This is a genomic window from Actinokineospora sp. NBRC 105648 (assembly GCF_030269645.1).
GTDB lineage: Bacteria > Actinomycetota > Actinomycetes > Mycobacteriales > Pseudonocardiaceae > Actinokineospora.
The window spans coordinates 169,793-285,135 of sequence record NZ_BSTR01000002.1 but is presented as its reverse complement, the minus strand read 5'-3'; the positions used below and the strand labels follow the sequence as shown (position 1 = coordinate 285,135).

101 protein-coding genes and 2 pseudogenes are annotated in these 115,343 nt (G+C 72.8%); 48 read left to right on the top strand and 55 right to left on the bottom strand.

Going from position 1 to position 115,343, the window contains the following annotated elements; translation table 11 throughout:
• Positions 1-201: 201 nt before the first annotated feature.
• Positions 202-567 (top strand): DUF1844 domain-containing protein, encoded by a 366-nt coding sequence (locus QSK30_RS02535; RefSeq protein ID WP_285499159.1) that lies wholly within the window; start codon positions 202-204, stop codon positions 565-567.
• A gap of 47 nt (positions 568-614) precedes the next feature.
• Here QSK30_RS02535 and QSK30_RS02530 read toward each other — a convergent pair whose 3' ends face one another.
• Entirely contained in the window at positions 615-1,280 is a 666-nt protein-coding gene (locus QSK30_RS02530) for a response regulator (RefSeq protein WP_285499158.1), read from the bottom strand.
• Entirely contained in the window at positions 1,277-2,929 is a 1,653-nt protein-coding gene (locus QSK30_RS02525) for a sensor histidine kinase (RefSeq protein ID WP_285499156.1), read from the bottom strand. Before QSK30_RS02525 ends, QSK30_RS02530 begins: the two co-directional genes overlap by 4 nt.
• A 100-nt stretch (positions 2,930-3,029) precedes the next feature.
• On the opposite strand from QSK30_RS02525, the gene QSK30_RS02520 reads away from it, so the two are divergent.
• Positions 3,030-4,397, top strand: coding sequence for a cation:dicarboxylate symporter family transporter (locus QSK30_RS02520; protein ID WP_285499155.1), 1,368 nt, complete (start codon positions 3,030-3,032; stop codon positions 4,395-4,397).
• A 155-nt stretch (positions 4,398-4,552) separates the two neighbouring features.
• Entirely contained in the window at positions 4,553-5,944 is a 1,392-nt protein-coding gene (locus QSK30_RS02515) for a hypothetical protein (protein WP_285499154.1), read from the top strand.
• Between the two features lie 20 nt (positions 5,945-5,964).
• Here the strand turns inward: QSK30_RS02515 and QSK30_RS02510 are convergent, their stop codons facing one another.
• The 5 genes from QSK30_RS02510 to uvrA all read right to left on the bottom strand — a co-directional run bounded on the left by QSK30_RS02510 (position 5,965) and on the right by uvrA (position 13,322).
• Positions 5,965-6,459: a hypothetical protein gene (locus QSK30_RS02510; protein ID WP_285499152.1), complete on the bottom strand. Its 495-nt coding sequence runs from the start codon at positions 6,457-6,459 to the stop codon at positions 5,965-5,967.
• A 56-nt stretch (positions 6,460-6,515) separates the two neighbouring features.
• A complete protein-coding gene (locus QSK30_RS02505) occupies positions 6,516-7,775 on the bottom strand; it encodes a phytase (protein ID WP_285499151.1) in 1,260 nt (419 codons plus the stop codon).
• Between the two features lie 58 nt (positions 7,776-7,833).
• A complete protein-coding gene (locus QSK30_RS02500) occupies positions 7,834-9,657 on the bottom strand; it encodes a TOMM precursor leader peptide-binding protein (RefSeq protein ID WP_285499150.1) in 1,824 nt (607 codons plus the stop codon).
• Positions 9,647-9,811, bottom strand: coding sequence for a hypothetical protein (locus QSK30_RS02495; RefSeq protein WP_285499149.1), 165 nt, complete (start codon positions 9,809-9,811; stop codon positions 9,647-9,649). Before QSK30_RS02495 ends, QSK30_RS02500 begins: the two co-directional genes overlap by 11 nt.
• Positions 9,812-10,472: 661 nt before the next feature.
• Positions 10,473-13,322, bottom strand: coding sequence for an excinuclease ABC subunit UvrA (gene uvrA, locus QSK30_RS02490; protein ID WP_285499148.1), 2,850 nt, complete (start codon positions 13,320-13,322; stop codon positions 10,473-10,475).
• Positions 13,323-13,657: 335 nt separating this feature from the next.
• Between uvrA and QSK30_RS02485 the strand changes: the two are divergent.
• Positions 13,658-14,341: pseudogene (locus QSK30_RS02485) on the top strand (maleylpyruvate isomerase N-terminal domain-containing protein); the annotation flags it as partial.
• Here the strand turns inward: QSK30_RS02485 and QSK30_RS02480 are convergent.
• Entirely contained in the window at positions 14,308-15,582 is a 1,275-nt protein-coding gene (locus QSK30_RS02480) for an acyltransferase family protein (protein ID WP_285499147.1), read from the bottom strand. The pseudogene QSK30_RS02485 and the gene QSK30_RS02480 sit on opposite strands and share 34 nt — an antisense overlap.
• Before the next feature lie 118 nt (positions 15,583-15,700).
• Between QSK30_RS02480 and QSK30_RS02475 the strand changes: the two genes are divergently transcribed.
• The 3 genes from QSK30_RS02475 (at position 15,701) to QSK30_RS02465 (ending at position 18,484) form a co-directional block, all read left to right on the top strand.
• Positions 15,701-16,378 carry an MBL fold metallo-hydrolase gene (locus QSK30_RS02475; protein WP_285499146.1) on the top strand — a complete coding sequence of 226 codons (678 nt, stop codon included), beginning with the start codon at positions 15,701-15,703 and terminating at the stop codon, positions 16,376-16,378.
• A 162-nt stretch (positions 16,379-16,540) separates the two neighbouring features.
• Positions 16,541-17,686: a beta family protein gene (locus QSK30_RS02470; protein WP_285499145.1), complete on the top strand. Its 1,146-nt coding sequence runs from the start codon at positions 16,541-16,543 to the stop codon at positions 17,684-17,686.
• A gap of 90 nt (positions 17,687-17,776) precedes the next feature.
• Positions 17,777-18,484, top strand: coding sequence for a DUF5710 domain-containing protein (locus QSK30_RS02465; protein ID WP_285499144.1), 708 nt, complete (start codon positions 17,777-17,779; stop codon positions 18,482-18,484).
• On the opposite strand, the gene QSK30_RS02460 is transcribed toward QSK30_RS02465, so the two are convergent.
• The 3 genes from QSK30_RS02460 to QSK30_RS02450 are packed head-to-tail and all read right to left on the bottom strand — an operon-like array spanning position 18,461 to position 22,247.
• Positions 18,461-20,584, bottom strand: coding sequence for a serine/threonine-protein kinase (locus QSK30_RS02460; RefSeq protein WP_285499143.1), 2,124 nt, complete (start codon positions 20,582-20,584; stop codon positions 18,461-18,463). The two genes, QSK30_RS02465 and QSK30_RS02460, sit on opposite strands and share 24 nt — an antisense overlap.
• A 10-nt stretch (positions 20,585-20,594) precedes the next feature.
• On the bottom strand, positions 20,595-21,401 hold the full coding sequence (locus QSK30_RS02455) for a hypothetical protein (RefSeq protein WP_285499141.1): 807 nt from the start codon (positions 21,399-21,401) through the stop codon (positions 20,595-20,597).
• A gap of 9 nt (positions 21,402-21,410) precedes the next feature.
• On the bottom strand, positions 21,411-22,247 hold the full coding sequence (locus QSK30_RS02450) for a vWA domain-containing protein (RefSeq protein WP_285499139.1): 837 nt from the start codon (positions 22,245-22,247) through the stop codon (positions 21,411-21,413).
• Between the two features lie 289 nt (positions 22,248-22,536).
• Here QSK30_RS02450 and QSK30_RS02445 point away from each other — a divergent pair, with 289 nt between their 5' ends.
• From QSK30_RS02445 to QSK30_RS02435, 3 genes are all read left to right on the top strand, one after another.
• Positions 22,537-23,118 carry a restriction endonuclease gene (locus tag QSK30_RS02445; protein WP_285499137.1) on the top strand — a complete coding sequence of 194 codons (582 nt, stop codon included), beginning with the start codon at positions 22,537-22,539 and terminating at the stop codon, positions 23,116-23,118.
• A gap of 220 nt (positions 23,119-23,338) precedes the next feature.
• Positions 23,339-24,175: a DUF4262 domain-containing protein gene (locus QSK30_RS02440; protein ID WP_285499136.1), complete on the top strand. Its 837-nt coding sequence runs from the start codon at positions 23,339-23,341 to the stop codon at positions 24,173-24,175.
• A complete protein-coding gene (locus tag QSK30_RS02435; protein WP_285499135.1) occupies positions 24,176-25,441 on the top strand; it encodes an alpha/beta fold hydrolase in 1,266 nt (421 codons plus the stop codon). It begins immediately after the preceding gene.
• Here the strand turns inward: QSK30_RS02435 and QSK30_RS02430 are convergent.
• Positions 25,377-26,414, bottom strand: coding sequence for a hypothetical protein (locus QSK30_RS02430; protein ID WP_285499134.1), 1,038 nt, complete (start codon positions 26,412-26,414; stop codon positions 25,377-25,379). The genes QSK30_RS02435 and QSK30_RS02430 overlap by 65 nt on opposite strands.
• 56 nt (positions 26,415-26,470) lie before the next feature.
• Positions 26,471-28,738, bottom strand: coding sequence for an ATP-binding cassette domain-containing protein (locus QSK30_RS02425; protein ID WP_285499133.1), 2,268 nt, complete (start codon positions 28,736-28,738; stop codon positions 26,471-26,473).
• A gap of 67 nt (positions 28,739-28,805) precedes the next feature.
• On the opposite strand from QSK30_RS02425, the gene QSK30_RS02420 reads away from it, so the two are divergent.
• From QSK30_RS02420 to QSK30_RS02410, 3 genes are all read left to right on the top strand, one after another.
• Positions 28,806-29,603 carry a TetR/AcrR family transcriptional regulator C-terminal domain-containing protein gene (locus QSK30_RS02420; RefSeq protein WP_285499362.1) on the top strand — a complete coding sequence of 266 codons (798 nt, stop codon included), beginning with the start codon at positions 28,806-28,808 and terminating at the stop codon, positions 29,601-29,603.
• An 88-nt stretch (positions 29,604-29,691) separates the two neighbouring features.
• Positions 29,692-31,635 (top strand): UvrD-helicase domain-containing protein, encoded by a 1,944-nt coding sequence (locus QSK30_RS02415; RefSeq protein ID WP_285499132.1) that lies wholly within the window; start codon positions 29,692-29,694, stop codon positions 31,633-31,635.
• A gap of 18 nt (positions 31,636-31,653) precedes the next feature.
• Positions 31,654-32,094, top strand: coding sequence for a YdeI/OmpD-associated family protein (locus QSK30_RS02410; protein ID WP_285499131.1), 441 nt, complete (start codon positions 31,654-31,656; stop codon positions 32,092-32,094).
• 157 nt (positions 32,095-32,251) lie between these two features.
• Here QSK30_RS02410 and QSK30_RS02405 read toward each other — a convergent pair whose 3' ends face one another.
• A complete protein-coding gene (locus QSK30_RS02405) occupies positions 32,252-32,419 on the bottom strand; it encodes a hypothetical protein (RefSeq protein WP_285499130.1) in 168 nt (55 codons plus the stop codon).
• A 260-nt stretch (positions 32,420-32,679) separates the two neighbouring features.
• Between QSK30_RS02405 and QSK30_RS02400 the strand changes: the two genes are divergently transcribed.
• Together QSK30_RS02400 and QSK30_RS02395 are read left to right on the top strand one after the other, a co-directional pair.
• Complete coding sequence (locus QSK30_RS02400) at positions 32,680-33,030, top strand: DUF1801 domain-containing protein (protein WP_285499129.1); 351 nt, start codon at positions 32,680-32,682, stop codon at positions 33,028-33,030.
• Between the two features lie 99 nt (positions 33,031-33,129).
• The gene (locus QSK30_RS02395; RefSeq protein ID WP_285499127.1) at positions 33,130-33,489 is read left to right on the top strand and encodes a DUF4180 domain-containing protein; all 360 of its coding nucleotides are present in this window, start codon (positions 33,130-33,132) and stop codon (positions 33,487-33,489) included.
• A 45-nt stretch (positions 33,490-33,534) separates the two neighbouring features.
• Here the strand turns inward: QSK30_RS02395 and QSK30_RS37120 are convergent, their stop codons facing one another.
• The 3 genes from QSK30_RS37120 to QSK30_RS02380 are packed head-to-tail and all read right to left on the bottom strand — an operon-like array spanning position 33,535 to position 36,866.
• A complete protein-coding gene (locus QSK30_RS37120; RefSeq protein WP_502871780.1) occupies positions 33,535-34,917 on the bottom strand; it encodes an endonuclease in 1,383 nt (460 codons plus the stop codon).
• Positions 34,918-34,977: 60 nt separating this feature from the next.
• Complete coding sequence (locus tag QSK30_RS02385; protein ID WP_285499125.1) at positions 34,978-36,150, bottom strand: sensor histidine kinase; 1,173 nt, start codon at positions 36,148-36,150, stop codon at positions 34,978-34,980.
• A complete protein-coding gene (locus tag QSK30_RS02380) occupies positions 36,150-36,866 on the bottom strand; it encodes a response regulator transcription factor (RefSeq protein WP_285499124.1) in 717 nt (238 codons plus the stop codon). Before QSK30_RS02380 ends, QSK30_RS02385 begins: the two co-directional genes overlap by 1 nt.
• A gap of 155 nt (positions 36,867-37,021) precedes the next feature.
• On the opposite strand from QSK30_RS02380, the gene QSK30_RS02375 reads away from it, so the two are divergent.
• Together QSK30_RS02375 and QSK30_RS02370 are read left to right on the top strand one after the other, a co-directional pair.
• Positions 37,022-37,729 carry a GAF and ANTAR domain-containing protein gene (locus QSK30_RS02375; protein ID WP_285499123.1) on the top strand — a complete coding sequence of 236 codons (708 nt, stop codon included), beginning with the start codon at positions 37,022-37,024 and terminating at the stop codon, positions 37,727-37,729.
• 70 nt (positions 37,730-37,799) lie between these two features.
• Complete coding sequence (locus tag QSK30_RS02370) at positions 37,800-38,174, top strand: FKBP-type peptidyl-prolyl cis-trans isomerase (protein WP_285499122.1); 375 nt, start codon at positions 37,800-37,802, stop codon at positions 38,172-38,174.
• Positions 38,175-38,253: 79 nt separating this feature from the next.
• Here the strand turns inward: QSK30_RS02370 and QSK30_RS02365 are convergent, their stop codons facing one another.
• Positions 38,254-38,964: an alpha/beta fold hydrolase gene (locus QSK30_RS02365; RefSeq protein WP_285499120.1), complete on the bottom strand. Its 711-nt coding sequence runs from the start codon at positions 38,962-38,964 to the stop codon at positions 38,254-38,256.
• A gap of 36 nt (positions 38,965-39,000) precedes the next feature.
• Here QSK30_RS02365 and QSK30_RS02360 point away from each other — a divergent pair, with 36 nt between their 5' ends.
• Positions 39,001-40,278: a cytochrome P450 gene (locus QSK30_RS02360; protein WP_285499117.1), complete on the top strand. Its 1,278-nt coding sequence runs from the start codon at positions 39,001-39,003 to the stop codon at positions 40,276-40,278.
• Here the strand turns inward: QSK30_RS02360 and QSK30_RS02355 are convergent.
• The 5 genes from QSK30_RS02355 to QSK30_RS02335 form a co-directional block, all read right to left on the bottom strand.
• On the bottom strand, positions 40,271-41,524 hold the full coding sequence (locus tag QSK30_RS02355; protein WP_285499116.1) for a diaminobutyrate--2-oxoglutarate transaminase: 1,254 nt from the start codon (positions 41,522-41,524) through the stop codon (positions 40,271-40,273). The two genes, QSK30_RS02360 and QSK30_RS02355, sit on opposite strands and share 8 nt — an antisense overlap.
• 85 nt (positions 41,525-41,609) lie before the next feature.
• Positions 41,610-42,203: a hypothetical protein gene (locus QSK30_RS02350; protein ID WP_285499115.1), complete on the bottom strand. Its 594-nt coding sequence runs from the start codon at positions 42,201-42,203 to the stop codon at positions 41,610-41,612.
• A 145-nt stretch (positions 42,204-42,348) separates the two neighbouring features.
• Positions 42,349-43,779: an MFS transporter gene (locus QSK30_RS02345; protein ID WP_285499113.1), complete on the bottom strand. Its 1,431-nt coding sequence runs from the start codon at positions 43,777-43,779 to the stop codon at positions 42,349-42,351.
• Between the two features lie 41 nt (positions 43,780-43,820).
• A complete protein-coding gene (locus QSK30_RS02340) occupies positions 43,821-44,858 on the bottom strand; it encodes a Gfo/Idh/MocA family oxidoreductase (RefSeq protein WP_285499111.1) in 1,038 nt (345 codons plus the stop codon).
• A gap of 13 nt (positions 44,859-44,871) precedes the next feature.
• A complete protein-coding gene (locus QSK30_RS02335; RefSeq protein WP_285499109.1) occupies positions 44,872-45,909 on the bottom strand; it encodes a transposase domain-containing protein in 1,038 nt (345 codons plus the stop codon).
• 254 nt (positions 45,910-46,163) lie between these two features.
• On the opposite strand from QSK30_RS02335, the gene QSK30_RS02330 reads away from it, so the two are divergent.
• Positions 46,164-46,553 (top strand): SSI family serine proteinase inhibitor, encoded by a 390-nt coding sequence (locus QSK30_RS02330; RefSeq protein WP_285499107.1) that lies wholly within the window; start codon positions 46,164-46,166, stop codon positions 46,551-46,553.
• A gap of 372 nt (positions 46,554-46,925) precedes the next feature.
• A complete protein-coding gene (locus QSK30_RS02325) occupies positions 46,926-48,209 on the top strand; it encodes a nitric oxide synthase oxygenase (protein WP_285499106.1) in 1,284 nt (427 codons plus the stop codon).
• Here the strand turns inward: QSK30_RS02325 and QSK30_RS02320 are convergent.
• Positions 48,182-50,113: a beta-propeller domain-containing protein gene (locus QSK30_RS02320; protein ID WP_285499105.1), complete on the bottom strand. Its 1,932-nt coding sequence runs from the start codon at positions 50,111-50,113 to the stop codon at positions 48,182-48,184. The genes QSK30_RS02325 and QSK30_RS02320 overlap by 28 nt on opposite strands.
• Before the next feature lie 144 nt (positions 50,114-50,257).
• Here QSK30_RS02320 and QSK30_RS02315 point away from each other — a divergent pair, with 144 nt between their 5' ends.
• Together QSK30_RS02315 and QSK30_RS02310 are read left to right on the top strand one after the other, a co-directional pair.
• Positions 50,258-50,842: a DNA-binding protein gene (locus QSK30_RS02315; protein WP_285499103.1), complete on the top strand. Its 585-nt coding sequence runs from the start codon at positions 50,258-50,260 to the stop codon at positions 50,840-50,842.
• Positions 50,843-50,882: 40 nt separating this feature from the next.
• A complete protein-coding gene (locus QSK30_RS02310; RefSeq protein ID WP_285499101.1) occupies positions 50,883-51,536 on the top strand; it encodes an RES family NAD+ phosphorylase in 654 nt (217 codons plus the stop codon).
• 355 nt (positions 51,537-51,891) lie between these two features.
• On the opposite strand, the gene QSK30_RS02305 is transcribed toward QSK30_RS02310, so the two are convergent.
• Positions 51,892-53,826, bottom strand: coding sequence for a S9 family peptidase (locus QSK30_RS02305; protein WP_285499099.1), 1,935 nt, complete (start codon positions 53,824-53,826; stop codon positions 51,892-51,894).
• A gap of 131 nt (positions 53,827-53,957) precedes the next feature.
• A complete protein-coding gene (locus tag QSK30_RS02300; protein ID WP_285499098.1) occupies positions 53,958-54,992 on the bottom strand; it encodes a TerC family protein in 1,035 nt (344 codons plus the stop codon).
• Between the two features lie 372 nt (positions 54,993-55,364).
• Between QSK30_RS02300 and QSK30_RS02295 the strand changes: the two genes are divergently transcribed.
• The 5 genes from QSK30_RS02295 to QSK30_RS02275 all read left to right on the top strand — a co-directional run bounded on the left by QSK30_RS02295 (position 55,365) and on the right by QSK30_RS02275 (position 62,404).
• Positions 55,365-58,253, top strand: coding sequence for an alpha/beta fold hydrolase (locus QSK30_RS02295; protein WP_285499097.1), 2,889 nt, complete (start codon positions 55,365-55,367; stop codon positions 58,251-58,253).
• Positions 58,254-58,357: 104 nt separating this feature from the next.
• A complete protein-coding gene (locus QSK30_RS02290; protein WP_285499361.1) occupies positions 58,358-59,239 on the top strand; it encodes an ABC transporter permease in 882 nt (293 codons plus the stop codon).
• Between the two features lie 57 nt (positions 59,240-59,296).
• Positions 59,297-60,445: a hypothetical protein gene (locus QSK30_RS02285; RefSeq protein ID WP_502871779.1), complete on the top strand. Its 1,149-nt coding sequence runs from the start codon at positions 59,297-59,299 to the stop codon at positions 60,443-60,445.
• 31 nt (positions 60,446-60,476) lie between these two features.
• Positions 60,477-61,565 carry a J domain-containing protein gene (locus QSK30_RS02280; protein ID WP_285499358.1) on the top strand — a complete coding sequence of 363 codons (1,089 nt, stop codon included), beginning with the start codon at positions 60,477-60,479 and terminating at the stop codon, positions 61,563-61,565.
• The gene (locus tag QSK30_RS02275; RefSeq protein ID WP_285499096.1) at positions 61,565-62,404 is read left to right on the top strand and encodes an ADP-ribosylglycohydrolase family protein; all 840 of its coding nucleotides are present in this window, start codon (positions 61,565-61,567) and stop codon (positions 62,402-62,404) included. The genes QSK30_RS02280 and QSK30_RS02275 overlap by 1 nt, the downstream gene beginning before the upstream one ends.
• Before the next feature lie 150 nt (positions 62,405-62,554).
• Here QSK30_RS02275 and QSK30_RS02270 read toward each other — a convergent pair whose 3' ends face one another.
• On the bottom strand, positions 62,555-63,343 hold the full coding sequence (locus tag QSK30_RS02270) for a hypothetical protein (RefSeq protein ID WP_285499094.1): 789 nt from the start codon (positions 63,341-63,343) through the stop codon (positions 62,555-62,557).
• A gap of 34 nt (positions 63,344-63,377) precedes the next feature.
• Complete coding sequence (locus tag QSK30_RS02265; RefSeq protein WP_285499092.1) at positions 63,378-63,602, bottom strand: hypothetical protein; 225 nt, start codon at positions 63,600-63,602, stop codon at positions 63,378-63,380.
• Between the two features lie 329 nt (positions 63,603-63,931).
• Here QSK30_RS02265 and QSK30_RS02260 point away from each other — a divergent pair, with 329 nt between their 5' ends.
• Both QSK30_RS02260 and QSK30_RS02255 read left to right on the top strand, forming a co-directional pair.
• Entirely contained in the window at positions 63,932-65,194 is a 1,263-nt protein-coding gene (locus tag QSK30_RS02260) for a toll/interleukin-1 receptor domain-containing protein (protein ID WP_285499090.1), read from the top strand.
• Between the two features lie 15 nt (positions 65,195-65,209).
• A complete protein-coding gene (locus QSK30_RS02255) occupies positions 65,210-66,412 on the top strand; it encodes a toll/interleukin-1 receptor domain-containing protein (protein ID WP_285499088.1) in 1,203 nt (400 codons plus the stop codon).
• On the opposite strand, the gene QSK30_RS02250 is transcribed toward QSK30_RS02255, so the two are convergent.
• Both QSK30_RS02250 and QSK30_RS02245 read right to left on the bottom strand, forming a co-directional pair.
• Complete coding sequence (locus QSK30_RS02250) at positions 66,413-67,192, bottom strand: serine/threonine-protein kinase (protein WP_285499086.1); 780 nt, start codon at positions 67,190-67,192, stop codon at positions 66,413-66,415.
• Positions 67,189-67,734 (bottom strand): RNA polymerase sigma factor, encoded by a 546-nt coding sequence (locus tag QSK30_RS02245; protein ID WP_285499085.1) that lies wholly within the window; start codon positions 67,732-67,734, stop codon positions 67,189-67,191. Before QSK30_RS02245 ends, QSK30_RS02250 begins: the two co-directional genes overlap by 4 nt.
• Before the next feature lie 342 nt (positions 67,735-68,076).
• Between QSK30_RS02245 and QSK30_RS02240 the strand changes: the two genes are divergently transcribed.
• Positions 68,077-68,646, top strand: coding sequence for a snapalysin family zinc-dependent metalloprotease (locus QSK30_RS02240; RefSeq protein ID WP_285499083.1), 570 nt, complete (start codon positions 68,077-68,079; stop codon positions 68,644-68,646).
• Positions 68,647-68,760: 114 nt separating this feature from the next.
• Here the strand turns inward: QSK30_RS02240 and QSK30_RS02235 are convergent, their stop codons facing one another.
• The 3 genes from QSK30_RS02235 to QSK30_RS02225 all read right to left on the bottom strand — a co-directional run bounded on the left by QSK30_RS02235 (position 68,761) and on the right by QSK30_RS02225 (position 73,415).
• Entirely contained in the window at positions 68,761-70,716 is a 1,956-nt protein-coding gene (locus tag QSK30_RS02235) for a vWA domain-containing protein (protein WP_285499081.1), read from the bottom strand.
• Complete coding sequence (locus QSK30_RS02230; protein ID WP_285499357.1) at positions 70,713-72,110, bottom strand: ATP-binding protein; 1,398 nt, start codon at positions 72,108-72,110, stop codon at positions 70,713-70,715. The genes QSK30_RS02235 and QSK30_RS02230 overlap by 4 nt, the downstream gene beginning before the upstream one ends.
• Positions 72,111-72,194: 84 nt before the next feature.
• Complete coding sequence (locus tag QSK30_RS02225; RefSeq protein WP_285499079.1) at positions 72,195-73,415, bottom strand: low temperature requirement protein A; 1,221 nt, start codon at positions 73,413-73,415, stop codon at positions 72,195-72,197.
• A gap of 148 nt (positions 73,416-73,563) precedes the next feature.
• Here QSK30_RS02225 and QSK30_RS02220 point away from each other — a divergent pair, with 148 nt between their 5' ends.
• The 5 genes from QSK30_RS02220 (at position 73,564) to QSK30_RS02200 (ending at position 76,582) form a co-directional block, all read left to right on the top strand.
• Positions 73,564-74,040, top strand: a complete 477-nt coding sequence (locus QSK30_RS02220) for a YcxB family protein (RefSeq protein WP_285499078.1) — start codon at positions 73,564-73,566, stop codon at positions 74,038-74,040.
• Positions 74,041-74,079: 39 nt separating this feature from the next.
• On the top strand, positions 74,080-74,919 hold the full coding sequence (locus tag QSK30_RS02215) for an Rv1486c family protein (protein WP_285499076.1): 840 nt from the start codon (positions 74,080-74,082) through the stop codon (positions 74,917-74,919).
• A 29-nt stretch (positions 74,920-74,948) separates the two neighbouring features.
• Positions 74,949-75,548, top strand: a complete 600-nt coding sequence (locus tag QSK30_RS02210) for a hypothetical protein (RefSeq protein WP_285499074.1) — start codon at positions 74,949-74,951, stop codon at positions 75,546-75,548.
• 210 nt (positions 75,549-75,758) lie between these two features.
• Complete coding sequence (locus QSK30_RS02205) at positions 75,759-76,331, top strand: hypothetical protein (RefSeq protein WP_285499073.1); 573 nt, start codon at positions 75,759-75,761, stop codon at positions 76,329-76,331.
• Between the two features lie 5 nt (positions 76,332-76,336).
• The gene (locus QSK30_RS02200; protein WP_285499072.1) at positions 76,337-76,582 is read left to right on the top strand and encodes a hypothetical protein; all 246 of its coding nucleotides are present in this window, start codon (positions 76,337-76,339) and stop codon (positions 76,580-76,582) included.
• A gap of 72 nt (positions 76,583-76,654) precedes the next feature.
• Here the strand turns inward: QSK30_RS02200 and QSK30_RS02195 are convergent, their stop codons facing one another.
• The 3 genes from QSK30_RS02195 to fabG all read right to left on the bottom strand — a co-directional run bounded on the left by QSK30_RS02195 (position 76,655) and on the right by fabG (position 79,271).
• Positions 76,655-77,689, bottom strand: coding sequence for a ferrochelatase (locus QSK30_RS02195; protein WP_285499071.1), 1,035 nt, complete (start codon positions 77,687-77,689; stop codon positions 76,655-76,657).
• 9 nt (positions 77,690-77,698) lie between these two features.
• Positions 77,699-78,466, bottom strand: coding sequence for an enoyl-ACP reductase FabI (fabI, locus tag QSK30_RS02190; protein WP_285499070.1), 768 nt, complete (start codon positions 78,464-78,466; stop codon positions 77,699-77,701).
• 100 nt (positions 78,467-78,566) lie between these two features.
• On the bottom strand, positions 78,567-79,271 hold the full coding sequence (gene fabG, locus QSK30_RS02185) for a 3-oxoacyl-[acyl-carrier-protein] reductase (RefSeq protein ID WP_285499069.1): 705 nt from the start codon (positions 79,269-79,271) through the stop codon (positions 78,567-78,569).
• A gap of 249 nt (positions 79,272-79,520) precedes the next feature.
• Between fabG and QSK30_RS02180 the strand changes: the two genes are divergently transcribed.
• Entirely contained in the window at positions 79,521-80,117 is a 597-nt protein-coding gene (locus QSK30_RS02180; protein ID WP_285499068.1) for a peptidase inhibitor family I36 protein, read from the top strand.
• Positions 80,118-80,141: 24 nt separating this feature from the next.
• Here the strand turns inward: QSK30_RS02180 and QSK30_RS02175 are convergent, their stop codons facing one another.
• The 7 genes from QSK30_RS02175 to QSK30_RS02145 all read right to left on the bottom strand — a co-directional run bounded on the left by QSK30_RS02175 (position 80,142) and on the right by QSK30_RS02145 (position 86,415).
• Positions 80,142-81,125, bottom strand: a complete 984-nt coding sequence (locus tag QSK30_RS02175) for a VWA domain-containing protein (RefSeq protein ID WP_285499067.1) — start codon at positions 81,123-81,125, stop codon at positions 80,142-80,144.
• The gene (locus QSK30_RS02170) at positions 81,122-82,003 is read right to left on the bottom strand and encodes a DUF58 domain-containing protein (protein WP_285499356.1); all 882 of its coding nucleotides are present in this window, start codon (positions 82,001-82,003) and stop codon (positions 81,122-81,124) included. The genes QSK30_RS02175 and QSK30_RS02170 overlap by 4 nt, the downstream gene beginning before the upstream one ends.
• A gap of 65 nt (positions 82,004-82,068) precedes the next feature.
• Positions 82,069-83,142 carry an AAA family ATPase gene (locus tag QSK30_RS02165; RefSeq protein WP_285499066.1) on the bottom strand — a complete coding sequence of 358 codons (1,074 nt, stop codon included), beginning with the start codon at positions 83,140-83,142 and terminating at the stop codon, positions 82,069-82,071.
• Between the two features lie 65 nt (positions 83,143-83,207).
• Positions 83,208-83,756 carry a molybdenum cofactor guanylyltransferase gene (gene mobA, locus QSK30_RS02160; protein WP_285499065.1) on the bottom strand — a complete coding sequence of 183 codons (549 nt, stop codon included), beginning with the start codon at positions 83,754-83,756 and terminating at the stop codon, positions 83,208-83,210.
• A 120-nt stretch (positions 83,757-83,876) separates the two neighbouring features.
• A complete protein-coding gene (locus tag QSK30_RS02155; RefSeq protein ID WP_285499063.1) occupies positions 83,877-85,058 on the bottom strand; it encodes an FAD-dependent oxidoreductase in 1,182 nt (393 codons plus the stop codon).
• Positions 85,055-85,657: a PadR family transcriptional regulator gene (locus QSK30_RS02150; RefSeq protein WP_285499062.1), complete on the bottom strand. Its 603-nt coding sequence runs from the start codon at positions 85,655-85,657 to the stop codon at positions 85,055-85,057. Before QSK30_RS02150 ends, QSK30_RS02155 begins: the two co-directional genes overlap by 4 nt.
• A gap of 98 nt (positions 85,658-85,755) precedes the next feature.
• Positions 85,756-86,415, bottom strand: a complete 660-nt coding sequence (locus tag QSK30_RS02145; protein WP_285499060.1) for a nucleotidyltransferase domain-containing protein — start codon at positions 86,413-86,415, stop codon at positions 85,756-85,758.
• Positions 86,416-86,491: 76 nt separating this feature from the next.
• Here QSK30_RS02145 and ligD point away from each other — a divergent pair, with 76 nt between their 5' ends.
• Positions 86,492-87,481: a non-homologous end-joining DNA ligase gene (gene ligD, locus QSK30_RS02140; RefSeq protein ID WP_285499059.1), complete on the top strand. Its 990-nt coding sequence runs from the start codon at positions 86,492-86,494 to the stop codon at positions 87,479-87,481.
• A gap of 1,090 nt (positions 87,482-88,571) precedes the next feature.
• Here ligD and QSK30_RS02135 read toward each other — a convergent pair.
• From QSK30_RS02135 to QSK30_RS02125, 3 genes are all read right to left on the bottom strand, one after another.
• Positions 88,572-88,997: a pyridoxamine 5'-phosphate oxidase family protein gene (locus QSK30_RS02135; protein WP_285499057.1), complete on the bottom strand. Its 426-nt coding sequence runs from the start codon at positions 88,995-88,997 to the stop codon at positions 88,572-88,574.
• A gap of 134 nt (positions 88,998-89,131) precedes the next feature.
• The gene (locus QSK30_RS02130) at positions 89,132-90,487 is read right to left on the bottom strand and encodes a DUF2252 domain-containing protein (protein ID WP_285499055.1); all 1,356 of its coding nucleotides are present in this window, start codon (positions 90,485-90,487) and stop codon (positions 89,132-89,134) included.
• An 88-nt stretch (positions 90,488-90,575) separates the two neighbouring features.
• The gene (locus QSK30_RS02125; RefSeq protein WP_285499054.1) at positions 90,576-91,274 is read right to left on the bottom strand and encodes an SDR family oxidoreductase; all 699 of its coding nucleotides are present in this window, start codon (positions 91,272-91,274) and stop codon (positions 90,576-90,578) included.
• Between the two features lie 90 nt (positions 91,275-91,364).
• Here QSK30_RS02125 and QSK30_RS02120 point away from each other — a divergent pair, with 90 nt between their 5' ends.
• Positions 91,365-93,407 (top strand): S9 family peptidase, encoded by a 2,043-nt coding sequence (locus QSK30_RS02120; RefSeq protein WP_285499052.1) that lies wholly within the window; start codon positions 91,365-91,367, stop codon positions 93,405-93,407.
• Positions 93,408-93,443: 36 nt separating this feature from the next.
• Here the strand turns inward: QSK30_RS02120 and QSK30_RS02115 are convergent, their stop codons facing one another.
• Positions 93,444-94,001 (bottom strand): GrpB family protein, encoded by a 558-nt coding sequence (locus tag QSK30_RS02115; RefSeq protein ID WP_285499050.1) that lies wholly within the window; start codon positions 93,999-94,001, stop codon positions 93,444-93,446.
• A gap of 138 nt (positions 94,002-94,139) precedes the next feature.
• Between QSK30_RS02115 and QSK30_RS02110 the strand changes: the two genes are divergently transcribed.
• Both QSK30_RS02110 and QSK30_RS02105 read left to right on the top strand, forming a co-directional pair.
• Positions 94,140-94,499 (top strand): hypothetical protein, encoded by a 360-nt coding sequence (locus QSK30_RS02110; RefSeq protein WP_285499048.1) that lies wholly within the window; start codon positions 94,140-94,142, stop codon positions 94,497-94,499.
• Between the two features lie 442 nt (positions 94,500-94,941).
• Positions 94,942-96,051: pseudogene (locus QSK30_RS02105) on the top strand (transcription termination factor Rho, short form); the annotation flags it as partial.
• A gap of 41 nt (positions 96,052-96,092) precedes the next feature.
• Here QSK30_RS02105 and trxA read toward each other — a convergent pair.
• From trxA to QSK30_RS02090, 3 genes are all read right to left on the bottom strand, one after another.
• Positions 96,093-96,431, bottom strand: a complete 339-nt coding sequence (gene trxA / locus QSK30_RS02100) for a thioredoxin (RefSeq protein WP_285499046.1) — start codon at positions 96,429-96,431, stop codon at positions 96,093-96,095.
• Complete coding sequence (locus tag QSK30_RS02095; protein WP_285499044.1) at positions 96,431-96,826, bottom strand: MerR family transcriptional regulator; 396 nt, start codon at positions 96,824-96,826, stop codon at positions 96,431-96,433. Before QSK30_RS02095 ends, trxA begins: the two co-directional genes overlap by 1 nt.
• 79 nt (positions 96,827-96,905) lie before the next feature.
• The gene (locus tag QSK30_RS02090; protein WP_502871778.1) at positions 96,906-98,252 is read right to left on the bottom strand and encodes an NlpC/P60 family protein; all 1,347 of its coding nucleotides are present in this window, start codon (positions 98,250-98,252) and stop codon (positions 96,906-96,908) included.
• A gap of 206 nt (positions 98,253-98,458) precedes the next feature.
• On the opposite strand from QSK30_RS02090, the gene QSK30_RS02085 reads away from it, so the two are divergent.
• The 5 genes from QSK30_RS02085 to QSK30_RS02065 all read left to right on the top strand — a co-directional run bounded on the left by QSK30_RS02085 (position 98,459) and on the right by QSK30_RS02065 (position 106,454).
• Positions 98,459-98,935 (top strand): hypothetical protein, encoded by a 477-nt coding sequence (locus QSK30_RS02085; RefSeq protein ID WP_285499040.1) that lies wholly within the window; start codon positions 98,459-98,461, stop codon positions 98,933-98,935.
• A complete protein-coding gene (locus QSK30_RS02080) occupies positions 98,932-100,419 on the top strand; it encodes a flagellar basal body protein FliL (protein WP_285499039.1) in 1,488 nt (495 codons plus the stop codon). Before QSK30_RS02085 ends, QSK30_RS02080 begins: the two co-directional genes overlap by 4 nt.
• 384 nt (positions 100,420-100,803) lie before the next feature.
• The gene (locus QSK30_RS02075) at positions 100,804-103,626 is read left to right on the top strand and encodes an aconitate hydratase (RefSeq protein WP_285499037.1); all 2,823 of its coding nucleotides are present in this window, start codon (positions 100,804-100,806) and stop codon (positions 103,624-103,626) included.
• A gap of 55 nt (positions 103,627-103,681) precedes the next feature.
• The gene (locus tag QSK30_RS02070) at positions 103,682-104,398 is read left to right on the top strand and encodes a TSUP family transporter (RefSeq protein ID WP_285499035.1); all 717 of its coding nucleotides are present in this window, start codon (positions 103,682-103,684) and stop codon (positions 104,396-104,398) included.
• A 46-nt stretch (positions 104,399-104,444) separates the two neighbouring features.
• Complete coding sequence (locus QSK30_RS02065) at positions 104,445-106,454, top strand: P-loop NTPase family protein (RefSeq protein WP_285499034.1); 2,010 nt, start codon at positions 104,445-104,447, stop codon at positions 106,452-106,454.
• 48 nt (positions 106,455-106,502) lie between these two features.
• Here QSK30_RS02065 and QSK30_RS02060 read toward each other — a convergent pair whose 3' ends face one another.
• From QSK30_RS02060 to egtA, 5 genes are all read right to left on the bottom strand, one after another.
• Positions 106,503-108,119, bottom strand: coding sequence for an alpha/beta hydrolase (locus QSK30_RS02060; protein WP_285499033.1), 1,617 nt, complete (start codon positions 108,117-108,119; stop codon positions 106,503-106,505).
• Positions 108,120-108,282: 163 nt separating this feature from the next.
• Positions 108,283-109,263: an L-histidine N(alpha)-methyltransferase gene (gene egtD, locus QSK30_RS02055; protein WP_285499032.1), complete on the bottom strand. Its 981-nt coding sequence runs from the start codon at positions 109,261-109,263 to the stop codon at positions 108,283-108,285.
• Positions 109,244-110,041, bottom strand: coding sequence for an ergothioneine biosynthesis protein EgtC (gene egtC, locus QSK30_RS02050; protein WP_285499030.1), 798 nt, complete (start codon positions 110,039-110,041; stop codon positions 109,244-109,246). The genes egtD and egtC overlap by 20 nt, the downstream gene beginning before the upstream one ends.
• Positions 110,042-110,045: 4 nt before the next feature.
• Positions 110,046-111,380, bottom strand: coding sequence for an ergothioneine biosynthesis protein EgtB (gene egtB / locus QSK30_RS02045; RefSeq protein WP_285499028.1), 1,335 nt, complete (start codon positions 111,378-111,380; stop codon positions 110,046-110,048).
• On the bottom strand, positions 111,377-112,612 hold the full coding sequence (gene egtA / locus QSK30_RS02040) for an ergothioneine biosynthesis glutamate--cysteine ligase EgtA (protein WP_285499026.1): 1,236 nt from the start codon (positions 112,610-112,612) through the stop codon (positions 111,377-111,379). The genes egtB and egtA overlap by 4 nt, the downstream gene beginning before the upstream one ends.
• Positions 112,613-112,886: 274 nt before the next feature.
• Here egtA and QSK30_RS02035 point away from each other — a divergent pair, with 274 nt between their 5' ends.
• From QSK30_RS02035 to QSK30_RS02025, 3 genes are read left to right on the top strand one after another with little or no spacing between them, the layout of a single operon-like run.
• Positions 112,887-113,486 carry a TetR/AcrR family transcriptional regulator gene (locus QSK30_RS02035; RefSeq protein ID WP_285499025.1) on the top strand — a complete coding sequence of 200 codons (600 nt, stop codon included), beginning with the start codon at positions 112,887-112,889 and terminating at the stop codon, positions 113,484-113,486.
• Between the two features lie 10 nt (positions 113,487-113,496).
• Entirely contained in the window at positions 113,497-114,660 is a 1,164-nt protein-coding gene (locus QSK30_RS02030) for an MFS transporter (protein WP_285499023.1), read from the top strand.
• 4 nt (positions 114,661-114,664) lie between these two features.
• Positions 114,665-115,183, top strand: a complete 519-nt coding sequence (locus QSK30_RS02025; protein ID WP_285499022.1) for a TIGR03086 family metal-binding protein — start codon at positions 114,665-114,667, stop codon at positions 115,181-115,183.
• The last annotated feature ends 160 nt before the right edge of the window (positions 115,184-115,343 follow it).

Sequence of the window (115,343 nt, the reverse complement as noted above, 5' to 3'; positions counted from 1 at the left end):
TCGACTGGACAGGGCCCGCTTTCCGACCGATCAACCCGACGCGCGCGGCGTCGAGCACACCGAGAACCACCCGGGCTCGCGCCCGTGGGATCTTCGGCAACCGGACCCGGCCGCCTCGCGGTGACTCGGGTGGGAGCGGGGGCTCCACTTTGCCGCCCCCGGGCTAACGGGGGCTGGTCGCACGTGCAAGGCTAGCAGACCGTGAACGACGCTTCCGCCACCCCTGGTGCCGCCACCGGTACGGACGACCCGCGCGAGCTCGCGGACATTCCCAGTGTGGAGGTCGTCAGCCGGGCCGCGGTCATGCTGATGTCCGCCGCCGCCGAGCGGCTGGGCCTGGCCGACCCCGACCCGGACACCAGCCCGCACCGCGACCTGGACGAGGCCCGCAGGCTGATCACCGCGCTGGCCGGCCTGCTGACCGCCTCGCTGGAGTACCTCGGCCCGCACGCGGCCCCGCTGCGCGACGGGCTGCAGTCACTGCAGCGCGCCTTCCGCGAGGCCTCGGCCTTCCCCGACGAGCCCGGCCAGGGCCCGGGCGAGAAGTACACCGGCCCGGTGTACTGAGACCCGCGCACCGGGGACGGTGGGCTCAGCCCCACCGCGCCGGTCGCTCAAGCCCAGCGGTACCAGACCTCCGGCCGCCCGACCGCCCCGTACCGCGGGTGGCGGGCGGCCAACCCGTTGTCCGCCAGGTGCTCCAGGTACCGGCGGGCCGTCACCCGCGACACCCCGACCGCCTCGGCGGTGGCCGCCGCGGACAGGCCGGCCGGTGTCGCGCGCAGCGCGGCCACCACGGCCCCGAGCGTCTCCGCGCTCATCCCCTTGGGCAGCGGCGCCTCGCCGGTGCGCAGCGCGCCGAACGCCTGGTCCACATCGGACTGCCCCGCCTCGCCCGGCCCGCTGATGCGCGCCCGGAACCGGGCGTAGCCCTCCAGCTTGTCGCGCAACCCGGCGAAGGTGAACGGCTTGAGCAGGTACTGCACCACCCCGGCCGACACCGCCGCCCGCACCACCGCCAGGTCGCGCGCCGAGGTCACCGCGATCACGTCCGCGGTGTGGCCGCCCGCCCGCAGCGCGCGCACGACCGCGAGGCCGTGGGTGTCGGGCAGGTACAGGTCGAGCAGCACCAGGTCGACCGCGACGGTGTCCAGGAACCGCAGCGCGTCGCGCCCGGAGTGCGCCACCCCCGCGACCCGGAAGCCGGGCACCCGCTCGACGTAGAGCCGGTGCGCGTCGGCGGCCACCGGGTTGTCCTCCACCACCAGGACGTCGATCACGGCAGCCGCACCGTGAACACCGCGCCACCGCTGTCCTCCTCGGCGGCGGGCCTGCCGTCCTGAGCGTTGCCGTCCTGAGCGTGGCCGTCTCGGTCGTCGCCGCCATCGGCCCGGCCCACCTCGACCGTGCCGCCCGCGCGCCGGACCGCCTGGGCGACCAGGGCCAGACCCAGGCCCCGGCCGTCGGCCTTGGTGGACCAGCCGCGTTCGAACACCTTGTCCACATCGGACACCCCGGCACCGCTGTCGGCCACCCGCAGCACGAGACCGTCCGCGCCGTGCGTCCCGGACACGCGCACCCACGGCTTGCGCACCGCGGCGCGGGCGACGGCGGCGTCCACCGCGTTGTCCACCAGGTTGCCCAGGATGGTCACCAGATCCCGCGCGGGCACCGCACCCTCCGGGATGTCGGTCCCCGGGTCGATCACCAGCTCCACCCCCCGCTCACTGGCGTCGGCGGCCTTGCCCAGCAGCAACGCCGCGAGCACGGGCTCGGACACCGCGCCGACCACCTGGTCGGTGAGCCGCTGGGCGATCGCCAGCTCCCCGGTGGCGAAGGTGACCGCCTCGGCCGGGCGGCCCAGCTCGACCAGTGAGACCACGGTGTGCAGCCGGTTCGCCGCCTCGTGGGCCTGCGAGCGCAGCGACTCGGCGAACCCGCGCACGGTGTCCAGCTCGCCGGTCAGCGCCTGCAGGTCGGTGCGGTCGCGCAGGGTCACGACGGTGCCGAGCGCGCGCCCGGCGAACCGGACCGCCGAGGAGTTGACCACCAGCACCCGGGTGTCGGTCAGGTGCAGCTCGTCGCGCATCTCGGTCCCGTCGAGGAGCCTGGTCGCCAGGTCGGCGGGCAGACCGAGGTCGCCGACGTGCCTGCCCTCGGCGTCGGGTGGCAGGTCCAGCAGGTCCCGCACGCCGTCGTTGCACAGCGTCACCCGCTGGTCCTGCCCGACCAGCACCAGGCCCTCGCGCACCGCGTGCAGGATCGCCTCGTGGTACTCGATCACCAGGCCCAGCTCGGCCGGGGCGAGGCCACCGGTCTGCCTGCGCAGCCGCCTGCTCACCAGGTAGGCGCCCAGGCCGCCGACCAGCAGGCCCAGCGCGGCGATCCCGATCAGCCCGAACACCCGGTCGGCCACCTGGGCGCTGATCGCCGACAGCGTGATCCCGGCGCTGACCAGCGCGACCACCTCACCGCCGGGACCGAGGACCGGGACGACCGCGCGCACCGACGGCCCGAGCGTGCCGGTGTAGGTCTCGGTGAACGCGCGGCCCGCGAGCGCCTCGGCGGTGTTGCCCAGGAACCGGCCGCCGATGTTCGCCGGGTCGGGGTGGGTGTAGCGGACGCCGTCGGTGTCCATGATCGTCACGAAGTCGACACCGGTGTCGGCCAGCAGCGCCTGGGCGTAGGGCTGCAGCAGCGCGCTCGGGTCCGGCCCGGACACCGCGGCGCGGACCGACGGCGCGTCGGCCACCGCCCTGGCCAGCGTGGTCACCCGGGCCGCGCTCGCCTCCTCGGCCCGGTCCGCCACATCGGCCCAGGCCAGCGCCGCGCCCGCGACGACGAGCACGCTCACCACCACCGCCTGCAGGGCCAGGAGCTGGCGCGCGAGGCTCCACTGCCCGCGCCGGTGCGTGGCACGCGTTTTCATGGCGAGCAGTGTGGACCCCGCGAACGCAATGAACGCAATAGTGACCCCGGACACAGCGCGGGCGAGGGTGGGGGCCGATCAAGAGCCCAGGGAGGCCCCCGTGTCGACCACACCCCCGCCCGCGCGGCGCAGAGACCGCACCCACCTGCTCTACCTGGCCGTCATCGCCGCCGTCGTGCTCGGCGTCGCGGTCGGCCTGCTGTTCCCGGCCGCCGGAAAGGCGCTGGCCCCGCTGGGCACCGGTTTCGTCGCGCTGATCAAGATGATGATCAGCCCGATCATCTTCTGCACGATCGTGCTCGGCGTCGGCTCGGTCGCCAAGGCCACCAGCGTGGGCAAGGTCGGCGGGCTGGCGCTGGTCTACTTCCTGGCCATGTCGACGGTGGCGCTGGCCATCGGCCTGCTGGTCGGCAACCTGCTGCACCCCGGCGACGGCCTGCACCTGACCGAGGCGCTGGCGGCCAACGGCGAGGCCCAGGTCAAGGGCGGCCAGGGCGGCACCGAGTTCCTGCTCGGCGTCATCCCGACCACGCTGGTCTCGGCGTTCACCTCCGGCCAGGTCCTGCAGACCCTGCTGGTGGCGCTGCTCGTCGGCTTCGCCCTGCAGCGGCTCGGCAGCCGCGGCGAGCCGCTGCTGCGCGGGATCGGGCACCTGCAGCGGCTGGTCTTCCGGGTGCTGGCGATGATCATGTGGGTGGCGCCGATCGGCGCGTTCGGCGCGATCGCGGCGGTGGTGGGCGCCACCGGCGTCACCGCGCTCAAGAGCCTGGCGGTGATCATGCTGGGCTTCTACGCGACCTGCGCGCTGTTCGTGGTGGTGGTGCTGGGTCTGCTGCTGTGGGCGGTGGCCCGGGTGAACCTGTTCGCCCTGCTGCGCTACCTCGGCCGCGAGTTCCTGCTGATCCTGTCCACCTCGTCCTCGGAGGTGGCGCTGCCGCGGCTGATCGCGAAGATGGAGCACCTCGGGGTGAGCAAGCCCGTCGTCGGCATCACGGTGCCGACCGGGTACTCGTTCAACCTCGACGGCACCGCGATCTACCTGACCATGGCCACGCTGTTCGTCGCCAACGCCACCGGCTCGCCGCTGGCGATGGGCGAGCAGGTCTCGCTGCTGCTGTTCATGGTCATCGCGGCCAAGGGCGCGGCCGGGGTCAGCGGCGCGGGCCTGGCGACCCTGGCCGGCGGCCTGCAGTCGCACCGGCCGGACCTGGTCGACGGGGTCGGGCTGATCGTGGGCATCGACCGGTTCATGTCCGAGGCCCGGGCGCTGACCAACTTCGCGGGCAACGCGGTGGCCACCGTGCTGATCGGCACCTGGACCAGGGAGTTCGACCACGACCGGGCCGCCGAGGTGCTGGCGGGCCGGACGCCGTTCGACGAGACGACGATGTCGGCCGACGAGGAGCCCGCCCCGGTTCCCGAGCCGCGGCAGGCCGACGAGCCGCGCCCGGTCGCGCACAGCGCGTAGCCAGGGCTGCACTCGCTCGTTGAACCCGCTGAACCGCCCGCCGCCGATGCCCCCGGCGCGGGCGGTTCGGCGCGCGTACCGGCCCGACGAACAAATGATCACGACTCGGCGTCCGGGCCGTGCGCCGTACGCACGGCCCCGTAGCGTGGTCCGCCATGACCGCTCGTTGGGCCTTCCTCGCCGCCCTGGCCACCACCGGGGCGCTGCTCTTCCGGCACCCGACCTCGCTGTGGGCGGCCCACAGCGGCTGGGACGCGGTGTGGGTGGCCCCGGTGGTGAGCGCGGCCGCCCTGGTGGTGCTGTGGCGCTTCCCGGGCCGGGCCTGGCCGTGGGTGCTCGCGGTGGGCGGCGCGCTGAGCCTGGCCGTGTCCATCCTGTGGATCGACGGCTGGCCGCTGGCCGGGGCCGACGGTGCCACCGGCCCACCGCCCGGGCTGCTGGTCGTCTCACTGCTCGGCGACACCGCGGCGGCGCTGCTGCTGCTCGGCGCGCTGGGCGCGGCCGCGCGCCTGCTGGCCGCGGGCGCGCGGCCCACCGGTGCCGCGCTGGCCGGGGTGGCGGCGGGGGCCTACCTGGTCGGGGCCCAGCTGCGGCTCGACGGCATCGAACCGTCCATGTGGGACACGGTCCGGTTCACCGCCGCCGGGATCGCGGTCGTGGGCGCGGTGAGCGCGGTCCTGGTGACCTGGCGGGACAACGACCTCGTCCGGGCCCGGCCGGTGGTCCTGGGGATGGGCTTGGCCGCGGTGCTGGTCGGCGCCGCCCTGGACGTGCACGGCGTGCTGACGCTGGGCCAGCGGGCGGCGCGCGACGCCGAGTCCATCCAGGCCCTGGAGACCCAGTCCGGGGTGATCGCGGCGGTGTCGGCGGTGGTGCTGCTCGCCCTGGCGGCCGGGATCGCCTGGTGGTCGGCGCTGGAGGTGGTCGGGCTCGCCGCGGTGGTGGTGGCCGGGCTCGCCCTGGTCGAGGTCGGCCTGAGCCGGTTCCAGGTCGCCGCCCGCCCGGCCCCGAGCAGCGTCGCTCCCGCGGGCGCGACGGTGTGGCTGGCGCTCGGGGTCGGTCTGCTCGGGTTCGCCGCGCTCGGGCTGCTGCGCAGGCGGGCCTGGGCGTTCGCCGCGCTCGGCGCGGTGGCCGCGGTGCTGCTGCCGCTCGCGGTGGACGGTGCCGCGCTGCGCGCGTCCCAGGAGGACCTGCGGGTGCTGCCCGACGGCAGGCTCTCCGCGCCGCTGTCGGTCGACCCATGGGTGACCGCGGGCTCGGTGGCCCTCCTGGTCGCCGGCGCCGGACTGATCGCGCTGGCCGCGGCGGTGGTTGGCGGCAAGCTGGCGGCGACCCCTGCGGCGCTGGTGGTGGTGATCGGACTCGCGGCGATCCCGGCGGGGTCGCTGGCCGCCCGCGGCGTGCAGACCCTGGACTACGACGCGTTCAGCCCGCTGCGGCAGTACGAGCCGAGCTGGTGGGTCGCCCTCCTGCTGGGCGGCGCCGCCGTGCTGGTCGCCGCCGGGACGCTGGTGCGCCCGCGCGACCCGTCCCCCGCGCTCCAGTAGCCATCTCTGCGGCCGTCGTCTCAGTAGCCGTCGTCCTCCGCGCCCGCGGCCTTCGCGCCGTCCGGGGCCACGGCGAACCAGGTGCCGCCGACGCCCTGCCCCTTGGCGTCACCGGGCTTGACGTCCTTGGCGAACCGGTAGAGCGGCCTGCCCGCCAAGGTGAGCTGCGTGCTTCCGTCAGCCCGCACGAATGTGCCGATCAGGGCACGGTCCATCCCGTCGGAGGAGACGTCGCCGCCCTCGGCCAACGCGGGTGGCCAGGCTGTCGCGCAGGGACCGGAGCACTCGGATCTCGGCGGCTCGGCCGAGTCCTTGTCGAACCGGTAGAGCGTGAAGCCCCCGATGTCGGTGACCACGTAACCCAGCGTCCCGACCTCCTTGGTGGACAGGTGGACGCCGTTGTCCGACCGCACCGCGGCCTGCGGGACAGGCGCGGGCGCGGCGTCGCGGGCCGAGCATGCGGTGAGGGCGAGCGCGGCGAAGACCGTGGCGGTGAGAGCGCGGGTGCGGCTCATGTGGACCTCCTGGTGCGGTGGGGACACCACCCACACGCGGCCGCACCCGCCCCGGTTCAGCCGATCGCGCCCGCGACCCGCTCCCAGCGGACCAGCTTGAAGTTGGTGCTCTCCCGCTCGCCCGGGGTGTTCTCCCCGTCGTGCACGACCAGCAGGCCGTGCGGGAACTCGCGACCCAGCGGCGTCGTGGTCACCGCGGCGCCGTCGCTGTGCTGCACACCGTCCGCGGCGGGGCCGTCGGCGACGGCGAAGCCGCCGGTGTGCCGCAGGCCGTGCCGGGTGACCCGGTAGGCGGCGAAGGTGCTGTCGCCCTGGCTGGAGGCCAGCAGCAGCTTCTCCCCGTGCGCGCCGCGGGCGATGGCGAGGCCCTCGGCGTCGGCCGTCAGGTACCGGCCCGCGGCGGGCGAGGGCGGCCCGGTGAAGGCGCACTCCTCAGTGGTCTCGTCGTAGGCGGCGGGCCTGCCGAACTCGCGCACCCGCTCGACCAGCGAGGGCTCACCGAAGCGGCCCGAGCGCACCGGGACCCGCCAGACGCCGACGTCCTCCTGGGCGGCGTAGAGCACACCGTCGGCGGGGTCGAACACCATGCCCTCGACCTGCGGCCGCTCCCCCGGCTCGGCGCACGGCGACCAGGTGCCGCCGTCGACGCGGAACGACGCGGGCAGGTCGACGGTGTCCACCCGGCGGTAGGTGATCCGGCCGCGGCCGTCGTCGGCGAGGCGGAACACCCCGAGCCGGGTCTCGTGCCGCCTGCTGGCCACCACCCAAGGCGCGCCGCCCGCCGGGTCCGGCGCGACGGTGAGCCCGTAGGCGGTGCGCTGCTCGTCGACCTCAGCCTCGGTGGCGCTGAACGCCCGCGGCGGGGTGGCGGTGGTGACGTCGGTCAGGTGCCCGCGCCGGTCGATGGCGAAGACCCGGATCCGGTCGCGGCCCCGGTCGGAGACCACGGCCAGGTCGAGGGTGCGCCCCCCGATCCGGGCGCCCTGGACGATGTCGACGTTGTTGAACCGGCCCGGCTCCGCGTCCGGGGTGGGCGCCGGCGGGGTGTCGATGTGCTGGACCTGCCTGCCCCGCAGGTCGAACACGGCGAGGCCGCCGTTCTTGAGCGTGCCCACGACCACGCTGCGGCCGGGGTCGTCGGGGTTCACCCAGATCGCCGGGTCGTCGGCGTCGGCGTTGCCGCCCTCGTCGTCGTCGAAGTTGGGCGGGGTCTCGTGGGTGGCGGTGACCCCGGGCAGCGCGCCCGCGGGCGCGGCGGCGAGGGTCAGCAGGGCGAGGGAGCCGAGGACGGCGGCGGCGATCCGGGTGCGGCGCATTCGGGCAGCATGCCCAGCCCGGGTGGCGACGGCCTGGCCTGCGGGTGAACGCCGGCGGTCACCAGATCGGGTGGACCAACCTGCGGATCGGGGCCTGGCCGTGCCGCAGCCGGGCCACCAGCGAGCGGTCGTTGCCGTGGCCGTAGCTGATCGGCTGCAGGTCGGGGCTGACCGCGCGCACCACCCGGAACGGCCCGGTGGCCACGTCCGGGCTGGTCACGTCCACGATCGCCACCCGGATGCCCGCCGTCGACAGCTGCCCGGCCAGGTCGGCCACGGTGGTGTCGAACGCGGGCTCGGGCAGGTCGGCCAGCCGGGAGGTGCCGCCGGTGCGCAACCGGTCGAAGGCGGACACCCGGTCGGCCGGGAAGTAGTAGGCGGCGTGGTCGAGCATCTCCCGCACCCCACTGGGCCGGGACGGGACGAGCACCCCGCGCTCGCTGAGCAGGGCGGCCAGGTGCGGCCCGGTCTGGGCCAGCTCCAGTACCGCGGTGCGGATGGCGGCGCGCGGGGACCGGTCGGCACCGAGCCCGACGCAGGCGCCCGGCCAGCGCTTGCCGTCGCCCAGGGCCAGTGCCACCGCGACGGTGCCGTAGGTGGCCGTGGGCAGCAGGTAGACCTCCACCGACGGGCGCTGCGCGCGCAGCGCGTCGATCACGTCCTGGACCTCGGGGTCGAGCGTGTCGTCGAGCTCGACGTAGCGGCCCCGGGCGCCGGTGAGCCAGGCGGACATCATCGCGTCGCGCTCGACCAGCTCCAGGGTCGCGCTGACGGCGGCGGTCTCGGCGTCGGGGCCCGCGGCCAGGCCGTTGGAGGTCCCCTGGCAGATGAGGTGCTCGGGGAGGACGGTCATGGCGAGGTAGCTGAACACCGCGGGGACCCAGACCGGGGTGTCACCGCCCAGCCAGGTGCCGCGGATCCACGGGTGGTCGATCCGGCGGTCGAAGGGCACGCACGGGAAGTCCCGCTGGGCGTACTGCTCGGGCTCGTAGAGCGGGAACTCGCGCGGGTCGAGCACCTCGCCGTCGAGATCGGCCGGGCGGGCCCAGACGAGCCGGTCGGGGTCGGGGACGGACGCGGAGTACCGCTCGACGGCTTCCCCCACCGCGGACACGATCGCGGCGCGCCGGGTCATGCCCTTGCCCCACCCGACCGGCAGCGCCCGCGGCGTGCCCCCGGGGTCGAGCAGGTGCGGCGGCGCGGCGGTGGCGACGTGCGGTCCGCCGTCGAGCGGCCTGCGCAGCGTGATCCACGGGATCACACCGGTCAGCGGGTCGACCCAGCCCGCGAGCGCCTCCAGCAGCTCGGCCGGGTCGTCGTCCTCGTCGTCGTCGGTCGGCGGCAGCCCGACCGTGCCGATGCCCTCGGCACCGCCGCAGACCTCGCAGGCGGGCAGCGGGACCACCCGGTGCCACACCGGCTCCACCGCCCCCAGCTCGGCGAGGTGGCCGACCAGGTCGGTGGAGTTCTGCCGCAGCAGCGCGCGCACGAGCGCGGTCACCTGGTCGAGCACGGCCGCCAGGGGCGGTTCCACGACCGGCTCGGCGTCCTTGGGCGCGGCCGCCGCGGCGGCCACCCGGCGGGCTCGGGCGCATTCGGCGCACCCCGGCCTGCCGGGCGCGGCGAGCGGGCCGAGCAGGACCCGGCCCCCGTCGAAGACCAGGGTCAGGGCGCGCAGCTTGACCGAGCGGGCCCACCGGTCGAAGTCCCGGCTCTCGCCCACCGCGACGGCCAGCCGGGCCCGGGGGTGCACCGGACGACCAGGTCCGCCGAGCACCTCGACCTCGTCGCCGAACTCGCGGCGCAGCCGGTCGCGGACCAGGACGGCGTTGCCCGGCCGGGTCGCCTCGGTCACCTGGTCCGGGGAGGGGTCAGCCCGCACGCACCGGCCCCGTTCCCGGGGCGACCCCGGTGACCCGGAACTCGGCGGGGGCGGTGATGCCCATGCGGATCTCCCAGCGCTCGGCGCCGACCAGCAGGGCGCGGCGGGCGGCGGTCTGGCGCCCCCGCGTCGGGCGAGCGGTGAGTTCCGGCATGTCCTGTCCTCCTCGTGTGGGGTGCTACGAGGTAGGAGTCAGGATCCGGGTTGCGGATACACCTGTCCAGTGTGGCGTTTTCCCTGGTTACGAGGTGTGTCAGGGTGCTCGCTCTGCGCTTGTTGCTTTGGCTTTGCTTCGGGGTGGCTGGGGCTGGGCTTACTTTGGGGTTGGCTGCGCCTCGGGGCTTGCTGAGGTGGGGTGCTGGATTGGGTGGAGTGGCTTTGCCCGGGGCCCCTAGGGGCGATCGTCGTGGGAAAAGCGGGTGGGAAAGGGAGCCCCACGACCACAGCAAGTTTACGATCGCCCCTCCCCCCAGACAAAGCCACTCCACCCAATCCAGCAGGAGGGTTGTGAGGTGCGGATTCGTGGGAGGCGAGTCTGCAACCATGGCGCTCCAGCCGATCCCAGGTAGGGCGTGCGAGTGCGGTTGCGTAGGAGGCGGGTCTAGATCGGCGCGTCTTCGGCGATCCAGCAGACGGCCGGAGCAGGTGGGTTGTGCGAGTGCGGTTGCGTTGAGTGCGAGTCCGCGACCGGCGCGTCTCCTGCCGAGCCGCCAGGTGAAGCGGGCGGGTGCTGTCGCTGGTTGGGGGCAGGTGGGCGTCCATCTGCCCCCAACCAGTACTAGGGCCACGACGGCCCCGGGGGCCGCGCGTGAGCCTCACATCACGTGGGCCAGGAATTCGCCGGTGTAGCTGCCTTCGGCCTTCACTACGTCCTCCGGGGTGCCCTCGGCGATCACCATGCCGCCGCCGGAGCCGCCCTCGGGGCCCATGTCGATGATCCAGTCCGAGCCCTTGATCACGTCCAGGTTGTGCTCGATGACGATCACCGAGTTGCCCTTGTCCACCAGGCCGTTGATCACGCCGAGGAGCTTGCGGATGTCCTCGAAGTGCAGGCCGGTGGTGGGTTCGTCGAGGATGTAGACCGTGCGGCCGGTGGAGCGCTTCTGCAGCTCGCTGGCCAGCTTCACCCGCTGGGCCTCGCCGCCGGAGAGGGTGGGCGCGGGCTGGCCGAGGCGCACGTAGCCCAGGCCGACGTCGACCAGGGTGGCCAGGTGGCGGTGGATGGCCTTGATCGGCTCGAAGAAGCCGGCCGCCTCCTCGATCGGCATGTCCAGGATCTCGGCGATCGTCTTGCCCTTGTAGTGCACCTCCAGGGTCTCCCGGTTGTACCGGGCCCCCTTGCACACCTCGCACGGGACGTAGACGTCGGGCAGGAAGTTCATCTCGATCTTGATGGTGCCGTCGCCCGCGCAGGCCTCGCAGCGGCCGCCCTTGACGTTGAAGGAGAAGCGGCCGGGCAGGTAGCCGCGGACCTTCGCCTCGGTGGTGGAGGCGAAGAGCTTGCGCATGTGGTCGAAGACGCCGGTGTAGGTGGCCGCGTTGGACCGCGGGGTGCGGCCGATCGGCGACTGGTCGACCTGGACCAGCTTGTCCACGTGCTCCAGGCCGCGCACCCGGGTGTGCCTACCGGGGACCTGGCGGGCGCCGTTGAGCTTGTTCGCCAGGACCGTGGCCAGGATGTCGTTGACCAGGGTGGACTTGCCGGACCCGGATACCCCGGTGACCGACACCAGGGCGCCCAGCGGGAACGAGACGTCGATGTCGCGCAGGTTGTGCTCGCGGGCGCCGACCACGGTCAGCTGGCGCTTCTTGTCGATCCCGCGGCGCAGCTCGGGCATCGGGATCTGGCTGCGGCCGGACAGGTACGCCCCGGTCAGCGACCGCTTGTTGCGCAGCAGCTCCTTGAAGGTGCCGCTGTGCACGACCTCGCCGCCGTGCTCGCCCGCGCCCGGGCCGATGTCGACGATCCAGTCCGAGGCGCGGATGGTGTCCTCGTCGTGCTCGACCACGATGAGCGTGTTGCCAAGGTCGCGCAGCCGGGTGAGGGTCTCGATCAGCCGGTGGTTGTCCCGCTGGTGCAGGCCGATCGACGGCTCGTCGAGCACGTAGAGCACGCCGACCAGGCCGGAGCCGATCTGGGTGGCCAGCCGGATCCGCTGGGCCTCGCCGCCGGAGAGGGTGCCGGAGGCGCGGTCGAGCGAGAGGTAGTCCAGGCCGACGTCGAGCAGGAAGCGCAGCCGGGCCTGGATCTCCTTGAGGACCGCGCCCGCGATCATGCTCTCCCGCCTGCCGAGCTTGAGCGCGTCGAGGAAGGCCGAGCAGTCGCCGATCGACATCGCCGAGACCTCGGCGATGGACCGGTCGCCGTCGCGGTGGCCGAGGGTGACGGCCAGGATCTCCGGCTTGAGCCGGGTGCCCCGGCACGCGGGGCAGGGCACCTCGCGCATGTAGCCCTCGTACTTCTCCCGCATGTACTCCGAGTCGGTCTGCTCCTGGCGGCGCTCGAGGAACGGGATCACGCCCTCGTAGGCGGCGTAGTAGGACCGCTCGCGGCCGTACCGGTTCTTGTAGCGCACGTGCACCTGGTCGCTGACCCCGTGCAGGACCGCCTTCTGCACCTTCGCGGTCAGCCGCCGCCACGGGGTGTCCATCCGGAACCCGAGGGTCTCGGCCAGCGAGGTGAGCAGCCGGATGAAGTACTCCGCGGTCTGCCCGCCCGCCCACGGCGCGATGGCGCCCTCGCCGAGGGACAGCTCGTCGTCGGGCACGACCAGCTCCGGGTCGACCTCCTTCTTCACCCCGATGCCGGTGCACTCCGGGCAGGCGCCGTAGGGCGAGTTGAAGGAGAACGAGCGCGGCTCGAGGTCCTCGACGCCGAGCGGGTGGCCGTTGGGGCAGGCCAGGTGCTCGGAGAAGCCGCGGATCCGGTGCGGGTCGTGCTCGGGCAGGTCGACGAACTCCAGCTCGACCAGGCCGTCGGCCAGCCGCAGCGCGGTCTCCACCGAGTCGGTGAGCCGCTGCTTGGAGCTCGCCTTCACCGCCAGCCGGTCGATGATCACCGAGATGTGGTGCTTCTCCTGCTTCTTGAGCTTGGGCGGCTCGGTCAGCGAGTGCACCGCGCCGTCGACCAGGGCGCGCGAGTAGCCCTGGGTCTGCAGGTTGGCGAACAGGTCGACGTACTCGCCCTTGCGGCCGCGGATGACCGGCGCGAGGACCTGGAAGCGGACGCCGGACTCCATCGCCAGCACCTGGTCGACGATCTGCTGCGGGGTCTGCTTGCTGATCGCCTCGCCGCAGGTGGGGCAGTGCGGCTTGCCCGCGCGAGCGTAGAGCAGCCGGAGGTAGTCGTAGACCTCGGTGATCGTGCCGACCGTGGAGCGCGGGTTGCGGCTGGTCGACTTCTGGTCGATGGACACCGCGGGCGAGAGGCCCTCGATGAAGTCGACGTCCGGCTTGTCCATCTGGCCGAGGAACTGCCGGGCGTAGGCCGAGAGCGACTCGACGTAGCGGCGCTGGCCCTCGGCGAAGATGGTGTCGAAGGCCAGGCTGGACTTGCCCGACCCGGACAGGCCGGTGAAGACGATCAGGCTGTCGCGGGGCAGGTCGATGTCCACGCCGCGCAGGTTGTGCTCCCGGGCGCCGCGAACGACGAGGCGGTCGGCCACTGAGGTCCCTTCGGTAGTGCTGTTCCGGTGCTGCTCTGAGATGTCGCTGATGTCGCTGGTGTCACGGGTCACGCGGGTCACACGGGTACCGCCGGTGCGCTGGTCGCCGGGCCGCGGCGGGTGCCGGGGCGCGGGCGCGCGCCAGGGCAACAGGCCGAGCGGATGGCGAGGTGCATGCTAGGGCGGGGCACCGACAATTCTCGCCGACGGCGGGCGGCGATGCACCCTCGGAGCGGTACGCGCCGGTAACCGGGCCAGCCTACGCTGGAGGTCGGAGCCGGTTGCTCCGATCACACCAGCGGCCGAGACGGTCACAACCACGTTCGGGGGTCGGTATGGGCACGTCGGGCACGCCCGCACACACATCGGTGCAGCGGCCGGGGTTCCCCGGGCAGCGGCGCGCCGACTCCGGCGCGGGCCGGGCGGTCGCGGGGCACCAGGCCGTCCGCGAGGCCTGGGTGGTGCTGCACCGGGTCGTCGCGGAGCTGCCGGACCAGGCGTTCCGCGAGCCGAGCGGGCTGCCCGGGTGGTCGCGCGCGCACGTCGTCTCGCACCTGGCCCGCAACGCCGACGCCCTGGTGAACCTGCTGACCTGGGCCAGGACCGGGATCGAGCACCCGGCCTACGCCAGCCGGGCCGACCGCGACGCCGACATCGCCAGTGGCGCCGAGCGGCTGCCGCAGGTCGTCCGCGAGGACCTCTACGCGGCGTGTGACCGGTTCCACACCGCCGTCGGGCGGCTCTCCGGCGCGGACTGGGACGCCACCGTGGCGCACCCGTCCGGCAGGCAGCTGGTGGCCGCCGAGGTGCCCGAGCTGGCCCTGTTCGAGGCCTGGAACCACCTGGTCGACCTGGACGCGGGCGTGGTCTTCGAGCAGGTCCCGGCGGCCCACCTGGACCGGCTGCTGGACACCGCCGTGCGCCCGTACCGGGCCAGGACCGACGGTGCGCCGCTGCGCCTGGTGGCCGAGCTGCCCGAGGGCCGTCAGCGCACCTGGGAGCTGGCGATCGCGACCCAGTCCAGCTCGCGCGAGGTGGCCGGGCCCGCGGCCGCGGTGCTGGGGTGGCTGACCGGGCGGGGCACCGGCACCGCCCTCTCGGGCACCCTGCCCGAGCTGCCCTCCTGGGGCTGAGCGGGCACCTGCGGCAGCTCGCGGATGGCGGCGCGGGTGGCCACCGCGGTGGCCAGCACCCGCCGCCAGAGCAGCGGCCCTTCCTGGGTGAGCCAGCGGTGGGCCGGGCGCTCGACCAGCCGGGTGATCGCCCAGCCGAGCAGCACCGCGAAGGCCACGCAGGCGACCAGCCTGCCGCCCGCGTCGACGCCGGCGTCGAGCAGGAACCGGGCCAGCACGAACCCGAGCTCCTGGTGCACCAGGTAGACGCCGAAGGAGATGCCGCCCAGCCAGCGGATCGGTCCGGCGAGCTGCCGGATGCCGGGGATGTCCCAGTCCGGGCCGCCCGCGGCGACCACGATGCCGAGCAGGACCACGCCGAAGGCGATCGTGGACCAGGTGTCGGCGAAGTAGGCGTGCGCGTCCTGGGCGACGAGAACGACGACCAGGTAGGCGGCCAGGTGCCCACCGGACATCCGCTTGTTCGCCCACAGCCAGATGGCGACGCCGACGCCGAAGAGCGCGACCCGGTGCAGGGCCAGCCCGTCGAAGAGCGACTTGACCCACTGCGCGGCGTCGTCCTGCCGCCAGGCGAAGCGGATCACCAGCGGGGCGAGCGCGAGTGTCCACAGCAGAACCGGGAGCCGCTTGCCGGTGACCCAGCCGCGCGGCCAGAGCAGCGCGGCGACCACGAAGGCCATGACCTGCACCGGGAGTGTCCAGTAGGACGCGTCGACCCAGTGGAACTGCGGCGACCACGCCTGCACGAGCAGCAGGTTGGCCACCAGGTCGGTGGGTGTGGGCAGGTACCAGCCAAAAGCGTGCGCCACAGCGCGGGAGACGCCGTAGGTGACGACGACGGCGACCAGGTAAGCAGGCAGCAGCCGGGCGATCCGGCTCCACAGCCAGCGCCCGGTACCGCCGCGGCGCACGGTGCCGCAGACGAAGTAGGCGGACACGACCAACAGCGTGCTCGCGCCGAACTGCAACGAGAGCACGAAGGGGTACGGGCCCAGCTCCGCGTGGCTGATCGGCGACTGGTGCGTGATGTGCTGGATGACGACCGAGAAGACGGCCAGCACCCGGATCACGTCCCAGCTGATCTTGCGCGGGGACCGTTTCTGGTTCGCTGTCTCTAGTGTCTGCACGAGCTCACAGGTGTCGGCGACAAGGGGCGGTACTCCAGGTAACGCTCGGATAACAAGGATAAGGGGCGAAGCTGAGGCCCGCCTGAGGAGGTGCGCGCGCAGGCTACCGTCGGCGACCGTGGACCTTGTCGACGACTACACCGGCCATGTCGAGCCCGGCGGCCCCGCCGCCCGCCGCACGCTGCCCGCGCTGACGATCACGAAGGTGTCCGTCGGCCCGATGGACAACAACGCCTACCTGCTGACCTGCCGGGCCACCCGCGACGCCCTGCTGGTGGACGCGGCCAACGACCCGCAGCGGCTCTCCGAGGTCATCGGCTACGGGCAGGACCGCCCGACGCTGCGCACCATCGTCACCACCCACCAGCACGGCGACCACTGGCAGGCCCTCGGCGCGACGGCGGGCGCGTTCGGCGCGAACACCATCGCGCACGAACTGGACGCGGGCCCGCTACCGGTCCCCCCGGACCGCTTCGTGGGACACGGGGACACGATCGATGTGGGTGAGGTCACGCTCGAGGTCATCCACCTGCGCGGCCACACACCGGGCTCGATCGCCCTCTTGTACCGCGACCCGACCGGCACCCCCCACCTGTTCACCGGCGACTCCCTGTTCCCGGGCGGCGTCGGCCGAACGAACTCCCCCGAGGATTTTCAGTCCCTGCTGGACGACGTGACGACCCGGGTCTTCAACACCCTCCCGGACAACACCTGGTTCTACCCCGGCCACGGCGACGACTCCACCCTCGGCGCCGAACGCCCCAACCTCGCGGAGTGGCGCACAAGGGGCTGGTGAGGGGCAGCCCCCATCGAAGAGCGAGTTCGTCGGTCAAGTGACACTTCATTTCTCCAGGCGCGTCCAATAGACCGAGCTCTCCAGGTCGACCACCACTGGTCACCGCTGCCGTACCGGTGAGCGTCACCCGTCCGGTCGGTGCGGTGCCGGGATCGACCTCGCATGATCGAGCGTGGTGATCACACGCTCGGTCGGCGGGCAGGGAGGCACTTGGTGCGGCTCAGGCCACTGGTAGCGCTGAAGAGCAAGACCGGTGAACTGGACGCGCTGTGTCGGCTACCGGAGTCAGCGACGGGACCCACGGCTGTCGTGGACCTTCTCGACTCGGTCACCGCGGAGAGGTCCGGACGTCTCCTGGGGCCGTTGGTGCGGGCCGCGGTGCGCCTGGCTTTACGGGGGACGCCGCTTTGGGTCGACGCGCACCGGTTGGCAGGGAGTGGTTCGCTGGCGCGGCAGCCTGGCGGGCCGCTCGGGTTCCTCGACAAACGGGTCGAGGCAGCGGTCGAAGACGAGTACGGCCTCTTCGCGGCCACGTTCACCGCGCTGATCCCGGTCGTGGCCGACACCGCGAGCGAGCGGGAGCTGAGCGAGGTGTCCCAACTCCTGGAGCACCGGCCGCGTGCGGTGGTGGTGCGCGTCCGGCAGGTGGACGCGCCGCTGCTCGACGTGCGCCGCCGGCTCCGAGGGATCGCCCGGACGGCCGGGGGCGAGGCAGCTCGGCTGCACGCCATCGTGGACCTGGGATTCGTCGACACCGTGCGGCAGGCGCGGGTCGACCAGGTGTCGCGACTCAGCGCGATGCTCGTCGACCTCCTCGGCCCTGACTCGACGACCCTGCTGGCGGGCTCGATCCCGGCCGTCCGGACCGAGTTCGCCACCACCGTTCGCGATCGGCTCGAGGTGACCCTGTGGCAGGAGGTCGCCAGCAGGGTGACCGAACTCCACTACGGCGACTACGGCGTCGTACACCCCGTGCCCCCGAGGACCGGGGAGCCTGGGCCGAGGAACATAAACCCCTACCTCTACTACACGATCCCAGGACGCACGGTGGCTTTGCGCAGGCGGCTGGCGCGCGACGAGGACAACAAGGTCATCAAGGGCGCGGCCATCGCGGCGTTCAACGATCTCGCGGAAGAACTCGTCACCCGGTCGGAGTTCGCGGGCAAGGACTACTCGTGGGGTGACCGGGAGCTGACGAACTGCGGACGCGGCGGCACGCGGACCGCAGGCACCGTACCGCGCTGGGTCGCCATCGCGACCTCGCACCACCTCGAGCACCTGACACGACATCCTGGGGAAGGCATTTGATCCAGGGCCGGTTCGCTGGTCGCACGGCGTCGAACGCCACTCGATAGGCTGCGCTCCTGACCGCTCCGGCAGCTCTTGGGAGGTGGCTGAATGGCTGAACGCGTCTGGCTGGATGTCCCCTATCGGGACAAGGACGAGGCCAAGGCGCTGGGTGCGCGGTGGGATCCGACGGGGAAGCGTTGGTATGCGCCGCGTGCCGGGGTGGTTGGGTTGGCGCGGTGGGAGGCGTTGCCGGAGGTGCCGGACCTGCTTCCCGGTGAGGATCGCGGGTTCGGGGCGGGGCTGTTCGTGGACCTGGTGCCCAGTTCCTGCTGGTTCACCAATGTCCGCTCGTGCGTCGACCAGCGCGACTGGGAACGGTTGCGCCGCATGGTTACCAAGCGCGCCGGGCAGGTGTGTGAAGCCTGTGCGCGGCGCGAGGACCCGCGGGAGAAGCGCTGGCTGGAGGTGCACGAGCGCTGGTCCTACGACGAGACCCGGCACGTCCAAGCCCTGCGCAGGCTCATCTGCCTGTGCACCGACTGCCACCGGAGCACGCACTTCGGCTTGGCGCAGCTCAAGGGCCTCGCCGACGATGCCTTCACACACCTGATGGCCGTCGCCGGCCTGTCCGCGGCGGAAGCGGACATCCACGTGGGGGAGGCGTTCTCGCTATGGGAGGAACGCTCCAAGGTTGAGTGGGCCCTGGACCTGTCCATCCTGATGACCTCGGGCATCACCGTGGTCCAGCCCCCGGCCGCAGCGGCTCGTCCGGACGCGGCACGGGCCGCGCTTTCACTTCGTCCCAGTCAAAACTAGCCGCAAGTACCGCTGGTAGGTGATGTCCTTGTAGGAGCCCACCAGGGTGGCCGCGTCGAGGAGTTCTCGCTGTGCTCGTTCGAAGGCGATCTTGCTCTCCGAGAGCTCGCGCTCGTGTGCGGCACGCGCTCTGGCGGCGGCCATGTCGGCCGCCCTCACTGTGTTCGCCAGGGCGCTCTGCTGGTCGACTAGTGTCTTGCGCAGTTCCAGCCGTCGCACCCGTTCGGACTCGTGCGCCCGGGCTTGTTCGGCCTTCAGCGCTACCGCGCGCTGCTCGAAGCGGTTCTTGAGAACCTGCCCGTCGTGGGGCGTGAGCGCGGTGGGCTGGGTCCGCATCGCGTTGTGCGCCAAGGAGAGCCGCCAGCTGTCCAGGCGTCCCGCCTTGACCTCGCCGACCCCGGGGACCCGCACTCGTGAACCAGAGGTGAGGACGAATCTCGCGATTCTGCTCTGGTACTGCCCGTTGGTGCTGTACTCGACCTCCAGGAAGTCGGCGGCGGTGCTGATCCCGTGGGAACGGAGGTTCGCCACCAGTGTCGTACCGATGCCGTCCACGCCTGCGGACTTGATCGTGAACCTCGCCAGGTACGACCGGGTGTGCTCCTGCTGCTTGGTGGTGAGCAACGCACGCTCGGCGAGACCGTGTTCGCTCGTCAGCGAGCGGACATCGAGTTCGACCTTGGCAACGGCCCGCTGGGTGGCCCGCTGCACGGCGGCCAGTGCTCGATCGTGCTCCAGTTGCAGGTTGGCTCGTTCCCGGTCGTGATCGGCCTTGGCGGTACCGGCGCTCCGAACGACCTGTCGGGTTCGGTCGTCAACCTCGCCATGGACCCGCGCGGCGGTGCTCTCGGCCCACTTCGCCCGGTTGTACTCGGCACGAGCCGTGCGCGCCCGCGCTGTCTCGGGTTGACGGAGGTAAGCCACCAGGGCGACTCCCGCACTCGCGAGCGCGGTCAGGAGCGCCCCGCCCACGGCAACCGCCGGGACGACAGCGGCCGAGACGACAAGCAGGACCCACGCCAGCAGGACCGCGGGCAGCGTCCACCTCAGTACCCCGGGGTACCGGTGGGAGAAGGTCACCGGCGGGAGTACCACGGGGTTGGCCTGCCGCAGGTGGCCCGCGATCCACGGTGGCAGCCCGCCGGTCCCCTCCGGCCTCGGTGCGGACTGGGGCAGCGGGGCGGTGACCGCGCTGCCGAGTGCGAGCGGCAGGCCCGGGGGTGAGTCCGGCTGCCGCACGAGCACCTGCCGGAACCGTTCGGCCACCTCGCGCAACTGTGGGTTCGGGTGGCTGAGCAGCGCGCCCAGCCGCAACGAGGCGTCGGGATCGGCGAAGTCGGCCTCGGCGAGGAGGAGGTGCTCGGCGTCTTGGTCGCGCAACCGCGCCCACAGCGAGGGATCCGCCGCCACACCTAGCAGGGACAGGTAGATCACCCAGGCCGAGAACCGATCGATGGTAGGACCGAACTGCGTGGTCGAGCGACCGGGTGACTGGTAGTTGCGGTGCCCCATCTCGGCGGCGGCCATGCCTGCGAGCGCGGGCACGTACATGCCGTCGTAGTCCACCAGCCGCATGCTCCCGTCGGGGGTCACCAACAGGTTGCCGTGCTGCAGGTCGCCGTGCCCGATGCCCGCCTCGGCGAGTTCGGTGACCAGTCTGCCGAAGCGCTCGCCCGCGCGGGCCAGAGCGGCGGGGTCGCCGAGGTTGCGCTCCACCCAGCGGGCGAGGTTGACCGCCTCAACCCACTCCATCCGTAGGATGGCGAACCAGTGGCCCTCGACCAGGATGCCCCGCTCGACGTAGTCGAAGCGGACCACCCAGTCGTAGGTCGAGCGGGCGAGGTGCTCGCTGATCGCCCGGTAGCGGACGGCCTGCGACTGCACCTCCCGGGTGAAGCACTTGACCGCGTACCGGACGCCGTCCACAGCCGTCAGCGAGAAGACGCTGGCGAAGTTCCCGGAGATGGGCCTCGGCCGCCCGAGGGAGTCGGTGGTCACCGCCGCGCCAGCCAGGTCGGTGCCGCGGAAACACAGCGATGTGTTCTGCAGCGCCTCGACATAAGTCGCACCGGAGGGCTGCGAACGGGGTCGTTGATCCACGAACCCCGCCCTACCCCAGGTCCACGTGCACGACGGTGACGTCGTCGTTGCCCATCGCGCCTGCCGAGCGCAGATCCCCCAGCCACGTCTCGAACCCGGCGAGATCACCGGATCGGGTGAAGTTGCACAGGGTCTCCCCCGGATGTCCACCGCGTTCGGTCTCGGCGAGGAACCAGGCGGCGAGCGCGTCGGTGCACAGGAAGAACTGGTCGCCCTGGTCCGCGGTCCCCGACGCGGTCTGGACGTGGTGTGCCAGCAGAGCGTGGTCGTGGCTGAAACCGTTGACCAGGCCCGGGGAATTGCCGAACGCCGCCGCCGACTCCAGCGGGAACGCGTGCAGCAACCGCGCACCCCTGGTGTGGAAGAGACAGGTGTCGCCCAACGCGGCCGCCGTCCAACTGGTGGATAGCGAGGCGGGGTGGTGGTCGAACCGCGCCGCCAGCACTGTCGCGTGTGGACCGCGGTCCAGCTTGGGTCGTTCGTACCAGGCGATGGGACGACCGTTCCCGACCCGACGCGCGACGTACTCGCCGACCCAGCGGCGCCACTGGACGGCGGCGTCCACCAGCGCCGAGGCCACGTGCCGGTCGTCGTGCAGGAGGTACTGGTCATCGCGGACGGCGTCGACGACCGAGTCGGTCAGCAGGGCGGCCCACTCCCCCGCCAACAGGCTCTCCGACGCGCCGTCGGAAATCGCCACCGACACCGGGTCGGTCAGCCAGGTCTCCGGGTCGGCGGGTGGGAAGGCAGCGACCGCGTCCTCGCACTCACGTGGGGTGCTCCCGCTCTTGGGGACGCGCAGCGACGAGATGAACACGCCCACGGATCAGCGCAGGTCTGTCGCGCGCGTCCCGATGTCCAGGAACTGCACGACCGAGGCGATATCGGCGTTGTAGACGAACCCGCGCGTGGCGTCGCTCGTGCCGAACCCCTGCTGCGCCGCGTAGGACCGCATGTGCGGCGGCAGCGGGCTCGACATCCCGAACAGCGTGCGCGAGTAGGCGTCGGGAAGCGAGGCGTCGCTGTCCGGGAAGGTGGTCGGCGAGGCGCCCGCACCCGAGACGTGCAGGTTGAACAGCAGGACCGAGCCGTCCGTGCTCACCTGCAGTGGGATGGTCGAGGCCGCGGCGGTGGGGTCGCCGTCGGTCGACTCGCCGTCGGTGAGGTTGAGCACGATCGGCGGGAAGCACCCGGGGTGCTCGGCGAGCCACCGGGACACCAGCGACTCGGCGTAGGACAGGGCCCGGCACATCGGGGTGCCGCCGTTGGCCACCGGGTCCAACCAGACCGGGAAGCTGCTGGCCGTCTCGACCAGTCCACCCGCGCCGTCGGGGACCTTCTTGCGGCGCTCCTCGACTCGCGCCGGGTTCTCGGCGACCTCGCTCAACGGCACCAGGTCGCGCCCCGCGAGCGTGCCGGTGAAGGCCGACCCGACCGCGTGCCCGTAGCCGATCACCGCGACGTGGAAGTAGTCCCGCACGCCCTCCTCCTTGGCGCACTTGACGCTCAGCTCGGTGAGCAGCCGGTTGATGGCGTCGGCCACCACATCCGCCTTGCGCTGCGGCACCTCGCCACCGATCGGGTCGCCCATCGAGGCCGACTGGTCGACCAGGAAGAGGAAGCAGGTCGGATTGGACCGGCTGATCTCCGCGGCGTAGGTCATGCGTGAATCCCACCTCTGCACTGCAACCAGCCGATTCCGGACCGACTCGATTGTGCCGACTCGACAAGCGCTACAGGTCGTACCACTGTGCGCGAGCGTAGCGCCCCCCGATTGCCGCTCCGGCGCCAAACCCGGATTCACATCGACGGCCCACCCAATCGGGGGGAAACCCCTACTGGTCTGGTCGACCGCGCACTCCTGCCATGATCATCTGCTGGGTGGGAGTGCGGCGAAAGGAGGGGAAATGGCACGGAAGAGGCGCCGAAAGCGAAAAAAGATACTTGAGGGTATGACCGCAGCCGCGTCCGTCGCGGTCGTGCTCGGCATCCTGTTCGTGCTGCGGCAGATCGAGCGGCACCCGGTGCTGTTCGCCACCGGCGGTCTGGTCCTGCTGGTGGGCGCGGCCCTGTTCGCCGGCTTGTGGCACCGCGGGCGGCGGGCCGAGGCCGCGCTGCGGGCGGAGCGGGACCAGCGGATCGCGGTCACCGACGGCATGAGCGGACACGACTTCGAACACTGGGTGGCCCGGCTGCTGCGGCGTTCGGGCTGCGCGGACGTGCGGGTGGTCGGCGGCGCGGGCGACGCGGGCGCCGACGTGGTGGCACTGAGCCCGGCGGGATCCCGCGTGGTGGTGCAGTGCAAGCGCTACGACCACGTGAACAGGAAGGTAGGCAGCAAGGAGGTCCAGCTGTTCACCGGCACGGCGTGGTTTGTCCACCACGCCCAGATCGCCCTGATGGTCACCACGACCAGGTACACGAAGCCCGCCGCGGAAGTGGCCGCGCGGGCGCGGATCACCCTGGTCGATCGAGACCTGCTCGCCGAGTGGGCGCGGTCGGGCACCGCTCCCCCGGCGGTCGGGCTCCACTAGAGCGTGTCCGCGGGCGCACTCGGACCAGTGCCGCGTGGCGGGACCTGCCCGTGCACTGCGACGTCACAGCACCAGTTCGGCGCGGACCACCCGGCCGCCACCCGGTGTACACCGCCGCGCCACGTGTCGGTTGCCCTGCGCGGTGGCTGGGTGCCGGGCAGCCGCGTCCGCGGTCAGCATCAAGATCGCCGGGCCGTTGCGGCTGTGTAGAGTCCGGGCCGTGACCTGCCGTTGCGTGCTCTGCGCCGACAAGCCGGACGACCAGCTGGCCGCCATCACCGACACGGTGCGGGAGCACGGGTGGTGCGCCCTGCGGATCGCCGCCCAGGTCGACTTCGCCTACACCGTCGGGCTGCGGCACAGCTTCCAGCGACCCGAGATCGTCATGTTCGGCCTCGACGGCGAGGACATGCAGAACTGGCTCAACGCCGCGGTCGACCTCGGGCGCGAGCACGGGTGGCCCGCCGACGACACCGACGTCGAGGGCGTCATCGAGGCCGCCCCGGTGCGGCTGCGCGCGGTGCACCCGTCGTGGCACGAGGCGCTGTTCGGCACCGCCGAGCGGTTCTACGACGGGGACGAGGGCCCGTTCCTGCAGCTGGTGTGGCCCGACGAGCACGGTCTGTGGCCGTGGGACGAGGGCGTGGTCGAGGGCTGCCGCACCCAGCAGGCGCACACGTGGCTGCCGGTGGACGAGCACCCGCCGGGCGGGTGGCGGCTGGTCGGCGAGCTGGCCCCGGACTTCGACCTGCCCGCGGCGCCGGACTCGTACGCGCTCACCACGCGGTCGGTGCTGGCGGGCGGCCAAGAGCCCGCGTGGATCGGGTTCGACGACAGCGTCTTCGACGTGCTCGACGAGCGCGGCCACGCCGCCGACGACCTCTGCCTGGCCTTCCTGGGTGAGCTCGTCGTGCGCTACCCCGGGCTGCGCGACTGCGACGTCATGGAAGAGGGACAAGCCCTGGTGCGGGAGAACGGCGGGTGGGTCAGCACCGACATCACCGCGGACGAGCGCGCGGCGAGTGAGCGGGCGTGGCAGTCGGTGCAGGAGGCCTGAGTGCGGACCACCGATCACCTCTTCACCGTCCCGCTCGACCACGCCGACCCGGGCGGCGCGCAGATCGAGGTCTACGCGCGCGAGGTGGGCGACCCGAGCCTGCCGTGGCTGCTCTTCCTCAACGGTGGCCCGGGATTCGCCTCACCGCGCCCGCTGGGTGACGAGGGCTGGCTGCACACGGCGCTGCGCCGCTACCGGGTGCTCCTGCTCGACCAGCGCGGCACGGGCCGGTCGACACCGGTCACCCGGCGAAGCCTCGGGGCGGTCGGCGAACCGGCGGCGCAGGCCGAGTACCTCACGCACTTCCGCGCCGACTCGATCGTGCGCGACGCCGAGCGGATCCGGCGGACGCTGGGCGACGGTGTGCCGTGGAGCGTGCTGGGCCAGAGCTTTGGCGGGTTCTGCATCCTGGCGTACCTGTCCACGGCGCCCGAGGGTCTTCGCGAGGCGTTCGTCACCGGTGGTCTTCCCGGTCTTGGCGTCACCGCGGACGACGTCTACCGCAGCCTTTACACCACCGTCGCCGCTAAGAACTCCGCGCACTACGAGCGTTTCCCCGCAGATGTGGATCGCGCGGCCGCGATCGCGCAACACCTGCGCGCTAACGACGTGCGCCTGCCCAACGGCCGCCGGTTGACCGTGCCAGTGTTCCAGTCTCTCGGCAACCTCTTGGGCGCCGCCACGGGAAGTGCTCGGTTGCACTACCTGCTCGAAGCGCCGTTCGACGGCGCGGAACTGTCCGACGCGTTTCTCTGGGGCGTCGACCGCGAGGTGTCGTGGGCGGCGGCGAGCCCGCTGTACGCGGTGCTGCACGAGCCCACCTACGCCGACGGTGACGGCGCGCTGAACTGGTCGGCGCAGCGCCTCCGGGCGGAGTTCCCCGAGTTCGACGCGGCCGAACCGCTGCTGTTCACCGGCGAGATGATCTTCCCCTGGACCTACGACGACCCGGCGCTGGAGTCGTTCCGCGCGGCCGGGCGGCTGCTGGCCGAGCGCGCCGGCTGGTCGCGCCTCTACGACCTGGACCGCTTGCGCGCCAACGAGGTCCCGGTCACCGCGGCCGTCTACGAGAACGACATGTACGTCGCCCGCGACCTCTCCCTCGCCACCGCGGACCTCATCGGCGCCCGGGTGTGGCGGACGGCCGAGTACGAGCACGACGGATTGCGGGTCAGCGGCGGTGCGGTGCTCGACGAGCTGTTCACGCTCGCAGCAGGGCCTGCACCCGCTGGACGAACTCCGGCGGCAGCTCCTCCGGCGGAGTGATCAACACCCGGCCGGCGACGGCCAGGGCGTTGCCCTGCAGGTGCACGTCGGCGTAGGTCGGCACCCCCGCCTCGTCGAGCGGGCCGAGCAGCGGCCGCAGCCTGCTGGAGGTCTGCCTGCCCAGCTCGCCGATGTCGCGGCCGGCCACCCGGACCGCCACCACGACGCTGGTCGAGCGCGGCCCGGCCCGTTCCACCAGGTGCAGGCTGCCCACCACGAGCGCCTTGCCCGGCAGGTAGGCGCTGTCGACCAGGGGCGCCAGCACTGCCAGGTGCTCGTCCTGGTGGGTGAGCTGGAACGGCCGCCCAGGCGGGATGCGCAGGGCGGCCGGGTCGATCTCGTTGAGCGGCACCAGGTATTCCGGCTCGGCGAGGTCGAGTGCGACCGTGCCCGCGAACTCCGGTTGGTCGCGCGTCCACCACACGCGCGCACGGCAGGTGCCCGCGCCGCGCACCCGCGCGAGCGGAACCCGGTAAGCCTCAGCGGCTTCCGGCGGTAAGACGCCTGCGGCGTGGCCTTCGATAAGAACCTGCACACCGTCGTCACGCAAGCGCAACTCCGCGGTGGTCGCGCGCTCTCCGGTGGAAGGCCCACCGGAGAGCACACGCACCGCGTCTGGGTCTTCCAGCACCTCTTGGTTGAAAAAGCCACGCCCCCGCAAGGGGACCGCCTCGTCCGCCGGTCGCGGACGCGGGACGTGCGGACCGCGCTGCGCGGCCAAGATGTCTTGCAGCCGCGTGAACTCCGCCTGGTGCGCCCGGGTGAACGCGAGCTGGTAGTGCCGCCCGTCGCGCAGCCGCAGGTCCATCCGACCGTTGCGCAGCGGGCCCGCGTCGTGCACGGTCACCGTCGCGATGTCGCGCACCGCCACCGAGAGCGGGCCGCCGCCCAGGGCGAGCCTGCCCACCGCGTTGGTCGGGGTGACGGACAACAGCCCGCCGTCGAGTCCGACGGAGATGCCGATACCGTCCACGCCCGCTCCTCACCCTCGCCGCGCCCGCGGGTCCGATGTTACGCAGGCGGCCGGGGTCACGACCCCACGTAGTCGCGCAAGTGCCGGGCGGTCAGCGTCTCCCCCTTCGCCACCAGGTCCGCGGGGGTGCCGGTGAACACGATCCGGCCACCGTCGTGGCCCGCGCCCGGGCCCAGGTCGATCAGCCAGTCGGCGTGCGCCATCACGGCCTGGTGGTGCTCGATGACCACGACCGTGTTGCCCTCGTCCACGAGCTGGTCGAGCAGCCCGAGCAGCTGGTCGACGTCGGCGAGGTGCAGCCCGGTGGTCGGCTCGTCGAGCACGTAGGTGGAACCCTTGTCCGCCATCCGGATCGCCAGCTTGAGCCGCTGCCGCTCGCCGCCGGACAACGTGGTCAGCGGCTGCCCCAGGCTCAGGTAGCCCAGGCCGACGTCGACCAGCCGGTCGAGGATCTTGCGCGCGGCGGGCACCTTGAGGAAGTCGCGCGCCTCGGTGATCGACAGAGCCAGCACCTCGCTGATGTCCTTGCCGTCGAGCTTGTGCGCCAGCACCTCGGCGGTGAACCGCCTGCCCTCGCACCGCTCGCACACCGAGGCCACGCCCGCCATCATCGCCAGGTCGGTGTAGACCAGCCCGATGCCCTTGCAGTTCGGGCAGGCGCCCTCGGAGTTGGCGCTGAACAGCGCCGCCTTGACCCCGTTGGCCTTGGCGAACGCGGTGCGCACCGGGTCGAGCACGCCGGTGTAGGTGGCCGGGTTGCTGCGCCGGGAGCCGCGGATGGCCGACTGGTCGACCACCACCACGTCGTCCCGTTTGGACAGCGAGCCGTGGATCAGCGAGCTCTTGCCCGACCCGGCGACACCGGTCACCACGGTGAGCACGCCCAGCGGGACGTCCACGTCGACGTCGTGCAGGTTGTGCAGGGCGGCGCCGCGGATCGGGAGGTGCCCCTTGGGGGTGCGCAGCACCTCGCGCAACCGAGCGCGGTGGCCCAGGTGGTCGCCGGTGAGCGTGCCGGACCTGGTCAAGCCGGGGAAGTCACCGGCGTAGCAGAGGTGCCCGCCGTTGGTGCCGGCGCCGGGGCCGAGGTCGACCACGTGGTCGGCGATCCGGATGACCTCGGGCTTGTGCTCGACCACCAGGACGGTGTTCCCCTTGTCCCGCAGGCGCAGCAGCAGGTCGTTCATCCTGGCGATGTCGTGCGGGTGCAGCCCGACGGTGGGCTCGTCGAAGACGTAGGTGACGTCGGTGAGGCTGGACCCGAGGTGGCGCACCATCTTCACCCGCTGCGACTCGCCGCCCGACAGCGTGCCGGACTCGCGGTCGAGGCTCAGGTAGCCCAGCCCGATCTCGACCAGCGAGTCCAGGGTGCCGCGCAGCACGGTCAGCAGCGGGCCGACCGAGGGGTCCTCGATCTTGCCGAGGAACGCGGCCAGGTCGCTGATCTGCATGGCGGCGCAGTCGGCGATCGAGCGGCCGTCGATCCGCGAGGACAGCGCGGCCGGGTTGAGCCGGGAACCGCCGCAGGCCGCGCAGGTGGCGAAGGTGGCGGCGCGGTCGACGAAGGCGCGGATGTGCGCCTGCATCGAGTCGCGCTCCTTGGACAGGTAGAGCCGCTGCACCTTCACCAGCAGGCCCTCGTAGGTGTGGTTGAAGGTGCCGTGCTTGACCTTCACCGGCTCCCGGTGCAGGAAGTCTGCGAGCTCCTGCTCGGTGTAGTCCTTGATCTTCTTGTCCGGGTCGAGGAAACCGGACTGGGCGAAGGACTGCCAGTACCAGGTGTTGACGGTGAAGTTCGGGACGGTGATCGCGCCCTCGTTGAGCGAGAGCTCGCGGTCGACCAGCTCGTCGACGTCAACCGCGGAGACCCGGCCGATGCCCTCGCACTCGGGGCACATGCCCTCGGGGTGGTTGAAGCTGAAGGCGCCCGCCGAGCCGACGTGCGGGGTGCCCAGCCGGGAGAACGCGATCCGCAGCAGGGTGAACGCGTCGGTCGCGGTGCCGACCGTGGAGCGGGCGTTGGCGCCCATCCGCTCCTGGTCGACGATGATCGCGGCGCTGAGGTTGTGCAGCGCGTCCACGTCCGGCCTGCCCTGGCTGGGCATGAACGACTGCAGGAACGCGGTGTAGGTCTCGTTGATCATCCGCTGGGACTCCGCGGCGATGGTGCCGAAGACCAGCGAGGACTTGCCCGAGCCGGACACCCCGGTGAACACGGTGAGCCTGCGCTTGGGGATGTCCAGGGAGATGTCGGCCAGGTTGTTCTCCCGCGCGCCGCGGACCTGGATCACGTCGTGGCTGTCGGCGGGATGGGCGTGCTGCATCAGGGAAGGTTCCTTTACGCGGTAAACTGACGGCGACGACCGCACTTTACGCCATAAGGAGATGCTCGTGGTGGTTTTCGCCGCGCAGGGCGACCCGCGTCGGACGATGGCCCTGCTCTGGCGCGCGGACCGCCCGGTGGAGAACCGGCCCGGGCCCCGACCCGGGCTCACCGTGGACGTGATCGTCGAGGCCGCGGTCGCGGTCGCCGACGCCGAGGGGATGGCCGGGCTGTCGATGCGCGCGGTCGGCGAGCGGCTGGGCCGGACCGCGATGGCGCTCTACACCTACGTGGCGGACAAGAGCGAGCTGCTGGACCTGATGTTCGACCACGTGCACGCCGAGATGGGCGCGGACCGCGCCGCGGCCGACTGGCGCACCGGTCTGACCCGGTGGTCGGAGGACCTGTGGGCGTTCTACCTGCGCCACCCGTGGGTGCTCCAGGTCTCGGGCGCGCGGCCGGTGCTGGGCCCGCACGAGAACGCCCTGATGGAGGGTCTCGTCCGGATCCTGCGCGGGACGGGCCTGCCCGCGCCGGTGCTGCGGGGGACCGTGGGCGCGCTGGTGTACTTCGTGCAGGGCGCCGCCCGCGGGGTCACCGAGTCCCGCCAGGCCGCCCAGGAGACCGGCCAGTCCGACGAGGAGTGGTGGTACGCCCGCTCCCCCGAGCTCCTGGAGGTCGCCCCGGACTTCGGCGCGCGCTTCCCGTCGCTGGTGTGGCTGGAGGAGGGCCGCGAGGTCGAACCGGTCGACGAGGAGGTGCCGTACATGGAGCAGGAGGCCCGGGTGTCGTTCACCGTCGGCTTGACCGTCCTGCTCGACGGCATCGAGGCGACCCGCGTCCGGCACGGCGGCCGCGCCGGCTGAGCGTTGGTGCTTCCGGGTGCGACCCGCCCCAGGTCCGATGATCTTGGTTACCGTGGGACCGACGGGTGGCGGCGCATCGGAGGGCCTGGTGGGACTGAGCGCGCACGCACTGCGGGAGGTCCACCGGGCGGCCGCGGCCGTGGTCGCCCGCGAGTTCAGCGGCCTCGCCCCAGACCGGCGGCGGGTGCTCACCGCGCTAACCGCCTGGACCGCCCAGGGGTGGCACCTGTTCGTCCGCGACGAACCCGCTGCCGGGCACCCCGACCTCTTCCTGGTCGGCCGCGCGGGCGTCTTCGCCGCGGTGATCGCCGACGGTGGCCCGGAGGAGACCGAGGCGCGCACGCTGGTGCGCCGCGCCGAGGAGCGCTTCGCCGACATCCGGGGCAGGCGCGGCCAGGTGGTCACCCGCAGCGCCGTGCACCTGGTGGCTATCCGGCCGGGCTCGGCGGGCACCGCCACCGCCGGGCACCTGTTCAGCACGGTCGGCGAGGCCGCCCTGGACCCCCGCGCGTTCGGCGCCGGGCACCTGCCGCGCGACCTGGTGGACACCATCGCCGACCAGGTCGCCCGCAGGCTCGGCGGGCACCGCAGGCCCTCGGTGCCGCGCCCTGATCGCGCGGGCGCGCAGGACGGCCTGCTCACCGTGGACGACGTCGCGGCCGAGGATCTCGCCGGCGCGTTGGCCCGGCCGTTCGGCACCTGGCTGACCTTCCTGCACCCGCACCAGCTGGCCGTGGTCAAGCGGCACTACAACGGTCCCGCGCGCATCAGCGGCCCCGCGGGCACCGGCAAGACCGTGGTGGCCCTGCACCGGATGCGCCACCTCGCCCGGCGCACCACCGGGCCGCTGCTGTTCACCACGTTCGTCGCCACACTGCCCGCGGTGCACGGCACCACGTTCGACATCCTCGCGCCGGAGCTGGCGGGTCGGGTCGAGTTCACCAACCTGCACGCCTGGGTCCGGGCCTTCCTCGCCGGGCGCGGCCACGACGGCGGGGTCGAGCGCGGCGCCGTGGGCACGCAGTTCAACCTGGCCTGGAAGCTCCACCGGTCCGCGCTCGCCGACCTCGACCCGGACGTGGCGTACTGGCGCACCGAGGTCGACCGGGTGATCAAGGGCCGCGGCGTCGACACCCTCCAGGAGTACCTGGCGGTGTCCCGGCGCGGGCGCACCCTGCGGCTGGACCCCGCGCGGCGCACGCGGGTGTGGGAGCTCTTCCAGACCTACCAGGACAACCTCGCGGCCAAGGGCCTGCAAGACCACAACGACGTGGTGCGCCGCGCGCTCGCCGAGGTCACCACGCGCGGCCCGGACGTGCCCTACGCGGCCGTGGTCGCCGACGAGGTCCAGGACATCACCCTGGTCGGCCTGCGCTTGCTGCGCGCGTTGGCCGGCGACGGCCCCAACGGCCTGCTACTGCTGGGCGACGGGCAGCAGCAGGTCTACGCGGGCGGGTGGCGGCTCTCCGAGGCCGGGATCCCGATCCAGGGCCGGGGCGAGGTCCTGCGGGTCAACTACCGCAACGGCGACGCGATACTGGACTTCGCCCGGAGGTTGGACGCCACGAACCTGGTTGACGACCTCGACGGGGCCACCGGCGTGACGCTGGCCCAGGCCGAGTCGGCCAACCCGGGCGGGCGGCGGGAGTTCTGGCTGGGCCCGGACGCGGACCTGCCCGCGGCACTGCTCAGCGCTCTGCGCGGCCTGCCGGTGCCACTCGGGGAGTGCGCGCTGATCGTGTTCCACCGGCGGGAACTGGAGCGCTGCCAGGCGATCCTGCGGTCGGCCGGGATCGGCTACCAGGCGCTGGAGAACTACACCGGCGAGCCGGGCGAGGTGCTCAAGATCGGCACCGTGCACCGGTCCAAGGGCCTGGAGTTCCGCGCCGTGGTCGTCGTCGGGCAGGCCGAGCGCCGGACCACGGGCCACGGCAGCGACCAGGAACACGACGAGCTGCGCGCGCGGCAGCACCTGGTCGCGGCCACCCGTGCGCGTGACTACCTGTGGTGGGGCGCCGTCGACTCGCCCTGAGCGGTGGATACTCGGGCCATGAGATTCCGGACCACTGTGGAGCTGGGCGGCAAGAACGCGACCGGGCTGCGCGTGCCCGCCGAGGTCGTGGCGGCGTTGGGGCCCAAGAAGAGGGTGCCGGTGACGATCACCGTCGGCGGCCACACCTACCGCACGACCGTCGCCCCGTACGGCGGCGATTTCATGGTGCCCCTGAGCGCGGAGAACCGCACGGCCGCGGGTGTGGCCGCGGGCGACGAGGTCGAGGTGGACATCGAGCTCGACACCGCGCCCCGCGTCGTCGAGGTACCAGAGGACCTCGCGACCGCACTGGCGGCCGAACCGGCGGCGCGGGCGGCGTTCGAGAAGCTGTCCTACAGCCACCAACGCGCGCACGTGCTGCCGATCGAGTCCGCCAAGGCACCGGAGACCCGACAGCGGCGCGTCGCCAAGACCATCAGCACCCTCCTCGGCGACTGACCCCGGCGCACCGGCTCGGACCGCCATCGGCGAGGCGGGCACTCGGGACGCTGCTCGTGAACGACCAGCCGTGCCGATCGGCAACCACCACTCGCGACGGTCGAGGAGCAGTGCGGCACCGGTAGCGAGCCGCTGGCGGAGTGGCGTGACGCCACGACTACGCACGACACCCACGGCGGCGCGGTGGTGGTGGCCCGGTAGCGGCGAGGCGCAATGGCGGTGCGGTGCGGTGCGGCGGCAGCGGCAGCGGCGGCGGCGGCAGCAGCAGCAGTGGCAGCAACAGTGACAGCGCCACAACGCCGCGGCGGCCGATGATCTCGATCAAGCCACCCACCGGCCCACCACCCCGACCCGCCGGCCGACCGCCCCGCCCCGCCCCGCCCCGCCCCGACCCGCACCGACCGATCCCGACCGCCCGCGGATCACCCCGACCGGCGCGAGGGGGACCCCCGATGTCAATTCTTCCAGGTGGGACCGACAACGGCGGCGGGCGGAGGCTGAGTTGTCCACAACCTCCGGGTGCCCTGTCGATTCGGGCCGGTGTCGTTCGACGCGTCAGCGCACGCCGAACCGAGAGGACCTGCCATGCCGAAGTTCGCCACCGTCGAGGAGTACACCGCCGCACTGGCCGAGCCGTTGCGGGAAATCGTCGAGGCCGCGCGCCCGGTGTTGGGCGCCGCGCTGCCCGAGGCCACCGAGGGGCTCTTCCACGGCGATCCCACGTGGAGCGTCGGCAAGAACCACGTCTGCCTGCTCAAGGCGTACACCTCGTACGTCACCTTCGCCTTGTGGCACGGGCAGTCCGTCGCCGACCCGTCCGGGCGGTTGGCCGCCGGGTCGCGGGACATGGCGTCGGTGAAGCTGCGCTCGGTCGCCGACATCGATGCCGCGTTGTTCACCGACTGGCTCCGGCAGGCCGCTGCGGTCGAGGGCTGAGCGGCGCGGATCGCGTGGAAGAACATTGGGACAGGCCCAAATCCAGTCGCCCGATCCGGGTTCGGACCTCTAGTTTCGCTTGCGGACCAGGGAGGACCGATGACCCACACCATCGCCCGGCACGGCGAGACCACGGTGCTGTACTGCTCCCCCGACGGGGCGCTCGTCGCGAGCGAGGCCGACGCCGTGGACCTGATCGGCGAGACCTACGGGACCGACGCCTCGGTGGTGGTGCTGCCGGTGGAGCGGCTGGACGACCGGTTCTTCACCCTGCGCACCCGGCTGGCGGGCGACATCGTGGCGAAGTTCGTCAACTACCGGATCCGGCTGGCCATCCTCGGCGACATCTCCGAGCGGCTGGCCGCGAGCGAGACGCTGCGCGCGTTCGTGCACGAGGCGAACCGGGGCAAGCAGTTCTGGTTCGTCGCCGACAACGACGAGTTGCTCGCCCGGCTCTGAGGGCGTGCCTGCCGGGACCGCGCGGTCCCGGCAGGCCCCCAGGGCTCAGCCCCAGATCGACGCGGCCCACTCCGGGTGGTCGATGAACGGGTTGCGGTTGTGCTGGTAGCTGTCGTAGATCACCTGGTTGCGCCGCTTCTCGAAGGTGTCCGGCGGGTCCTGGGCGTTCCAGCGCAGCAGCACCGAGAGCCTGCCGATGTTGGGGTTGCTGCCGTTGTTGACGCTGTCGTTGACGTCGAGGTCGACGTAGCCGTCACCGCCCTCGTAGCGGACGTCCATGTAGAGGATCATCCGCGCGACGTCGCCCTTGACCGCGTCGCGGGGTTCCCAGGAGTCGGCGTCGGTGAGGTTGCCCGGGGCCTCGGCCGCGGGCGAGCCGCCCAGGTCGAAGTCCTTGTTGCCGCGGTTGGAGTTCACCGAGACGTCCTCGGGGCGCAGGTGGTGCAGATCGGTGCCCGGCCCGGTGGCGGTGCCGAAGTCGCCGTGCGACTTGGCCCAGACGTGCTCGCGGTTCCAGTCGTTCGCGCCGCCGCCGTTGGTCGACTTGCTCTGCGAGCGGCCGCTGTAGACCAGGATGACGTTCGCCGGGTTGTTCGGGTCCTGGTCGGTCTGCTTGAGCGCGTCCCACACCTGGTCGTAGTTCAGCTTCGCGTTGGTGCGGATGATCTGGTTCAACGCCGACTTGAGCTGCGGCCCGGTCTTGCCGAGGGCGGCGCTGTAGTAGTCGTCGGTCGGACCGCCGGGGGTCGTGGTGGTCGGCGGCGTCGTGGTCGTGGTCGTCGGGGTCGTGCCGACGCGGGCGAACGCGGTGGTGGAGGTCAGGCCCGGGTGCGCGAAGTACGCGCTGAGGGCGCCGGTCACGTCGAGCTGCGCGCCCAGCAGGGACGGGTTGGTCTTGAGCCCGTACGCGGCGCGGAACGACGTGCTGATCTGCACGTAGACCATCCGCGCGGTGCCGGTCTCGGCGGCCGAGTCCGCCAGCGCGAGCGCGTAGTCGTTCGGGAAGCCGGAGCGCACCACGGTCGAGGTGGCGGTCGGCTGGCCGACCACGTAACCGCGCACGGTGGCCGACGACCCGTTCTGCCCGGCGATCGCCTGGGCCACGGTCAGCGGCGCGGCGGCGGGCGCGGCCTGGGCGGGCGGCTGCGCGCGCAGGCCGATCACCACAGTGGCCAGAGCGGCTAACAGGGCTAAGAGTGTCCAACGACGTTTCGGCACAGGCGGTCCTCTCCCCGACGGTCGACCACTGTCGACACAGCGTGACTGCTGTTCCACTATCGAGTGAAGATTGCCATGGATCAACTCACTGCCGCGTGAACGCGGTGGAGCTTTTCGGTGGCCGGCCGATGGCCCCTCGCCACCCCCCGGGGACGACCCGGGAAAAGAAGGCGCGGCCCCGCCGTCGGGGGGTGACGGGGCCGCGCCCATGGTGTCGCCACAGCCCGCGGCGGTGTTACCGACCTGTGTGGACCGGCACGGTGGATGGTGTCAGCCCAGCGGGATCCGCACGTCGAACCGGGCCCCGGTGCCCGGACCGGCGCTGTGCGCGGTCACCGTGCCGCCGTGCAGGGCGACCACCCCGCGCACGACCAGCAGTCCCAGCCCGAGCCCGCCGACATCGCGTGCACCCGGCTGCGCCGCCCGGGTGAACGCGTCGAACAGTGATTCGGCCAGGGCGGGGTCGAAGCCGAAGCCGTTGTCGCGCACGGTAAGTAGCGCCGACTCTTCTTCAGTCTTAAGAGTGACCGCGATCGTGGCGTCCGCTGGGCTGTACTTGACCGCGTTGACCACCAGGTTGCTGAGCACCTGGTCCAGCCGCACCCGGTCCCCGACGACGGTGACCGGCTCGTCGGGCAGGTCGAGCACCACCCGCCGCGCGCCCACCCGGACCGCGGCCACGCAGGCCCGCGCGACCTCCCGCAGGTCCAGCCGCCGCTGGTCGACCCGCAGCCTGCCCACCGCCATCCGGCCCGCGTCGAGCAGGTCGTCGGCCATCCGGCCCAGGGTGTCGAGCTGGCGCTCGACCACGGCCAGCGCCGGGTGCCCGGGCGCGTCGAGCCCGAGCACCTCGGCCGCCGCGCGCAGGGCGGCCAGCGGGTTGCGCAGCTCGTGCGAGAGGGCCGCGACGAACCGGTCCTTGGCCTCCTGCTGCGCGCGCAGCGCGGCGCTCGTCTCCGCCAGCCGGTCGTTGGCGACCTTGAGCTCGCGGGCGCGGACGAACAGGTCGACCTCCATCCGCTCCAGCCGCTCGGCCAGCTCGGTGCCGCGGCCGGTGACCAGGTCGGTCACGTCCTCGACCCGGTGCAGGATGTAGGCGATCCGCCCGTCGGGACCGATCAGCGGGCTGTTCACCGGGCTCCAGTGCCGCTCCTCGTACCCGCCGTCCGCGCCGACGGCGATGTCGTAGCGCTGCAGCGGCATGGTGTCCGGCCTGCCGGTGTCGAGCACCGCGCGCAGCGAACGGCGCAGGTTCCGCACGCCGTCGGCGGTCTCGTCGTCCGGGTTGTCCGGGAACGCGGTGAAGATGTGCTCGCCCACCAGCGCCGCCCGCTCGGTGCCGGTCGCCGCCAGGTAGGCCGGGTTGACCTCGACGATCACCAGGTCCGGGTCGAGCACCAGGTAGGGCGAGGGCGAGGAGGCGAACAGCAGCCCGAAGTCCATCACGAGTCCAGCCGGTAGCCGAAGCCGCGCACGGTGGTGATCCTGGGCTCGGTCACCCCGGCGGCGACCAGCTTGCGGCGGATCCGGTACACGTGCTCGTCCACCGTGGTCGCCGCCTGCCAGCGCGAGGACGAGCCCCACACGTGGTCGAGCAGCTGCTCGCGGGAGAAGGTCTGCCCGGGGGCCGCGGCCAGGAACTCGACCAGCCCGTACTCGCGCGGGGTCAGCGCGATCGGCGTGCCCGCGCGGCGCACCTCGCGGGCGCTGGTGTCGACCACCAGCCCGCCCACCCGGATGGCCGTGGCCGCGGCGGGCGCGGGCCGGGACCGGCGCAGCACGGCCCGGACGCGGGCCGCGAGCTCGCGCTGGGAGTAGGGCTTGACCAGGTAGTCGTCGGCGCCGAGCTCGAGGCCGACCACCCGGTCGGCCTCCTCGCCCCGGCCGGTCACCACGATCACCGGGACCGGGTTCTCCCGGGCGCGCAGGCCGCGCAGCAGGTCGAGGCCGTTGCCGTCGGGCAGGCCGAGGTCGAGCACGACCAGATCGATCCCGCCCGCCTCGACCAGTCGGAGACCGGTGCGGGTGTCGGCGGCGGGCCGCACCTCGAACCCGTCCCGGGTGAGGTAGGTGGTGGCCATCTCGGCCAGGTCCGGCTCGTCCTCGACCAGCGCGACGACCGGTCGGGTGGCGGGCGGCGGGGGGCTGTCGGGTTCCATCTCCAGCCTCGTTGAGCGAACGTTGATCCGGCGAGGACGGCGCGGCCAAGGCAGGACGGTATCACTGGGTGAACACAGACCGCAGTGGTCGGGTGACCGCCGATCGGGGACCCGAAAGACTCTCACAGCACGCTCTCACAGCAAGGCAGACCGACATGGCGACGCGCGCTCCGCTGGCCGAGGCACTCATCGAGCTCTCCGACACCCTGGCCCCGGGTTTCGACCTGGTGACCCACCTGCGGGCGCTGGCCGCGCACTGCGTCGGGCTCACGGGCGCCGACGCGGCGGGCGTGCTGCTCGCCGACACCGACGGCACGCTGCGCACCCTGGCCGCGGGGCCGGACGAGCCGGGCCTGGCCGAGCTGTTCGACGCGCAGGCCGAGGACGGTCCGGGCGTGGAGGCGTTCGCGACCGCGGCGCTGGCGCACGGTCCACTCGAGCGCCGGTCCGCGTTCGGCGCGGCCGCGGCGAGGGCCGGTTTCCAGCTGGTGCACGGCATCCCGATGCGGCTACGCGGTGTCAGCATCGGCGCCCTCTGCCTCTACCGGACGAGTGACCAGCCGTTCACGGTGGACGAACTGGACTCCGTGCGCGCGCTGGCCGACGTGGCCGCGGTGGGGATCAGCACCGAGCGCGCGGTGCGCGAGGGGCGACAGCGCGCGGAGCAGCTGCAGTCCGCATTGGACAGCCGGGTGGTGATCGAGCAGGCGAAGGGCGTGCTGGCCGAGCGCAAGGGCATCGAGCCCACCGAGTCCTTCCAGGAGCTGCGCAGGCTGGCCCGCAACCACAACCTCAAGATCGGCCAGGTCGCCGAGGAGGTGGTGCGCAGCGCGCTGCCCGCCAGGCTGACCGCGCGGGGCTGACCTCGGCGCGCAGGGCGGAGGGGTCCAAGAGAGGATGACTCGGACTGATCCGTCAGCAGAGGAGTCACACATGGCTTTGCAGAAGCCCGAGGTCGACCCGATCGAGGGTGCCGCGCCCGCCGACCTGGTGGTCGAGGACATCACCGTCGGCGACGGCCCGGAGGCCACCCCCGGTCAGCTGGTGACCGTGCACTACGTCGGTGTCGCCCACTCCACCGGCGAGGAGTTCGACGCCTCGTGGAACCGCGGCGACACCTTCGCCTTCCCGCTCGGCGGCGGCCGCGTCATCGCGGGCTGGGACCGCGGCGTCGCGGGCATGCGCGTGGGCGGGCGCCGCAAGCTGGTCATCCCGCCGCACCTGGGCTACGGCGACCGCGGCGCGGGCGGCGCCATCAAGCCCGGCGAGACGCTGATCTTCGTGGTCGACCTGCTCGGCGTCGGCTGAGCCACGCCCCATGGCTCGGTCGGGCGGCGGATCTCCCCGCCCGACCGAGCGGCGGCACACCCGCCGCCAGTAGTTCCGGTCAGCGCACGGCGTCGAGCAGCCGATCCAGCAGGGGAAGCAGGGCGGTCGGATCCTCCACATGCGCGTTGTGCCCGAGTCCCGGCAGCACCAGCGGTTCCGGTGTCAGCACGCGCAACTGGTCGGCGGGTGACATCGGGTCCAGCTCCCCCGCCGCCAGCACCACCGGACACCTGGCCGCGGCCAGCAGTCCCACCAGGTCCGGCCGTCCGACGCCGAAGGCCCCCGGGTCGACCGTCGCGCGCCAACCAGCCTCGGTCTCCACCACCGCGCCAGCGGGTAGGCCCGCGAGCTTGCCCGCCCAGGCGCGCGCCTCCTCCGCCGTGCCGAACACCTTCGCGGGCTTGGCGGCCAAGCTGCCCGCTCGCGCCAGGTCCTCCGGGGTCCAGCTGACCTTCACCCCCAGTGCCGCGGCCGCGACGACCTGACCGCCGAACCAGCCGGACGCGAGGGCCAGCGCCAGCACGCCGCCGAGGGAGTGGCCCAGGACCGCGACCGGGCGGCCGGGGTCGAGGTCCTCGGCGACCCGGGCGGCGAGGCCGCCGAAGGTGTAGCGGGGCAGCGGCGCGGCGCCGCCGTGGCCGGGCAGGTCCGGGGCCAGCCACGGCCCGGGCCAGTGCCGGTCCAGCTCGGGGCCTAGGCCCGCCCACACGTCCGTGCCGCCCGCCAGGCCGTGCAGCAGCACCAGGGTCGGGGTGTCAGGTTCGCTCACGGGGCCCGATCCTGCCGCACCGGCACAATGGCGGCCATGGGCACCGACGCCGCGCCGATCCTCGACCCGGACACCTACCTGAGCGGTGTCCCGCACGGGCTGCTCGCCCGGCTGCGCGCCGAGTCGGCCGTGCGGTGGGTGGACGAGCCGGGCGGTCCGGGCTTCTGGGCGGTGCTGCGGCACGCCGAGACCCGGCGGGTGTTGCGCACCCCCGGGGTCTTCTCGTCCTGGCTGGGCGCCACCCAGATCCGCGACCCCGCGCCGGAGGCGTTGGCCTACACCCGCAAGATGATGCTCAACCAGGACCCGCCCGACCACTCCCGGCTGCGCGGCCTGCTGACCAAGGCGTTCACCCCGCGGGCGCTGGCCGCGATCGGCGAGCGGATCAAGGGCTGGGCGCGGGAGCTGGTGGGCGGTCTGCGCGGCGAGTTCGACTTCGCCAAGGAGACCGCGGACCTCCCGCTGCTGACGCTGGCCGAGGTGTTCGGCGTGCCGGCGGCTGACCGGTGGCTGATGTTCGACTGGAGCAACCGGGTCATCGGCTTCCAGGACGCCGAGTACGCCGCCAGCGCGGTGGCCGGGCCGGACGTCACCGACCTCGCCCGCGCCGCGCTGGCGCTGCGGCCGACCCCGGACGCCGCGGGCGCGATGCCCGATCCGCGCACCCGGGCGGGCATGCCCGACCTCTACGCCTACGCCCACGGCCTCGGCGAGCTCAAGCGGCGCGCCCCGGGCACCGACGTGATGAGCACCCTGATGTCGCATGTGGACGATGTGGGCGGCCGGGTGTCGATCGAGGAGTTCGAGAACCTGTTCTGGCTGTTCTCCGTGGCGGGCAACGAGACCCTGCGCAACGGCATCCCCGGTGGTTTGGTGGCCCTCATGTCCTATCCGGACACCTACCGAGCGCTCAAGGCCGATCGGTCATTGCTGCCCGGGGCGGTCGAGGAGATGCTGCGGTGGTGGACGCCGGTCATGCACTTCCGCCGAACGGCCACTGTGGACACCGAGCTGGCGGGCACCCGGATCGACGCGGGCGACAAGGTCGTCGTCTGGTTCTCCTCGGCCAACCGCGACGAGCGCGCTTTCGCCGAGCCCGACGCCTTCGACGTGACCCGCGCGCCCAACGACCACCTGTCCTTCGGCCACGGCCCGCACTTCTGCCTCGGCGCGCATCTCGCCCGCGTGCAGCTGCGCGCGGTCATGAACGCCGTGCTCGACCTGCCCGGCTTGCTGGTCCCGGCGGGCGAGCCCGCGCGGCTGCGGTCGAACTTCCAGAACGGGCTCAAGCGGCTGCCGGTCCGGCTCAGCTGAGCGCGGCCAGCAGGATCGTCAACCCGCGGTCCAGGTCGTCCGGTTCGATCGTCAGCGGCGGCGTCACCTTGACGACCCCACCCGTCCGCCCGCAGGTCTCGACGATCAGCCCGTGGTCGAAGCAGTACCGCTGCACGGCGTCGGCCCGGTCCGGCCCGACCTCGACACCGAGCACCATCCCGGTCCCGCGAACCGGTGTCCCGGTAGCGGCCACCTGCCGCCCGAACCGGCTGAGCCGGTCGGCGTTGCGCGCGAGCCGGTCGAGGAACTCGTTGTCCCGCCACAGTTCCAGTGCCGCCGCACCCGCGACGAACGCGAGCTGGTTGCCGCGGAAGGTGCCGGTGTGCTCACCGGGAGACCACACGTCGAGGTCCGGTCGGATAAGCACGACCGAGATCGGCAGTCCGGCACCGCCGAGCGACTTGGACAGGGTGATCAGGTCCGGCACGATCCCGGCGGCCTCGAAGCCGAAGAACCGGCCGGTGCGACCACAGCCCGCCTGGATCTCATCGCAGATCAGCACGATGCCGCGCGCGGCGGTCAGCTCCCGCAGGTCGCGCAGCCACCGCGCGGGCGCGGGGTGGACGCCGCCGTCCATCTGCACCGACTCGACGATCACCGCGGCGGGCAACGGAAGCCCGCTGCTCGGGTCGTCGAGCTGGCGGGCGAGGAGCGCCACCGAGTCGAACTCGCCGGCCGGACCGTCCGCGTAGGGCAGGAAGACCGTGTCGTGCGGACCCACTCCCCCGGCGCGGCTCCCGGTCACCGCGAGGGATCCGCGCGACATCCCGTGGAAGCCGCCGGAGAACGCCACGACGGTGCGCCGCCCGGTGGCCTTGCGCGCGAGCTTGAGCGCGGCCTCCACCGCGTCGGTCCCGGTCGGACCGCAGAACTGGACCCGGTGGTCGAGCCCGCGCGGGGCGAGCACGACCTCGCGCAGCACCCGGAGGAACTCGCGTTTCGCCGCGGTGTGCAGGTCGAGCCCGTGCAGCAGCCCACCCGAGGTGAGGTAGTCGACCAGCCGGGCGATGATCCGCGGGTCGTTGTGCCCGTAGTTGAGCGCACCCGCGCCGCAGAAGAAGTCGAGGAACTCTCGGCCGTCCTCGGCGCACAGCGTGCTGCCGCGGGCGGTGGTGAACACCGCGGGGAACCGGCGGCAGTACAGCCGGACCGCGGACTCGAGCTCGTCGAACACGGCGGTGTCGCCGGACCGGGCTGGGTCGGCGACGAACGGGGCCAGCGTCATGGCGCGGAACGTACCGCAACAGTCACACGGAGCTACTGAGGGTCTCCTAAGACAGCGGCGACACCGCTGTCTTAGGAGAGCCCGGTCAGCAGCCGCCGCAGTTGTAGAAGGTCACGTCCCAGTGGTTGCTCTCCAGGTAGTAGATGTTGCCGCTGCCCGACCGCCACTGGTTGCCGCCGATGGCGGTGAAGGTGCCCTTGATGTAGTTGGTCAGGCAGCTGCTCAGCGCGAAGTCGAACTTGTAGCCGTTGTAGTGGCTGTAGGTGCCGTCGGCGTGGCCGACCTCGGTGCCGCCGGTGATGTTCAGCGCGCAGCCGGTCGCGCTCTTGAGCGTCTGGGCACCCTGCACGGTGGTCAGGTTGACCTGGGAGAACGAGGTGCAGTTGGACCGGGATCGATCAGTGCAACCGCCACTGGAGGACCAGGTGATGTTCGACGACCGTAACCGCGCGGCGGCGTCGGCCTGGGACAGCTTGGTCACCAGCGCGGACGCCGGGGCGACTGCCGGGGCATCCGCCGGGGCGATCACAGTGGCGACCGGGTCGTTCTCGCCCGCACCGGTCGCGGCGGAGGCGGTCGTGGCACCGAACAGGGCGCAGGTCACCGCCGCCGTCGCGACGACGGCCGTGCGGACAAGGGCTGTGCGGACAAGGGCAGAACGGACGAGGCCAGAGCGCATGGCTGCGTGCCTTTCGCGGGGGACTGGGGTGCACAGGGGTGTGATCGTCTGTTTCCAGCGAGTAGCGTAAGCATCAACTCACGCGATAGACCAGTGGTTAGACGGATATTTCCCACCATGCATGTCCCGGTCAGGCATGTCCCGGTCAGCCCACCGGAGCCGCCTCCCGGTCGATCTCCCGCTGCCGGTCGGCCCGCCAGTCGCGCACCGCGAGCAGCAACGCGACCAAGATCAGCCCGACCGCGGCGAACAGCGCCACCGCCAGCGCGCGCTGGTACTGCGCGGAACCGGCGAGCACCGCGTGGAAGATCGTCGCCAGGGTGGCCGTGCCGACCGCGGTGCCGATCCGCTGCCCGGTCTGCAGCACCCCGCCCGCCACCCCGGCCATCCGGTTCGGCACGCAGGACAGCGTCAGCGTCGTGTTCGGCGAGATCACCGCGCCGCCGCCGACCCCGGCCACCGCCATCGGCAACGCCATCCACAGCCCGACCGACGGCCCGTCGACGAACAGCCCCACCACCGCGACCCCGGCCAGCCCGACCGCGACGAGCACCAACCCGGCCACGGTGACCGCCCGCCCGAAGCGGGCCACCAGCCTGCCCGCGACCACCGCGGCGATGGCCCCGCCGATCGCGAACGGCGTGACCGCGAGCCCGGACTGCAGCGGCGTGTAGCCGAGCCCGGACTGGAAGAACAGCGCGAAGACGAGCCAGATCCCGGTGAACCCGCAGAAGTAGGCCATCCCGATGCCGATCCCGGCCACGAACCCGGGGACCTCGGAGAACAGGCGCACGTCCAGCAGCGGCGCCCGCCCGCCCGCGGTGGTCCGGTGCTCCCAGCGGACGAACAGCAGCCCCAGTGCCACCGCGACCGGGAACAGCCACCACAGCGCGGCCAGGTCGTCGGCCTCCACCAGGGGGAACAGCAGCGCGAACACGGCGGCGCCGAGCAGCAGCGCGCCCACCACATCGATGTCGGGCCGGGACCGGGTCTCCGCCTTGGGCAGCAGCCGCGCGGCGAGGAACAGCGCGACCAGCCCGACGGGCAGGTTGACGTAGAACACCCAGCGCCAGCCCTCGGGATCGCCGAACAGCGCGAGGATCACCCCGCCCGCCACCGGGCCGACCGCGGTCGAGATGCCGACCGTCGCGCCGAACACGCCGAACGCCCGGCCGCGTTCGGCGCCGCGGAACATGTCCTGGATCAGCCCGGAGTTCTGCGGGGTGAGCAGGCCGCCGGTGATCCCCTGCAGCAGCCGGGCCGCGATGAGCAGGCTCAGGTTCGGCGCCGCGCCCGCCAGGGCGCTGGTGAGCACGAACCCGGTGAGCGCGATGAGGAACATCCGCCTGCGGCCGAGCGCGTCACCGAGCCTGCCGCCCGCGACCAGCGAGAGCCCGAAGGTCAGCGCGTACCCGGAGATCACCCACTGGATGGCGCTGGGCCCGGCGCCCAGGTCGGCCTGGATCGAGGGCAGCGCGACGTTGACGATGCTGACGTCGAGCAGGGTCATGAACCCCGCCGCCTGGGTCACCGCGAGCGCTCGCCAGCGGCGCGGGTCGGGAGCGGGTTCAGTCACCCTGTGGTCCTACCCCGATCGGGGCCTCGCCGCACGACCAGTCAGAGCGAGACCGGCGACTTCTCGGCCGACGAGCGCAGCGCGGCCTCGATGGTGTCGACAAGATCCACCGTCTGGCCGAGCGGGACCGGTGGCGGTCCGTCACCGCGCAGGCAGGCGCCGACCGCCCGGTAGTAGCCGAGGTAGTCGCCGTCTTGGGTGGGCACCGTCTCGGTACCGGCGGCGGTGACGAGCTGTCCCCATTGCGCCGGGGGGTACACGCCGAAGCCCGGCTCGTCCGGCCGGACCCCCGCGCGGGAGGCCGCCTCCTGCGGGTCGAGCCCCCAGCACCGGTAGCCCGCGGTGGGGCCGGTGACGAGCAGGCGCGGGGCGGCGGGCGCGGTCAGCTTGCTGGCCCGCAGGTACGAGCGGACTCCACCGGTGTGGGTGAGCAGCACGGTCGCGTCCTCGTCGCGGGGGCCGGTCAGCTCGGCGGTGACGGTGCTCGGCCTGCCGAACAGCGCGATGGCCTGGTCGACGACGTGGCTGCCCAGGTCGTAGAGCACGCTCGCCAGGTCGGCCGGGTCTGTGCTGCCCTTCCAGCCCGACTTCACCGGACCCGCCGCGCGCTCGAAGCGGGACTCGAACCGGGTGACCTCGCCGAGCGCGCCGCCCTCGACCAGTTCGCGCGCGGTGCGGAAGTCGCCGTCCCAGCGGCGGTTCTGGAAGGCGGTGAGCATCTTCCCCGCGCGGTCGGCCGCCTCGACCAGCTCCCGGACCTCCCGCCCGGTCCCGGCGACCGGCTTGTCCACGACCACCGCGAGGCCCGCGGCCAGCGCGGCCTTCGCCTGCGGCACGTGGTGCCGGTTCGGGGTCGCGATCACCGCGAGGTCGAACTCACCCGCGCGCCGCCACAGCTCCTCCGCGGCACCGAGCACCTCGACACCGGGGTAGCGCTCGGTGGCCGCCGCGGCCCGCTCCGGGTTGCCGGTGACCACCGCGGTGAGCCGAAGACCCGGGGTCGCGGCGATGAACGGAGCGTGAAAGGCACTGCCCGCCAGGCCGAACCCGACGACCGCCACCCTGCTCTCGACCGCCACGCACCCTCCTCGGCTAGCGGGATTCGCCCCGGTGCGAGCTCCGACCGGCGCGTTCGATCGCTTCCTTACCACGCCACGGCTGCACGGCTTGGTACACGCACAGCATCGCCCACAGCTCCTGTGCGACGCCATGCGGATCCTGCGAGCGCAGCGCGACCGGCCCCACCTCGAGCGACTCGAACAGCGACTCGAACCGCCAGCGGCCCCGGTGCAGCGCGGCCAGCTCGGCCGCGGGCGCCTGGTCCGGGTCGAGCAGCGTGGTCACCAGTACCGCCTCGGCGCCCGGTACCACTCGCACGGCCAGCGAGCCGGCGAGCGGACCGTCCTCGGGCAGCAGCCGGGACAGGAACGAGCCGTCGGGCAGCACGTGCAGCCGCGGCAGCGCCGCGGGCTGGCGGACCCGCCAGAGCAGCTCCGCGCCGCGGTCGGCCGCCGCGCGCCACAGGTCGAGCTCGCCGCCCGAGCGGTGGGCCACCAGCAGCGTGCCCGGGCGGACCGAGTCGAGCACGCCGGTGGCGAGCCCGGCGCGGTGCGCGCCGACGGCCACGTCGAGCAGCGACCCGGTGTCCTGCCCGGCGAGCACCGACACGCCGACCCGCGGGTCGGCGAACGCGGCCAGGTTGGCGGCGGTGTCCGGGATGTCCACCGCGCCGCCGTCGAGGGTGCACACCCGCAGCCCGCGCCAGCGCGCCGCCTCGGCCCGGTCGGCCGCGGCCCGGCGCAGGAACAGCCTGCGCATCACCTCCGGGCCCAGCCGCTTGCGGGCCTTGGTGATCGACCCGGTGCTCGGCGCCGACCGGGTGCCGGTGGCTACCCCGGCCCAGTGCATGCCCGCGGTCAGCCGGGCCAGGACCGCGTCGTAGCCCGCGCTGCCGAAGAGCCATAACGCCAGGGTGAAGTAGACCATTGTGCGCGCGGGCAGGGCGCGCGAGCGCTGCTCGCGAGCGCCCGCGTCATCGATGGCGGCGTCGACCTCGTCCGGCGGGAAGGCCCTGATCAGCATCCCGATCGCCACCCGGTCGGACAAACGGTCCCGCGACGCCTTCGTCACGCGTGTAATTCCGCCCACAGAAAGGACCCCTCACCCGATGTCAACTTAAGGAAGTAGCGCCTTGTCGATCATGCCGACTAGCGCGGCGACATGAATAGCATCGGGGCCGGGCCGGGCGCCAGAGGCCCCGGACCGCGAGACAATTGCCGAAGACCTAGGCTCGCAAATGGCCCGCCCGCCAACCGCGGGCCCGCCAGGTTTTCACCTACACCCATTCGGCGGGTAAAGAAGCCGTCGAGAAGGAGTGATCCGAGATGTCGGCAAAGACCCTCGCCGTCGCGGGCGCGCTCGCCGCGGCCACCGCGCTGCTCCCGGCCGGGACCGCGGCGGCGCAGATCGCGCCCGTGCACGCGGTGCTCTACCTCACCGTCCACACCGCCACCGGCCACCGCGACGCGACCCTGGAGTGCGCGCCGGACCTGGGCTCGCACCCGGACCCGACGGGCGCCTGCGCGCGGCTGTCGCAGGTGAACGGCAACTTCTCCGCGCTCAACGTCAACCCGGACGCGTTCTGCACCCTGGAGTACGACCCGGTGGTGGTGACCGCGCACGGCCGCTGGGGCAGCCGGTTCGTCTGGTACGCCAAGCGGTTCAGCAATCCGTGCGCGCTGCGCGCCCAGACCGGGGCCGTGTTCGCGCTCTGATCCCGCCGCCGGACCGCGCGCACCCGGCCCGGCATTGTCGGCGGCGGACCGATGAGTAGTTCACTGCTCCTTCCGCCCAGCGTTACCGACACCATTCACCTCATCGGGTGTCACGACATCGAATGACACGACTGAATTCGCGTAACTGAATATCCCAGTTTTTCAGACAGTGATTAGCACCACTCCAGGCGGGCCGAATGCTCTTACCATGCCCGGTTCGGCGGCGTGCGCCAGGCAACGGACGCATTGCGGCCACGCCGTCGGGCCGGCCCCCGATTCCCCGGTGACAGTTCCGCCTTACCCCATTCGTGCAGTGCCCCGATCGAGTGAGAGTTGGTGGCGACAGACTGGGCCGCCGGTAGGTTCCCCCGGGTGACCGGTGAGATGTGGACGCTCCCCCGCCAGTTCGACGGCTCGACCGGCCCCGCCGCGGGGCGGGTGGGCGCCGGGCCGGGGACGGCGGACCCGGACGAGGCGGTGGCGTTCCTGGAGCTCTTCCACGCCGAGAACCCCGACGCCGGGCCCGCGCGCACGCGGATCTCCTGGGTGCTCGCCGAGATCGAGCTGACCGGCACCTACCAGCACACCAGCGCCGAGCTGGCCTTCGGCGCCCGGGCGGCCTGGCGCAACAGCGCCCGCTGCATCGGCCGGCTCTACTGGCGCGGCCTGCGCGTGCGCGACATGCGCGCGGTGCGCGGCGCCGAGGAGGTGGCCGCGCAGTGCGCCCGGCACCTGCGGCTGGCCACCAACGGCGGCCGGGTCCGGTCGATGATCACCGTGTTCGCCCCGGACGCGCCGGGGCGGCCCGGGCCGCGGATCTGGAACGAGCAGCTGATCCGGTACGCGGGCTACCGCGACCCGCTCGGCGACCCGCGCTACGCCGACTTCACCGAGGCGGTCCAGGGGCTGGGCTGGCGACCGCCGGCCACCCGCTCGGCCTTCGACGTGCTCCCGCTGGTGGTGTCCACACCGGACGAGCCCGCCCGGCTGTTCCCGCTGCCGCCGGACGCGGTGGCCGAGGTGGCGCTGACCCACCCCGACCACCCGTGGTTCGCCGAGCTGGGACTGCGCTGGCACGCGGTCCCGGTGATCAGCTCGATGCGGCTCTCGATCGGCGGGGTCAGCTACCCGGCCGCGCCGTTCAACGGCTGGTACATGGGCACCGAGATCGGCGCCCGCAACCTCGCCGACGCCGACCGCTACAACCTGCTGCCGGAGGTGGCGCGGCGGCTCGGCCTGGACACCTCCCGGGCGGCCACGCTCTGGCGCGACCGGGCGCTGGTCGAGCTGAACGTGGCCGTGCTGCACTCCTACGCCGAGGCCGGGGTGACGATCAGCGACCACCACACCGAGTCGGACCGGTTCCTCGCCCACGTGGCGAAGGAGGCCAGGGCGGGCAGGCGCTGCCCGGCCGACTGGAGCTGGATCGTGCCGCCGCTCTCCGGCGGCATCACCCCGGTGTTCCACCGCTACTACGACACCGAGCACCTGCGCCCGGAGTTCGTCACCGACGACGACGCGGTGCGCGCCGCGCTGCACGGCACGCCGTTCCCCACGACCGGGTCAGGCGCGGTGCCCGGCCCGCGGCTGTGGTCCTACCTGCGCGAGACCCTCGTGCCCGCGGCCCGTCAGCCGAACGGCAGCCACGCGAGCTGAGCCGCGGTGTCCAGGTCGGAGGCCAGCAGCCCGTTGCCCGACACCGTCCACAGCGCACCCGCGGCGACCAGCGACCGCTGCACCCGAGGGTTGGCGTGGCCGGTGGGCGGGTGCGCGACCCGACCCACCTCGACCAGCTGGTCGCCCGCGATCCGCAGCACCAGCGCCGAACCGGCGCCGCCGCGCTCGACCGACGACCGCAGGGGCAGCACCACCAGCCCGCGCTCCGGCCAGAACAGGAAGGCGTGCGGGTCGAACTCGGCCGCCGAGGAGGTCCCGGGCAGCTGGAACTGGGCGACCCGCCGCGCGGCGGGCGAGGTGGTGTCGAACAGCGAGACCTGGGTGCCGGTCGCCCGGCCCCGCTCGGTCGCCTCCTGGCCGACGCCCAGCAGCCTGCCCTCGGCGACCGGGTGCAGGTAGGCGGAGTAGCCGGTGATCTTGAGCTCACCGGTGACCCTCGGGTGCGCCGGGTCGCCCAGGTCCAGGGTGTAGAGCGGGTCGGTGCGCCGGAAGGTCACCAGGTAGGCGGTGTCGCCGACGTAGCGGACGGAGTGGATCCGCTCGCCCCGGCCCAGCCCGCCGACGGTGCCGATGACGACCAGGTCGGCGCCCCGCCGCTCGAGCACGCTGACCGCGCTCTCGCTGCCGGGGGTGCGGTCGCAGCAGCGGGCCGGGTCCTCGGTCGTGGTCGCGACCCGCAGCGCGCCCTCGTGCTCGGACAGCGAGTACTGGTTGAGCAGCGAGCCGTCGACCGAGCCGGACGCGGTGTAGACCGGCTTGCCCGAACGGGTGATGTCGAACTGGTGGATCTCGGTGCGCGCGGTGTCCGGCGCGGGCTTGCGCCGCCCGAACGAGGGCAGGATCCCGGAGCGGGACCACTGGTCGTCGGCCACGTAGAGGCTGGTGGCGGTGCCGTAGACGGTGTCGCCGTCGGCGGCGACGGCGAGCGGGTCGCCCTGGCCGAGCGGCGCGCGCAGGTCCAGGGACAGCACGGTGAGCAGCGAGGTGCCGGTGTAGTCGGCGGGTCTGCGCACGTCCGCGCAGTCGACCAGCCGCCCGGAGTCGTGCTCGCCGTCGGCGTCGAGCCGGAAGCCGGGCAGCCACCGGTCGATGCCCGCCTGGTTGATCACCTCGCGGTTGCGCCGGAGCGCCTCGGCGGTGTCGTCGCCGCCGGTGGGGTGGGTGAACTCCAGCCGCGGCCGGGACCGGAGCACGATCCGGGCGACCGTCCCGACCTGGCGGCCGTCGAGGTATCCGCCGTCGACGGCCAGCGTGCCGACGACCCGGGCACCGCCGGTGAGGTCCACATGGACCAGGGTGGTGCTCGGGACGTCACCGGCGCCCGAGGTGCGGACCATGACCAGCGCGCGGTCGTCCTCGAGCAGCAGCGCGGCGGGTTCCCCGGCGGGGAGCGCCAGGGTGGCGGTGAGCGCCCGGGTGACCGTGTCGACGACGCGCAGGTTGCCGTCGATGACCGTGACGATGCGCCTGCCGTCGGTCTTGACCAGGTCGGGCTCGTCGGCCGCGGTCTCGTGGTTGTTGGTCGTGGAGTGCCCCTGGTCGGGGGCGGCGGAGCGCTCGGCGACCCCCGGGGCGCCCGCCGAGTCCTGCGCGGGCGCGGGCATCGCGTCCATCGGCACCGGTTCGCCGTCGAGGCCCCAGGCGCTCACCCGGTCCAGGGCCGCGCGGCGCAGGTCGGCCAGCGCCGCGTCGCACGAGTCGTAGCCGACCAGGCGGACCGGGCCGCCGGAGATCCCCGTCGTCACCGTGGTCCCCGGCGTCTCCGGCATCGCCGCCCCATCGGTCCGGCCGACCCAGTACGCGCCCCCGACCACCAGGGCACCGATCACCGCGGTGGCCGTGGCCACCCACCCGCGGGACAGCCCGCGTCTCGCACCGCTCATACCTGGATGGACGTACCGGTGGCGGCCGGGCGTTGCACTAGGCTGAAACCACTGTCGGTGTTTGACTGTGAGCGGTACGTGTTGATCTAGGTGAGTTCTCCCACAAAGGCGCACGAACCCGCACAGGCGGGATACTCTAGGCGAATGACAGTCGCGCTGGAGCACGTGCTCGCCAAGGCAGGCCTGAGAATCAGCCCGGTCGAGTTCCTGGAGCTGGTCGAGGAGGCCGCGCGGCGGCTCTCCCCGGCCAACCCGGACCCGGCCGACTACTTCTCCACCGACCAGCGCGACGCGCTGACCGAGGTGGGCCTGGACCTGACCCCGCGCCGCGGCGAGGAGGTCGACTCGCGCGCCCGCGCGGTCGCCGCCCAGGCCGTGCTGCGCGACTCGGCCCTGACGGTGTCCGACGCCGCGCACGCGGTCGGCGTCGACACCAGCCGGATCCGGCACCGGCTGGCCGCGGGCAGGCTCGCGGGCTGGAAGGACCGCGGCGGCTGGCGGCTGCCCGCCTGGCAGTTCGCGCCCTCGGGGGTGCTGCCCGGGCTGGAGGTCGTGCTCGCCGCGGTGCCCGAGGACCAACCCCCGCTGGTGGTGGCGGCGTTCATGACCACCCCGCAGGCCGAGCTGCGCGTCGACGACGAACCCGCCACCCCCCGGCAGTGGCTGCTCGCGGGCGGCTCCCCCACCCGGGTCGCGACGCTGGCCGAGGTGCTCGGCACCCCCGCCTGAGCGCACCCCCGCCCGATCCGACGACTGGACCCCACCCCGCATGTCACGGCTCCCCCAGCCGCCTGCCCCCGACGAGCTCAAGCCGCTGCTGCGCGCCGACGAGGACGTGGTGGCGCTGCACGGCGGCACGCACCTGGTGCGCGTCTTCGCGGCCGCGGGCGCGCACCGGCAGCGCTGGAACTCCTTCCGCTACACCGGACCGCTGCCGCACGCCCGGTTCGACCCGCACCCGCTGGGCGCCGACGGCGGCCCGGCCACCGCGCCCGGGCACGGCACCCTCTACTTCGGACTGAGCGTGCGCACCAGCATCGCCGAGGTGTTCCAGCAGACGTCGGTGGTCGACCGCACCACCCGCAAACCGCACCTGGTGGTCTTCCGGCCGCGCCGGACGCTGCGCCTGCTCGACCTCGGTGGCCTGTGGCCGACCAGGGCGGGCGCCTCGCAGGAGATCAACAGCGGCACCAAGTCGGTCACCCAGGCCTGGGCCAGGGCGATCCGCCAGGCCCACCCGGAACTCGACGGGGTGTGGTACCGGTCCTCGATGGACAGTGGCGAACCGGCGGTGTGCCTGTGGGACCCGCCGGGCAGCGGCGCGCTGCCGCGCAGCCCGGACGTGCTGCTGCCGCTGGACTACCCCGGTCTGGACCTCCCGCTCGCCCGGGTCTGCGACGAGCTCAACTACACCCTGCTCTAGGGCCGGTGTCGAAGTCGATCAGAGCCATTCGTCGATCGCGGCGACACGCACGGTGGCTTCGTAGCGCACAGCGGGCTTGTCGTGGCGGGTGGCCACCGCCCGGTGGCGCTTGAGCCGGTCGATGCCACGTTCCACGGCGTGGCGCTGCTTGCAGGTCTCGGGTCGAAGGCCGGTGGACGACCGCCCTTCGACCCCTTGGCCACGTCTTTTATGCCAGTACCCAAGCGGGTGATGTCACCCGACGAGCGGAGCGCGGTGGGCGCGCCTCCCGGTTCGCAGCCGGTGGGCGAACGCCCTCGCCCACCGGCTGCGAACGGCCCGAGGTCCTACGCCGCCCCCGGGCCGCACCTGTGTGTCACAGGTGCCGCGACCACCACCGCAGCACAGCGTCGAAGCGCTGCTTGCGGTGGCGTGGCTTCCCCGACCGGCTCAGCTCGTGCCCCTCGCCGGGGAAGAGCAGCAGCTCGGCGGGCGTCCCGTTGCGGCGCAGGGCGACGTACATCCGCTGCGCCTGCTCGACCGGGCACCGCCAGTCGTGCTCGGAGTGCACGACGGCGAACGGGATGGTGATCTTGTCCGCGTGCGTCAGCGGGCTCCTGGCCGACCACTCCGCCGGATCGGGACCGCAGTAGTTCTCGGCGAACCACCAGCCGATGTCCGAGGTGCCGACGAAGGAGTCCCAGGCGTTGACCGCGCGCTCGCTCCAGGCGGCCACGAACCGCGAGCCGTGGTGGGCGGCCAGCCAGCCGGTCATCCAGCCGCCGTAGGAACCGCCCATGACGCCCACCCGCGCGGGGTCGACGTCCGGGCGCTCGAGCACCGCGTCGAGCACCGAGAGCACGTCGTCGACGTCGACGGTGCCCATCGCGCCGATGACCGCGCGGCCGTGCGACTCGCCGTAGCCCGCCGAGCCGCGCGGGTTCGGCAGCACGACCGCGTACCCGGCGGCGGCGTAGACCTGCGCCTCGTCGAACAGGCCCCAGCCGTAGTACATGAACGGGCCGCCGTGCACCGACAGCAGCACCGGGTGCGGGCCCTCGCCCTCGGGCAGCACCAGCCAGCCGTGCGTGGCGTAGCCGTCCGGCGCGGTGGCCTTGATCTCGTGCACCGGCCGCAGCCTGGGCCGCAGCTCGGCGGAGAAGTCGGTGAGCCGCCGGGTGGTCTCGTCCTCGACCAGCTCGACCTCGCCCGCGGTGTCCCAGGTGGACACCGTGCACACCACCCGGTCGCCGTCGGCGGCGAAGCCCTTGACCATCCCCTGCGCGCCCGCCAGCAGCGCGAGCTCGGACAGCGTGGCGCCGTCGGCCGCCAGCGGCACCCGGCGCAGCTCGATCGCGCCGCGGTTGCGCACGGCGACCAGCAGGCCGTCGGTGGTCTGGACCGGCCGCCCGGAGGTGGGCTCGATGTCGACGGTCTCGGCGTCGGTCAGCCTGCGCGGGGTGCCGGGGGTGCCGTCCAGTGCCAGCGGGACGGTCCACAGCCCGACGTTGCGCGCCACGCAATGGATTCCGGGGAACGCGTCGCCCAGGTAGGCCACGGTGCCGTCGTCGAGCACGACCGGGCGCTCGACCGTCCCCTCGCTGCGGACCACCAGGACGGGGTCACCGCCCGCGGCGGGCACGGCGTAGACGTCGGTGTTGAGCGACTCCTCGACGCCCCAGCCGCGCTTGGCGCTCACCACGACGTGCTCGCCCGAGGGCGTCCACGCGGGGCCCGCGGGCTCGGCCAGGCCCTCGGTCAGTTGACGCGGCTGCGCGCCGGGCTGTGCACTGTCCACGACGAACAGCTGGGGTGGACGGTCGTGCAGGAAGCCGATGTCGTCGAACCGGTACTCCAGACGGGTGATCCAGCGCGGTTCCTCCGCTGCTGCGTCCGGCGCATCGCCCTCCGGCGTCCGGGTGCCGTAGCGGCCCGGCTCGGGAACCCGCGCCACGAAAGCGATCCGCCGCGAGTCCGGGGCCCACACCGGCGCGCCCACGCCGAGCGGCAGGGCGGCGACCTCGCGCGCCTCGCCGCCGTTCACCGGGATCACGAAAAGCCGCGGGGCCGAGGAGGCGTCGACGCAGCGCAGAAAGGCGACCTGACTCCCGTCGGGTGAGATCGCGGGGGCGAAATCGCGGTAGCCGCGGGTGAACTCGACCACATCGGAACCGGCCGGACCGACCCGGCGCAGGCCGCCGCGGTAGGCGTTCCCGGCCAGGTCGGGAGCGGCGAGACCGACCAGTAGCAGGTCTGCGTGGAGGGCGGGCGCGCCGGGCGCCGCCAGCAGTTCGATGTCCTCTGGGCGCACGCGTCGAACGGTACCCGACGTTTAGCAAACCTCAGGACCGTCGATTATTACCACTCGTCCACAGAAAAGCGGGCACCGATTATCGGTGCCCGCTTTTCCATGCGTGATCGCGCATTGGCTAATGCAACGGGTCAGCGCCCGTGCTCGACCGGTTCACCCGACTCGAGCGGCTCGTCGACCACCGACGGGCCCTCGGCGGCGGCGTCCCGCTTGGACTTGAGCAGGCTGGCGATGGTGGTGATGGCCAGTACGCCGACGATCACGGTGAGCGAGACGACGATGTTGGGCACCCAGACGCCGAAGGGCTCACCGCCGTTGAGGAACGAGAGCGCGTTGGTGTGCAGCGCCTCCAGGATCAGCTTGACGCCGATGAAGGCCAGGATGACCGCCAGGCCGACCGAGAGGTACACCAGCCTCCTGAGCAGCCCGCCGAGCAGGAAGTAGAGCTGGCGCAGCCCCATCAGGGCGAAGGCGTTGGCCGAGAAGACCAGGAACGGCTCCTTGGTCAGGCCGAAGATCGCCGGGATCGAGTCCACAGCGAACAGCAGGTCCGCGGTGCCGATCGCGATCATCACGATGAACATCGGGGTGACGAACCGCTTGCCGTCGATCCGGACGAACGAGTTGGCGCCGTGGTAGGTGTCGGTGACCGGGAAGACCTTGCGGGCGACCCTGGTCAGCGCGTTCTCCTCGTACTCCTCGTCCTCGCCCAGGCCCTGCCGGGACAGGTTCCAGGCGGTGTAGATGAGGAAGAGGCCGAACAGGTAGAAGACCCAGCTGAACTTGGCGATCGCCACCGCGCCGACGGCGATGAACGCCCCGCGCATGACCAGCGCCAGCACGATGCCGATCAGCAGCACCTTGTGCTGGTGGATCTTGGGCACCGAGAACGCGGACATGATGATCAGGAAGATGAACAGGTTGTCGACCGAGAGCGAGTACTCGGTGATGTAGCCGGCGAAGAACTCACCCGCGTAGGTCCCGCCGGAGAACGCCCAGATCGCACCGCCGAAGACGACCGCGCAGCCGATGTAGAAGGCCACCCAGCGGCCCGCCTCGCCGACGGTGACCTCGTGCGGCTTGCGGTCCACGATGAACAGATCGATCGCGAGCAGCGCGATCAGTCCGCCGATCGTGGCGAACCAGACCCAGGCGGGGACAACCATTGATCAGACCTCCGGTGTACGGACAAGCGCCGACGACCGGAGGTCTCTTCCGCCGGGCTGCGCTCGGCCACCGGCCCCGGGACCCGGGGGTCCGTGCTGACGACACCGGTGCGAAGGAATACTCCCCTCCGACATGTTCTTTGTCCGATTCTTCCCTGTCCGGCCGCCGGGCACCAGTCGGGGGCCTCGGTGGACCGGTCCGGACCTGGCCGGACTCTCGCCCACCCGGCGGTCCTGACCTGCGGGGGACAGTTCCTGGACACGTCGTGACCAGCGGCGACGGTGTAGCCGACATCACCCGTCAGGGGCAGGCCGGTGGTACTGCCGGTGGTACTGGGAGCACTCTCAGGAAGTCTCCAATACGGTCCAGGTGTGCCCTCGATCCCAAGACCCCGACCGCGCCAGGTCGTCACCGCGCTGGTCGTGGTGGCCGTCGCGGCCGCTGGTCTGACCTGGCTCAACAGCGGTTCCGAGCCGCCCCGGGTCACCAGTTCCGACGCCTTCCTCGACCTGCTCAGCGGCCCCGGCCGCGACCAGCCCATCAAGGTCGACACCACCCTGTACCTGCCGGAGCGGACCCCCGCGCCCGCGGTGCTGGTGGCGCACGGGTTCGGCGGGAGCAAGGAGAGCGTCGACTCCGACGCCCGTGAGCTGGCCCAACGCGGTTTCGTGGCACTGGCCTGGTCCGCGCGCGGGTTCGGCCGCAGCGAGGGCAAGATCTCGCTGAACGACCCGGACTTCGAGGTGGCCGACGCCCGCGCGCTGGTCGACTGGCTCGCCACCCGGCCCGAGGTCGCCCTCGACGGACCCGGCGACCCCCGGGTGGGAGTGACCGGCGGCTCGTACGGCGGCGCGCTGTCGCTGCTGCTCGCGGGCACCGACAAGCGGGTCGACGCGCTCGCCCCGGTGATCACCTACAACGACCTGGGCCAGGCGCTGATCCCGAACTCGGCGGCCCCGAGCACCGCGGCCGGTGACACGGCGCCCGGCACGGCGGCGCCCAACCCGTACGCCCAGGACGGGGTGTTCAAGCGGTCGTGGGCGGGCATCTTCTTCGCCGCGGGCATGGGCGCGGCCGGGTTGGCGAACCCGACCGGCGACGCGACCGAACCCGGCTCCGAGGACGACTCGAGCGCGGGCGCGACCGGCGGGACCGCGGTGGACACCGGAGCCGCGGGCGGTTCCGGCGCGGGTAGCGGGGGCAGGCCGCAGGCGAGCGGCGACCCGTGCGGCCGGTTCACCGCCGAGGTCTGCCGCGCCTACTCGCAGGTGGCCACCACCGGGCGCGCCGACCAGGCGACCGCGGACCTGCTGCGCCGGGTGTCGCCGGCGTCGGTGACCGGAAAGATCACCCAGCCGACGATGCTCGTGCAGGGTGAGCAGGACACGCTCTTCGGCCTGGACCAGGCCGACGCCAACGCGCGGCAGATCAGCGCGGCGGGCGGAAAGGTCAAGGTCGTCTGGTACACCGGCGGCCACGACGGTGGCAAGCCCGGCCCGGAGCTGCGCGGCGAGATCGCCGACTGGTTCCGCGACACGCTCGACCCGGAGCGCCGGGGCGCGACGCGGGCCGGGTTCACCTACGCCGTGCAGGGGGCGCTGCGGGCCCAGGGCGCGCCTTCGGTGCGCACCGTCAGCACCGGCGCCTACCCAGGTCTCAGCGGTGGTGCCGCGACCGAGCGGCGGCCCCTGGCGCTCACCGGCGGTGAGCAGACGGTGGTCAACCCGCCCGGCGGCAACCCGGCCTCGATCAGCAGCATGCCCGGGCTCGGCTCGGTGATCAGCGGTTCGGCCCGGCTGGCGGGCCGCATCTCGATCGACCTGCCCGGCCAGGCCGCGCGGTTCAGCAGCCCGACGATGACCGGTCAGCTGCTCATCGCGGGCGCGAGCACGGCGCGGCTGCGGGTGGCGAGCGCGCAGGGGGCCGCCCCGGACGGCGCGGTGCTCTTCGCCAAGCTCTACGACGTCGGGCCGGACGGCGTGCGCACGTTGCCCGGGTCGGCGGTGTCCGCGCTGCGCACTCCCGCGCTCCCGGCCGACGGCAGCGCGGTGGAACTCACCGTGGCGCTGCCCGGGATCGTCCGGCCGATCGAGGCCGACCACCGGGTGGAGCTGGTGGTCTCGACCACCGACCAGGCGTACGCGACGCCCACCCAGGCGGCGGCCTACAAGATCTCCCTCGCCGGGGGCAGCCCGCTGTCGGTGCCGGTCGTGCCGGGCACCCGGTCGAGCACCGGGCCGCCGCTGGCGCCGCTGGTCGGCATCGCGGTGGTCCTTGGTCTGGTGGCCCTGGCGGTCCTCTGGGGCGCGCTGCGCCGCAGGCGCCAGGACGACGCGGACCCGGCGCTGGCCGAGGTGCCGCTGGTGATCGAGAACCTGTCGAAGTCCTACCCGGGCGGGCTCAAGGCGGTCAACGACCTGTCCTTCCGCGTCGGGCGCGGCCAGGTGCTCGGCCTGCTCGGGCCCAACGGCGCGGGCAAGACCACCACGCTGCGGATGCTGATGGGCCTCATCCAGCCGACCGAGGGCCAGATCCGGGTGTTCGGGCACCGGATCCGCGCCGGCGCGCCGGTGCTGTCCCGGATCGGCTCGTTCGTCGAGGGCGCGGGCTTCCTGCCGCACCTGTCCGGCCGGGCCAACCTGGAGCTCTACTGGGACGCCACCGGGCGGCCCCGCGAGCGCGCGCACTTCGACGAGGCGCTGGAGATCGCCGGGCTGGGCGCGGCCGTGGAGCGCAAGGTGCGCACCTACAGCCAGGGCATGCGGCAGCGGCTGGCGATCGCCCAGGCGATGCTCGGCTTCCCGGACCTGATGGTGCTCGACGAGCCGACCAACGGGCTCGACCCGCCGCAGATCCACCAGATGCGCGAGGTGCTGCGCCGCTACGCGGCCACCGGGCGCACGGTCGTGGTGTCGAGCCACCTGCTGGCCGAGGTCGAGCAGACCTGCGACCACGTGGTGGTCATGCACCGCGGCAGGCTCGTCGCCGAGGGCGCGGTGGACGACATCGTCGCCGGTGGCGGCGAGGCGACCTTCCGGGTGGACGACCCGGTGGCGGCGGCCGAGGCGCTGCACGGGGTGACCGGTGTGCGGGCGGTGAGCGTGGAGGGCGACCTCGTGCACGCCGACCTGGACGGGGTGCCGCGCTCGGCGGCGCTCACCGTGCTGGTGCGCGCGGGTGTGGCCGTGGAACAGGCCGGGCCGCGCAGGCGCCTGGAAGACGCGTTCCTCCAACTCGTCGGAGAGGAGCCCTCCGCGTGAGCGAGAACGGGCACAAGAGGCAGGGAGCCGTCGTGACCGGTCAGCCGCTCAAGCCGGGCGAGTCGGTCAGCACCGTGCACACCGACCCGGCGGCCATCGCCGAGATGGAGCTCGCGGCCAACCGGGAGGACACCGGGTACGACGCCGACGGCTCGGTGTCCGGGTTCCGCCAGCGGCGCACGCTGCCGCTGCGGGTGGAGCTGGTGCGCCAGCTGCGCAGGCGGCGGACCCAGCTGCTGCTCGGGTTCCTGGTGCTGCTGCCGTTCATCCTGTGGGCGGCCTTCGAGTTCGGGTCCAGCGACAACAGCCGCCGGTCCGGCGGGTTCGTCGACCTGGCGACCGCGAGCGCGCCGAACTTCGTGGTGTTCGTGCTGTTCGCGGCGGGCAGCTTCCTGCTGCCGATGATCGTGGCGCTGTTCTTCGGCGACACGATCGCCTCGGAGGCGTCCTGGTCGAGCCTGAAGTACCTGCTCGCGATGCCGGTACCGCGCGGGAGGCTGTTGCGGCAGAAGGCGCTCACCTCGGGCCTGCTGTCCCTGTTCGCCCTGGCGCTCTTGCCCGCCGTGGCCCTGGTGGTGGGGGTCGTGTTCTACGGCGCGGGCGAGGCGGTGAGCCCGACCGGTGACGCGATCGAGTTCTCCGACTCGCTGCTGGCGATGCTCTTCGCGGTCCTCTACATCTCGGTCAACCTGCTGTGGGTGGCCGGGCTGGCGATCTTCCTCTCGGTCACCACCGACGCGCCGCTCGGCGCGGTCGGCGGCACGGTGCTGGTGGCGATCCTGTCGCAGATCCTCGACCAGATCACCGCGCTGGGTGGCCTGCGGGACTACCTGCCGACGCACTTCAGCTTCGCCTGGTCGGACCTGATCTCCACCGACATCGACTGGTCGAACATGACCAGGGGCGCGTTCTCGGCGGTCACCTACGCGGCGGTGTTCGGGCTGCTGGCCGCGCGGCGGTTCCGCACCAAGGACATCACCAGCTAGGGCACCACCAGGACACGGCGGGCTGGGCCAGCCGGGCGGCGGGTTAGCCTGCCGCCCGTGGCGATGATCGTGGTGCACGCGGGGACCGAACCGCCCGCCCGGTGGGACGCGAGCCTGTTCCTGGCCGGGCCGACGCCGAGGTCGGCCGAGGTGGCCTCGTGGCGCCCGGCCGCCCTGGCCGAGATCGGCGAGCGCTGGACCGGTCCGGGCACGCTGGTGGTGTTCGTGCCGGAACCGGCGGGCGGTGTGTGGCCGGACTACACCGACCAGCGCACCTGGGAGCTGCGCTGGGGCGACCGGTGCGACGTCGTGCTGTTCTGGATCCCCCGCGGTCCCGGCCTGCCCGCGCTGACCACCAACGACGAGTTCGGCCGGTGGAAGGACAGCGGCCGGGTCGTGCTGGGCACGCCGCCGGGGGCCGAGAGCGTGCGCTACCAACGGGGTTACGCCGCCGACGCCGGGATCCCGACCTCGGACACCCTGGCGGGCACCGTCGAGTCGGCACTGTCCGCCCTGGGGTCCGGTGTGGACAGATCGGGTGGGGAGCGGTTCGTACCGCTGGGCATTCGGCGTACGCCGTCGTTCGACGGCTGGTACCGCGCGCTCGTGGCCGCGGGCAACGAGCTGCGCGACGCCCGCCAGGTGTGGAGCCACCGCTACGACGGGCGGATCGTGTTCTGGGCGCTGCACGTGGCCGTGTGGGTGGCGGCCGAGGACCGGGTGAAGGACAACGAGCTCGTGCTGTCCCGCCCGGACATCGCATCTGTGCTGGCTTACCTGCCCGCCGACGACCCGTGGGACACCGAGGTGTTGCTGGTGCGGGAGTTCCGCTCCCCCGCGCGCACCGGCGACGGGTTCGTGCTGGAGCTGCCCGGCGGTTCGGCGCCCTCGACGGCCGCGCCGGTCGAGGTGGCGGCCCAGGAGCTCGTGGAGGAGACCGGCCTGCGGATCAGCCCGGCGCGGCTGGTGCCGCACGTCCCCCGCCAGCAGGCGGCGACGATGTCGGCGCACCGGCAGGCGGTGTTCTCGGTGCGGCTCACCGCCGCCGAGATGGACCGGGTGCGCGGGCGCGGGCCGGTCGCCGCCGGGACGGAGATCACCCACCCGGTGGTGCGGCGGGTGCGCGAGCTGTTCGCCGACGGCCAGGCCGACTGGTCCACCCTCGGCGCGGTGGCCGGGGTGCTGCTGGGTCGATCCCCGAGTTGATCATGGGTGGCGCTACCGTTGTCCGGTGCCGATGGACGACGTCGACTACTACGAGCTGCTCGGCGTCCGCCGGGACGCCACCGCCGCCGAGGTCAAGTCGGCGTTCCGCGCACTGGCCAAGGTCATGCACCCGGACGCGGGCGGCACCGCGGGCACTTTCCGGCTGCTGAAGACGGCCTACGAGACGCTGTCGGACGCGCGTAGGCGCGCCGAGTACAACGCGGGCACCGCGGCCGAGGCACCCGCGCCGCCGCCCCGACCGGCGACCCGCCCCCGGCGGCGGATGTTCCGCGACGAGCCCGCGTTCACCCCGCGCGGCTGCGACGTCCCGCCGACGTCGCTGCCCTGGTGGCACCTCACCAAGCACCAGCCGCGGATCGGGTACGTGCGCACGCCGGGGCACGCGCCCGCGGCCGGGTTGGCCCTGGCGGGCCTGATCGCGCTGGTCCCGCTGCTGCTCCCGGCACCGCTGCCGCCCGCGGTCCTGGTGGTGTGGCTGGCGTTCGTGGCCGCGGCGATCGCGGTCGCGGTGCGGTTGGCGCGGTCGTACGTCGCCGCGGCGCGCGCGCACCGGGCGGCGCAGGCGGAGTTCGGCGAGCGCACGGTGTTCGGGGTCGCCGACAAGGAGCCCGTGGGTGAACGGCTCACCGCCGAGCTGCTGGTCAACTACCTCGCGCGGTTGCCGGGCGCGCGGGTCTTCCACGGGTTGTCCCGTCCCGGTTCGGTCTTCGCCGACGTGGAGCACGCGGTGCTGTGCGGGCACCGGTTGGTGCTGGTGGAGTCGAAGGTCTGGCTGCCCGGCCACTACGAGATCGACGACGACGGCTCGCTCTGGCGCAACGACCACCCCTTCCGCGGCGGCTCCACCGACCTGTTCGCCGCCGTGGCGTCCTTCGCCGAGCACCTCCCCGGGGTGCAGGTGCGCGGGGTGCTGCTGATCTACCCCAGCCGCGACGGCGTGCTGACCACCGACGACGCGCCCGGGCTCGACGTGTCGGCGATGGTCCCGACCTCCTTCGTGCACGACATCGGCACCTGGCTCTCCGCCGACGTGGCCACCGTGGACCACCACGTGCTGCGCGCCGTGCGCGCGCAGGTGGTCCGGGAACCGGCAGCCTGATGCTGGTCGAGCTCGCGGTCGGGGACGCCTACGGGGCCGGGTTCGAGTACGCCGCATCCGAGTTCGTGCTGCGGCACAACACCTTGCGCGGCTACGTCCAGCACGCCAAGCACACGAGCATCCGGCCCGGGCAGTACACCGACGACACGCAGATGACCTTGGCCGTGGCGGAGCTGTTGGCCGACGGCGGCACGTGGACCGCGGCAGCGCTCGCCGACCGGTTCGTCGAGGTCTTCCACCGGGACCGGCGCGCGGGCTACGCGGCCCGGTTCTACGACCTGCTGCGCGGCCTCTCCGACGGCGCCGACCTACTGGCCAAGATCCGACCGGACAGCGACAAGAGCGGCGCGGCCATGCGCGCGGGACCGGTCGGCCTGCTGCCCACCGTGCCGGACGTGCTGCACCACGCGGCCGTGCAGGCGCGGATCACCCACGACACCCCCGACGGGGTCGCCTCGGCCCAGGCCGCCGCGCTGGCGGTGCACTACTGCGACCGCCAACTGGGGCCGGTGGCGCGGTTGCCCGAGTGGATCAGCGCCCAAGTGGACGGTGACTGGGCGACGCCGTGGCGGGGCAAGGTCGGGTCCAAGGGCGTGATGAGCGTGCGCGCCGCCATCACCGCGCTGGCCGCGGGCGGCGGCCTCAGCTCGATCCTGCACGCGTGCGTGGCCTTCACCGGCGACGTCGACACCGTGGCGACGGTGGCCTTGGCGGCGGCGTCGCGCACCCCGGAGATCGCCGCCGATCTGCCCGCAGTGCTCCTGGACGGCCTGGAGAACGACGCGTACGGACGCGACTACCTCACCGCGCTCGACATTCGGCTCCTCGCGGTTCGCTAGGCGCTGTCCGGTGGGTCTGGTGCGCGGATTCGTGATCCGCGTGGTTCCTGGCCGCGCGGGCGGCAAGCCGCTCGTACCTGGTCGTACTTGGGTTTTCCGTCCGTGCGGTCAGGGGCCGCGCGGGCGCGGATAGCGCGTGCCGGACAGCGCCTAGGCGCTCAAGGCCGCTGAGAGCGGACCCAGTCCACCCAGGACACCTGCCTCGGCGGCGTGCTTGGCGAAGCGGGCCCGTTGCTCGACGGGGAGGGCGGCCACCGCGTCGGCCACTCGCGCGAGCCCGGGCTCGTCCAGCCGGGCGAACAGCGGCAGCAGGTCGTGCGCCAGGTCGTCGGGCGCGGTGGCCACGACCCGGGCGACCTCGGGGAGCCGGTCGTCGGCGACCATGGCGAACAGCTCGGCGAAGCGGTCGGCGACCTCGCTGTAGACGGCGGTCCGGAGGAGGTCCTCGGCCGCCAGCGTCTCGACCGTCGCGCGCAGCGCGGGGGGCGGCAACTGGCCGACGAAGCGCCCCATGGTGATGTGGTCGCCGCGGCGGACCAGCTCGCGGGCGACCTCGAGCATCCGGGCCACCGGCAGTACCGCCAGCACCCCGGCCACCCGGCGCGGGTCGAGCTCGGCGGCGACATCGGCCAGGAAGCCCACCGACAGCCGCCCCGCCAGGTCGACGGCGCGCGCCGGTTCCAGCACGCCCGCCACCCGGGCGCTGAGCAGCGCCCCGAACGAGCGCTGCGCGATCGAGGCGGTCAACGCCGCGGGCACCAACTTGCTCGCTGCGCCGATCCGCTCGAACAGCGCCTGGTTGGCGCCGAAGAGCACGTCGGTGGCCTGTTCGCGAAGCCGGCGCAGGTCCGCCTCCGGGACGTCGAGCAGGTAGTGGAACCGTTCCGGGTCGTCGCCGAGCAGGCGCGCCAGCTTGGCGATCTCCGCGCGCGCGGTCACCGGCCCACCCCATCGGTCGCGAAGCGCGGGCCGCTCACAGGCCGATCACCTTGCGGACCAACGGTCGCAGCAGCCGGGGCAGCTGGCGCAGCGACTCGTCGGTGGCCGCGACCAGGTGCTCGCCCTGCCGCCTGCGCGCCGAGCGCAACGCGCCGGCGAGGTCGCGCGCGGACTCGGCGTCGAGTGCCTCGACCCCGGCGGGCAGCGGACCCCGGAACTGCCTGCGCAGCTCAGCGACCGCGTCGGCCTGCTCGCTCACCTGACCTCCAACCTGGACCTACTCAACGGTAGGTCATCGCCCGCGGGCACCGCCCGCCGGTGTCCATCCTGCCCCGGCCCGAACCTCGCCGTCGGACAGGGCGTCGTGACCGAGAGCAACCAACCACACCGGTGAACGGTGGTTTGCCGGCCACCGGCCCAAGATCGGCGGCAACCCGGCCGCACTACGGCGAAATACCTCCGGCCTGCGATCTTGCCGGTACGCCCCGAGATCGACAGCGGCGCACCAGGGCCATAGGTCCCTGTTGATAGGTCGACCATCCACATAACGTGCGTGAACCCGAGAACTACGGAACGTGAGATCCGCGCATGCACGTCTTCATCAGCTACGCCCGCCGCGACCAGGCGTCGATCTCCGCGCTGCGCGCGGACTTCGAGCGGTTCGGCAACCGGGTGTGGTTCGACCGCGAGAGCCACGGCGGTCAGGACTGGTGGGACGACGTGCTCAGCCACGTGCGGGGGTGCGTGGTGTTCACCTTCGCCATCTCCCCCGACTCGCTGCGCTCCAAGGCGTGCCTGGCCGAGCTGCACTACGCCCAGGCGCTGCGCAGGCCGATCCTGGCCGTGCTGGTGCGCCCGGTGCCGCCCCGGTCGATCCCGGCCGGGCTGCCGCCGCCGGTCGACTACGTGACCCGCACCGAGGAGAGCGCGATAGCGCTGCGCAAGGCGGTCAACTCCCTGCCGGTGGCGCGCGCGCTGCCCGCCCGCCTGCCCGAGGAGCCGGAGATCCCCACCTCCTACCTCAACGCCTACCTCGCCCGCATCGACGCGCCCGAACTGGACGAGACGGCCCAGACCGAGCTGCTCGGCGCGCTGCGCGACCGGATGGCCGACGCCGAGGAGCGCGCGGGGGTCTGGGACCTGCTGGTGCGCCTGCGCGAGCGGCCGGAGCTGACCAGGACGGTCGCCGACACCGTCGAGGACATCCTGGCGCCCGGGTGGCAGCCGGACCCGCGCGAGAACTTCGAGGCGCGCTACTGGGACGGGCAGAGCTGGACCACCCTGGTCTGGCAGAACGGCCGGGAGTTCAACGACCGCAACCAGCCGCCGAGGGTGCACGCGCACCTGCCCTCGACCGGGCCGCTGCCCAGGGTCGTCGACCCCGAACCCGCGGCGCGGCCGGTCAAGTCGGCCCCGGCGCAGCACACCCACCAGCTCAAGCGCGGGCGACCGCGGACCCGCAGGCTCGCGCTGCTGGCCGCCGCCGCGGTGGTGGTGGTCGCCGGTGGGGTGACCGCGGGGCTGCTGCTGATGGGGGGCGGACCGGACGCGGACGCGGCCACCCGGGTGGCCCGCAACTTCGTCGACGCGGTCAACACCCACGACGAGAACTCGATGCAGCGCTACGTGTGCGCCAAGGACCGGGCCGAGAAGGCCCACCTCTACCACGGGTTCTTCGACACCGCGAACGTGACTTTGGAGAGCGTCGACGCGGAGTCGGCGGACCCTCGGTTTACCATTCTCGCCGCACGCACTGCGGGGAACTCCTCAGTGAGGTTGAGCATCCCGCTCACCGAGGAGGACGGTGAGTGGCGAGTGTGCGACATCAGCCGTGCGTTGTCGGGACGCTGACTGCGGAGTTGAGACATGCAGGTTTTCGTCAGTCACGCCCCGTCCGACCGCGACGCCGCGGCCCGGCTCCGCGCGGACCTCGCGCAGCTGGGCAGGCAGGTCGCGCTCGACCGGGGTGAGCCGGTCGGCTCGCGCTGGTGGGAGAGCGTGCTCCAGCGCGTGCAGCGCTGCGACGTGTTCATCCTGGTGGCCTCCCCGGCCGCCGTCCGCTCCCCCGGTTGCCTGGCGACGCTGCGCTACGCCCGCGCGCTGCGCAGACCGGTGCTGGTGGTCTCCGCGGTGCCCACCCCGCTGCCCGAGGGGGCCGACACCGCGCCGGTGTTCACCCCGGGCGCGGACATCAGCGACCGGATCCCGAAGCTGCGGGGCGCGCTGCTCAACCTGCCCGCCGCCCCCGCGCTGCCCGACCCGATGCCGCCCGAGCCCGCGGTGCCCTACCTGGAACCGCTGCGCCAGCGCCTCGACGAGCAGGCCTTGGAGGTCTCCGAGCTGCGCGAGCTGTTCCGCCAGCTCCGCCTGCGCCTGCGCGACGAGCACGAGCGCGCCGCGGTGTGGGGTCTGCTGGTGCGGCTGCGCTCGCGCCCGGACCTCCCGCAGCCACTGGCCACCAAGGTCGAGAAGGTGCTGGCCCCCGGCTGGCAGCCCGATCCCGAGCGCCGGGTGGAGAAGCGCTACTGGGACGGGCAGGCGTGGACCACCCTGGTCCGGCACGAGGGGCGCGAGTTCAACGAGCGCCGGGTCCCGCCGCCGGAGGCCACCTGGTCCGGCGACCCGGTCCCGGCCCGCCCCCGCCCGACCGCGACGTCGTCCGGTCCGCGCCCCGCGGTGCGCCCGCGCCCGGCGGTCCGCGCGCCGAGCAGGCAGCGGCTGCTGCTGATCGGCGGCGTGGTCGTGGTGGTGGCCGCGTTGACCGTCGGCGGCGTGCTGATCTTCAGCAGCTCCACCCCGGACGCGACCACCACGGCCCGCCGGTTCGTCGACGCGGTCAACGTCGCCGACGCGAGCGCGGTCCAGCAGGTGACGTGCGAGAAGGACCGCGGCCGGGCGGCGTTCATCTTCCTGCGCGGCCAGACCCGGCTGACCCTCGAGGGCGTCGACGAGACCACCGACCCGCCCACCCTCACGGTCCTGGCGACCGACTCGGTGACCACCAGCACCGAGCGCCGCACGTACCCGCTGGTCGAGGAGTCAGGCAAGTGGATGGTGTGCCCGGCCTGATCAGGGCAGCGATCCGGCCAGCCGCACCAGGTCCTCATCGGACACCGGACCGGACATCGCGTAGGAGACACCGTCGTCGGTGGTCCACACCAGCCTGCTGCCGGTGCAGAAGACCACCACCTCGTCTACCGGTTCGCCACCCGGCTGGTCGAGCACGTGAGACGACACCCGGTAGAAGCGGCCGTCCGCTTCGCGCAAGAGGTGCCCGGGACGTCGTCCGACGAGCACGTTGTCGGCCGGGGGCACCCCGGGCGGGTGCAGGTCGACGACCACGTTCGCCGGGTACCACTCGACGCTGATCAGCTTCCCGCGGAACTGGTAGGTCGCCATCGCCGCGCTCTCGGCTGACCGCGTCACACGTAGGAACAGCCCGTGCGGCTCGCCCAGTGCCGACGCCGACGGCGGCGTCCACCCGGTGCGGTCGGCGACCTCGGTCGCGGTCGCGGGCGCCATGGCCGCCCACCCGGCGCACTGCCCCCGCTGCGGCACCCCGGCCACCTCGACCCCGGTGGGGGCGGGCGCGCTCACCCGCGGGTTCGCCAGCCGGGTGACCTGGACGCTGACGGCGAGAACGGTTGCGGCCACCGAGACCACGAGCACACCTCGTCGGAGCCGGGACACCGGGGCAGGCACCGGTCGCGGCGCCTCGGCGACGCGCCGGGCCACCAGGCCGAGGATGGCGTCCACCTCGGCGCCCGACGGTGGCCGGTCCAGCGCACGCCCGAGTTCGACCAGTCCGGCCACTTGGCCCGGGCCCCGCGCGCTCGACACCTCGCTCACCTCGACACCTCGGATATCTCGGCGGACTCGGCGGGCTCGGGAGCGATCAGCTCGCGCAACCGGGTGAGCGCGCGCGAGGTCCTCGACTTCACCGACCCCAGGGGCCAGCCGAGCACCTCGGCGGTCTCCCGCTCGGACAACTCCAACAGGAAGCGACACCCGAGCACCTGCCGGTCCTTCTCCGGGAGCGCCCAGAGCGCCGACCACAGCGCCCGGTCGCGGTCCGCGAGCAGTGCCACCCGCTGCGGATCGGCCTCCCGACGGTGATCGGCTTCCCCGCGGTGCTCACCGAGCAGGGCCACCCGGTCCTGGAGCCGGAGCCGCCGGGCGCGGGACCGGTGCAGGTCGCGCGCCAGGTTCACCACGGTTTGCAGCAGCCAGGGGCGGAAAGCCGCGTCCAGCCGGAACCCGGCCAGCCCGTCGAAGACCCGCACGAACGCGTCCTGGACCACGTCCTCGGCATCGGAGCCCGCGCCGGACAGCAGCGCCATCCGGTGCGCCGCGGAGTGGTTCCGGCGGACCAGCACCTCGAAGGCACCCATGTCCCCCGAACAGGAGCGCGCCACCAACTCCCCATCCGACTCCCCGTCCCGGTACCCGTCGTCCAATGCCGCCCCTGGCTCGCCGCGGTGGAGCTTCCTCCCTGATCTACACCGCCGCGGCGGCAGGCGTTCCACACCGCGGACCACTCCACCACTGCCGATCACTGAACCCGTGGGGAAAAGTGGGAAGCGCTATGCCCCTTTGTGATCTGTTCCGCGCGGGTCGGCGCGGGCCACTGTTGAGTGATCCGGACACGAGTTCGCGAAACAGCGGCGGTGTTCGGTACTCGTAAACCAGCGCAGGAAAGGGGTCTCTCTTTGTCCCGAGCGAGATTCGTCCCAGTGTTGCTCGGCAGTGTCACCGCGATCGTCTTCGCGGTCGCGCCCAGCGCCAGTGCCGCGGCACCCGGCGCGAGCGCGGCACCCGCCACCCAGCAGGCCGTGCGCACGATCAGCTACGACTCGAGCCGGGCGGCCGAGTTGGCACCGCTGGTCGACCAGGCCGCGCAGGTCTGGAACAGCGGCGTCACCAACGTCCGGCTGGTCAAGGGCACCGGCGGGGTCACGGTGAGCACGGCCCAGAACGGGTCGGCGCCCGGGGTGGCCAGCTGCGTCGGCTGCACCCGCGGCTCGATCACCCTGTACCGCAACCAGATCAAGTCCTCCGGTGCGGGCACCCTGCGGGTGATCGTGCACGAGTTCGGCCACATCCTGAGCCTGAACCACCCGCAGGACATCGGTAACTGCGACAAGGTGATGGCGGGTGGGCGCTGCGACAACCCGCAGCCCAACGCCGCCGAACGGGCCGCGGTGGACCGGTTCTGGCAGGGTCGGCTGTCCATCGCCGTCGAGCCGGGCGGCCGCCCGGACGAGCGCGGCGTCTTCAACGTCCCGGCGCTGGCAGGTCGGTAGATCCGGCCCAGGGGGTCGCGCGGAAGATCCTTTCCGCGCGGCCCCTTGCCGTCCGTGAACTCCTTGCCGCGCAAGGGGCCAGCTCCGCGCCGGTGGTCACAGACCACCGCGTTGTCAGTGCCGCGTTCGGCGGTTGCGCAGGTAGTCGCCGACCACCGCCGGACCGAGCCCGTCGAGATCCGGGGCCACCACCCGACCGCCGCCGCGGCGGGCGACCACGTCGACGAACGCGGCCAGGGACGGGTTGTCGCCCAGCATGAACACCGTCACCGAGGCACCCAGCTTGGCCAGGTTGTCCACCTCGGCCAAGGTCTTGCGCAGCGTGCGCTGGGTGGTCGGGTACTCGAAGACCGCCTCGCCGTCGGGTTCCAGGTGCGCGGTGGGCTCGCCGTCGGTGACGATCAGCACCACCGGCCGGGCGCCGGGGTGGCGGCGCAGGTGCCTGCCCGCCAGCAGCAGCGCGTGGTGCAGGTTGGTGCCCTGCTCCCAGACGCCCTCCAGCGCGGTCAGCTCGGCGATGTCCACCGCGGCGGCGTGCCTGCCGAAGGTGATCAGCTGCAGCTCGTCGGAGCGGAACCTGGTGCGCACCAGGTGGTGCAGCGCCAGCGCGGTGCGCTTCATCGGGACCCAGCGGTCGTCCTGGACCATCGACCACGAGGTGTCCACGCACAGCGCGACCGCGGCGCGGGCCCGCTGCTCGGTCTCGGCGACCTCCACATCGGAGACGTCGAAGCGGACCCGCCCCGACCCGACCGAGGCGGTGCGCAGCACGGCGTTGCGGACGGTGCGGGCGACGTCCCACGGCTCGGTGTCGCCGAACACCCACGCCCGGGTGGCCCCGGTCAGCTCACCGGCCGCGCCCGCGCTCGCCGTGTCGCGTTCTCCCCGCTGCGCGCGCATACCCCCGACGACGTCAGCCAAAGCCGTCTCGCCCAGTCGACGCATCGCCTTGGGGGACAACGACAACGTGCCATCGGGCGCACGGTCGAGCAGCCCCTGCCTGCGCAGCTCACGCTCCAATTCGGACAGTCGACGGGCGTCCACACCGGCCTCGTCGCCGAGCTGGCGCTGCAACGCCTCCAGGTCGATGTCCTCCAGCCGGGCGCCCGGGTAGGACTGGCCGAGCTGCTCGGCCAGCGCGTCCAGCTCGGCCAGGTCGGACATCGCCTGCGCGCCCTCGCCGAGGCCGAGCGGGTCCTGGCCGCGGAAGCGGGCCGAGGAGGTCCAGTCCTCCCCCGGCCGCAGCGCGCGCAGGTTGGCGTCGAGGGTGGCGACCTGCTCGGCCAGCCGCGGGTCGCCGAAGGCGTTGCCCATCAGCTCGGCCAGCTCGGCGCGCTGCTGGGCGCTCATCGAGTTCATCATCCGCTGCGCGGCGGCGGCGCGGGCGGCCAGCGCGTCGACCAGCTCCGGCACGGTGCGCGGGTTCTCCGGGAAGAACTCGCCGTGCTCGGCCATGAAGCGCCGGAACCGTTCGTCGGTGTCGTCGCCGCGCAGGTGGGCCAGCAGCAGGTCGTTGAGGTCGGCCATCATCGCGCGGATGCGCTCGGTGTCCTCCGGGCGCATCTGGCCGATGGCCTGCTTCATGCCCTGGAACCGCGACTCCATCAGCTCCTGGCCGAGCTTCTCGCGGATCTGCTCGTAGGCGGCGCGCGCCTCCGGCGACCGCCAGTCGTACTCGGCCAGCTCACGCACCGCCGCGGCGGTGCCCGGCGGGAGCGCGTCGAGCTGGGCCTCGCGGAAGCGGGCGTCGTCGGACGGGTCGGGGAACAGTGCCGTCTTCTCGGCCTCGAGCGCACGGGCCAGCAGCTCGCGGACCTCGTTGAGGGTGCCGTCGAGGTTGTGCCTGCGCTGGATGCGCGACCGGCGCTCCCACAGCCGCCGGGTGAGCTCGTCGAGCCCCGCGGTGTCGCCCGCGCCCCGGCGCAGCAGCTCCTCCAGCGCGGCCCGCGGCGAGGACCCCTCCATCACGTCGCGCCCCAGCGCCTCCAGGGCCGCGCGCAGGTCGACCGGCGGGGCCAGTGGGTCGGGCCCCTCTCGCCACGGTCCGTAGCGGTAGCGGTCGGCTGTCACGGCCCGTACACCGCTTCCCCGTCGGAGGAGTCCTTGGCCAGTTTGCGGGTCAGGTACAGGTACTCCAGCGCCAGCTCGACCGCGGCGGCGATCCGGCCGGGCGGGTCGGTGGCCTTGACGTCCAGCCGGGCGGCGACCTCGTGCAGCACCGGCAGCTCAGGCAGCGCGGCCAGCAGCTCGCTGCCCGGCACCCGCTCGCCGGTGGCGACCAGGTGCCCGTCGACCACGGCGTCGACCAGCGGCCCCAGGTCCAGGCCCGCGAACCGGTCGCGCGCGGTCTCGGCGACCGCGCGGCGCAGCAGGTGGGTGAGGTGCTCGGTCTCCCGGCCCTCCTCCCCGGACTCGAACTCCAGCTTGCCGCGCAGCACCGCGGGCACCGAGTCCAGGTCGACCGGGCGGGCGATCGCGGGCTCCTCGCCGATCAGCGCGGAGCGGCGCAGCGCGGCCGCGCCCACGGTCTCCGCGGCGGCCACGGCGAACCGCGCCGAGACACCGGAGCGCTGGTCGACGGCCGAGGACTCGCGCAGGTTGCGCACGAACCGGGCCAGCACCTCCAGCAGCGGCTCGCCCACCTCGGCGACCAGCTCGGCCTCCTGGCGCACGACGTCGACCTCGGCGCCGACGCTGCGCGGGTAGTGCGTGCGGATCTCGGCGCCGAAGCGGTCCTTGAGCGGGGTGATGATCCGGCCGCGGTTGGTGTAGTCCTCGGGGTTCGCGGTGGCGACCAGCAGCACGTCCAGCGGCAGCCGCAGGGTGTAGCCGCGGACCTGGATGTCGCGCTCCTCCATCACGTTGAGCAGCGCGACCTGGATCCGCTCGGCCAGGTCGGGCAGCTCGTTGACGGCCACCACACCGCGGTGCGCGCGCGGGACGAGTCCGAAGTGGATGGTCTCGGGGTCGCCCAGGGTGCGGCCCTCGGCCACCCGCACCGGGTCGACGTCGCCGATCAGGTCGCCGACCGAGGTGTCCGGGGTGGCCAGCTTCTCGGTGTAGCGCTCGGACCGGTGCCGCCAGGCCACCGGCAGCTCGTCGCCGAACTCGGCGGCCCGCCGCAGCGACCGCGGCGTGATCGGCTCCAGCGGGTGCTCGCCCAGCTCCGAGCCCTCGATCACCGGGGTCCACTCGTCGAGCAGGCCTGCCAGGGTGCGCAGCAGCCGGGTCTTGCCCTGGCCGCGCTCACCGAGCAGGACGAGGTCGTGCCCGGCCAGCAGGGCGCGTTCGAGCTGGGGCAGCACGGTCTGGCCGAAGCCGACGATGCCCGGCCACGGGTCGCGGCCCGCGCGCAGCGCGGCCAGCAGGTTGTCGCGGATCTCGGCCTTCACGCCCTTGGGCGCGTGCCCCTGCGCGCGCAGCTCGCCGAGGGTGCGCGGGAGCGAGGCAGGGGGCGTGTTCACAACGGTCACGGTTCGACGCTACGCACGTTCGGCGGTCCGGTCGACGTGGAGTGGCTCCAGCCTGTGGACAACTCAGCCCGGGTGTCAGCCCGCGTGCTCCTCGTCGGAGTGCCGGATCTCCGCGCGGGTGCCCTTGTAGTGCACCCACTCGTAGCCGATCAGGCCCACGAGCGACGCGGTGAGCACCGTCAGCGCGAGCAAAGCGGGCAGGGTGGACATCAGCGGGGTGACCGCCAGGATCGCGATCCCCAAGCCGATCCGCTGCGGCTTGTGGTTGCGCGCGCAGCGCCACGAGATCGCCGAGTGCGCCAGCAGGTAGAGCGCCGTGCCACCGAAGAGCGCCCACAGCGGCACGCCGTGCAGGTGGTCGGCGGCCGAGTGCCCGTCGGCGCCGCCGACGTAGCCCAGGACCTTCTTCAGGCCGAGGGCGAGCAAAACGATCCCGACGACCAGCGGCAGGTGCAGGAAGGTGAACGCGCCGCGCGCCATGCTCGCGCGCTCGGCCCCGGTGACCCGGGCCAGGGCGCGCTCGGCGATGAGCACGTGGGTGTCGAAGTAGGCCCACCACAGGCACGCCGCGATGGCCAGCCCGAGCAGCGCCGCGGTGATGATCGGCCAGGAGATCGGCAGGTGGTTGACCCCCACGCCGATGGCCACGATCGACTCGCCGAGCGCGATGATCACGATCAGCCCGTACCGCTCGGCGAAGTGCGAGGCCGAGTTCAGCCGCCAGCCCGAGGCGCCGATGACGAACGTGCCGCCGTAGTCGGCGGCCACCGCGCCGACCCACAGCAGGATCTGCGCGGTGCCGCTGGTCTGCGCGGCGACCAGCAGCAGCACGGTGCCGCCGAGCATGCTGGGGGTGAACTTGACCAGTTGCCTGCGCAGCACGGCGTCGCCGTCGGCGACGATCCAGAACAGCACCAGGTGCACCGCGCGGACCAGGAAGTAGCCGACCGCGAACACCGTCGGGCCCGACACCCCGCCCGGGAAGTCGTGGAACGCCTCGGGGATGGCCAGCGCGATCAGGAACATCGCCGCCATGGCCGCCAGCATCGCCGTGCGGGCGTGCCCCTCGTCCGCCTTGACCAGGTTGGACAGCCACGAGTAGCCGATCCAGCACCACCACACCACGGCGAGCACGAGCGCCCCGCGCAGCAGCCCCAACCAGGTGGGGTCCTCGGCCATCATGGCGGTCACCTGGGTCAGCGCGAAGACGAAGACCAGGTCGAAGAACAGCTCCAGCGTGGTGGCGTTCGAGCTCTCGCCGACGCGTTCCAACCTGGCCCGATGCGGCTTGCCCATGGCGCAGATCGTGGCACGCCGCGGTTGGTGGCCCTACCGCGCCCGCGCGGTAGGGCGTGTCCGAGACGTGGGAGCGGTGATCCGCGTCGTTCGCGGGCCGGAAACCACCCGTCCTCGGGTTTTCGTCGGTGCGGCTAGGGTCTTGCCCGTGCGACTCCGCTGGGACCCGGTGCCCGCCGACTGGGCCGACGGCATCCGCGCCACCGTCCCGTTCGCCCGCCGGGTGCCCTGGTTCGCCGCGGCGTTCGGCGTGTTCTCCACCGTGCTGCTGGTGCTCGGCCAGATCTCGCCGGGGATCTTCGGCCTGGTGTGCGCGGCGATCATCGCCGGGCTGCCCGCCGTCGCGGTGCGCAGGGCGTTCCGCCGCGACCCGGTCGCGGGCCGCGCGGTCACCGCCGAGGTCGACGGGCGCTCGGTGCGGATGATGACCACCGACGGCAGCGCCTACAGCGACCTCGAGCTGGCCGGGCTGGCGGGCTGGGTGGAGACCGAGCGCGCGTTCGTGCTGCGCACCGGCCCCGGCGGGTTCCACCCGGTGCCGGGCCGCGCGTTCGACAGCGCCGAGGACATCGACCGGTTCCGGGACCTGCTCGAACGCCTGCTGGGGCCCGCCGACCGGAGCTGATCACCGCCCGCGACCACCGGTCGCGTACCCTCGGATCCCGTGTCAACTCCGAGTGCCACCTTCGCGGTGTGGGTTTCGGCGTGGCTGAACGGTTCCGCCGCAGCCGATGACGTCTTGGACTCCCTGGGCCACTGGGCCGAACTGCACGACGTGGTCGCCGTGGACGGGCAGACCGCGCAGTCCCTCGAGGTGCCGCTGCGCGGCCAGGCGGGCGGCCAGGTGGCCGCGCTGCTCGCCGCGCTGCGCCGGGCCGGGGTCACCGGCGGCAGGCTCGTGCTGCCGGTGGCGGGCGACGTGCGGGGGCTGGGCGGGCGCAGCGAGTTCGCCGGGTCGGCGCTGCACGCGGGCGAGGCGGTCGTGCTGCACGGCGCCCCGCTGGGCCTGGTGCCCGAGCCGATCGCCGACGGGGTGCTGCGCTGGACCGTCTTCGACATCGGCGACGCCCCCGCGGTCGAGCACGTGCCGCTGGGCGAGTCCGAGCACGAGCTGACCGGCGCCATGCGCGTGGCCGCGGGCGTGCTCACCGAGCTGGGGGTGGCCAAGCACCGCGCGGGTGTCCGCGAGGAGATCACCGCCCGGGTCGCGCACCAGTCGGCCGCGCCGTGGCCGGAGGGCACTCCCCCGCGCGCGCTGCGCGTGCTGCAGCGGGCCAACGAGGTCTCGGCGATCCTGCACCTGGCGAGCGAGGACGCCCCCGGTGGGGCGCTGTCGTCGTCCTCGGCCCGCAGGCGCGCCGACGCGCTGCGCCCGCTGTTCGACGCGGTCCGGATCGCCCGGCTCGCCGCGGTCGACGAGGCGGTGCGGATCTTCTCCGACCGCCCCGACAAGGAGCACTCCGACACCGACCACGTCGACAAGGACCACGCGGACAAGCGCTAGTCCCGTCCCGGCCGGTTACGCTGCCCCTCGTGCTGATCGAGCGGCGGCTGCACGACGGGATCCAGGACGGGTCGATCACTGTCCTCTTCCGACGGTGGCGCGCGCCGCAAGCCGTGGCGGGCAAGGTCTACCGCACGGCCGCGGGCCGGATCGTGGTCGACGAGGTCACCGTCGTGCCGCTCGCCCGGATCACCGCGCGCGACGCGCGGGCCGCCGGGTACCGCTCCGCCGACGAGGTCCGCGCCGACCTGCGCGGCGACCCGATGAGCCCGGTGTACCGCCTGCGCGTCCACCCCGACCACGGCACGGACCCGCGCGACGAACTGGCGGGTACCGCGGACCTGACCCCGGCCGACGTCGAGGCCATCACAGCCCGGTTGACCCGGTTGGACCGGGCCAGTGCGATCGGCCCGTGGACGGGTGCCACACTTCGGCTGATCGCCGAGCGGCCCGCCGTGCGCGCGGCCGACCTGGCCGCCTCGGTCGGGCGGGAGACCGCGCCGTTCAAGCTCGACGTGCGCAAGTTGAAGAATCTCGGATTGACCATCAGTTTGGACACCGGTTACCGGCTCTCCCCTCGCGGGCGGGCCTACCTCGCACACGCGGCGCACACGACCGGGAACCGCTGACGGCCGAAGATCTTTCGCGCGTCCAGCGGGGGAAACCCTTGCCCTACCCTTGAGGCCGGGCGAGCCTGGCGCGGATTCCCCGCTGGAACAGGGTAAACAGCGCGTCAGCACGGACATAACCCGGTGCTATGGGTCTTTGGGATGAGCGTCGGCGGCGGAAGTCGCCGATAGTGATCGCACTGGACCAACCGCTGTTACCGGAGTCACACCATGACCGCACAACTACTCGACCCCAAGCAGGCCGCCCGGCCGCTCGCGCTGGACACCAACCACCTCGGTGCCCTGCAGATGGTCGCGCGCGGCGAGGTCGGCGCCTACGGGGCCGGGTCGGCGCTGCGGCACCGCACCGACGACCTGGGTGTGCTGATGGTCAGCGCGCTGTTCACGCTGCGCCGCGACGGCTTCGTCGGCTTCGGCGAGGCCACCCCCGACCCGCGCGACGGCTGGCTGCGAGCGGGCCTGACCTCCGCGGGCGAGCGGCTGCTCGACATCTGGCTGCGCCGCGGCCGCCGTTCCCCGGACGAGGCCGCGCGCACCCGCGACTGGTTCGTCCTGCTGCGCTGCGCCCAGCGCGGCGACCTCGGCATGACCGAGGGCAACCAGGTGGTCGACCGCGGCAACCCCGTGGAGAGCAGGCTGGCGGCCCGGATGCGCGAGCTGGTGAGCGCGGGCCACCTGGTGGTCGGCTCGGCCCGGCTGCGCGACTGCCGGATGGTGACCCTCAGCGAGACCGGCAGGCAGCTGCACACCAGACTCGATCTCTCCCAGTCGAACCACGGGTGATGAAGATGATGACCAGGGATCCACGCGGCGAGGTGTGCTGGGGTACCAGTGCTTCCTACGGCGGCCGCGCGCACGTCGTCCTCATGAGCCGGACCACCGGCCTGTGCGGGCTGCCGGTCGACACGCGGTACCGCGAGCGCCCCAACGCGCGGACGGTGTGCCCGGAGTGCGCGATCGCCTACGTCGCCGCAGTTTTCCCCACCGAGGCGACTGCGCCAGACCTCCGGCACGAGGTCCGGCTGCGCGCCTGACGGGAAGCGGCGCCGGGGGTACCCCTGCACCCCCGGCGCCGCTTCCCCGCTTTGCCGCTCGCCCGGCGGGTACTACCGCCCCGGCCGCTTGGCGGGCTCGCAGCACGCGACCGCGCACGCGGCGCCGTTGAGGGTGCAGCCGCCCACCGCGAAGTCCGACAGCTTGGCCGGTTCCGCGCCCGCCAACTGCTCCCTGATCAGGTCCACCACCAGCTCGGCGAACCTCGGGTCGCCGTTGGGCGTGGCCGACCGGGCGAACGCCATCCCCAGCTCGGCCGCCTTCTCCGCCGCCTCGGTGTCGAGGTCCCAGACCACCTCCAGGTGGTCGCTGACGAAGCCGATCGGGCACACCACCACCGCGCGGACCCCGCGCCCGTGCAGGTCCTCGATGTGGTCGACGACGTCGGGCGCCAGCCACGGCACCTGCGGCGGCCCGGACCGGGACTGCCACACCACGTCGTAGTCGGCCACCCCGACCGCCGCCGCGACCAAGCGGGACGCCTCGGCCACCTGGCGGGAGTAGCGCCGCCCGCCCTCCTCCGGCGGACCGGCGGCGCGGTCGGCGGAGTCGGGCACCGAGTGCGCGGTGAACACCAATCGGTACCCGGCGGGCACGGTGGCCGCTGACGCGCGAACGGCGTCGGCGACCGCGGCGACGAACAGCGGGTGGTCGAAGAAGTGCCGCAGCTTCACCAGATCGGGCGCGTCGGGGCCGGTCGCGGCCCGCGCCCGGGCGATGTCCTCGTGGTACTGCCGGCAGGCCGAGTAGCCGCCGTAGGCGCTCGTCGGGAATACCAATGCCCGACGAACGCCGTCGGCGGCCATCTTCGCCACGGTGTCCTCGGCGAGCGGGTGCCAGTTCCGGTTGCCGAAGTAGATCGGCAGGTCCAGGCCCTGGCGGAGCAGCTCGGCGCGCACCGCCGCCATCGCCTCGCGGTTGAGCCGGTTGATCGGGGACACACCGCCGAAGTGCTGGTAGTGCGCCTCGACCTCGTCGAGCCGCTCCGGCGGGACCCCGCGCCCCCGGGTGACGTTCTCCAGGAACGGCCGGACGTCGGCCGGGGACTCGGGGCCGCCGAAGGACAGCCAGAGCAGTGCGTCGGTCATACCGCCGTTCTACATGCCCACCGCGTGCACGCCGCCGTCGACCCACACCATCGAGCCGGTGGTCGCGGGCAGCCAGTCCGAGAGCAGCGCGCAGATGGACTGGGCGACCGGGGTGGCGTCGTTGACGTCCCAGCCCAGCGGCGCCCGGGTGCCCCAGGCGTCCTCCAGCTCGGAGAACCCGGGGATGGACTTGGCGGCCATGGTGCGCACCGGGCCCGCCGCGACCAGGTTGACCCGGATCTTGCGCGGGCCGAGCTCGCGGGCCAGGTAGCGGTTGGTGGACTCGAACGCGGCCTTGGCCACGCCCATCCAGTTGTAGGCGGGCCAGGCGACCCGGGCGTCGAAGTCCAGGCCGACGATCGAGGACCCCGGGCCGAGCAGCGGCAGGGTCGCGGTGGCCAGCGACTTGAACGAGTAGGCCGAGACCTCCAGGGCGACCGCCACGTCCTTCCACGGCGCGTCCAGGAACGGCGCGCCCAGGCAGCTCTGCGGGGCGAAGCCGATGGAGTGCACGACCCCGTCGAGGCCGTCGACGTGCTCGCGCACCCGCTCGGCCAGCGAGTCGAGCTGCTCCTGGTTCTGCACGTCGAGCTCGACCACCGGGGCGGGCTGGGGCAGCCGCTTGGCGATCCGCTCCACCAGGCTGAGCCTGCCGAAGCCGGTGAGCACGACCTGGGCGCCCTGCTCCTGGGCGACCTTGGCCGCGTGGAAGGCGATGGACGAGTCGGTGATCACACCGGTGATCAGCAGGCGCTTGCCCTCGAGCAGTCCGGACATCGGTGGGGTTTCCTCCGTTTGTGCTGGTGGTGCGACTGGCTGTGCGGGGTCGGTGCCGGCTCGACGACCCGGCCCGGGTGGTTCGGCGGGGCTCGGTGGCTCAGTGGCCCATGCCGAGGCCGCCGTCGACCGGCAGGATGGCGCCGGTGATGTAGGCCGCGGCGTCGGAGGCCAGGAAGGTCACGGCGGCGGCGACCTCCTCCGGGGTGGCGTAGCGACCGGTGGGCACCGAGGCGAGGATCTGCTTCTTGCGGTCCTCGCTGAGCGTCTCGGTCATGTCGGTGGCCACGAAGCCGGGGGCCACCACGTTGGCGGTGATGTCGCGGGAGCCGAGCTCGCGGGCGATCGAGCGGGCCATGCCCACCAGCCCCGCCTTGCTGGCCGCGTAGTTGACCTGGCCGGGCGAGCCCATCAGGCCGACCACCGAGGAGATGTAGACGATCCGGCCGAACCGGGCCTTGAGCATGTTGCGGGTGGCCCGCTTGGTGACCCGCCAGGCGCCGGTGAGGTTGGCGTCGAGGACCCGGGTGAACTGCTCCTCGTCCATCCGCATCAGCAGGGTGTCGTCGGTGATGCCGGCGTTGGCCACCAGGATCTCCACCGGGCCGTGCGCGTCCTCGACCGCGGTGAACGCGGCGTCGACGGCGGCGTTGTCGGTCACGTCGCACTGGACGCCGAAGAGCCCCTCGGGCGCGCCGGAGCCCCGGTGGGTGATGGCCACCTTGTCGCCCTGCGCCACGAACGCCCGCGCGATGGCCAACCCGATCCCGCGGTTGCCGCCCGTGACCAGTACCGACCGTCCCATTCGCTGTTCCCCATCCACCCGACGACCTGTTCGGCCTGGAGGCTATCGGGCCTGCCTGACGTACCCCTGCCGGGGCTGACGCGCGCCGGGTCACCGCCGGTCGCACGATCCGGCGACGCACACCACCCGTACGTGGGCGGTGTCGCGCGGTCACCGCGGGTGGCCGCCCGGCGATCATGGCGGACACCGGGGGGCCGTCGACCGGAGAGGCCAGGAATGCGATTTCGCGCCCTTGTTCCAACGTTCGTCATGGTGCTGACCAGTGCCGCCATGCTGACCAGCGCCGCACTGCCCGCCGCGGCCGACCCGCCACCGGACTGCCCGGACGGCAACTACTGCTTCTGGTCGCAGGGCAGCTACCAGGGCAAGACCAAGGCCAGGACGCTGCCCGCGAACACCTGCTTCACCCCGGAGGTGACCTGGCCGGACGGCACGAGCTCGCGGATCGGGTCGGTGTACAACAACCGCACCGAGCGCAGCCAGCTGGAGGCGTTCGACAACCCAGACTGCGCCGGGGCGTCCTACGCGCGGGTGCGCTACCAGCAGGGTTCCCCGCAGGTGAGCGGCCGCGTCAAGTCGCTGCGGATCGCGCCGAGGTGTGACGTGGACCGGGTGTGCGTGTACGAGAACGCCGACTTCACCGGTGCCATGTGGCAAGTGGGTGTGCCGTACACGAACCGGTGCTTCCACGCCGAGGGCATGCGGGGCAAGGCGTACTACAACGCCACCGGCTACGCGGCCACGTTCTTCCGCAGCACGCTCTGCACGATCCTGCCCTACAGCCCGGTCGCTCCATGGAGCTACGGCTCGCTGGACGAGGCCGTGCAGCTGGTGAAGATCGACTGAGGGGTTCCTCCCCCGGTGCTCGTGCTACGGCAGGCGCTGGCCCAGCACCAGGGAGCCCGCGGCGGCCACCAGGGCCGCCAGGGTGCCCAGGATGAGCCACGGACGGCTGGCGTCGGCCTCCTTGACCTCGTAGCCGATCTGCTCGCCCAGCGTGTCGTAGACCTTGCGCAGCTGGTCGGCGGTCGCCGCCTTGTAGAAGTCGCCGCCAGAGAGCTGGGCGATCTCCTTCATGGCCGTGTCGTCGACGGCGACCGACTGCACCCGGCCCTCGATCTCCACGGTCCCGTCGGCGGTGCCGAAGGAGATCGTGGTGATCGGGATCTTCTTGTCCGCCGCCGCCTTCGCCGCGGTGAACGAGCCGCGCGGGTCGTCCTCCTGCTCGGTGGGGATGGTCTGCTTGCCGTCCGACATCAGCACGATCCGGGCCGGGGGCGGCCCGTCCGGGCCGCCGACCACCTGGGAGAAGCCATCGATCGACTGCAGCGCGGCGAAGATCGCCTCACCGGTCGCGGTGGACTGGGCCAGCTTCAGGTTGTCGATCGCCTTGGCGACCCCGCCCCGGTCGGTGGTGGGCGCCACCAGCACGGTCGCGGTGCCCGCGAAGGTGATCAGCCCGAGGTTGACCCCCGGGGTCAGGCCCTCGGCGAAGGACTTGGCCGCCACCTGGGCCGCCTTGAGCCGGGTCGGCGCCACGTCGGTGGACTCCATCGACAGCGACACGTCGATCACCAGCATCACGGTGGCCCGGTTGCGCGGGACCTTCTGCTCGGCGGTCGGCCCGGCCATCGCGGTGGTCAGCAGCAGCAGGGCGAAGATCAGCACGATCGCGGGCAGGTGCCGCAGCCTGCTCGGGCCGGTGGGGGCGACCTTCTCCAGCAGCTCCAGGTTGGTGAACCGCAGCGTCCGCTTGCGCCGGGAGCGCTGCACGAGCACGTAGCCGCCGACCAGCGCGGCGACCGCGATGAGCAGCAGGAACCACCACGGGGACGCGAAGTTGCGGAAGCTCATGCCACTCCCCCCGACCAGCGGCGCTTGCGGGCCACCACGAAGCGGACGATGTCGGCGATCCAGTCGGAGTCGGTGCGCAGCACCAGGTGCCCGCTGCCCGCGCCCCGGATGCCCTTGGCGACCGCGGCCCGGTGCTCGGCCGCCGCGGCGGCGAACTCCTTGCGCAGCAACGGGGACGCGGTGACCTCGCGCTGGCGGCCGCTCTCCGGGTCGGCCAGCACGACGGTGCCCACGTCGGGCAGGTCGACGTCGCGCGGGTCGACGACCTCGACCGCGACGAGCTCGTGGCGCAGCGACAGCGCGCGCAGCGGGCGCTGCCAGTCGGTGCCGCCGAGGAAGTCGGAGACCACGACCGCCAACCCGCGCCTGCGGGGTGGCCGCCGGAGCTGCTCGATCGCCTCGGCGAGGTCACCGCGCACGCCCTCGGGGGCGCGCGGTGTCTCGGCGACCTTGCGGACCAGGCCGCGGGCGTGCGCCAGCCCCCCGCGCGCGGGGACGCGGACCATCCGGTCGCCGGTGGAGACCAGGGCGCCGATCCGGTTGCCGCCGCCTCGGGTCAGGTGCGCGATCGCGGCGACCGCGGCCACGGCGAGGTCGCGCTTCTCGCAGCCCGCGGTGCCGAAGTCCAGGCTGGCGGACAGGTCGACCACCAGCCAGGTCTCCAGCTCGCGGTCGGCGACCGTCTCGCGGATGTGCGGGACCGTGGTGCGCGCGGTGACCGCCCAGTCCATCCGGCGCACGTCGTCGCCGGGCTGGTAGGGCCGCGCCTCGCCCGGTTCGGAGCCGGGGCCGGGCACCAGGCCGAGGTGGTTGCCCTGCAGCAGGCCGTCGAGCCTGCGCCGGACATCGATCTCCAGCAGCCGCAGCCCGGCTTCCATCCGGTCGCCGCGCAGGACCGGGGGGACCCAGTTGGGCCGCTCCCCCGCGTCGGGCTCATGCCTGCTCACGGCCTGCCGTTCACCCCGGCGGGGGCGGGGTGGCCGCCGACGGCCTGCGGCCGCGCGGACACCTGCGGCAGCGGCACGGTCTGCAGCACCCGGGAGATCATGTGGTCGATCGGCACGCCGTCGGCCAGCGCGTCGTAGGAGAGCACCAGCCGGTGCCGCAGCACGTCGGGGACCACGTCCACGACGTCCTGGGGCAGCACGTAGTCGCGGCCGCGGACCAGTGCCAGCGCCCGCGAGGCGGCGACGATGCCCAGGCTCGCGCGCGGCGAGGCGCCGTAGGCGATCCAGCCCGCGACGTCGGCCAGGCCGTGCTCGGCCGGGGTGCGGGTGGCCAGCACCAGCCGCACGGTGTAGTCGACCAGCGCGTGGTGGACGAAGACGTTCGCCGCGACGCCCTGCAGCCTGGTGAGCTCCTCGGGGGTGAGGACCTGGCTCGGCTGCGGCGGCGTGACGCCCATCCGGTAGACGATCTCCCGCTCCTCCTCCACCGTCGGGTACTCGACGATGATCTTGAACAGGAACCGGTCGCGCTGCGCCTCGGGCAGTGGGTAGACGCCCTCGTTCTCGATCGGGTTCTGGGTGGCCAGGACCAGGAACGGGGTGGGCATCGGGAAGGTCCGGCCGCCGATGGAGACGTGCCGCTCGGCCATCACCTCCAGCATCGCCGACTGCACCTTGGCGGGCGCGCGGTTGATCTCGTCGGCGAGCACGAAGTTGGCCACCACCGGGCCCAGCTCGACGTCGAAGCGCTCACTGGCCTGCCGGTAGATGCGGGTGCCGAGGATGTCGGCGGGCACCAGGTCGGGGGTGAACTGCACGCGGGAGAACGACCCGCCGACGACCCTGGCGAAGGTCTCCACCGCCAGCGTCTTCGCGACCCCGGGGACGCCCTCGAGCAGCAGGTGGCCCTTGGCCAGCAGACCGACGAGCATCCGCTCGACCAGGCGGTCCTGCCCGACGATCACCCGCTTGACCTCGAACACGGTGCGTTCGAGCAGCTGCGCGTCGCGCGCGGGGGTCGTGGGCGTCTCGCTCGCGAGCTCGGCCTGCCCAGGCTCGGTCACCGGCATCCTCCTCAACACGGATATCTCAGGCACCTACAGCCAACCGGACAGGCGGTGTGAGCCCTGTGAACTCACTCTGTGAACGGCGTGAGGTCGGCCGGGGTGTCGATGTCGGTGGACGAGCCGTCGACATCGGGTACCCGCGCCGCGCCCAGTCCGGACAGGACACCCCGCAGCGAGGCGTTCTCCACCACGACCGGAAGTGCTGCCCGCAAGACTCCCACGCGCCAGGCACTGAGCAGCCACTGGTCACGACCCGAGCTGTCGACCAGGACAGCCCCGGTAGCGCCGACGGCCGCGCGCAGCCTCGCCACGGTCGCCCGGGTAATGGTCGGGAGATCTGCCGCCAGGACGACGACCACGGCGTCGTCGGCGCGGTCGACGACCGCGAGGCCCGCGGCGAGGGCGGCCACCGGGCCGGAACCCGGTGTCCCCTCACGGGTCCAGCGCACCACAGTGCCAAGTGGACGGACGGGGCCGACCACGACGACCGGGTCGGCGCCCGCGACCGCGTCGACGGCCCGGTCGAGCAGGGTGCGCCCGGCGACGACGAGCGCGGGCTTGTCGACACCGCCCAGCCGCGCTCCCCGCCCGCCCGCCAGCACGACCGCGCCCCACATGACCCGAACCCTAGCCAAGACCACTGATTCATCCGCATGCCACACAGAGAAGTGCCCGGCTGGCGCCGTGCCGCTTTGCTGGCCGGGATCACACCAACGAGTGATCTTGACCGGGCGATCTCAGCCGGTGACCGGCTCGTCCCACTCGATGTGGTGGGAGTGCGTCTCACCGAACATCCGCTGCGGCGTGAGGAGCTTGGCCACGACCGGCGCGACGAGCGCGGTGACGGCGCGCGCCACCGGCCCCGCGGCCTTGTTCCGGTTGACCCGCCGGGCCGCGGCGGCGATCTTCTCCACCCGGGGCCGGCGCAGCCGTTCGTACGCGGCGAACGCGCTCGCGTGGTCGGGCAGGTCCCGCAGGCAGCGGGCCACCTGCACGGCGCTCTCGGCGGTGAGCGACACCCCCTGGCCGGAGCTGGGCGAGGGTGCGTGCGCGGAGTCGCCGACCAGCACCATCCGGCCGCGGTGCCAGCGCGGGACCGTCGGCAGGATCTCCAGCGAGCCGATGACCTGCAGGTCCCCGGCGCCGTCAAGCACGTCGCGAGCGGGAACGTCGTCGGCGTGCGCCGCGCGCAGCAGCCGCAGCCACTCGTCCTGGGGGACCGCGCGCGCCTCCGCGATCGACATCGCGCCCCGGTCGGGCAGGTTGCTGAACCAGAGCGTGCGGTCGGCCTCGGGATCGGCCCAGTAGCCGAAGAAGGCGCGCTTGCCCTGGGCGAAGTGCATGACCTCGGGGCCGCCCGTGCCGGGCACGGGCGGTCCGTAGCCCCCGATGCCGAGCAACCCCACCGCCTCCGGGCCGGGAGCGGACGGATCGATCAGGGTGCGCACCGTCGACCGGATCCCGTCGGCGCCGATGAGGATGTCGCCGGTCGCCTTGCTGCCGTCGGCGAACACCGCGGTGATGCTGTCCGGACCCTCTTCGACGGCGACGACCCGCTTGCCGTACTCGACCTTCACGCCATTCGCCACGGCGTGCTCGTTCAGCGCGCGGTAGAGGTCCGACCGCCACATCGTGCGGCTGGGCGGGAGGTCGGGCAGTCCGGGGAACTCCATCACCCGCTTGCCCCGCCCGTCCTCCATCACCATGGTGGTGGTCGGGTGGCCGAGGGCGCCGACGTCCACCCCGACCGCGCTGAGCGCGTCCAGGCCGTTCGGCGCGACCATCACCACCCCGCCCACGCCGTCGGCCGGGAGGTCGTAGGCCTCGAAGACGGTCGCCTCGACGCCCGCCTTGCGCAACGCCACCGCGGTGACCGGCCCGGCGATGCCGCCGCCCGCCACCAGTGCTGTCTTGATCATGTCTCCCCTTCCTCGAACACCGCCCGCCAGGCCCGGGCGTACTCCGGCGCCTTGAGCGAGTCGATGAGGGCGGTGACGAACCGGTGCTCGGCCTCGAGCAGCGCGAGCCGGTAGTCCTCCTCGATCAGGAAGACCCACAGCACGCCCTGCTCCTTGGCCGCGGCGGTGTCCGCGCGGATGTCGGCGGCCTCCCGGTCGAGCGCGGTCAGGCGCTCGCCGAGCAGCGCGGCCGCCTCGTCCGGCGCCAGCACACCGAGCAGGGACAGCGCGACCCCGAAGCGCGGGTACTCGTGCTCCGGCCGGGCCACCAGCTCGCGCATCCAGTCGTAGAGCTCGGCCCGCCCGCTGTCGGTGAGCGCGTAGACCGTGCGCTCCGGGCGGGCCGTGTCCCGCACCGTCTCCTGCTCGGCGATGAACCCGGCCTTGCCCAGCTGCTCCACGACCATGTAGAGCGAACCCCGGTTGTACTTGATGTTGCGGTCCTTGCCGGTCTCCTTGAGCCGCCGCCCCATCTCGTACGGGTGCATGGGCTCCAGCAGGAGTCCACACAGGACCGCCAACGCCAGCGGGTTCGCCACCGCGCGCCGCTTCACCACCACGCCTCATCTCTAGTCAGGACCAACTATCCCGACTCGACTAGTCAGTGTCAACTATTTGGGTGTGACCGTTTCGCCGACAGCCTGACAGCCGGGGCGGCTCAGCGCCGGTAGCCGTCCCGCAACGAACCACCGACGCGGCCCAGCACCTCGACCGCACCGGTTCGGGGGTCGGTGCGCAGCGTCTCGGCCAGCGCCGGGTCGTGGGCGTGAAGCCTGCGCCAGAGCCACTTGCCGTTGCCGAGCCACTGCCGGTCGCGCGCCAGGGCGAGCCGCGCGACCTCGACCAGCAACCGCGCGGAGACGAAGACGGCCTCACCGGGGTCACGTGCGCCGTCGAGGTCGTCGAGCAGGTCAGTGACTGCGTAGCGGGCGTCATCACGCTCGTGATCGGACAACGGCGGCGGCCCGGCGGCGAAGCGCCGCACGGCTTGAGCCTGGATCCCGGCGCCCACTGCGTCCCGGTCGCGCACCAGGACACCGGTGGCGCACATGTGCAGCAAGGGTGACCGCCGGAGCTCGGTCTCCCGATCGACGAACTCCCAAAGCGAGGCGCGGGAGTGCGCGAAGACCTCGACTAGTTGAGAACCGTGGCGGATGGTGTCTCGGTGCGCCGGGCCCGCGTGGATCACGACGAGGTCGATGTCCGAGGTGCGCGTCGCGGTGCCCGCCGCGTGGCTACCCGCCAGGAACGCCGCGAGGGCTCGGGGGTAGCGCTGCTCCACGACCTCGAGCACCAGCTCCCGCGCACGAGGGTTCATGGTGGGGATGGTTTCGGCTCGCCCACCTTCGGTGCAAGCTGTTTCCGCAGGTCGAACCGGCGGCTACGTTGTCGGTATGGCGACCAAGAGTCCGTCGGTAGAGGTAGCGGTCGGGGAGTTCACCGTCCGCGTGTCCAACCCGGACCGGGTGTACTTCCCCGCGCGGGGGGAGACAAAGCTGGACCTCGTCCAGTACTACCTGTCCGTCGGCGAGGGCATCGTGCGCGCACTGCGGGAGCGACCGTGCATGCTGCACCGGTTCCCGACCGGCGTCGCGGGCGAGAAGGTGCACCAGAAGCGCGTCCCGCACGGCGCACCCCCGTGGCTGGAGACGGTCCGACTGCACTTCCCCCGGTACAACCGGTACGCGGACGAACTGTGCGTCACCAAGCTCGCCGACGTCGTCTGGGCGGCCCAGATGTCCACAGTGGAGTTCCACCCCTGGAACTCCCGCCGCCCCGACCCGGAACGCCCGGACGAGTGGCGCATCGACCTGGACCCCATGCCCGACTGCGACTTCACCCGGGTCCGCCGCGTCGCCCACGTGGCCCACGAGGTGCTGACGGACCTGGGAATCACCGGCTGGCCCAAAACCTCCGGCGGCAGCGGCCTGCACGTCTACGTCCGGATCACCCCGGAGTGGGGCTTCGCCGACGTCCGCCGAGCCGCCCTGGCCTTCGCCCGCGAGGTCGAACGCCGCGCCCCCACCGAGGTGACCACCACGTGGTGGCGCAAGGACCGCGACCCCCGAGCCCTGTTCGTCGACTACAACCAGAACGCCCGCGACCACACGATAGCCAGCGCCTACTCGGTCCGCGGCGTCCCCGAGGCCACGGTCTCCACCCCGATCCGCTGGGACGAGGTCGACTCGGTCGAACCCCGCGAGTGCACAATCGCGACCGTCCCAACCCGCTACGCCGAACTCGGCGACCTGCACGCCACCATCGACAACCAAGCCTTCCGCCTGGACCAACTACTGGAATGGGCAGACCGTGACGAACGCGACGGCGCCGCAGACCCGGGCCAGCCAGACGCAGACCCCGGCCAGCCAGACGAATCCCCGTAGATCCGATCCCCGCAGAGCGACTTCCCTCAGAGCGACTTCCCTCAGGGCGGCTTCCCTCAGGGCAACTCCCCGCAGGGAGGGCCACTTCCCGTAGGGCGAGGAAGTCTCCCTATGTCCACGCAAATACCGGGGGACCCACCAAGCCGATCACCAGCCCACGCCCCCACCACGGCTCGGCCCGATCCGATCACCAACCCAAACCCCGGCTCAGCCCGATCGCCATCCCACAACCCCCGCTCCGGCGCTCCGGCTCGATCACCAACCCAAACCCCGGCTCAGCTCGATCACCAGGCCACGCCTCCACCCCGGCCTCGCCCGATCACCAAACCACACCCCACCCCACCCCGACCCTGCCCGATCACCAGCCCACGCCCCACCCCGACATCACCAGGCCACGCCCACCCCGACGCTGCCCGATCACCAAGCCATGCCCCACCTCGACGCTGCCCGATCACCAGGCCACGTCCCACCCCAGCACTACTCGATCACCAAGCCTCGCTCTCGACACCCCGGCTCCGATCGAGCGCGGGGCTCCGACCTGATCCGCCGAGGCAACTAGCCATCCGCCGGGGCAACTAGCCCGTGCGGGCGGATTGGGCGGGATCGCTGGCCCATCCCGGCGGACCAGGCTGGTCCATCCCGGCGGACCAGGCTGGTCCATCCCGGCGGACCAGGTCGACGCGAATCGGGTCGACCTGACACGAAAGCGAGTCCGCTAGGTCGAGTCCACGCCTTACTCGGGCCGCTGCCAGTCGGGGCGGTACATCGGGGGTCGCCGCTGCCGGTCGGGTCGGAACGTCCAGTCGGGTGCGAACATCGTCGGGTGGGAACATCGGGGGGCGGTGCTGCCAGTCTGGGCGGAGCGTCGGGGGTCTGGGTGGGGTGGTCAGTGGAGTCCGTCGGGCCCCCGCTCGCACCGACTTCTTGAGCAACGAATCGAACAGGCGTTCTAGTTCCGTATCCACATCGCTCGTTGGGGTGACATCGGCTCGTCGCCTGGGTGAGGGTGATCGTGGCTCGTCACTCAGGTGGGGTGCGACCGGTCACCCGGGTGAGCGGGCAGTCTCACTGGCGGTGGCCGCGTGGAGGGTTACGACTCCCCCATGTCTGCCGACAACCACCGCTGGGGCTGGAGGTAGATGGCGATCTGTTCGCCGTGGTTGGCGGTGGCGAAGGCCAGGTAGTCCTCCAGCTTCTCCGGGGCCACGTACCGTGCGCACATCTCCCGGAGGAGTTCGGCGGTCCCGGGCTCGGTGCGGGAGACCGGGCCCTCCACCGACACGTAGCGCACCGTGGGCTCGACCCGCTCAACCATCAGGGAGAACCGGTTCGCCGCAAGGATGAGCTTGGCCTTGCGGGACGTGGCGCCGGTCATCACCCACAGTTCGCCGCCGGGGGTGTACTGGTACCAGATCGGGATGGTGAGCGGGCCCCGGTCGGGTCCGGCGTCGACGGCCAGGGCGCCGATGTGCGGCTCGGCCAGGAACTGCTCTCGCTCGTCTCGCGTGAGTGCCATGTGCCCAAGGTAGGCCACACCACCGACAGCGCGGCCACGATCCGGCCGGGAACGGGGCCCCACACGACAAGCGATCCAGACCGACGGCACGACAGCCGCACCACCTCCCCAGAAACAACGGCGGGCCGCCAGAGTCAGAACAGCGGCCGGCCGCTGTTCTTCGCCGTCACGTACGCCTGCCAATCTGCGGTCACCTGATCGGCGTAAGACGTGGCGAACGCCCGAGTTTCGCCCTGCAGCCCGGAAACCGAGGTGATCGCGCCGTCGATGGCCGCGTCGGCCGAGTACGCGAGACCGGTGCCCGCGATGTCGCGGTCGGCCCGGGAGTGCGCGGCGGCCAGCAGCCGAGCGGTGTCGCGGACGGTGTCGTCCCAGATCGTCGACGATGTCAGGTCCGCGATGGCCAGGTCCTCGGCGAACGGCGACTTCTCCCGGACCAGCACCGGCACCGGGCCCACGCTCGCCCAGCCCGCCAGCGGGTCGGACTGCGCGGCCAACCAGCGCAGCGCCAGCGCGGGCCGCTGTCCGCCGGTGAGTGTGGTCGCGCCGGGCGCCAGTGGTTTGGGCGCCGGGTCGACCTCCTGCTTCAGCTCCAGGATCCGGTCGTCGGAGGTCGCCGTGGTGTCGCCTTCCACCAAGGCGTACCACCGGTAGCGGCCCAGGCTGCCGGTGCCCGCGCCGAGCCTGCGGCGGACGTCCTTGACCACAGCCTCGCCCGCGGACAGCGGATCCCCCGCCGTGCTGCGGTAGGCCACGACGGCGCTGACGACCTGGGAGCGTGTCGTGGCGGACACCGCCTGCAACTCGGGGTCGGACTTGAACACCCGGGTCGACCCGCTGGCGGAAGTCCAGCGGGACAACAGGTCCGCGCGCTTGTCGGCGGCCGCGGCGGCGATGAGGTCGTTGCTCAGGTCCGAGGTGTTGGCGTCGGTGAGCCGCCACCCGAGCTCGTCGTCGGTGCCGTGGAACTTGTCGATCCACTGCGCGTACTCGGCGACCAGCGTGTCCACGTCGGTGGCGGTCTTGGCGGCGGAGCGGCCGTTCGCCCGGCCCGCGAGCACCACCGACACCGCCTCGCGGCGCAGTTCCCAGGTCCAGGAGCCGCGCCAGGCGTCGTCGGTGTCGGTCAGCTGGTACTGCTCCACGTTGTCCGCGCCGCGGTCGGCGCCGGTGTTCTCCAGGTGCGCGTCGCCGGTGACCCACACGTCGCCGCCCGCGGTGGCGTAGGCGGACGGGGCCAACTCACCGAGATCGCGGTAGTACAACGGGGAGGTGCCGCGGAAGAACCCCCACGCGCTGGCGGCCAGCTTGTCCGTGCGGGTGCGCAGGTCGTCGTCGGTGGCCCCGCCGTTGAGCACGTGCAGGGCGTGATCGCGGTCGTAGATGACCGACACCGGGTCTCGGGAGAGGCGCGGCGCGGCGTGCGCGGGCACGCCCGTCGCCAGCACGACAACCGCGGACAGGGCCACGAACCGCACAGTTCGGCGCATCTCCTGTGCGTACACGCCGGACATGGCGGGGACGTGACCGCCCGTCGAACCCTGGGCGGCCACGTCCCCATCAGTCCTTAATGGACGCTCAGACCGGCTGCCCCTTCGGGCGGAGCACGACCGTGTTGATGTCCACGCCCTCGGGCTGGGTGACCGCCCAGGTGATCGACGCGGCCACCTCGTCCGAGGTCATGATCCGTCCCTCGGGCAGCTCGTGGTCGCCCCAGAACGGGGTCTCGGTGCGCCCGGGCGCGATCAGCGTGACCCCCACGCCGTCGGCGGTCACCGCGCGGCGGGTGTTCTCGGCCAGGCCGGTGACCGCCCACTTCGTCGCGCCGTAGATGTTGCCCGGGGTGTTCACGAACCCGGCGACGCTACCGACCAGGACTACGCGGCCGCGCGTCTTGCGGAGCTCGTCGATCGACGCGCGGATCAGCAAGGCCGGCCCGAGCACGTTGGTGAGCACCATGTCCCGCCAACCCGCCGGGTCGCCGTCCACGACCGAGTCGTGCGTGGCGAAGCCGGCGTTGGCGACCACGGTGTCGAGCCTGCCGAACCGCTCGACGGTGGCGCGCACGGCGTGCTCGACCGTTGGGAGGTCGGCCGCGTCACCCGGCAGCGTGAGCAGGCCGTCGGGCCCGCCCACCTCCGCGGCGAAGCGGGCGAGCCTGTCCGCGTCCCGGCCGGTGATCGTCACCCGCCAGCCGAGGTCGAGCAGTTGGCGGGCGGCCGCGGCACCGATGCCGCTGCCACCGCCGGTGATCAGCACTACTGGAGAGTCACTCACGAAAGCCCCCGGAATCCCTCTGGTTGGTACGCGTCGCGACGCTAGGCCCTGGAGCGCGCACCAGGTCAACCCGTTCGGTATAAGAGGGCGGTGATCATCGACGCGGGCAGCCCCGCCGCCGGTCCCCTCGCCGACCTCGACGCCGCCATCGGCGCGCCCCAGGTCGCCGGGCTGTGGCAGGCCCCGGACGGGCGCAGACTCGTCGTCGGGGTGGCGGTGCCCGACCACACCGGGACCCGCTACCAGCGGGCGCTGTGGGAGGTCGACCCGGCGGGCACGCGCCCGGCGCGGCGGCTGACCCGCGGCGCCGAGGGCGAATCCGGTGCGGGGTTCACCCCATCCGGTGATCTCCTGTTCGTCTCCGACCGCGCCGAGCCGGGCGCGGACGAGGCCACCTCACTCTGGGTGCAGCCCGCCGCGGGCGGTGACGCGCGGGTGGTCGCGACGGCCCCGAACGGCGTGCGGTCCGCGGTGGTCAGTGCGACCGGGACGGTCGTCTTCGGCTCGGACCTGCTGCCCTCGGCCGACTCACTCGAGGCCGACGCCGCGCTGCGGGCCCGCCGGGCGGACGCGACCGTCAGCGCGATCCTGCACGAGGGGTTCCCGGTGCGGCACTGGGACCGCGACCTCGGCCCAGACCGCACCCGGCTGCTGGTCACCGAGGCGGGCACGGATGGCGCAGCGGGCGCGGAAAGCACGGTGCGCGACCTGACCGGGCACGTGGGCCGGGCGCTGGGCCCGGACAGCGCGTGGGACATCACCCCGGACGGCACCGCGGTCGTGGCGACCTGGGCGGTCGGCGAGCCCGGCGGGGCGCAGCGGCACACCGTCGTGGCGATCGACGTGGCCACGGGCGCCCGGCGGACGCTGGCCGACGACGCCGACCACGAGTACGAGGGGCCGCGGGTGAGCCCGGACGGGTCGTCGGTCGCGGTGGTGGTGGTCCGGCGCAAGGACCCGCGCGACCCCGGTGACCGCTGGCTCGGGCTGGTCCCGCTGGCGGGCGGCCCGGTCCGCCACCTGACGCCCGCCTGGGACCGCTGGCCGCACTCGATCCGGTGGACGCCGGACGGGGCCGCGCTGGTGGTGGTCGCCGACGACAACGGCCGGTCGCCGCTGTGGCGGGTCGAGGTGGCCACCGGCGCGCCGACCCGGCTCACCCCGGACGACGGCGCCTACACCGACGCCCAGGTGTCGCCGGACGGCCGGTGGGTGCACGCCCTGCGTTCCACAATAGACAGTCCACCCGCGCCGGTGCGAATATCCTTGGCGGACGGTGCTTTCCGTCCGGTCCCCGGCCCCGCCGAGGCCCTCGGCCTGCACCCGCCGGTGCGCGGCCGCCTGGACGAGGTGACCACCACGGCCACCGACGGCACCCCGTTGCGCGCGTGGTTGACGCTGCCCGCCGAGGCCTCCCCCGACTCCCCCGCCCCGCTGCTGCTGTGGATCCACGGCGGGCCGGTGCTCTCGCGCAACGCTTGGTCGTGGCGGTGGAACCCGTGGATCGCGGTGGCCCGCGGCTACGCCGTGCTGATGCCCGACCCGGCCCTGTCCACCGGGTACGGCGTCGAGTTCGTCCGGCGCGGCTGGGGCGCCTGGGGCGGCACCCCGTACACCGACCTGATGTCGATCACCGACGCGGCGGTCGACCGCGCCGACGTCGACGCCACCCGCACCGCGGCCATGGGCGGGTCCTTCGGCGGCTACATGGCGAACTGGATCGCGGGCCGCACCGACCGGTTCCGCGCCGTCGTCGCGCACGCCTCGGTGTGGGACCTGGACAACTCGACCGACACCGCCGACCTGGCCGCCGACTTCCGCCGCGAGATGACCCCGGCGCTGGCCGAGGCCAACTCCCCGCACCGGCACGCCGACGCGGTGCGGACCCCGGTGCTGCTGATCCACGGCGCCCGCGACTTCCGGGTCCCGATCAACGAGGCGATGCGCGCCTGGTGGGACCTGTGCTCCCGGGCCGAGCGCGACTCGGGGCCGCACCGGTTCCTCTACTTCCCGGACGAGAACCACTTCATCCTGCGCCCCAACAACATCCGGGTCTGGTACGCCACCGTGCTGGCCTTCCTCGCCCAGCACGTGCTGGGCGAGCAGTGGCACCGGCCGGACCTGTTGGGCTGACCCGGGTGGTGCCCCCGCCGCGCGGGGGCACCACGATCAGCCGGCGCTCGCCCGGGCCATGATCTCCCGCACCACCGCGGTCTTGGCGTCGGCGTAGTTCTGCACGAACTTCCAGTCCTGGGACGCGAGTTCGCGCTTGGTCCGCTCGTAGAGCTCGCGGTCGTCGTCGTGGGCGCGCAGCCAGTCGCGGAAGGCGAGCATGCGGTCGACCTCGGGGCAGCCCGCGCTGAACACGTGCAGGTTGATGTCGGTGTCGGGGCCCTTGAGCAGCCGGTGCTCGAACCAGTCCGGCTCGCGCACGCGCAGCACGTACCCGGCCCGCTCCAGCGGTGCCGCGTAGGCGGGCTCGTCGGCCGAGTCGGGCACCACGAGCAGCAGGTCGATGATCGGCTTGGCGGCCAGGCCGGGCACCGAGGTGGACCCGACGTGCTCCAGGCGCAGCACCACCGGGCCGAGGATGTCGTACACCCGTTCACGTTCGCGGGCGAACAGGTCTGGCCAGCGCGGGTCCGGGTCGGACAGGGCGATGGGCGCGGTGAGCGGCGCCAGGTCCCCGATGATCACGTCACGCAGTTCGTCGTCGCTGATGGCCACGGTTGTGCTCCTCCTCCAAGGCAGCAGGCCAACATATCAGCCATCCGGTGTCCCCCGAAGTGCCGTCATCCGCTCCCGCGCGCGGCGCGGTGTACTGGCACCCGCCGACATCCGCCACGCCGCGCAAGGGGAGATGCCATGCGGCCACGCAGCAGTGCGTTGGGCGCGGTCGCGGTCTTGGCCGTCTGCACGACGGTCCTGGTCTCGAACACGCCCGAGCCACACCCGTGGACCCTCACCGGGGTCACGGAGGCACCGCCGGAGAGCGGCGACCCCGCACCGGTCAGCGCCCGCCCGGTCCTGCCGCCGCCCGCCCGGCCCTCGACGGCGTCGTCCGGCGAGGCCGACCGGTGCGCGTCCCCGCTGGAGCTGGACTCGCAGGTCCCGACAGCCGCCCAACGGCCCCGGGTGATCCACCCCGGTCCCCTGGTGATCGGCTTCCCGGCCGGGATGGCGTGCGAGCGGCCGATCGACCCCGCGGCGCGTGCCATGGCGTGAGCCCCCAGGGCCACTTCGGGAGACCGCACTCCACACTGGACCCCACCGTCAACCCCCTGTCCCACAACGCGTGCAGCACTCCACCCGCCTTCGCAGTCCACAGTGGAACCCGGTCCAGCGAACGCGAGTTGTCAATCCTTCGACGATAGAATTGTTCAACGATAGAACTGTTGGACAAGTGAATCATTCAATTGTTGAACAATTCAACACCGGCCGCACGACCCGACCCGGAACCACTGGACCACGCCGAGAGCGGGGACAAAGCCGCCCGGCGGGTCCCGGTTGCGCCGACGCGCGCCGGTCGGTATCCTCGGGCTGTCTCCTCCTGATGGATGCAGGCACACGTGCCCCCCAGGAGATTCCCCGCGTGATGGCCGAGTCCACGCGCGCACCCTTCCCGCTCGCCGCTCGCGGCGCGCTCTCCTAAGGATCTCGCATGCACATCAACGGTATCCTCGATATCGCCCACCACCAGGCCGTCCTGCGGGCCGACGGCTACCTGCCCGGCCCGGACGACGTCTCGGTCCCCCAGTCCCTGATCCGCTCGCACGGCCTGCGCCGCGGCGACACCATCAGCGGCCAGGCCCGCACCACCGACCGCGAGGACAGCAAGCGGCTGCCCGCGCTGACCCAGGTCGACACCGTCAACGGCCAGGACCCGCGGCACTCCGCCGCCCGGCCCGCCTTCACCGAGCTCACCTCGCTCTACCCCAACGAGCGGCTGCGGATGGAGACCGAGCCGCACGCGCTGACCGCCCGGGTCACCGACCTGCTCATGCCCATCGGCAAGGGCCAGCGCGCGCTCGTCGTCGCCCCGCCCAAGGCGGGCAAGACCACCGTGCTGCAGGACTTCGCGCACGGCATCAGCAAGAACCACCCCGAGTGCCACCTGATGCTCGTCCTGGTCGGCGAGCGCCCGGAGGAGGTCACCGAGCTGTCCCGCTCGGTCCCCGGCGAGGTGATCGCGGCCACCTTCGACCGCCCGCCGCACGAGCACACCTCGCTCGCCGAGCTGGCCATCGAGCGCGCCAAGCGCCTGGTGGAGAGCGGCCGCGACGTCGTGGTCCTGCTCGACTCGCTCACCCGGCTCGGCCGCGCCTACAACCTGGCCGCGCCCGCCTCCGGCCGGGTGCTCTCCGGCGGCATCGACTCCTCGGCCCTGCTGCCGCCCAAGCGCCTGCTCGGCGCCGCGCGCAACGTCGACGGCGGCGGCTCGCTGACCATCATCGCCACCGCGCTGGTCGAGACCGGCTCGGCGGGCGACTCGGTGATCTTCGAGGAGTTCAAGGGCACCGGCAACGCCGAGCTGCGGCTGGACCGCCGCGCCGCCGAGCGCCGGGTGTTCCCGGCCGTGGACGTCGCGCAGACCGGCACCCGCAAGGAGGAGCTGCTGGTGTCCACAAAGGAGCTGGCCGCCGTACAGACCCTGCGCCGGGTGCTGACCAGCCGGGACAACGCGATCGACACCCTGCTCGACGGGCTGCGCAAGACCGAGAACAACGCCGACTTCCTGACCCAGCTCACCCGCACCACCCCGCCGCGCTCGCGCTGACCAGCGCCCGAGCAGCGCGAGCGGGCCGGTTGCGCGGACCGTCAGCCGCGCAGCGCGTCGTCCAGTTCGGACAGCAGCCGCGCCTTCGGGCGCGCGCCCACGAACGACCGCACCGGCACGCCGCCGCGGAAGAGCATCAGCGTCGGCAGCGACATCACCTGGTAGTCCCGCCCCACCCCGGGGTTCTCGTCGGTGTTCACCTTCACCACGGTCAGCGAGCCCGCCAGCTCCTCGGCGATCTCGGCCAGCACCGGGGCGATCATGTGGCACGGCGGGCACCACTGCGCCCAGAAGTCCACCAGCACCGGCTCCCCGGCGCGCAGCACCTCCTGCTCGAAGGTGTCATCGGTGACCACTCGCAGGGCCGACACAACAGCCATCAACGCTCCTCAGTCGTTTCGGGCACACCACAGGTCCCCGGGTCGCGGGCCATCGCCCGCGCCAGCTTCGCCAGCAGCCCCGAGCGCACCGTTCCCAGCCGCTCCAGGCAGGCGTCCACCTCGGCCAGCTTGCGCCGGTAGACCTCGATCGAATCGGCGCACGCGTCGCCCGCCGGGTTCCCCGCGCGCAGGCACTCGACGAACGGCCGGGTGTCGTCCAGGGACAGCCCGACCGCCTGCAGCGCCTGGATCTCGCTGACCAGCCGCAGGTCGTCCTCGTCGTACTCCCGGTACCCGTTCGCCGCGCGCCGCGCCGCCAGCAGGCCCTGGTCCTCGTAGAACCGCAGCGCCCGCGTGGTCGTCCCGACGCGCTTGGCGAGCTCACCGATCCGCATGCCGCCGACGGTAAACCTTCACGCGCGCGTCAGAGCAAGCCAGCGAGCACGGTAAGCACAGTCAAGACGGCGAGGGCGGCTAGAGCACCCGGGTGGCGGAGGCGACGATCCCGCCGTAGCGGACCGGGGCGATCCGGACCCGGGAGCCGGAGTACGGCGCCTCGATCATCTGCCCGTTGCCGATGTAGAGCGCCACGTGGTGGATCTTGCCGCCGGTGGACCAGAACAGCATGTCGCCGGGCGCCATCTGCTCGAGCGGCACCCGCCTGCCCGAGGTGGCCTGGTAGCCGCTGTAGTGCGGCAGGTCGACCCCGGCGGCGGCGAAGGCGTAGATCATCAACCCGGAGCAGTCGAAGCCGACCTTCTGGTAGTCGCCGAAGCTGTCGGCGACCCCGCCGTCGCGGATGCCGCGGGTGGGCCCGCTGCCGTTGCCGCCGCCCCAGGCGTACTGCACGCCGAGCTGGGAGAGCGCCCGGTTGATCACCGCCTGCGCCCGGCCCGCCGCCGGACGGCCCGCGGGCGGCCTGGCCACCGGACCGCCACCGGTGTTGTTGTTGTTCGCCGCGGCCTGGGCGGCGGCGGCGCGACGGGCGTTCTCCTCGTCCTCGCGCTGCTTGGCCGCCAGCCAGTTCTGGTAGCGCTCGCGCTGGTTCTCCAGGCCGCCGACGGCGGCCTGGGCCTGTTCGAGCTGGCGCTCGTAGTCCGCGCGCGAGGCCTCCAGCTGCTCGGACTGGGCGACCTGGTCGCGCTGGGCCTGCTGGGCGGTGGTGGTGGCCGCGTCGGCGGTGCGCTTGGCCTCCTCGGCCTCGGCCTGCCGCTTGGTGGCCACGTCCAGGGCGGCGCGGGCGCGGGAGTCGGCGTTGGCCTTCTGCGTGCGGGCCCGTTCCATGCTCTCCATGGCGTCGAGCTCGCTGCCGCTGACCGCGTTGAGCAGCTGCGCCCTGGCCAGCAGGTCCTCCGGGCTCTTCGCGCCCAGGTAGGCCGACACCGAGCCGACGGTGGTGCCCTGCTTGAAGCTGCCCGCGGCGAACTCGTCGAGCCTGCCGCGCGCGTCGTCGACGGACTTGCCCGCGCCGTCGGACTCGTGCCGGGCGGCGTCGGCGTCGGCCCGGGCCCGGTCGGCGACGCCCTGGGCGGTGCGCAGGTCCACGAGGGCCTTGTTGGCGTCCTCCATCTTGGCCTCGACCTCGGCCTGCAGGGTCATCAGCTTGGACTCGGCCTCGGCGAGCTGGTTGGTCAGCTTCCCGACCTGACCCGCCTTCTCGTCGGCCGCGGCGCGGCTCTTGGACAGGTCGGCGTCACTGGGATTGGGCGGTGGTGGCGGTACGGCGGCGGCGACGGTGGTGGCCCCCAGCACCGAGACGAGCGCGAGCGTGGTGGCCACGACGGCTAGCGACAAACCTCGACGTGCGCTCACCGCACACACCTCCCTCGTCCGGACCGCCCCGTGTCCGGTTCGCCTCGACTGTGCCACTTGGGACACTTCCAGACCAGTCGTACCAGCAGAAACTTGGACAACTTAAACACCGGGTGCAACTCAGCGTGCACCGAGGTGTCGAAAGAGGACAGTGAAGGTCACCCGGACGAGGGTGGGTGTACCGGTCTCAGTGCCGGACTGCGAGCATTGGCGGCGTGTCCGTAAGGAACCCCTGGCTGCGCGTGGCGCTGCCCGCCGCCTGCACGGCGGTGGGCCTGGTGCTCGTGGTCGTCGGGATGTTCCTGCCGTGGTTGCGGTCCGGGACGGTGCTGCGGGACAGCTTCGAGGTGATCGGGGTGATCACCTCGCTCGGCTTCCTCGACGGCGACGTGCTCGAGCTGCTGCTCTACGCGTGGTTCGGGGTCATCCCGCTGGTGACGCTGAGCGTCGTGGCGTACGCGCTGGGTTTTCGCCGGGTTTCGGCAACGATCAGCGTGGTCACAGCGATAATCAGCGGAACCGTTTCCGGTGGTGCGACCGTCGAAGGCGGAGGCGGGGACAGCCCGCTCGGCATCGCGGCGGCCGGACCGACGACCACGCTCATCGGCTCCGTGCTGGCCGTGCTGGGCGCGGTCGGCATCGTCGTGAGCGGGCGCAGGAGCGCAAGCAGGATCGCAGGAGGGGAACCGTGACCTATCCACCCGGAGGCGGCGGCCAGTGGCAGCCGAACGACCCGTACCAACAGCAAGGTGGGCCGGGTAGCGGCCAGGGCTACCCGCAGCAGGGGTACCCGCAGACCGGTCAGCAGCCCGCTCAGGGTTACCCGCAGACCGGCCCGCAGCCCGCTCAGGGCTACCAGCCGACCCAGCAGTGGGGCGCCGAGCAGCCGCAGCAGCAGTTCCCGCAGCAGCCCTACGGCGGGCAGCAGGCGTACGGGTTCCCGGTGCCGCCGGAGCAGCAGCCCTCGAAGAAGCGCAAGGGCCTGGTCATCGGCTCCGTCGTCGCGGTGCTCGCGGTGGCCGCGGGCGCGGGCGTCACCGTGTGGGCGCTCAACCGCGGCTCCGCCCCGGCGGGCGCGGAGAACCCCACCGCCGCGGCGACCAGCCTGGTCAACGCCATCGGGCAGGGTGACGTGGCCGGTCTGCTCACCGGGCTGGCCCCGGCCGAGCGCGACCTGATGACCACGCTGAACACCCAGACCACGACCGAGCTGCAGCGGCTCAAGGTCTACAAGTCCGGGATCGACGCGAACAAGGTCGAGGGCTTCGAGCTCAAGACCGAGAACCTCGCCTTCGACGAGAGCGCCGCGGAGAAGGTCAACGACCACCTGACCATCACCAAGCTGGTCGGCGGCAAGGTCACGCTCAGCTCGGACGCGAGCAAGCTGCCCTTCACCAAGGAGTTCATGGACGCGGCGTTCCCGCGCGGCATGGGCGAGAGCAAGGCCGAGACCAAGACGATCGACGTCGCGGACTTCATCAAGGACGAGAACAAGGGCAAGCCCATCCGCATCGCGACCGTGAAGGTCGACAGCGAGTGGTACCCGAGCCTGTTCTACACGATCGCCGACTACGCCCTGGCCGACGCGAAGCAGGAGTGGCCGCGCCAGTCCATCGCCGCCAAGGGCGCCTCCTCCCCCGGCGACGCGGTGCGCGGCCTGGCCGACGCCGCGCTGGACGCGGACCTGTCCCGGGTGATCGAGCTGCTGCCGCCGGACGAGATGGCCGTGCTGCACGACGTGGGCCCGGTGCTGGTCGACCAGCTGGGCAGGCAGAAGCCGAGCGGGGCGAAGATCCTGAGCCTGAAGACCGAGACGCAGGACGTCGAGGGCGGCACGAAGGTGCTGCTCAAGGAGGTCGAGGTCGAGGCGGACGGGCAGCGCGGCAAGATCACCAAGGACGGTGAGTGCTACGCCGCCGAGTCCGAGGGCGAGACCAAGAAGTTCTGCGCCGACGACCTGGCGAGCGAGTTCGGCGGCAAGCGGATGAGCTCGGGGGCCAAGCAGGCGCTGACCAACCTGGTCAAGGGCATGATGGCCAACACCGGCGTGGTCACCACCAAGGTCGACGGCAAGTGGTACGTGAGCCCGATCAGGTCGGTCACCGAGCTGGAGATCACCGCGCTGCAGAGCCTGCAGCCCGACGACATCATCGCGCTGCTGAAGATGTCGAAGTAGTGACCGACGATCGGTGAACAATCCAATTGTTCAACAATCGGATTGTTCACACGTAGGATTGTCCAACAATTAACGGGTCGCGGATCTCGTGGCACGCGCAGTACCTCCGAACGGCCCGCCCTCACCGGCGGGCCGTTCGGCGTTGGCGAACCCCAAACCGCCCTGGCCTGGACCGAGGGCTGGGGGCTGAGGACCGAGAGGGGCGCGGCCGGCGGGCGCGCGGGTCGAGGCGTGCTGGATCACACGGTCTTCCTCGGCGCGCCCCCTTGAGAGCTATATAGGACAAGCGTACTGTTAACCGGGTGAGGCCGTCGACGCGCTTCCCAGCGGGGTGCGCGAGACTCACCGTCGAGTAACTGACTTGCGCCGCCACTGGAGTTGGACGTGACCACACCGAGTAAGGACAGCTTTGGCGCCCGTGCCACGCTGAACGTCGGCGACACCTCGTACGAGGTGTACCGGCTGGACGCGGTGGAGGGTGCCGAGCGCCTGCCGTACAGCCTGAAGATCCTGCTGGAGAACCTGCTCCGCACCGAGGACGGCGCCAACATCACCGCCGAGCACGTGCGGGCGCTGGCGGGCTGGGACCCGGCCGCCGAGCCGTCGACCGAGATCCAGTTCACCCCCGGCCGGGTGGTGATGCAGGACTTCACCGGCGTGCCGTGCATCGTCGACCTGGCCACCATGCGCGAGGCGGTGACCCAGCTGGGCGGCGACCCGGCCAAGGTGAACCCGCTCGCGCCCGCCGAGCTGGTCATCGACCACTCGGTGATCGCCGACGTCTTCGGCAGGCCGGACGCCTTCGAGCGCAACGTCGACCTGGAGTACGAGCGCAACAAGGAGCGCTACCAGTTCCTGCGCTGGGGCCAGACCGCGTTCGACGAGTTCAAGGTCGTGCCGCCGGGCACCGGCATCGTGCACCAGGTGAACATCGAGCACCTGGCCCGGGTGGTCATGGTCCGCGACGGCGTGGCCTACCCGGACACCCTGGTCGGCACCGACTCGCACACCACCATGGTCAACGGCCTGGGCGTGCTGGGCTGGGGCGTGGGCGGCATCGAGGCCGAGGCCGCCATGCTGGGCCAGCCGGTGTCGATGCTGATCCCGCGGGTGGTGGGCTTCAAGCTGCACGGCGAGCTGCCCCCGGGCGCTACCGCCACCGACCTGGTGCTCACCATCACCGAGATGCTGCGCAAGCAGGGTGTGGTCGGCAAGTTCGTGGAGTTCTACGGCTCCGGCGTCACCGCCGTGCCGCTGGCGAACCGGGCCACGATCGGCAACATGAGCCCGGAGTTCGGCTCCACCGCGGCGATCTTCCCGATCGACGCCGAGACCATCGACTACCTGCGCTTCACCGGCCGGTCCGAGGAGCAGGTCGCGCTCGTCGAGGCCTACGCCAAGGAGCAGGGCCTCTGGCACGACCCGGCCGTCGAGCCGGTGTTCTCCGAGACGCTGGAGCTGGACCTGGCCGCGGTCGTGCCGTCCATCGCGGGGCCCAAGCGCCCGCAGGACCGCATCGCGCTGACCGACGCCAAGAGCGCCTTCCGCGCCGCGCTGGGCACCTACGCCGCCGACGCCCCCGAGTCGGCCGGCGCCCAGTCCGCTGTGGACGAGTCGGGCGAGGAGAGCTTCCCGGCCAGCGACTCCCCCGCGATCGACGAGGTCGGCGGGGCCAACGGCGGCGGCGAGCCGTACGACTACCACTCGGCCGCGCGCGGCGCCGAGGGCCGCACCAGCAAGCCGACCAAGGTCACCCTGGACGGCGCCGAGTTCGTGCTCGACCACGGCGCGGTCGCGATCGCCGCGATCACCTCGTGCACCAACACCTCCAACCCGTCGGTGATGATCGGCGCGGCGCTGCTGGCGAAGAAGGCCGTGGAGCGCGGCCTGGAGCGCAAGCCGTGGGTCAAGACCACGCTGGCGCCGGGGTCCAAGGTGGTCATGGACTACTACGACCGCGCGGGCCTGACCCCGTACCTGGACAAGCTGGGCTTCAACCTGGTCGGCTACGGCTGCACCACCTGCATCGGCAACTCCGGTCCGCTGCAGGAGGAGATCTCCGCCGGGGTCCAGGAGTCCGACCTCGCGGTGGTCTCGGTGCTCTCCGGCAACCGCAACTTCGAGGGCCGGATCAACCCGGACATCAAGATGAACTACCTGGCCTCGCCGCCGCTGGTGGTGGCCTACGCGCTGGCCGGGTCGATGGACATCGACATCACCACCGAGCCGCTCGGCACCGGCTCGGACGGTCAGCCGGTGCACCTGGCCGACATCTGGCCGACCCCGCAGGAGATCGCCGAGACGATCACCTCGGCGCTGTCCGCGGAGAGCTTCGCCAGCAGCTACGCCGACGTCTTCGCCGGTGACGAGCGGTGGCGCTCGCTGCCGACGCCGACCGGCAAGACCTTCGAGTGGGACGCCGACTCCACCTACGTGCGCAAGCCCCCGTACTTCGAGGGCATGAAGATGGAGCCGACCCCGGTCGAGGACATCACCGGCGCCCGGGTGCTGGCGCTGCTGGGCGACTCGGTCACCACCGACCACATCTCCCCGGCGGGTGCCATCAAGCAGGACACGCCCGCGGGCAAGTACCTCACCGAGCACGGCGTGGAGCGCAGGGACTTCAACTCCTACGGCTCCCGGCGCGGCAACCACGAGGTGATGATCCGCGGCACCTTCGCCAACATCCGGCTGCGCAACCTGCTGCTCGACGACGTCCAGGGCGGCTACACCCGGGACTTCACCAGGGACGGCGGGCAGGCGTTCATCTACGACGCCGCGCAGAACTACGCCGAGGCGGGCGTCGGCCTGGTCGTGCTGGCGGGCAAGGAGTACGGCTCGGGCTCCTCGCGCGACTGGGCGGCCAAGGGCACCTCGCTGCTGGGCGTGCGCGCGGTGGTGGCGGAGTCCTTCGAGCGCATCCACCGGTCGAACCTGATCGGCATGGGCGTGCTGCCGCTGCAGTTCCCGCAGGGCGAGACCGCGTCGTCGCTGGGCCTCGACGGCACTGAGACCTACGACGTCTCCGGGGTCACCGCGCTCAACGACGGGGCCAGCCCGCCCACGGTCAAGGTCACCGCGACCAGGACCGACGGGTCCACTGTGGACTTCGACGCGGTGCTGCGGATCGACACCCCGGGCGAGGCGGACTACTACCGCAACGGCGGCATCATGCAGTACGTGCTGCGCAAGATGGTCAACAGCTGATGTGCTGTCGGTGGAGCGGGGGTCGTCCGGTCTCGGGCGGCCCCCGCTCCGCGTCGTGAGCACGGTGCTGGTGGTCGCGGGGCTGATCGTCCTGGTGGGTTCGGTGGTCCAGGGCGCGATCGGCTACGGCCTCAACATCATCGCGGGCCCGCTGCTCGCCCTGCTCGACCCGGCGCTGGTCCCGGTCCCAGTGCTCGTGGTGGCGTGCGCGCAGGCCGCCATGTCCACCCTGCGCGAGCGCGGCTCGGTGGACTGGGGCGGCGTCGGGTGGGCGATGCTGGGGCGCCTGCCGGGCAACGTGCTCGGCCTGGCGGTGCTGGCGACCGTGGCGGTGAGCGCGTCCAACGTGGTGATCGGCGTCTCGGTGCTGGTGTGCGTCGCGCTGTCGCTGGTCACCTGGCACCCGTCGCCGACCCGGCCCGCGCTGGTGGTCGCGGGCATCGCCTCGGGCACCTTCGGGACGGTGTCGTCGATCGGCGGGCCGCCGATCGCCCTGCTCTACCAGCACCAGTCCGGTCCGACGGTGCGGGGCACGCTGGGCGCGTACTTCCTGCTGGCGTCGGTCTCCTCGGTGGTCACGCTCTGGGCCGCGGGCCGGGTGCACACCGAGCACCTCGTCGCGGCGGCGGTGCTGGTCCCGTTCATGGTGGTCGGCTTCCTGGTGTCCGGGCCGCTGCGGCGGTTCCTGCACGGCGGCCGGGTCCGGGTCGGCGTGCTGGTGGTGGCGGCGCTGAGCGCGCTCGTGCTGATCGGGCAGAGCGTGTTCGGCTGAGCCGCTAGAGTCGATCACCGACCGACCGAGCGAGCAGGGGGCGGACGTGGACCAGCCCACCACCGACGACTGGGCCGTGGCCCGTGCGCTGCTGCCCGGACTCGTGCGGCGGGCAGCGCACCGGCCACCGGCGGTCCAGGTGCTGGGTGAGACCGGTGTGTCGCCGGTGGACGTGGTCGAAGCGCTGTCGGACGACGCGGTGCTGCTGGCAAAGGTGCGCGCCGCCCACGACGCGGTGCGGCGGAACAGTGTGAAAGCCGGCGCACCGCCGGTCCAGGGCTTGGGCGAGCACGAGGAGCGCCTGATCATCACCGCGGTGCTCCCCGCGATCCGCCGGTACGCGCGGGCGCAACGGGTCCCGCTCGCCTGCGGCACCCTCGGCGCGACCCCGACGGCCGAGCTGTACGCCGATGACGGCGACGACACCAGCCTGGTGGAGACCGACGCCGTGCGGACGCTGCTGCGCATCCTGTCCCGTTCGGACGCCGGTGGCGCGGTCGCCCTGGCGGGCAGGCGCGGCGCGGGCAAGTCGACCCTGCTGCGGGCGCTGCTGGGCGGCGAGCTGACCGTCTCCGAGCGACCTCCGCTGACCGTGGTCGCCTCCGCGCCCGCGCGCTACGACGCCCGCGACTTCATCCTGCACCTCTACGCGCTGCTGTGCCGCAAGGTGATCCACGAGATCGATGACCCGAGCGGCCACCCCGACACCGTGGTCGACCCGTACGTGCGCACCGAGCGGGCCCAGCGGCGACGGGCCCGCACTCGGTGGTGGGCCTTGCACATCGGGGTCATCCTCACCGGACTGGCGGCCACGGTGCTGACCACGGCCCTGGTCGCCAGGACCTCGGTGCCCGCGACCGCACTGGATCTGGCCAAGCAGGTCTGGGAGGCCAACCGCGCCATGTCCGTCGGCGCGTACTTCGCGGTGGTGTTCGCCGGACTGCTGGCGCTGGAGGTCCTGGGGTTCCTCTGGCGGGGCGGGTGCGGACTCCTGCGGGCGGTGCGGCGCGCGGTGCCCCCATCGCTCACCGGCGCCGACCGCGACCTGCCGGTGCTGCGCGCCTACGCCGTCGACCAGCTCGACCGCGTCCGCTTCCTGCAGACCCACACCACCGGCTGGTCCGGCAAGATCAGCACCCCGGGCGGTGGCGAGGTCGGCCGCACCAAGCAGGCGCAGCGGGCCGAGCAGCCGCTGACCCACCCCGAGATCGTCGAGGAGTTCCGGCGCTTCGCCGGTCGCGCCGCCGCGGTGCTGCGCGCGGCAGGCCGGTGCGACCGGCTGGTGGTGGCGATCGACGAGCTGGACAAGATCGGGCAGCCGGAGAAGGCGCACGAGTTCGTCAACGACATCAAGGGGATCTTCGGGGTGCCCGGCTGCCTGTTCGTGGTGTCGGTCTCCGATGAGGCGATCAGCAGCTTCGAGCGGCGGGGCATCGCGGTCCGGGACGCCTTCGACAGCGCGTTCTCCGAGATGCTGGTGCTGGAGCCGTTCACCCACGCGGAGACCGCGCAGTGGTTGGAGCGGCGCCTGCCGGGGCTCTCCCGCGAGTTCGTGGCCCTGTGCCACTGCCTCTCCGGTGGGGTCCCCCGCGAGCTGCGCCGGTGCGCGATCGAGATGCTCGACGTGAGCGCGGACCGGTACCAGCCCGACATCGCCGAAGTGGCGCGGCGGCTGGTGCACGCGGACCTTGCCCGCAAGATCGCCGCGTTCACGGACGCCGCCCGGGCCACCGAGCGCGACTCGGTGTTCCTGTTCGTCAAGGAGCTCGAAGAGGCCGCCGCGCACCAGGACCCGGCCGCGATGGCCGAGGCGTCCCGCGAGGTGGTCCTGCGGTCCTCCGGCGAGCTGGAGCGGGTGAGCGGCCAGGCGTCGGCCTTCCTGGTGCTCTGCGCCACGACCCTGCAGGTCTTCGACACCGACAACGCCGCCGCGGTGGAGCCCGGGCAGGTGGCGTTCCTGGCCGGTGCGCGGCGGCGGTTGGGCCTGGATTGGCAGGTCGCCTCGGACGAGCTGTGGCAGTACCGCAAGACCCTCGGCCTGCCCGGGACCGGGTGACCCGGGTGGCGAACCACCCGGGTCACCCGGCAGGCGGCTCCGGACTGGTCAGTCGAACGGGCGGCGGTCGGGCAGGCAGACCTGGCCGGGGGCCGGGGCCCTGAGGTTGATCAGGTAGTCGGCGGCGATCAGGCCGACGCACTTGCTGTTGCCCAGGATGCAGTGGCCGAAGGCGTCCACGCTGACCAGGCGGGCGTCGGCCAGCTGCGCGCTCATCCGCTGGGCGAACAGGTAGCGGGTCGCCGGGTCGTAGTAGTTGCCGAGCACCAGCAGCGGGTTGGGCGTGGCCCGGTTCCACGGCCCGGTGTAGCGGTCCGGGTGCTCGACCGGCCAGTCGGCGCAGATGGCCGTGTCGCCCCAGACGCCGTAGCGGCCGAAGTTCGGCAGCTCGGCCTCCCAGCGGTCGGCGACCTTGGGCACGTCGCGCGCGGGGGTGTGGAACGGCTTGTCCGAGCAGTTGACGGCCGCGTACGAGTCGTCCGCGGTGTACGGGGTGTCGGGGTGGCTGTCGCGCCTGCCCTCGGTCGGGGACGCGAAGAGTGCGTCGGTCGTGGCACGGTCCAGGCCCGCGGTGCGCGCGGTCGGGTGCAGGACGGCGTAGGCCTCCTGGAGCGCCTTGGCGTAGTCGACGAAGCGGGACGGGGAGTAGAGCCTGCTCGCCGTGGTGCCGATCCACTGCTCGTAGCCGACCTGACTGCCGTTGGGCAGCGTCAGCGGGCCGTGTGCCTTCAGGTACTCGCGGACCTCGACGAACTTCGCCTTGGCGCCGCCGCTGAACGCGCACTTGGGCCCCACGCGGTCGCACTCGGCGAGGAACCCCGCCAGCGCGATCTCGATGCCCTGGGTGCGCTGGTGGTCGTACTCCAGGCCGTCGGCCAGGCGCAGCCTCGGGTCGACGTTGCCGTCGAGGATGATCGCCCGCGAGCGCTGCGGGAACAGGTTGGCGTAGGTGGCGCCGAGCAGGGTGCCGTAGGAGAAGCCGACGAAGGTCAGCCGCTCGTCGCCGACGGCCTCGCGCAGCAGGTCGAGGTCGCGGGCGACCGCCTCGGTGCTCGCCTGGCTCAGCAGGGGACCAGCGAACCGGGCGCAGAAGCGGCCGTACTCGCGGTTGGCCGCGATGGTGTCGCGCTCCTGCTGCCCGGTCAGCGGGATCGCCGCGGCCTTGCCGAAGACCGCGTCGTAGTCCTCCTGGGTGGCGAAGCAGCGCAGCGGGGTGCTGCGGGCGACCCCGCGCGGGTCGAACCCGATGAGGTCGAAGCGGTCGAGCACCGGCTGTTCGAAGCGGGCGGCGGCGTTCTTGGCGAAGTCGAAGGCGCTGGCGCCCGGACCGCCGTTGTTCAGGAACAACGAGCCGATCTTGGCCGACGGGGTACCCGCGGCCCGGCGCAGCAGCGCGAGGTTGATCGTGCCGAGCCGGGGCCGAGCGTGGTCGAGCGGCACGGCGTAGTCGGCGCAGCTGAACCTTGCCCGGTCGCCCGCGGGGATGGTGGCCAGTTCCGCGGGTGGGCACTCGTGCCAGACCACGGGCGCGGCGGCCGGGGCGGGCGCCGGGGCGGCGGGCGCGGCCGCGGCGGGGAGGGCCGCAGCGGTACTGGCGACCGAGGCGAGCACGGCGGCGGTGAGCACGACGGTGCGCAGCGCGCTGCGCGCGGAATGGAGGGCCACGTATTCTCCCTGGCGAGACGAAGTGAGCGACAATGGCAGACTCACATGTCCGAACACCGGGGGAAATAAGCGATACGCAGCAATCGGCGCCGACGTTCAGCCGGGGCCGCTCCTCGTGCGCCGAATGGGTGTCCACCAGTCGTGGACACCCATTCACAGCGTACTATTCCGCTCGGGAAAGGGATAGGGCGAAACGGCCCTCTTCGTCCGTCCACCAGCCTTCCAGGCCGAAGCCCGCCGCCGCCAACTCGGTGGCGACGCGCTCGCGGCGGAACTTGGTGGAGACCTCGGTGCGTATTTCCTCGCCCTCGGCGAATGACACATCGATACCGAGCGCCGGAATGGTGGCGGTGAGCGCGCGCCGGGCCCGCAGCCGCATTTCGATCCATTCGTGGTCCGGGTCCCAGCGCGCGACGTGGTCGAAGTCGGCCGGGTCGAAGTCCGCGCCGAGCTCCCGGTTGAGCACGTGCAGCACGTTCCGGTTGAACTCGGCGGTCACCCCGGCCGCGTCGTCGTAGGCGCGGACCAGGGTCTCGGGGTCCTTGACCAGGTCGGTGCCCAGCAGCAGCCACTCCCCCGGCTGGAGCACCTCGCGGATCGCGGCCAGGAACTCGGCGCGCTCGGCGGGCAGGAAGTTGCCGACGGTGCCGCCGAGGAAGGCCACCAGCCGCGGCGGCTCGCCGGGCAGCAGGCCCAGGTGCTCGGTGAAGTCGCCGACCACGCCGCTGACCTGCACGCCGGGGTACTCGGCGGTGAGCGCGGCGGCGGCCTCGCGCAGCGCGGTCTCAGACACGTCGAGGGCGACGATGTGCGCCAGGGTCCCGGCGCCGCGCAGCGCGTCGAGCAGCAGCCGGGTCTTCTCCGACGAACCGGAACCCAGCTCCACCAGCGTGTGCGCGCCGGTCACCGCGGCGATCTCGTCCGCGCGGGCGGCGAGGATGGCCCGCTCGGCCCGGGTCGGGTAGTACTCGGGCAGCCGGGTGATCTGCTCGAACAGCTCGCTGCCGCGCGCGTCGTAGAACCACTTGGGCGGCAACGTCTTCGGGGTGGCGCCCAGGCCCTCGCGGGCGTCCTTGGCCAGCGCGCGGGCGGCGTGGTCGTCGGGCAGGTGCACTTCCACGGGATCAGGCCGGGAGTCGGTCATCTGCTGGGTCCTTTTCGGCGGTTCGGGGTCCGAGCGGGCGCACGCGCACGTCCGGGGTGGGGTGCAGTTCGGCGACGACCAGCGCGCGGTCGCCCACGGGAGTCCACTGTGGATCGTCGTCCCACGGCTCGGAGGCCAGCACGACGGAGTCCGGTCCGCGCAGCACCGACAGCGAGTGCCACCAGGTCGTGGCGGCGAGGGTGACGCCATCGGTGAGCATCAGGTTGAGCCGGGAGTCAGGCGCCACCGCGCCCACCTCGACGGCCACGGCCTCCAGCGCCTCCTCGGCGGAGGCGCCCGCGCGCAGCCGGTGGCGCACCAGCGCCCACAGCAGCGCGCTGTCGGTGGGCGCGTCCAGGGTGATCAGGTCGACGGTGGGCAGCGCCGCGGCGAGCCCGGCGACGCTGCCGGGCCAACCGGTGACGACGCCGTTGTGGCTGAACAGCCAGCGCCCCTCGGTGAACGGGGCGCACGCGGTCTCGGTGACCGGCATGCCCACCGTCGCCGAGCGGGCGGCGGCGAGCACCGCGTGGCTGCTGGTGGCCGCGGCCACCGCGGCGAACGAGGCGTCGGTCCACATCGGCACGGCCCGCCGGTAGCGCACCGGCGGCGAGGTGTCGTCGGTGTACCAGCCGACGCCGAACCCGTCGGCGTTGACCGTGCCCCCGCCGCGCATGTCGGCGGGGGCCCAGGTCTGGCGCAGCAGGCCGGTCGGCCGGTCGGCGAGCAGACCGGCCAAGGGCACGGCGGGGCCCAGGTAGCCCAGATGACGGCACATGCCCTCAGCGGGCCTCGGCCGCTGGGACGTCCCGGGCGCAGCGGAACCCGGCGAAGATCTGCCGCCGGATCGGGTGGTCCCAGTTGCGGAAGGTGCCGCGCACGGCCGAGGCGTCGGTGCCGAAGGAGCCACCGCGCAGCATCTTGTAGTCGCCGCCGAAGAACACCTCGGAGTACTCCCGGTACGGGAACGCCGCGAACCCCGGGTACGGCTGGAGGTCCGAGTCGAGCCACTCCCAGACGTCGCCCATCAGCTGGCGCACCCCCAGCGGCGACTCGCCCCTGGGGTAGGAGCCGACCGGGGCCGGGCGCAGGTGGCGCTGGCCGAGGTTGGCGTGCTCGGGGCCGGGGTCCTCGTCGCCCCAGGGGAAGCGCCGCGAGCGGCCGGTGGCCGGGTCGTGCCGGGCGGCCTTCTCCCACTCGGGCTCGGTGGGCAGCCGCTTGCCCGCCCACTTCGCGTACGCGGCGGCCTCGTGGAAGCACACGTGCACGACCGGCTCGTCGTGCGGGACCGGCTCCACGACGCCGAACCGGGTGCGCGCCCAGCCGTCGCCATCGCGCGACCAGAACCGCGGTGCGGTCAGCTTCGCGTGCTGCCGGTAGGCCCAGCCCGGCTCGCTCCACCAGCGCGGGTCGTCGTAGCCGCCCGCGTCGATGAACGCCAGGTAGTCGCCGTTGCTCACCGGCACGGTGTCGATGTAGTAGGCCTCGACGTGCGTGCGGAACGCGGGCCGCTCGTTGTCCAGCGCCCACGGCTCGGTCGTGGTGCCCATGGTGAACTCGCCCGCGGGCACCAGCACCTCCCGCGCCGCCGGGGCGGTGGCCGGGGCCGGGTCGGGCGCGTGCAGCACCGGGGCGCCGACCCGGAGCTGGTGGGTGGCCAGCATGGTCTCGTCGTGCTGCTGCTCGTGCTGGACGATCATGCCGAAGGCGAAGCCCTGGTCGACCAGCCGCCGCCCCTCCAGCGGGACGCGCTCGAGCACGTCGAAGACCTTGTCGCGCACCTCCCGCACGTAGCCGCGGGCCTCGGCGGGCGGCAGCAGCGGCAGCGCGGGCCGATCGGCCCGGGGGTGCTGGAACGCGTCGTAGAGCTCGTCGATGTCGCTGCGCACCGGCTCGCGCCCGCCCACGTCGCGCACCAGCCAGAGCTCCTCCTGGTTGCCGATGTGGGCCAGGTCCCAGACCAGCGGCGACATCAGCTTGGAGTGCTGGCGCACCAGGTCGTCCTCGTCGACGGCCCCGGTGAGCGCCTCGCTGCGCGCGCGGGAGCGGGTCAGCTGCTCGGCCACCCGGGCCCGGACTTGGTCCGGCCCCAGGAGGCGGTCCTCGGTACTGGTCACGACAGCCTCCCGTACGTCGTGGTGTCGTCCCGCAGCCGCGCCAGGCGTTCGGCGACGACGGCGTCGAGCTCCGGCGGCAGGCCCAGCCGGGCCACCGCCGGGATCCCCAGGTCGAGCACCCGCCGGGCGGCGAGCGCGGTGGGCTCGTCGGCCAGGCCCGCCCGGGCCGCCGCCAGCCACCGGTCGGCCACCGGGGCGCAGGCGTCGACGACCGCGTCGACGGTGCGCTGGTCGGCCATCAGCGCCACCAGCAGGGCGGCGGGCACGGCCCAGCCGGTGCCGTCCTGGGCGTCGAGGTAGCGGACCTCGAGGTAGCCGTGCGGGCGGACCGGCGGGAACAGCGTGGACATGTGGTAGTGGAGGTCGTCCACAGTGGGCGGCTCGGGCAGTGCCCCGCCGACCCAGTCGGCGAAGGTGACCCCGGCCGGGGCGTCCCAGTTGGCGCCGGGCCTGCGCACGCAGATCACCGGCGCCTCCAGCACATAGCGCACCCAGGCGGCGGCCGGGTCGTCGGTGACCGGGACCGGCCTGGACCGCGCCGGGTCCACGGCGAGCACCGAGCGCAGGCGGGCCGCGGCCCACCCGGTCGCCGAACCGGCGAAGTCGGGCGAGTTGGCGAACAGCGCCACCAGGACCGGGCCGAGCGAGCTGACCGCGGCGAAGCGCGCGGCGACGTCGCCGCGCTCCCCCACGTCCAGGCAGACCTGCAGGCCCGCGCTGGCGCACATCATGGTGATGCCGTGGGGACCGATGGGGGTGAAGGCCCGTTCCATCGCCGTGTAGCGCGGGCTGTCGACCACCAGTCGGGGCGTCCGGTGGGCGTCCAGACCGCGGCGGCTGAGCTCGAGACCGGCCCGGGCCAGCAGGTCCGACAGGTAGCGGTGGTCGGTGTCGACCGCGGTGAACACGGTGTCGAACGCGGGGGCGGGCAGCGAGGAGATCTCGACCTGGCCGCCGGGCTCGACGGTGAGCGGGGACCCGGCCGGGAGGGGCTGCTCGGGGCTGTCCGGCCGCAGGGTCCGCGGGGCGTGCGAACCGAGGGCCGCCGCGAGCAGTTCGGGCTCGAGCCGCCGCCGGGGGTCGTCGCGGTGGTGCACGATCCATTCCAGTTCCACACCGAGCAGTCGTGGCGGTCCGTGCTTGAAGCAGACCGAGGCGACGTAGGCCTCGACCTCCACTCTGGCCCGCAGCCGCCTGCCGTCAGGCTCCACGGGTTCACACAGGGCGGACACCGGATCCAGCTCCTTTCCGCACCGTCAACGGTCTTCTGGGCCTTCTGGGCGTTCCTGGTCTCTCCAGGGTCTGGCGAGGTCTCGCGGCACCAGGACCCTGAGCGCACACAGGTTCCGGAACACGCGCCGGTCGATACCCGAATCGACGCTACACGCGGCCACCGACAGTCGCACGAGACTTCGGTCCCGCCGACCGGGTACCCGGGATGTGGGCGTGATACCCAATACGTACGTACGGATTGCTTCCTGCGGGGCAGGCTGACACCATCGACGAGTGCCCAGGGTGAGCCAGGACCATCTCGACGCGCGCAGGCGCCAGATCCTCGACGGCGCCCGCTCCTGTTTCGCGCGTCACGGCTACGAGGGCGCCACGGTGCGCAGGCTGGAAGAGGCTACCGGACTCTCCCGCGGTGCCATCTTCCACCACTTCCGCGACAAGGAGTCGCTTTTCCTCGCCCTGGCCGAGGACGACGTGCTCCGGATGACCGAGGTGGTGGCCCAGCAGGGCCTGGTGCAGGTGATGCGCGAGCTGCTCTCCACCCGCCCGGCGGCCGACGGCGAGGCGCTCAACCCGGCCGACTGGCTGGGCACCCGGCTCGAGGTCTCCCGCAGGCTGCGCACCGACCCGGAGTTCCGGGCCCGCTGGGCCGAGCGCTCCGAGCAGCTCACCGTGGCCACCCGCGAGCGGCTCACCCGCCAGCGCGAGGCCGGGAACCTGCGCGACGACGTGGACGTGCACGTGCTCACCGCGTTCCTGGAGCTGGTGCTCGAGGGCCTGGTGTCGCACCTGGCGATGGGTCTACCCGCCGACGACATGGACCCGGTGCTCGACCTGGTCGAGGAAACCGTCCGACGGCACCGCCGTTCGCCTTAGGCGATCCCCCGTGCGCGCCTACATCGCCGCCGCGGCGCTGGCCCGGACCGCGGACGACATGGTCGGCGTGGCCGTCGTGCTGCTGGTCCTGGACCGGACCGCGAGCCCGGCGCAGGCGGGCGCGATGGTCACCGCGTACACGCTGCCGTCCATTGTGTCCGGTCCGCTACTGGGTGCCTGGCTCGACCGCACCCGGTTCCGACGAGCGGTGCTGGCCGGTGGCGGCGTGCTGCTCGCGGCCACCTGCGTGGGTCTGGTCTGGTCGGTCGGGCGGACACCGGCGGTGGCGTTCGCGTTGGCCGCGCTCACCGGCTTGGCGCTGCCGCTCACCAGCGGCGGCTACTCCAGCATGGTGCCGCACCTGGTCCCCGCCGATCGCCTGACCAGGGCGAACTCGTTGGACGCGGCCACCTTCAACCTCGGGTCGATCGCCGGTCCGGCGCTCGCCGGGACACTCGCGGCGACGGCGGGACCAGCCGTCGCGGTGCTCACGATCGCCGCCCTGGCCCTGTCCGGCGCGCTGTGCACGGTCGCGTTGCCGACTGTCGCGGGCGGTGCGCGCGGGCCGGTGTTGCGGACGGTCCACGCCGGACTGTCGCACCTCGTCCGCACCCCACCGCTGCGCGGCGCGACCCTGACAACCGTGCTGGGGATGGGATCCGCTGGGGTGCTGGCGACAGCGTTGCCGCTGTGGACGGCGGAGACCGGCTCGGGCGCGGCCGCGGCGGGTTACCTGTGGACGGCGCTGGAGGTCGGGTGCCTGGTGGCCGTGGTGGCGTTGGGCAGGCTGCTCGGGGCGCGGCCGGAGCGGGTGGTGTTCGCGTGCACGGCGGCGTACGGGCTGGTGATGCTCACCTGGCCGCTCGCGGGCGGGTTCGCCTGGATGCTCGCCCTGGTGGGCTTGGCGGGCGTCGCCGAGGGCCTGGCCCTGCCCGCGATCATGGGCGTCCGGCAGCGGCACACCCCGCCTCGGCTGCTGGCCCAGGTGTCGACGACCGGAGCCAGCCTGAAGGTCGGCGGGTACGCCTTGGGCGCCGCCGCGGGTGGCTGGCTGGTCCCGGCGGCGGGCCCGACCGCCGCGATCACCGCAGTGGCGCTGGCCCAACTGGCCGCGGCGGCGTTGGGCCTGCTGGCCGCGCGCGGTGGCGAGCGCGACCCGGGTTTGCTGGACTGAGCGAATGGATCTCCGCGACGCGCACGACCGGTCCCGCGACGTCTTCGACCGGGCCGCGCACCGGGTGAGCGACTGGGCGGCCGCCACCCCGTGCGGCGACTGGACCACCCGCGACCTGGTCAACCACCTGGTCTCCGAGCAGCTGTGGGTCCCGCACCTGGTCGGCGGCGAGACCGTCGAGCAGGTCGGCGACCGCTACGACGGCGACCTGGTGGGCAGCGACCCGGTGGCGGCCTGGGTCGCCGCGGCCGAGACGGCCCGGGCGGCCTGGGCCGAGGTGCCCGACGACCGGCCGGTGCACCTGAGCTTCGGCACGGTGCCCGCCGCCGAGTACCGCTGGCAGATGGTCATGGACCTGGCCGTGCACGGCTGGGACCTGGCCACCGCCACCGGCGGCGAGGCGCTGGTCGGCGAGGAGCTCTCGACCGCGCTGCTCGACGAGTTCACCGACCAGGTCGCCCAGTGGCAGGGCACCTCGATGTTCGCCCGCCCGGTGCCGGTGCCCGGACGACGCCCCCGCTGAGGACCGGCTGGTCGCCCTGCTGGGCCGGGACCCGAACTGGCGCCCCGCCTAGACCCGCCCTGGTGCTGACCCGGGAGCGTCGAACGGGCCCGGTCCAGGTGCCGGACCTGCCCCTCGACCGGGTGCACGGGAGTGATCCGGCACCGAACCGCCGAGTTGG

Excerpts from the sequence above, each read along its gene's own strand:
- QSK30_RS02525 (WP_285499156.1), bottom strand. The coding sequence starts at position 2,929 with ATGAAAACGCGTGCCACGCACCGGCGCGGGCAGTGGAGCCTCGCGCGC.
- QSK30_RS02515 (WP_285499154.1), top strand. The coding sequence starts at position 4,553 with ATGACCGCTCGTTGGGCCTTCCTCGCCGCCCTGGCCACCACCGGGGCG.
- QSK30_RS02510 (WP_285499152.1), bottom strand. The coding sequence starts at position 6,459 with ATGAGCCGCACCCGCGCTCTCACCGCCACGGTCTTCGCCGCGCTCGCC.
- QSK30_RS02505 (WP_285499151.1), bottom strand. The coding sequence starts at position 7,775 with ATGCGCCGCACCCGGATCGCCGCCGCCGTCCTCGGCTCCCTCGCCCTG.
- QSK30_RS02495 (WP_285499149.1), bottom strand. The coding sequence starts at position 9,811 with ATGCCGGAACTCACCGCTCGCCCGACGCGGGGGCGCCAGACCGCCGCC.
- QSK30_RS02470 (WP_285499145.1), top strand. The coding sequence starts at position 16,541 with ATGATCGAGCGTGGTGATCACACGCTCGGTCGGCGGGCAGGGAGGCAC.
- QSK30_RS02465 (WP_285499144.1), top strand. The coding sequence starts at position 17,777 with ATGGCTGAACGCGTCTGGCTGGATGTCCCCTATCGGGACAAGGACGAG.
- QSK30_RS02450 (WP_285499139.1), bottom strand. The coding sequence starts at position 22,247 with ATGACCTACGCCGCGGAGATCAGCCGGTCCAATCCGACCTGCTTCCTC.
- QSK30_RS02445 (WP_285499137.1), top strand. The coding sequence starts at position 22,537 with ATGACCGCAGCCGCGTCCGTCGCGGTCGTGCTCGGCATCCTGTTCGTG.
- QSK30_RS02425 (WP_285499133.1), bottom strand. The coding sequence starts at position 28,738 with ATGCAGCACGCCCATCCCGCCGACAGCCACGACGTGATCCAGGTCCGC.
- QSK30_RS02410 (WP_285499131.1), top strand. The coding sequence starts at position 31,654 with ATGAGATTCCGGACCACTGTGGAGCTGGGCGGCAAGAACGCGACCGGG.
- QSK30_RS02400 (WP_285499129.1), top strand. The coding sequence starts at position 32,680 with ATGCCGAAGTTCGCCACCGTCGAGGAGTACACCGCCGCACTGGCCGAG.
- QSK30_RS02395 (WP_285499127.1), top strand. The coding sequence starts at position 33,130 with ATGACCCACACCATCGCCCGGCACGGCGAGACCACGGTGCTGTACTGC.
- QSK30_RS37120 (WP_502871780.1), bottom strand. The coding sequence starts at position 34,917 with ATGGGCGCGGCCCCGTCACCCCCCGACGGCGGGGCCGCGCCTTCTTTT.
- QSK30_RS02385 (WP_285499125.1), bottom strand. The coding sequence starts at position 36,150 with ATGGACTTCGGGCTGCTGTTCGCCTCCTCGCCCTCGCCCTACCTGGTG.
- QSK30_RS02380 (WP_285499124.1), bottom strand. The coding sequence starts at position 36,866 with ATGGAACCCGACAGCCCCCCGCCGCCCGCCACCCGACCGGTCGTCGCG.
- QSK30_RS02375 (WP_285499123.1), top strand. The coding sequence starts at position 37,022 with ATGGCGACGCGCGCTCCGCTGGCCGAGGCACTCATCGAGCTCTCCGAC.
- QSK30_RS02370 (WP_285499122.1), top strand. The coding sequence starts at position 37,800 with ATGGCTTTGCAGAAGCCCGAGGTCGACCCGATCGAGGGTGCCGCGCCC.
- QSK30_RS02360 (WP_285499117.1), top strand. The coding sequence starts at position 39,001 with ATGGGCACCGACGCCGCGCCGATCCTCGACCCGGACACCTACCTGAGC.
- QSK30_RS02355 (WP_285499116.1), bottom strand. The coding sequence starts at position 41,524 with ATGACGCTGGCCCCGTTCGTCGCCGACCCAGCCCGGTCCGGCGACACC.
- QSK30_RS02350 (WP_285499115.1), bottom strand. The coding sequence starts at position 42,203 with ATGCGCTCTGGCCTCGTCCGTTCTGCCCTTGTCCGCACAGCCCTTGTC.
- QSK30_RS02330 (WP_285499107.1), top strand. The coding sequence starts at position 46,164 with ATGTCGGCAAAGACCCTCGCCGTCGCGGGCGCGCTCGCCGCGGCCACC.
- QSK30_RS02320 (WP_285499105.1), bottom strand. The coding sequence starts at position 50,113 with ATGAGCGGTGCGAGACGCGGGCTGTCCCGCGGGTGGGTGGCCACGGCC.
- QSK30_RS02315 (WP_285499103.1), top strand. The coding sequence starts at position 50,258 with ATGACAGTCGCGCTGGAGCACGTGCTCGCCAAGGCAGGCCTGAGAATC.
- QSK30_RS02310 (WP_285499101.1), top strand. The coding sequence starts at position 50,883 with ATGTCACGGCTCCCCCAGCCGCCTGCCCCCGACGAGCTCAAGCCGCTG.
- QSK30_RS02300 (WP_285499098.1), bottom strand. The coding sequence starts at position 54,992 with ATGGTTGTCCCCGCCTGGGTCTGGTTCGCCACGATCGGCGGACTGATC.
- QSK30_RS02290 (WP_285499361.1), top strand. The coding sequence starts at position 58,358 with ATGGAGCTCGCGGCCAACCGGGAGGACACCGGGTACGACGCCGACGGC.
- QSK30_RS02280 (WP_285499358.1), top strand. The coding sequence starts at position 60,477 with ATGGACGACGTCGACTACTACGAGCTGCTCGGCGTCCGCCGGGACGCC.
- QSK30_RS02275 (WP_285499096.1), top strand. The coding sequence starts at position 61,565 with ATGCTGGTCGAGCTCGCGGTCGGGGACGCCTACGGGGCCGGGTTCGAG.
- QSK30_RS02260 (WP_285499090.1), top strand. The coding sequence starts at position 63,932 with ATGCACGTCTTCATCAGCTACGCCCGCCGCGACCAGGCGTCGATCTCC.
- QSK30_RS02255 (WP_285499088.1), top strand. The coding sequence starts at position 65,210 with ATGCAGGTTTTCGTCAGTCACGCCCCGTCCGACCGCGACGCCGCGGCC.
- QSK30_RS02245 (WP_285499085.1), bottom strand. The coding sequence starts at position 67,734 with ATGGGTGCCTTCGAGGTGCTGGTCCGCCGGAACCACTCCGCGGCGCAC.
- QSK30_RS02225 (WP_285499079.1), bottom strand. The coding sequence starts at position 73,415 with ATGGGCAAGCCGCATCGGGCCAGGTTGGAACGCGTCGGCGAGAGCTCG.
- QSK30_RS02205 (WP_285499073.1), top strand. The coding sequence starts at position 75,759 with ATGACCGCACAACTACTCGACCCCAAGCAGGCCGCCCGGCCGCTCGCG.
- QSK30_RS02200 (WP_285499072.1), top strand. The coding sequence starts at position 76,337 with ATGATGACCAGGGATCCACGCGGCGAGGTGTGCTGGGGTACCAGTGCT.
- QSK30_RS02195 (WP_285499071.1), bottom strand. The coding sequence starts at position 77,689 with ATGACCGACGCACTGCTCTGGCTGTCCTTCGGCGGCCCCGAGTCCCCG.
- fabI (WP_285499070.1), bottom strand. The coding sequence starts at position 78,466 with ATGTCCGGACTGCTCGAGGGCAAGCGCCTGCTGATCACCGGTGTGATC.
- fabG (WP_285499069.1), bottom strand. The coding sequence starts at position 79,271 with ATGGGACGGTCGGTACTGGTCACGGGCGGCAACCGCGGGATCGGGTTG.
- QSK30_RS02180 (WP_285499068.1), top strand. The coding sequence starts at position 79,521 with ATGGTGCTGACCAGTGCCGCCATGCTGACCAGCGCCGCACTGCCCGCC.
- QSK30_RS02175 (WP_285499067.1), bottom strand. The coding sequence starts at position 81,125 with ATGAGCTTCCGCAACTTCGCGTCCCCGTGGTGGTTCCTGCTGCTCATC.
- QSK30_RS02170 (WP_285499356.1), bottom strand. The coding sequence starts at position 82,003 with ATGGAAGCCGGGCTGCGGCTGCTGGAGATCGATGTCCGGCGCAGGCTC.
- QSK30_RS02165 (WP_285499066.1), bottom strand. The coding sequence starts at position 83,142 with ATGCCGGTGACCGAGCCTGGGCAGGCCGAGCTCGCGAGCGAGACGCCC.
- mobA (WP_285499065.1), bottom strand. The coding sequence starts at position 83,756 with ATGTGGGGCGCGGTCGTGCTGGCGGGCGGGCGGGGAGCGCGGCTGGGC.
- QSK30_RS02155 (WP_285499063.1), bottom strand. The coding sequence starts at position 85,058 with ATGATCAAGACAGCACTGGTGGCGGGCGGCGGCATCGCCGGGCCGGTC.
- QSK30_RS02145 (WP_285499060.1), bottom strand. The coding sequence starts at position 86,415 with ATGAACCCTCGTGCGCGGGAGCTGGTGCTCGAGGTCGTGGAGCAGCGC.
- ligD (WP_285499059.1), top strand. The coding sequence starts at position 86,492 with ATGGCGACCAAGAGTCCGTCGGTAGAGGTAGCGGTCGGGGAGTTCACC.
- QSK30_RS02135 (WP_285499057.1), bottom strand. The coding sequence starts at position 88,997 with ATGGCACTCACGCGAGACGAGCGAGAGCAGTTCCTGGCCGAGCCGCAC.
- QSK30_RS02130 (WP_285499055.1), bottom strand. The coding sequence starts at position 90,487 with ATGCGCCGAACTGTGCGGTTCGTGGCCCTGTCCGCGGTTGTCGTGCTG.
- QSK30_RS02110 (WP_285499048.1), top strand. The coding sequence starts at position 94,140 with ATGCGGCCACGCAGCAGTGCGTTGGGCGCGGTCGCGGTCTTGGCCGTC.
- trxA (WP_285499046.1), bottom strand. The coding sequence starts at position 96,431 with ATGGCTGTTGTGTCGGCCCTGCGAGTGGTCACCGATGACACCTTCGAG.
- QSK30_RS02095 (WP_285499044.1), bottom strand. The coding sequence starts at position 96,826 with ATGCGGATCGGTGAGCTCGCCAAGCGCGTCGGGACGACCACGCGGGCG.
- egtD (WP_285499032.1), bottom strand. The coding sequence starts at position 109,263 with ATGACCGACTCCCGGCCTGATCCCGTGGAAGTGCACCTGCCCGACGAC.
- egtC (WP_285499030.1), bottom strand. The coding sequence starts at position 110,041 with ATGTGCCGTCATCTGGGCTACCTGGGCCCCGCCGTGCCCTTGGCCGGT.
- QSK30_RS02025 (WP_285499022.1), top strand. The coding sequence starts at position 114,665 with ATGGATCTCCGCGACGCGCACGACCGGTCCCGCGACGTCTTCGACCGG.